The organism is Desmospora activa DSM 45169 (assembly GCF_003046315.1).
GTDB lineage: Bacteria > Bacillota > Bacilli > Thermoactinomycetales > DSM-45169 > Desmospora > Desmospora activa.
The window spans coordinates 865,073-978,281 of sequence record NZ_PZZP01000001.1 but is presented as its reverse complement, the minus strand read 5'-3'; the positions used below and the strand labels follow the sequence as shown (position 1 = coordinate 978,281).

Below are 113,209 nucleotides of genomic sequence, written 5' to 3'. Positions count from 1 at the left end.
GCGGGATCGACACCATTGGGAATCACTCGCATTTTATCCGTAGGCAGTTGAAACACATCCTGTACTTCCCGCTCCATATGCCGACTGCACACAATCACGCGCGCGGCTTCATAAGTGAGCTCCCATTCCAAGCGATGGATGCGTTGCTGTAGCTCGGTATGGATCCCCTGATTACGCCCATGCTCAGTCGCGTGGATGGTGGCTACCAGCGGCAGGTGGAAGGCCTCTTTTAGTCCTTGGGCCGCCGCACTTACCAACCAATCGTGCGCATGAACAACATCAAAGCAATGCCCCGCAGCCATTAGGGAACGACAAGTATCCAGCAGCATGCGGTTCAACTGAAACACCCAGTGATAAAACTGGTTGCCAAAGGGCTTCATCACATGAGCGCGATGAATATGTACCCCTTCCACCGTCTCTGTGTGCGGATACCCCTGCACTTCCGTGGTTACCACATGCACCTCCCATCCCTGTTGCACCAGATAACGGGATAAATCGTACACATGACGGGACAATCCACCCACGGTCATCGGGGGGTATTCCCATGTGAGCATCAACACGGAAGGCCGTTTCCCTTTCACAATGGGCTTCTGCCGCCAAGGGGAGCGAAACCATGCCGGATTTAAATCCGGAAACAGCCCATCCAGCTCCTCAACCTGAGCCAGCCACTCCTCATCCACCGCATCTGCTTCAATCATCGCCGCTAATCGATCAAAGCGTGCAATATGTTGTTTTGTCCGTTTGATCGCATACTCCACCATGGTTTGACTATCCATGATAAATGCCCAATCGCTGGACTGGGCCAGCATCAACTCCCGACCCGCTTGCGCCATGGCTCGTTGCATTTGAGAAGAGACCGGTTCTATGCGATGAACCAGGTGATTAAACTGCTCTTCCGCCTTCTGTATCACCGGATAAATCCACTCATTCTTCCCTTGCAACCATACATCTCCATAACCGTGGCGTCCCCAGGAGCTCATCTCCATCTCACAGACAGGATAATCGGTGTAACGCTCCAAATACTGCGTTGGGGTGATCGACTTCACATCCGCTTGATCAAAATGCATCTGCCGAAACAACATATCGAGAAAAAGGGGTCCCTCAAACCACCAGTGACCAAACAATTCCGCATCAAAGGGGGCGGTAATCACCGGATGACGTCCATGCTTTTGCCGCTCTGCCCGCACCTGCGCCTGTCTTTCCGCTAAGAAATGACGGGCGTGCCCAGCCGCTTTTTCCCGTGCCCACTCCGGGTTATACGGCTCCTTGTGCGCCCCGTATCCTGTGATACGGTAATATTTAAAGCCGGTATGAAGGCGGATACCCTCGGGATGAACATAGGACCCGATCGTCTCCCAATCCAGGTCATAGCCGATATCGCGGTAGTATTCACGATAATCGTAATCACCGGGATAGCCCGTACGAGAGCTCCACACCTGTTCCGACGACTGCGGATCACGGGCGAAAGCCGCAACCCCCGCGGAGGTGAGAATCGGGGAGGTCGTGCCCAAGCGAGAAGGAGGGGCTGCAGCAGCAACCGCGTGACTATCGACGCAAAACCACTGAATGTCCGCCTCTCGCAACAGTCGATCCACCCCGGGGACAAACCCGCACTCCGGCAACCAGATTCCCCGCGGACGTCGCCCCAACAACCGTTCATGGGAAGCGACCGCCGCTTGAATGTGAGCGCGCATTGTTTCCTCCCGCAACAGATACGGTAAAAAGGGATGGGTTCCCACCGCCGTAAACAACTCCAGCCTCCCTGCTGCTTCCAAACGGCAAAACTCTTGCAATAGATCGCCTTGCACCTCTTGATAAAAATCCCGCGCTCCCTGAAAGCGATCTCGATACATCCGTGCCAAGGGGTGGAAGGAAGCATCCCCCACCGTCCGTTCCACTTCCCGCTCTCCCAGTTCTACCAACTGCTCCAAGTGAGCCGCCGTCCGTTTTTGTAAAAGCGGATCCGCCAGCATCGCCGCCAGAGGTGGACTGATGGATAAAGCCAAGCGAAAGTCCACTCCATCCCGTTGCAATCCTTGAAAAACCTGCAACAGTGGAATATAACATTCCGTTACCGCTTCATACAGCCACCGTTCTTCTAGGACATCGTCTCGTTCCGGATGGCGTACATAAGGAAGGTGGGCATGAAGTACAAGAGCGAAATAACCGTGACTCATCTGTCACCCTCCTTTTTCTCCACCCATGTATATCCGTCGAAGCGATCATTCCACCTATCAGCGATATCAGGGTAAAAGGGTTTTTCCAGATCGGTCGTCGCCGTTGTTTTTTCCGAGGCGACCGGCTCCATCTTCAACACCGCTCGATTTCGCTCTTCCAGTATCCGCGGTGTTTTTACAACATTTGAACAGAGAAGGGTAAAAAAATGGCCTTCCAGCGTCCATGTTCCCCATTCTGCTAAATAATGGCGCCCGGGTGTGACTCCTGCCAACCAATAGCGATCCGCCAGTGGGTGCGTATTTTCCACCCGGATGGAATGGGCATGTTTACCGTCATAATGTAGATCAGTCACATCACATAACCGCAAGGAAAAAGGCAGTCGTCCCCACTCCGACTCAAAATGACGACACACCAATCGCTGTTGTAACGGGCTTACCCGCCAGTGAGCAAATAGTGTCCAGGGATCCTTCGCCATTAGGATCAGACGATCTTCGATCCCTGTTTGCACCCACTCCTCCTCCCACAGACGGCTATCTTCTTTCCATTCCGGTCGTTCCAGTCGGGGTTCTGCTTGTGTGACTGCAATCTCTTCCATCGCTTTCCGGTATTTTTGCAGACGGTAGCGAAACTGTCCCAACGTTAAACCAAGTGCTTCCGCCATCTGCCGATAACTTGCCCCTGCTTCCAACCGCCTTTGTACCCTTTCCCAATTCAACTGTTGATCCACTGAATGATCGGGCCCCTTTCTCTCTATTTATTTCCATATGCTAATAAAAAATCTAATTTTATACAATCCCCTCCATTGTTATATTTTAGTGAATAGGTCGAAAACTTATGACTGTATTCGACAAATGGAAGCGTAATCACAGGAAATATTGGTTCATTCCCTTGTCAAAGGACATCGGTTTTTAGGGGAAATTTCCTAAAGTTCGACAAAAAAAGTGCTGAATCATCAGCACAAAGAAAGAGATTTGTTTTTAAACCGGCGAGATTTCCGGGATTGTCTGTATTCTGTTTAGTATTTTACTTCTTGATTCCTTGTCAAGATTCCGTTCAAATGTTGAACTATACTGTGTGTCAAAAAAGTGGATAAATATGTTAGAATTCCATCGCGGAGGAGTGTTTGTTTGTGTTGTGAACCTCTCGCCATTTCAAATGACGAACTTCTCGTTTCATCGAACCGACTCCTGCCGACTCTCCACAAAGGCCAGTTCCTGGCCTGAATCATTCCCTAAAAGCCGGTGGTAAGTGGAAGCAACCGGATCACTTCCCAGTATCGTTGAGACGGGTCAGTTCTTGTGTTCAGGTATACGCATCACGATGAGTAACATCGCAATCACCCCAACCATCACACCAGCCAACAACAACCACGCCACGGTGTACCCACTGGTCAAATCCACCACCCAGCCAAACAACGGTGGCCCTAACACTACACCCCAAGATCCTAAGGAGACACTAAAGCCGCTGGCCAAGCCCGCTTGCCTCTCAGGAACCGATTCTGTGGCTGCATTCATCCAGATTCCGTTAAAGTCGCAGATACAAAAACCGAAAACAGCCACCAGCACCACCAACCACGCAAACGACCAATCCGGTTGCCACAAGGAAGCTAGCAGACTGCATATCAAAGTGCCCAGGGCGATAATCAGTAAAACTGCCAACCGCCGACCACCCCAACGATCACTGATGAGTCCCCATACAATCCTGCCCACGGAACCGGCCGTTTCTGACACGACTAACAAAAGACCCACCAGCGTCAAGGAGAATCCCAATGCTTGGTATGCAAAAAAGACAATATAAGTACTTAACACCAAATTACTCATCATTATATAAAGACTTATTTGGGCTTTGATCCCAAATTTTTTTTGCGTGAAAATGGGTTCAGATCGCTAATGAGAGGTGGAGATAACTTCAGATAGGAAACGATAGATAAAGATAGCTACCAATTGACGGGTTTACCGGTAAATTCTATTATTTTTATTGCAGATGCGGTAAGAAAGGAGAGATGAATAAAGTGGGTGATACTCAACAAAAAAAAGATCGTTTAATCACGCCCAAGGAAGCGGCTGAGAGGTTGGCGGTTTCACCTCTCACAATCAAGAAATGGATGAGGGATGGCAAGATCAAGGGAACAAAACTCATGTCAGTCTGGCGGATTAGCGAAGAAGAAGTCGATAAACTAGTCAAAAATGAGGGGGATTCAAATTGAAAAAAATCGGATTCATGGCAATCATTTGTCTGTTTGCTTTTGCTTTAGTTGGTTGTGGACCTGATGATGTCAGCACTGGTGCGGAAGATGCCTCCGGCAATGAAGAGAATAAACAGAATGATCAAGGGAAAAACGATGGCGAAAAACGTACCACTGTTAATGAAACCAAAGATGTCGGCGGCTTAAAAGTGACGGTGGCAGAGGTTGTAGTACGGGAGGATAAAATCGATGTGGGGATCAACCTGGAAAACACCGCAAGTCACCCCATCACCATTTATCCGGATATGGACGGAAAGATCGTGATCCCCGATATGCAAATGCAGTTAACCGCCAACATGTTTATGGGGGATAGTGTTGGAGGAGACGTATCCGCTGGGGTTAAACAAGATGGTGTCCTGTCTTTTACCACTGATAATAACAAGAAATTGACTACCGATGAGGTAAAATCATTCAACTTGGAACTTGGAGAAGTGGTCCACGGTGAAACCTATAGTACATTGGGCAAAATTCAGTTTGAAATTGCAATGGATGGAGAGTGATCACATGAGCCGGACAACGGAACTGGTACTGGGGATTATCGGTGGTGTTATCGGCTTTGGTGGTGCCTTCTTCGCCCTGTTCTTTGGTGCTCTTGATGCGGAATTTACCGGTAATGAATCGGTGCTCAACAGCGGAGCCGCCGCCTTTTGGTTCTCAGCCCTTGCTATTATCGGCGCAATCGTGGTTAAGTTCTGGGCCAAAATCGGCGGTGCTCTCATGGCTCTATCCGGCCTCGCCTTGTTGTGGAACATTGGTTTGTTCGGAGTTCTCCCGGCCTTGTTGTTGATCGCCGCTGGCATGATGGGGATATTCCGTAAAGGGAAACGGCAGGTAGAAGAAAAGGCGGCATAATAAAAACCGGGTGGGATCTCCCTCCCGGTTTTGGATACTAAAAATCGACAAAGTTAGACAAAGGATTCCGAATAAGAATTGATGAATGTTTTAGTTAAAAACTTTGAAGGGAGAGATAGGGAATATTAGGCAAAGCTTTAGATTGGTTGGGACTCTCCCAATATGAAGGCCCAATCTCTTTTGGATTAATCCTGGGAATTATCCTACTGGTCTTGGGTTACATAGTTGTTGTCTACTTTAAAGTTCGATCTGGCGATAATCTTTCCCTTACCATTTTGAAAGTTTCTCAATTTCAAATCGGTTCTTTTGATTTTACACCGAACAAGGAACTACAAAAATATAAAAAGACAATTGAGAAGCTACAAGAGGAATTTCAAGTTTTAAACGATGATTCTAAACATAAATTCATGATAATGGGATACCTAAACGAAGTAGGAAAACAAGCCCACAAAGTTATAGGGACTTCTCAAGAGGATAAAGAAAAAGTAAAAGAAGTTTTTGATAAAGCCATGGATTTAGCACTTAACATGATTCTTCATGCTGTTAAGGAAGGGAAAAAAGGGCGGTCTAGAATTTGCATTTTAGTTCCCAATTCCAATGGGAAGTTGTATATTATAAAAGGACATGGTTATTCGGATGAAGGACGGGACAAACTTCGATTAGGTGAAAGATCCTATGCGGGAACTGCTTTTCGCGAAAAAAGAATAATTCGTACCGGCAATATTAAAAAAAGGGATGAGAATAATACACCTTTCCAAAAGGTTCCTCAACAAAAAGATTACATTTCCCTTATTTGCGTTCCAATTATACTCTTTAACACCTGTATTGGTGTCTTAAATATAGATTGTTGGTCAGAAAATACTTTTACTGATGACGACGAGAAATACTTACAGTATTTCGCTAACCAACTCGCTCTTCCATTGATGACTTACAGAATTAAAAATGAAGAAAAACTTCACTCACTTATTGCTTCAGGGAGGGAAGAATAAAATGGCACGAATAAGAAAAGAAGGAAAAAAAAGTACTCATACCACATTATCTCCAATTGAACGTTACTATGCAGGCGAAATTTCAGCAGATGATTATGTAAAGCTTACAGAAAAATCAATTGGAATTGATAAAACAAGAGCCACTGCAGAAAAACGTGTTCGCAAAATCTTAAAGAAACAAAGACTGATGCAAGCATAATATAAAGCCGGGTGGGGAGTGAATCCTGCCCGGCTTCGTTGTCTATCGTTTAATATCCACCGTATCCCCTGTTTTCACACTTACCTTGATCCAATTTACCACGCTCACTTGCTTCTCAAATGCATGTTGCTGCTTCCCGTTGATCGCTACCTTTTCAGGACTTCCGCGCCTCATCTTCCCGAAACGGGGACTCCTACCTGGGTTAAAAGGAACAAAAAAAGAAATGTTGAATTATATTGTTTAGAATGAAAACGAAAGGGGGGTTATTATAGTGATTTTGCAGATAATCGCGTCTATTATATCTATAATTGTTGTTTTTCTCGTAAAAAAATACAGAAATTTGACATGGATACAAGTCGCTTCTCTATTCTTTTTTGTCACTCCTTTATTCTTAATCTTATTTATTTTCCTGGTTCATGGGAATTATGACTTATATATTTGGTTAATTAAACAAGATTGTTGGTATTGTACAGGAAGCGGACCCGGATTAGCTTCAGTGGGAGTTAAATTGTTATTTATAAGTCTTCTTGGGTTATTGTTTTTTTGGGTATCCAGTAAAACAAAATGAAGTTAAGATACTATCGGTATTAAAAAACAATCCTCTTGGAAAACCCAAGAGGATTGTTTTTTAATACTATTACTATTTGGGAGCACAAGTGGTACCGTCACATTCGTAGCCATTATATCTCGGAGGAGTAAATGGATAATCATAAGAAGGATATGACCATTCTGTAGACCCCGGTGCACTCCCCGTCCATGACGGTACCACCTTAGCCCCACCTTTATCTAAATAACCGTCCTCAAAATAGCACCAGGGATCACCATATTCCCCGCTACATATAAATGGTACTCCATCCCAATCCCATTGATCATGAAAGTGAGTTCTTAAAATTGTAACTTTAAAATCGTCTCGTTCTGCAGTATACGGTTCCTGTAAATAAGATACTGCATAGTAGTAGGCAGAATGCTGAGCTAAATACCAATGACCAGATCCAATTCCAATACCAGGTTCATCTTTATTATCCGAAAAACTAGTATCAATGTAACCATAGGGCATATCAGTATACCAGAAATTACTATCCTGATCTTCTGAATAAGCTCCTTGGCCCCAAACTATACCATCATCATATCCGTAGAAATTCAAATCAATTTCCATCCCACTAGGAGCTAGACCTTCAATGCATTCTCCGGATAATACGCCTCAAACCCCTGATCCTCTTCCCATACAAACATATGATCAACATAGCGCGCAGGGTCCCTTGTGTAACCTGGCAGATAATAATCAATCCACGCACCAGTTTGCCCATATGCTGGTGCAATTTTATCAGCTGGAAAATCTGTTTCCCCATCATGAGCAAATGTCGGAATAGGGAAACAAAAAACGATTATCATTAATATATACGTTATTTGTTTTATCATTGTTTTGAATCTCCTTCCACCCAATTATCAGGAATATCTTTATATATTACTGAATTGCTGTCGTCTTTTCTGTTTGATTCTTTTATTGCATGAATTTCATCACTATCTAGCATTTCTTTTAATGTTTTCGCTGTCCCCTTAACTTTTATTCCATATATGATTTGACCCTCATTCACTGTCATTTCATTTAATACCCTTTGCAATCTTAGCACCATCCTGTTTTACTCCTTCGTGGATCTCCCCGCCTAATTGATCAGATACTAACAAATCGGCATCTACTTGCTCTCCTGACTGGTTACGAGTTGAGCCTGATCTGGGTAGGTAGTAAAAATATCATTGGTTGTATTATCGATTATAAAATGAGCAGCTAACGCAGGGGATGGTTTTTCAGTTCCGTCATCTTGGATTTCTGGAAGTTCTTCCGTTATGCCGATAGATTTGATCTCAAATTTTAGTTCTTTATAATCCTCTTCCCATTTAACATCATACTTTGTCCAGTGTTCAGAGTCTTCCTCCCCTTTACCTTTCGCCTCACTTTCTTCATTAAGATATTCCTGCTCATCTCCAACTTTGGCTTTAGACTCTTCTCCTTTCACTTTTTCTACTTCTTTCGCAGCAGTCCCACACCCTGCGCTTATCATTAACACTACAATGATCAAGCTGATTAACCATTCTTTTTTCATTTTTTCACCTCTTTATTTTTAACTCCCTCTCTCAAACCCTCCTTATAATTATTCGCATGAAAGGTTGAATTTGTGTTCTCTTCTATTAAACAGGGAAGTGAATTTATTTCATAAATAGGGCAGAAGGAGCAAACGCCGATTTTGGTATCTCCTTGCTAATAAGGAGCTCAACGATCCGTGAAATAAATGGCCATTTGGACGTTTTCCGCTAAACAGTTGTAGCCATACGTCCGTAGCTCTTAAGCAACGACTCCGAAAATTGATGTAAAAGGAACTTAACATTTAGCGATTAATACAGTATAATACGAATGTAAAGCACTATTTACTTTTGAGGGTGAGTAAATTGGTTTTAAACCGAATACGTGAATTGAGAAAGGCCCAAGGAGTGACCCAAGAACAATTGGCACTAGGTCTACAAGTTACACGTCAGACCATCATAGCAATAGAAGGCAATCGATATAATCCAAGTTTAGAACTGGCTTTAAAAATCGCAAACTATTTCGGTCTCCCAGTTGAACAAATATTCTGTCTCAAAAAGGAGGATTCATAAAATGGATACCACTTGGATTCTGTTCTCCGTTGCATTCATCGGCACTGCGTTAATAACTGTCGTATTACAAAAGAAACAAAGACAAAAGTCTCAAATTCCAGAAGTCGACGAACGCGTTCTTAAACTTTTTCAAGTTTATGTACTACGTACTCTAATTGTAAGTGGAATAGTTGGTGTTATTCTCTTATCTGTCTTTGCCATCATTGGTTACAAAAACATCCCATTGAATTACATTTGGCTTTACTTATTGGCTACCATGCTTGCTCTCGCTATTTGTTCCATTGTAGCCAAAAAAAAATAAGGGGGCTAACCCCCTTATTTCATTTCTAACAGAATAAATCTATAGCACCACCACAACCCCAAGTGGCAATTGCAGCGTAAACGACTACACATCCTACACCCGGAAGTCCCCCAGCAAAGAAAGACATTGCACAAAGTTGTGTCATCCCATAGCCCGCCATCAATCCACACATAGTAGCTACATACTCCCTACATGTAGCCAACGGATTGACTTCACCTTCAGCGCCTCGTTCATTCCAAAGTTTTTCAATTTCTTCAGGTTTGATCTCTTTGTTGTTTGTTAGATCGAACAGCTTCCCATCCTGAGTAATTTTAAAGCTTTGTTCTTTTTTGGTTGATTTAATAGTGAGTATTTCTTCATTGTCGTTGATTTTGTCAATATCATAGTTCACATTCGAAAAAACAAAATCTTTTTCCAGATCCACTCCAAAAATCGAGAGCTTTCTCTCATCTGTGTTCTTGATTAAGGTAAATCCTAATTCCGGGTGCTCGACTGAAATTTTCACTTCAGTCGTGGTAGATTCACTAAAACTAACAGCATTGTTTTTATGTAAATTTTTGTATTGCTCAGAGCCCTTGACTATGTCTAATATTTCCTCTCTTTGTTCTGGCGAAGCATTACTAAAAGATTCATCTACATTTCCCGAACACGAAGAACAGTCTTGCAGTTTATTTTCTTGGGCAAAGACTAGATCGCTCTCAGTTAGCGGCATTAAACTCCCACCAACAAGTAGTGAGAACGCCATGACAAAAACGACAATTTTTTTCATAATAATACACCCTCTCCTAAATTTCCTCATTATTACTTTATTCATAATGTCACAATATATTTTATATGTCAGCAAGTTACTTTATATTTTTCCCTCAATTAGTTACCACCGTAACTTTATATAGAACAAAGAACCTACACCACTAACGGCGGAGTTTTTTGCGATAATCCCCACAACTCCGCTGATAACATCTCCATATAAAATTGCTCCCTCTACCTCTAAATAATTAAACTGGATGGAGATCTCCACCCAGTATTTTATATTAAGCCATTCGCCTGCTTTGCTGGCTGTTGTTGTTTGGCTCGCTTATACCCGGAGCGTTTTTCATCCAAAAGATCAAGAACATTACCCGCCTGATAGCGGGATATTCCAACCTTTTCTGCGGGAATCCGTTCACTCGGCCAACCACCAGTTTCCTAGAAATAAAAAAAGCTAGACAGGGATTACCCCACCTGGCTTCCTAAATTTATCGTTTAATATCCACCGTATCCCCGCTTTTACCGTATCGGTAAACCACTTGATTGCACTATCTTTTTGCTCAAAGGCGTGTTGCTGCTTCCCGTTAACCGTCACTCGAATATACGGTTTCGGTCCCGGCTTTGAATCATCGGGCGTGGGTTTTGGTACCTCCTTCTTTTCCCCAAACATCCGCCGCCAATTCACGATGCCAACCTCACCAGTCACCTTGATACCGTTTTTCTGCTGCCATTTCTTCAATGTTTCCTCTATCTTGGGTCCAAAGATACCGTACACCTTTCCATTCTTATCCCTGGCCGGGGTAACGCCTAGAAATTGTTGCACGGCCAAAATATCGTTTCCGGTCATCTGATTCCCCCGGATATATTTAAGGGTACGGGAGAAACGGGCACCGTTGGGAGCGCTGTTCAGGCGGTCTAGCTCTTCCTGTGTCCACTTCGGAGCGGGTGCCGGGTCAGACGCAGCAAGCACCTTTTTGTAGTCGAATGCCGGACAATTCTTCCATGCATACCCCGCCATTTCCTGATGGCCCCGGATATACTTTATCGAAGGGATCGCCTTCCTCAAATATGCCACCAACGCCCGTAATGCTTTTTCCTGCTCTTTTGTCGGCTTCTCCTTCGCGAAATCACCGGTGAGACAAACACCGATCGAATAGGCGTTATGATTACCGACGTGGGGTCCGTTGATATTGTGGTCCAGGCAGTGTTTCGTCGTACCGTCCGGTTCAATCACGTAGGCATAGGCAATATTCCGCCAGCCATTGTTTTGAACGTGGAAGCGGGCAAAAGCTTCCGCATTGCTCCCAGCCAGTCCTTGACGAGTAGCACTGTGATGGATCACTAGGTGAGTAATACGGGAAACAGAACGGGTCAATGGCCCCCGTTTGGTGTCCCGTACAAGGGATTTTCGCACATCCTTGTATTTGCAGATACTCATTCGCTGTCATCTCCTTCTTCCTTGTGTAACAAAGAAACCCCCGCCGCGCTCTCCTCGGTCAAAAGATAGACCTCCAGCAGGTTTGCGTTGTAGGGGATTAGTTTAATGCTGCTTCCCAAAACAGAAGCGGCCACCACATGCCCGTTTTGAGGGGTTGCGGTGCCGCCTGAGTTACCTTTCGATTCCTTTGGCTCTTCAGGTTCTGGGATTGATTCGAAGCGTTCTGGGGGCTTTTGGGCAACCATTTCTAGTCTTTCCGGGGTTACAGGTGGTCGTTCTCTCCCTCTTTCTCCTCCTGCCGCTTCTTGCCCGCTAGGAGAACCCTGCCCGCTACCCACAACCCGGCCATACTCCCAACCAGGGCCATTAGACCGTTTGCCGTCTCCTCCGGGATCTCGCTTTTCCCCATTACTACCAGCGTTTGATTCGCGATCACCAGCACCATCCCTGCCAGACTGACGATCTCCCCCTTTGTCATCCCCATTAGCGACTTCCTGAGTTTGTCCCACATCTGACGTTCCCTCCTTCTTAATTTCATTCATCTTCTCCATCATCCCGGACGCGGCCACGCCCACCATCCCGGTGATGATCAGAGTCTGAAAACCGTTCTTCTTCCACCAGCTCACAATCTACCCTCCTTTTCTCCTCCCGTCGGCGCTCGTTCTGTAGGAACTCCACCTGTTTCTCCAGCCATTCCCGGTATTGCTTATCCTTTTCTCGCGCCTGCCGCTCATAGTGCCATAGCCCCAGCCCCAGCAAGAAAATTAAGAGAATGCGAGCATCCTGTTTAGCCAGCTCGACCAAAACCGGTATCGCTTGCGACAGATCCACCTCGCTTTCACTCCCTCTCTCCCGCTGCTTTTCAAGCCATGGTTCACCTCCTCGTATTGGGCGTTACATGCTAATCGTTAATGGGATCTGAAGGCTCCTCCTCTTCTTCGATTGGGGGCTGCTCTTCCTCTGGTTCCTCTTCCGGCTCTTCCCTTCGTTGCAACTGCCCGTTTACAACTTGATAATTTTCGATTTCCTGCGGAATCTCCCAACTGTCACACTCAAAAAAATGATCAAATGTCCTGCCGGGAACAATAGCGCAACCAGCGATAGAGCAAATGATATTTCCCTCTTCGTCTATATCGGCATAAAGTTTCACTTTCATTTATCACCCCTCCAACCATAAGCGGGATACTCGCGCATATACTTTCCGATCACTGCGGGAGGAACGAAGACGCAAATAAAACGCCCGCCGGTTCCCCGTTGGCGTTCCCAGATCAATTCGGATTTCCTCCGCTCTACTGTCGGTATCATCCGGGTCTGTGTTCGTTGATGTGGTAGAACCCAACACGATAACGTTTCCCTGGCCGTATGTCCCAGTTTCAATTGAGAAATATGCCCGCGCTCCCGCCTCCACGTACAACAGCGCCCGTACAACCAAGTACCGGGCTTTGTGTTCGTAAGTGAAGAACTGGCAATTTTGTGGTTGATCGGCGTGGGATGTCTCCCACCAAATCCCTTGTGATCCACCAATACTTACCGTCGTACTCTTCAACATGGGAATGGCGCCTTGGATGTTCAGATCATACTGTAACTCCCCACCAATGATAATCGGAAATCCATCTTCTCGCTCCACCCGAATCAATCCTCGCCGTACATCGATCCCCCCGCTGCCCATAAACACATAGCGCCGAGGATCTACCGGATTGACTGCCCAGTATCCCAGATTATCCTGATACACATGGGAGTTGGAATATATCTTTTTTGTTACGGTGGTAATGTTCCCATCGGGGTCCATCACTTCCGCCAGTCGCTTGGTGGCGTTTTGGAATCCAGCGTATAGGGTCGGCATGTTGGGGCGTATGTTAGCCAGCACCACATCGGGGGATTTCAGCGATTCGGGGTAGTCGGTAATCTCTAGGATTCGGGCTGTTAATTCCAACCCTAGCGGTTCATGAATGACCGGGACGCGGTCGCCCAGGCCCGGCTTTTGATCTGGATAGCCCTGCTCTTTTAACTCGACAAAGGATAGTTGCAAACTCATTTCTGGCTCATCCTTTAGCCGTCGCTTACATTCTTCTAACAGTGCATCGTAGTTGTAAAAGCGTTCATCCCGCACCGGTGGCGCGTGACGGATTCCAAACGGACCATACGCTTTTGATGAGGTGTATTCCGCTGTGACAAGATATTCGCCGGTTTCCTCATCGATCGCCCCATACCCGCGAATATAGGTGGCCAGATCCTTTGTATCGGAATGAAGTACCAAAGCCTTGGTATTGTGCTTGTATCGGAAAACGAAATCCGGTTCCCCACCGATTTCGTTTTTGATCGTTAAATGGGTTCCCTGAATGTCAAACTCGGCTCCGTACCGGTCCATTATTTGAGTGAGCAATCGGAGCGAGTTGTCATCACCAAAGTTCTCGAACTCCTTGGAACTGAATGAGCCTTGTACCGTAAAGGTGTACCCCGTCCCGTGCAAGGCAAAAGAAAGCGCCGGGATTATCTGTAGTGTCCGGCTCTCGGTGTCATAGATGTAGTTGTCCACAAGATCGGGGATCATTTTGTGCAAGGCTTCCACAACCTTAACCGGCGTGCGGCCCTTCAACCTTTTCTCCAGGGACTTAATCACATACTTTTCACCGTCATATTCGATCGTAGATTCCTCAGCCACAAGCGGGAAAGCATGCCGGTTTCGGTCCGTCTCCGGCACCCAAAACGAAAGCGAACGGTCACCATTGACCGCCCGCTTTCGTGTAAGTTGGGTATAATCGGTCAGCCGTTCTGCCTGGCCTTCCAAGGAGGTAATAATCATCATAACATCCCTCCTATTCCTCATCGTCTGCCCGCGGTACAGGATAAACCTTTTGCATCGCGCTAGAACTTAGGCTTTCCCGTTTGGTTGCATCATACATTTCCAAACCGGGGGCCGCGGGCAGGAATGTCACCCGTAACCGGTACTGATTAATCGTCAGCATTCCGGTGCTCCGCATCGCTCGCAAGCGAATCGTCAAATCCCCACTGCGGTTACTGATCCGTTTGCTCGTCGGCACTGCGTACATCTGCCCATAAAGGGGGAGTGTATGCGTGCCAGCAGGGAAGCGGCGACGGATTTCGTACAAAGGATTCGCGTTCCCGTCGCCCCAATTAAACTCCGCTGCAAATGGCTGATATGCCAGCGGGATAAACCCGACTTCCGCCTCTTGGGACAGGGTGAAGGTGACAAAGCCGTCCACCGACACCACTCCTGGTGTCTCTACGGTAAACTGTTGCACCGTCTGTAACACCGTGGAATAATTCCGGCTGTTTACCGCAATCCGATCCGGTTCCTTTTCATAGGGAAACTGGTATTTGTCCATCAGCTGCTCCAGTGAGATCTTCCCTTCAATATAGTCGTTGTATTCCTTCTCACTCAGTTGCACCAACATGTTCCCGTCCACATAAACTGTTCCCGTCCAGGCAACTGTACGGCCATATACCAACCGACATCCCCCACTCCGCCCTTGAAATACACCTCCAACTCGTACCCAGTCGCTGTCTGGACTGGTGCGATTGGGGACTACCGTTTCCAAGTTGTCGGAACTGTTGTAGTTGTAAACATACATACCAAAATGACCATCTGAAATCTCCGTCACCTGGCGATATAGTGTCCACAGCCAATAAGTCCCGGATGTCAGCTCAGTGAGGTTGATACTACCATTGGTCGCCTGATTGTCGGCAACCATCTTCATCGATGTTTGCCCGAAAACGGTATAATCCGTGCTGTATGTTTTGGTCGATAGTTGTGAGTGGTTCACCCTATTAACGGGTACGGATTCACCGGGCGTCCCCTCATAATCGCCATCCTCGCCGAACAAACTACCGGGTGATTCATCGTAGGCATACCATTTCATCGTCGGATCTTTCAGGGTTTCCACTGTCGCCTGTGCTGAAATCATCGTCCCTTGTAGAATCATATTCCCAAACCACTTAACAGCCTGTGTCATCTCAGCGCTGTCTCGGTGTTGAGATCCAAACAAACCATTGTAAAACTCTGGTAGGCCCACATTAAACCCGTATTGTTGGCGTGCATAGTTGGTCGCTGCTGGAAGCGTCGATGTTCCCCATGCAATGCGATCGCGGTCGGGGTCGTGCATTTCTTGCACAACCCGTGCCCAACGGGAATTGTTCTGCCGTAACCAGCGGGGGACAAACATCACGTACTCTGCCGCCACGGAAATAATGGTGTGAAAGTCCAAATATGCCACCGCGTCGTTAAACTCATTAAACAAGGCGTCTAAGTGCTCGGCTTCCACCTCTGACATCGGGGACGGCCCTTTGTAATTGGTATCCCCCGGCTGTCCGTTTGCAAAAAGATCCCAATTATAGGGGAAGTTACGGTTTAAATCGACTTGATTGGCGTTCTGCCGCCTTCCCTGATTAAAGCCCCATGGATTGACGATAGGGATGGTAATAAGCCGGACATTCTTCCGTAAATAAGAGAGCTGCGGATACTCCCGCCACCGGCGCACCAGTAGATCCAGGAACTGGGCCAAAGCATAAAACCCGGTGTACTCATTCCCGTGCAAACAGGCCGTCACAATAACCGTTTTCTCCGGGTTTGCCGGCGTGAAATCATAGCGCCAGATATCCCACCCACCTCATGCATCCTTTCCCAGGCTCATTTTGGTCACATAATCCGGATCTTCCGTAACAAGTGGATCAAGCAGATGGGCCAGCTGATCATCCGGATTAGTGTTATCCGGCACTCCCTCACCCAGGATCGTATCCGGCATGATAGGCGGTTGCCACAAGGTGTTAAAATAGGACGTGCTTTTGTCTGCTTCCTTTTTCACATCGTCCACATCGTTTGAGATCGCAACCATCCTCGCATCACTGTCATCCAGCCGTGTTTTTAAGGTGGGATACTCTTGTCCCATAGCATTTACCCTCGCCTGGGCCGCTTCAACCGATGAATCCCCTTCTACCACGATGGTATCCAGTTGGGTCTGCACGCTGTCGGCCTTTGTCACCGCCTGTTGTGCAATCTCTTTCGCTTCATCCGCTTTGGTTTCCGCCGCCCGGGCGATTTGTTTCGCCTCGGCGGACTGTCGTTCCGTATCCGCGATATTTTGGAGGGCTGCTTTCACGTCTCTACCGATTACATTATTCCAGTCGTTGCTCATAAACACGCCCCCTAAAAATAATAGAATCGAAAATCAAACGTAATCCGGCTGAACTCCGCCCCACGCACCTCCAGCTCGTTCCAACCCGGTGCCAGGGTAATCAAACCATAATTCGTCCGCCGTAACAGGGAAGTACGTTGCCCTCGCCATACTCTTACGCCGATCAGCTCGATCGGGATCGTGTTGTATGTGTTTCCTGTGTACTTGAAGTGATCCCCTGTCGTATGGTTGATCATCTCAAGGGTGGTCTGATCGGTTGCCGTCGTATGGATCGTAATATGAAGCGGATGTTCCCGCGGGTCAACCGTTACATCCCCCATGTTGTATATGCGAAACTTTCGGTTGGAATGATCATAACGAACATCCTCCAAGGGGATACCGTGACCAAACTGCCACGCCTCGGATTCAAAAATCAGCGGGTCAAGGGTGGTGGTCGTGGATTCCGAATAGGGAGAGAATGACACCAGGGGAAGTGTAAATTTCCCTAATGTCGCAATTTGGGCCATCGAATACGTACCCGCGTACTTGACTAGCCATCGCTTTCCCGGTTCCAAATCGCAAACAACATAAAAAGGTTCCCGTGAATCAAAAACGCGGAACAATTCGTTCCGCAAAAGGGGGTAATCATAGATGTCTCTTGCTTTCATCTCACATTGAGCCTCAATCGATCGACTCCCATACATTGTCCCCAGATCCACCAGCCCATCGCGTCCCTCCATCTCCTCTGTCTCGTGTCGAACTTCCGGGGCACTAACAATAAACTTTGTCACGATGACACCAAGCTGTGCCAGATCATACTGTTTCCCATCCTTACGAATCACCCGGAAATTATGGTGCGTTTTGACTATCATCGGAATCATCCCCGCAATCCACGGATATAAAAGGCGTTTTTCGTATCCTGTGCCTGTTGCCGCATCAAACGATCATACAACTCAGAATCTAAGTTCCCATGAACGGTGATATATACGTTTGTCGGACTACCGACTCCCTGAGCTTCTCCTATATGGGACCTCAGGGAAGGGTTAACGGTTGCCCATGCCGGTCGAAGGCTTGGATTCACCTCTGTCTCCAAAGCATCGTAGATACCATTCATGCCTTTATGAACCGTCGCCACCCCTTTCCCCAACCCTTTTTGCGACAGCATCCGGCTTGCAAACGTCGGAAAGAACGACTCCCCCGATTTATCTAAGTCAGATAAAGGCCCTTCCTTCGCCGGTGAAAACGGCAGGAGGTTCCTTATCTTCTTTAGCCCGTTAGTTACAGCGTCTTTTGCCTTTTTGAACCCATTCTTAATCCCCTTGGTAAAAGCCTCTAGCAAGCCTTTACCGGCGGATTTCCACTTGTCTGAAAACCCCTTGATGATTTTATAGGCTCCGTCCATATCCCCTTGAATGATAGATCGCACCAATTTGAAGCCGGTTTTCACAGCATCAAGTACAAAATCAACTGCCAACGATATAACTTTTTTGATGTTATTCCACGCATTACTAATTAAGGTTTTTACGTTGTTCATCACACTGGTGATGGTAGATTTGACCTGATTAAACCGGCTCTTAATCTGGTTATAGATCGCCATTAACGGCGTGATTACTTTTTGCTTAATCCACTCCCACGCCGCCGCCATAAAGGATTTAACCGCATTCCATACCGCTTGTGTGACAGCCTTGGCTGCATCCCACCGCGCTTTAAGGTAGTTGTAGATCGCCAGGATCGGCGGCTTTACAACGGATACAATCGCGTTCCACACCGAAGCCAGCCAACTCTTAACCGCGTTCCATACCGCGATGGTAACTTCTTTGATCGCGTCCCAGTGTTCAATCACTAGTGCCAGAATCAAGCCGATTGGACCGCCAAACACGGCCAGAATCGTTGTCCCCCACTCTCGCAGGAAATCCATCACAGCATTCCAGATCTCTACCGTTTTCGTTTTGATCGCTGTCCACGTTTCCGAAATGAAGTTTGCGATCGGCTCAAAGATGGACATCGCCAACTCCTTCAACCATTCCCACGCCTCAGACAACCAAGCGGAAACCGTGTCCCAGTTGTCCCACAAAAGGTAGATAGCCGCGATAATGGCCGTGATCCCTAGGATGATCCACCCAACCGGTGTAGTAAACAGAGCGGTGGAGAATGCACGAATCCCCCAAATGGCTGCCGTAAACGCCTTTTTCAGACCCATGAGCAGACTGCCGAATTTGGTTAAGCCTGTTGTACCATTCACAAGGGTGAAAAATTGAATCAGCTTCCCCCCTGCCGTCAACAGGTGACCAAAGGAGGTTGTCAGCATACCTAAATACAAAATGACCGGCCCCAAAGCCGCCGCAAATCCGGCTATACCGACAATCATCAGTTTTGTTTTTTCGTCGGTATTTTCCAACCATGTCGCCAAATCCCCCAGCTTTTCCGTCACCCATATAACCGCCGGTTCCATCGTTTGCGCGAATGCGATCGAGACGGCTTCGATTTTAGAAAGCAACTCATCATAGGCCCCTTTGGTGTTCTCGCCCATGATTTTAGCCGCTTCGTTGGCTGCACCTGCCGCTTTCTTCTGGGCGTCGGCATTGTTGGACAAACTGTCATTATAACCACTAATTTTATCCATGCCTTCGTTTAAAGACAGGTTAACCCCCCGCAGCGCTTCCTGTTGGAAGTACTTGCTTAAGACGTTCCGTTTCTCTTCATCACTCAAATCAGCGGTAGCTTGTTCAATCTCTTGCATGACGGGAAGCAATCCCCGAAAGTTCCCCTCTTGGTCGTACAGTTCAATATTCATCCCGTTGATGGCTAGTTTGCCGTCCTCTGCCCGGGCGGTTAAGTCTCGCAACATGGCTTCCATGGTGGTGCCTGCCATCGAACCCTTTATTCCCTGGTTGGCAAAAGCCATCATAAAGGAGGACGTTTCCTCGATGGACATACCCAAACTAGCCGCCGACGCCCCAGCGTATTTCATCGCCTCCCCCATTTGCTCCACGTTCGTGTTAGCATTCGATTGGGCAAAGGCAAAAACATCCGTTGCATGTCCCGCTTCTTCCGCTTGGATTTTAAACATGCTCATGGTGTCGGTAACGATATCGGAAGCTTGGGCTAAGTCCATACTGCCTGCTTTAGCCAAATCAAGCACGGGGTTGATGGCGTTTAGCATCTGGTTGGTATCCCACCCGGCCAGCGCCATAAATCCAAACGCATCCGCCGCTTGAGTCGCTGAAAAGCTGGTCTCCCGACCCATCTTCTTCGCCGTATCTTCCAGGGATTGCAGATCCTTTCCGGCGGCTCCTGACAGCGCTTGTACCTTTGACATGGCATTAGCAAAGTCCATCCCCGCAGTAATAGATTTTAAGCCAATCCCGGCAATCGGGGCGGTTACGCCCGCGGTAAGAGTCGCACCAGTGGCCGTCATCTTCTGCCCGGCTCCGACAAACTGTTGACCGGCGTTTACGAAATGCTGGCCGGTCTGGGCCATTTTTTTCCCAGCGTTTTGGGCCAGTTGATCAATGCCCCCCAACTTCGCTCGAACCTGCTCCGCCCCCCGCAGGGCCACCTCTCCCCACACCTTAAAGATATTCACCGGCTTACCCTCCCTTCTTCACCAATCTGGGATTGTTGCCGGGTTGCAAGTACCGCCGCGCATGTTCTTCCATGGATATGATCCTACCCGGTTGCAGTGCCAGGGCTCGCGCTTGCGCTGCCGCTTTTACCTTCCGTTCGATGTCGTCCTTGTACTCTTTGTAAGAAGGCGGTTTTTTTCTTCCTTGGGCCATGATCGGAAGTTCAGTGCAGTATCGTTGCCAGAGACGCTCTTCCGCTTCTCCCTCCATCGCCGCTTCCACCTGCTCAAAGGCTTCACGCCAGGGAAGGGAAAACACGTGCATCGCGCCGGATCCATACCGCTTTAGGAGGAGATCTTTTATTCCGGCTCTCCCCCGCTGACCAACTTCACGGCCTCGCTGAAAAAATCCGCCAGCTCCTTCCCACGCTCTTCCTTGATCTGTTTCAACAACGCAATGAGCGCCATACCTTTTGGTAACTCGGAAGGTTTCACCCCGATCATGGAGGCGACAAACCCCTTGATCTCCTTGGCCGCTTTCGGCTTGGACAATCCCCGAACCAACAGGGAGAAGAATTTTGCACCCAGCTTTTCCTGGGACAGTTGCCCTTGTTGAGCGTTCATGGATAGGGTCATAAACTCTTCCGTTACCTCGGCCGCGTCCACAATGGCCGTAAGACGGAAAATATCATCAAACTCCAATTCCCGGAACTGATAAGCCGATTGGTTCCGATAACCCAGCTCGTTCTCATGAACCGTTACCGCTTTCGCCACGATTCCCACTCCTTTTTTTGTTTTGGCCCCATAAAGAAAAGGAGGGTCGAAACCCTCCCGCATTACACGTCTAAACTCTCGACCCCGCCGCCGTCTTCTCCCTCCGGATACAGGATATAGTAGGGGGCTTTCAGGACATCCGCCGGATCGTAATGGGCGGTAAACTGCACTTCCGTCACCAAATCCGCCTTATCCTCCGATCCCATCTCAATCTCACTGTCCGGCAAGGCGTTTTCCAACACGTGGACGACGTATTTATCACTGTTTTTGATCCGTACAGCCAGGGCGATGTTTTTCAGGTAATCCTGCTCTAAAATATCCAGGCGGGGACGGATTTTCTTGTAACCATTCTCGCTTGTCTCTTCTTCTGCCCGTAGAATCGTTTTTAAATTATCCAATGTATGTTCAAACAGGTTAACCGTCAAGCGGTAGTAAGCCGTCTCCACATCACGTAGCCCTTCGACCGGTCCACGCGCACCGTCCGGCTCGCTTTCCCGGATCGTCACCTCTTGTGCAACCGTATTTCCGCCGGAAGTGGCCCCGATTTGCCGTTGATCCGATTCGCCAAAGTTGACAATCAGTATCCCGGCATCGACCAATACATTTTTGGCCGTATCCTTTGTGATCCCACTGCGCGGAATCTGTGCCATGGTCATTCCTCCTTACGTTTTATAGAGCAAAACCTCAAACACCACCATCACCCGAATCAAATCCTCCGTTGGGTCGGGGATGTCATAGCTGTTTTCCAGATAAAACACGATCACGGTATCCGCCATCAATAACTCCCGCCGGTTTAAGGATCGAAAGACTTCTACAATCTCATCCAGCGCATCGGGATCCTCCGATATCCCAAAACACTCCACCTCGACGGAATATCGCCACCGGGTTTCCGTGTCCTCGTTTCCCATCACCCGATACACCGCATAAGGAAAGGGCGTCCCCTCATTGATGGAAACTCGCCCCACGCGTGGATGGGTCTCTTGAAATACTTGAGCCAGCATTTCAGCAACAGGTTTCATTTGCTCCATATCCTCCGAATGATCGCGGGAAGATCCTTACGTGCCGCTTCCCAACCAGGACGGAAATACGGCTGTGGTTTCTGACCTTCAATCCAACGCCAACCCACCCCCGGAATATTACCTCGCCACTTGGTTTTTTTCCCCCGTCCGTTTTCAGCGTGAATCCCAGATCCAAACTCGACCGGAATCGCATATTCCGCGTTTGTGCCGACAATCACGGAGCCGTTTTTTTCATTTACTCGATGTTGGATCGACCCTTTCAGTCGCCCTTTATCAACTGGTGTTCGCGTTTTGATGTTCCCTGTTATATGAACACCCCACGCCTCCAACGTTTGGCGCTCCTTCCGCGACAATTCCCGGTTAAAACGTGGGATCTGACTGTTATACCCCATGTTTGAACACCTCCAGCTCCACCTGTAAAAAGCGGTTGCGGTGCATCGGGTTATCCACGTGGTTGACTTTGTACCGTTGGCCGCCGATCGTCACCCGATCCCCGTCATGAATGGGAACAGTGGCCGGACAAAACAGCATATGGGTGCTGGTATCAACGAACTTAGCCGCCTGTTCGCCCCGTCGTCCGGCCAAATAATCCAACTGGCCCCGATACTCTTCCTGAACCGTCCACGCCTTGGACTGCCGCCCGGTTGTCGTAATGGACTCGGTGTACTTCTCCAGTTGAAACCGCTGCGGAAATCTCATACAAAATACACTCCCCGGTGCGGGTTCCACAGGGCTTCCACCTCTTGTGGAAGACCGGACGCACTGGCCGCCCAGGTCGTCGATTCCCTGGCCAGGGTATAGGACTGCACCCCCGCCGCCTTGTTCATTTGGTATTCAATCAGTTTGGCAATCCCCAACCGGACGCCACCAGGGAAATCATCGTTTCCATCCGCATCTCTAAAATCCTGGTTACAATAGTCCCGTGCATGATCCATCGCCAGGGGGAGAACGGCAGAAAAATAATCGTCGTTTTCCGTATCCTCTGCCGAGATGCGCAACAGTCGTTTTAACTCCGCTACCGTCATGCTCGCCCCTCCCGGATGGCAGCGATCAAATCCGATTTCCTGTCCGCCACTTCTGACAGATCGATTCCTCGTTTTTCAGCCAACGCCCGTAGCTCTCGTTTTGTCATCTGCGCCGGGTCTTCTGCCACTTCTTGGCGGCGTTTGGTCAATCGTTTTGTTTGGTCAAAGCTGATCAGGCCCATGTCTTCACCTCCACACAAAAAGAAAAACCCCCTACATCAATCACCGCTTGGGGGCGTAACCTCTTGTGTTTTCACTTGCACGATTCGCACATTCTTGGGCTCGTATACCCGTTGCCAGTTGGAACCGTTGGTCAACTCTATATTGGAAGGAGCGTCTTTCGCCACGACCTGGGAAGTGAAACGTATTCCACGGGGGTGTAACAGGAAATGGCGGCGGTTGATCAGCACATCATATCCACCCAAAGAATGACGATCCACCTCCACCGGAACCGGTGCAGCACCATCGCCGTAGCCGATCGCGCCAACGCCAAACAGGTAAGAGGTGTATTTGCCGTTTTCCACCGGTAAGCCGTCATCCACCACCACGCGGTGGCCCATAAAGGATTGGATAATGCGCCCGTCGCTGTCACGCTCGGTTTCAATCAGGTCGTTTTTGGTCAAGTTGGCCAGTACCACCGAGTGCATCATAATCGCCGTCAGTTTGTCGTGGTTGTCACCCATTTTAAACTTGCCGTCCACAAACACATTGCCATCCATCGGTAGGTCGGCATCCAACTGATTGCTGTCTAGGGTGCCGGATGCAAAGACTCCTTCCAGAATCGCCAACAAGGTTTTTTGCTGCTGCCGCGACCAATACGCCGCCGCCAGATTCCCGATCGCTTGCATCGGATCATCCCCAGACAACGCCTTGGACAGGTCGCTCGCTGCCCACGCCTTCCCGCGCATCAACAAATGAGCCTTGTCGACGTCAGCCGTAATTTTCTGGGGAGTAAGTGCCCAGCCGGGGGAGTCTTCCAATACTTCGTCATCCCCGGACAAGTCCTGCCAATACGGCATATTGATCACTGTACCGCCGCTGGAAGCCAGCCGGTCCAATTCATTATTGGGAACGATAATCCCCGATTGCACCAATGCGGACAATTCCGCCGTCCGCTCGATTACATAACCGTTAAACACCTCAGGTACAATCACATCCGCTACACGGGTTGGGTTTCCGCCTACTGCCATTTCAACCTCTCCTATCTGTTGGTCATATGTTGGAACATGCGTCCCTTTCCGGCTTCTTCCGCCAATTGCTTGGCCGTCACCGGGTCTTCCTTGAGTAACCGTGTGATTTCCGTCAAATTGTTCGTCTTAAACGGGTTGTCGCCACTGCGGGTACTGCCGGTTGCCGCTGGCGGTTTCCCCTGTTGCTGCCGTTTGATTCCCAGAAGGTATTCCTTCCACTTCTCCAGGACAGCGGCCAGCACATCAAAACGTTTTTCCGCCTCTTCTTTATCCGGCCCCGCTACCAACGCCGCCAATTCTTCCGGTAATTCCTTTTCTTTTAACTGTGCAGCCAGTTCTCTCTCCACCTCTGCCCGCTCGTTCTTGGCTCGCGCTGCGGCCAGTTCTTCCCGCAATTGGCGCAGCTCCTTCTGTTCCTCAGTCTCATCCGGAAACCGCTTGGCAATCTCCTCTTCCACTACGTTGCTTAAGTTGTTTTCCTTCCACGTCTTCAACGCTTGACTAACCCGCTTATCCTCGCGGGATTGTAGCCACTTTTTAAGGGGGTGATCGTCGCCAGCTTCTCGCAATACCTCCTCTAAGGCTTCGGTGGTAATCTCCGATTGCTGCGGTTGCTCTTGCTCGACCGTTTCCACCGTTTCTACACGGGTGTCTTGTTGCTCTTCCATTTCCTTTTCCTCCTTTGTCCTACCGATTGCCGACCAGCCCCCGATAGTCCAAGCATTTATATTTCCAGCCTTACTTTGGCCCACTGTTCATAACTTTGGAAGGGGATAAACTCCCTGGTCACGTTATCCCGTCGCGCTGTGGGTGAGAATCCTTCCAACTCACCCCGAACACTGCAACGACAACGGATATTTTCCTTGGCACTTCCCATTTGCCCCGGTCCCGGTCCGCTGGCACCATAGGGTGAGCGGAAGTTTTCACCGGGTCGCACCCGCTGCCCGTCCAACGCCCGGTGGGAGGGTCGCGTCCGCCGGTCTAGTGTCGCATCCCACACGTTCCACATCTCCACACCCACCTCTGCCGCTCGTTTGTACGAATCCAGCCGTGCCCGTTGTGTGGCTAAATGCCCCTGAGTCTGGGCGATCAGTAACGCTTGATTCATGCCCACTTCCAGACGCTCGGCCAGCTTTTTCGCCATATAGACGTAATCCTTGCCCAGGGCGTAACCCCGTGCTATCTCATCGCGGATCGTTTGGTGGATATGTGCATGGTTTCGCCTCATCCGACCATCCAGCCGCACACCCTGGATCGGCATATCGATTGCCCGTTCCACCGCTTCCCGGTCCAACCGATAAAAATCAAGCTGAACCTTTAACTCCTGCTCAATCGCATACCAGGAGCGGCCAAATGACTCCATATACATCTCCACAAATGTCTCCCGCATAGCTCGCACGTTCTCCACACCCAACCGGTTTAGCTCCCGGATAATCTGCGTTTCCAACAGGATCAGCCGATACGCATTTGACCAACGACCATCATTCAGAAGATCGACCAACTCAGCCTGAAGAGTTTTAAGCGTTTGGCGGTAGTTGGTGATCAGGCGCTTGTTGAGTCTGGCCTGCTTGCGTTCCGCCGCCTTGTCCGCTTTCTGCTCCTCTTCCCGGTATGACATCTTCCTCTCCTCCGATCAAGCCACCCGGCCCAAATGCCGACTCCAGCCGTGCCGCCTCTTCTTCGCGCATCTTCCGCAGCTCAAACTCCGGCGAATCGATAAAGGACAGCAGGCTTAAGCGAGTTTCATCTGATATCAACCCTTTAAGGGTTGCGCTTGCTTCCGCTTCATCTCGGTAGTCACGGGGATAATTGCGCTTAAACTGAAACCAGACATTACGCGCGGAAAAATCGCGCAAATCCAGCCTTCCGGAAACCTTCCACCCTGCTTCCAACACCTTAAATTGTCGACGCAGGGCGGCGGTCATCTTCCGTTCCGCCGTCTTACACTTCGATTCCAGCCCCTGCATCTTGTAACGCATGGCGATGCCGCTAATATTGCCGCCAAAGTTCTTATCCTGGAAGTTGATACTGTTGGACAGCCGCATAATATCGTCTTCCAGCCTCTCCAAGTGGGCTTTGGTAGCTTCGATGTTGATTTGCTTGACAATAAAATCAATGTCCATCTCCGGGCTGGGTAACCCCCACACGCCGGTTTGTTTGGCCCGTTGGACGGTTTCCTTATCCGGCTTGGCCCCCTTCATCTTGAGATAGGCCAGCCGGTACTCCTCCAACTCATTGGCTAGATCGGAAACGGTCCGGTCGTATTCGTTGATCTTGTCCAATACATCCTCAAAATCACCCTTGCGTTCCTCGTTGTTGGGAAACTCCACCACCGGTACCTGGCCAGGGTAAGGGTGATAATAGGGGTTTTGCTCTTCCAGCGGGTCTAACACATATTTGCCAGTTTCCGTCTCGATGTAATACGTGATCGTTTCTCGATCGATCCATTCCACCCGCCGGCGCTTGTGCATACGGTGATCCTGCCAATATTCCCAATCGTAGTAGCGAATGGCAGCTTCCAGATCATCCGTAGACCGGTGCCGAATGGTGATGACTTCCCACGACGGCACCAACGTCACTCGGTCCGTCATCTCTCCCGCCGGCATTTTGGGATCGACCCAGTAATAGCGGAAAGCCGTTCCCGTCACCGCCCGCCATCGATCCGTCTCCGCATCCAAATCCTCGGCGTTGTTCTCCAGGTTGAAATCCTCCAACGCGCGATAATGGGGATGCTCAGCCAGTTCCTCCGCATCCACGTCCGGGATATCCAGCGAATACGCCACGGGGTTACCCAGAAAGTAACCGACACGGGTTTCAATGATATCCTTGGGGAAGTTATGGGCGATTTCGTTTCTAGCCTTGGTTGAATCGGGATACTGGCGGTTTTTGATCGGGAGTGTATTTGGCTCCGCTTTAAAGCGCTCATACAACATCCTCCGCCGTGTCGCCACCCGCTCATGTCCCGCGATTAGATCCCGGATGATGGTTGAATCGATTTCCTGCTTATACTCGATTAGGCGCAGGATGTGGGAATTATCCTGATTGATCTCGTTAAACAACATACTTTCACCTCCTTACCAGGGTCGCTCCATCGTCCAAACTTCACTTTCCGTCCATAGTGATTCCGTCGCATAGCGGCAGCTATCGATACTGTGATTTGCCTTGTCTTCTAATCGGTTTTTGATGTTTCCGTCCCTGTCCGTCTGATAGTCGATGTCCTCAAACTCTTTGGCGGTAAATGGCGTGCGTTGTGGATCGATCACGATTTCCTCCAGATCATCCAACCACTTTTCTCCGTATTCCACACTACCCGGCCCTTTTTTTGCCCCTTTAATACGGATTCCGTAGTCAATCCTCAATTCGTCGATGGATTTGGGTTCCGCGCTATCCGCGATGGTTTCGGTTGTCTGATATCCACGTTTCAGGATCTCTCCAGCTACATTCCGATTGGATAACTTTACCCCGTAGATTTCATCCAAACAAAAAAGACGCCTGCGCGTCTTGTCGTAATGCCACCGGGTGAAGGAAAAAGGATCAGCACCATATCCCCAGTCAATGCCTTGGTGGATGTTATCAAAGGTGGATAACTCGTCATCTGAAATCCGACGGAAAACAAGGTTTGTAAAGGGGACAACCCCGCTCCCGATCGGTTCCCCACCGTATTCCCACTTATATTTAAGCGGATTTTTCTTCTTTACCTCCTGTACCTCCTGAACAAAAGCTTCCGATACATGCTGGTTGTCTCGGTACGTTGAATGATGAACATAGACATTCGTTGGCAAAAAATGGCTCTCAAACTTTTTGTTCACCCACGATTGTTTTCGCTTAGGCGGGTTGTAACAGTAGTAGATTTTGTAATTCAGGCCCTGCGGCAACTCAGCCCGTACAACTGAATTGACGATGGTGGATACTTCGTCTTCGGTCTTAAACTCGGCCAGTTCCTCAATCCATAACCGGGCAATCGGATATTTGCTGGTCTTAATCGATTTAATCTTTTCCGGTTTATCCGCGCCCCGAAATATGATGCTGTTTCCCCGCGGTATATACCTAATTCGTAACGGGCTTCGTTTGGTTTCAAACAAATGGGAAACCCCCAAGTGTTCGATGGCCCAAAGTAGCTGTTCATATACGCTTTCCTGTAGTGTGTTGCCCACCTTCCGAATACAGAGCATGTTTACCGGGTAGCGCATCAAATCATAGATCATCGCAATGCTGACATGGGTACTCTTCGATGAGTTTCGGCCACCCTTCAGCACGTAATACAGGTGATCACCCTTTTTGTTCGCTCTCCAAAAATCGTGAAAAGCGGGTAAGATCTTTTCCGATAATCTAACCTGTTTCATCTTCATCACTGCCGATATCATCCACAAACTTGATACCGATATTGCCTTCCAAATTCATTTGTTCACGGCGCCCCCAACGGTCTGGATGCTTTCTTTCCAGGTACCATGCCAGCGCTTGCCAATTCTTAGACCCCGCTTGCACGATACCATTGACTGCGCGCATTTCTGCCGCAGATTCTGCTCTTTTTATAGCGTCCCGAAATTCCCGGTATCTACCACGGGTTGCTTTTTCCCCTTCACTCATCCATCGGTACCAGGTTGTTTCCCCGATCCCCAGATAATTGCACACCGTTCCCACATAGTTCCCTGCTGCTATAAGCTTCGTAGCCTTGTCGATTAGTTCAGGTGTCAGTTTTGACTTTCGCCCTGCACGCATCTCCACCACCTATCTTTCGAGTATGTTCTTGTGTATGTGTTCCGCGACCGCTTTCATCATCAACGGTGGGACACAATTCCCGATTCGCGCCCATTGGTCTTTAAAGTCCCCGGCAAACTGGTAGTCATCAGGGAATGAAGCGACACGCTTCAACTCCGCGATAGATAACACCCTTGGATATTCCCAGTGATAAAGCCCGCTGCTCCCCGTAACAAAAACGGTTTTGGTCACGGTGTTACACGGCTTATGTGGGTCCACCTTGATCGCATTGAACCAATGCTTTTTAGGGTGGACCTTATCAAAGGACTGACCCGGCTCCAACCGTTGCCATAAGTGATAACCAATATCCTTCAGTGTGCGGGTTTTATCGATCGGCAACCCTTTAAAGGCTTCTTTTACACTGACCGGCCTTGTTTGCGGTTTCGGATGACTCGGATCTATACCCAGATCATCGCGGACGCCAACAAAAATAATGCGCTCCCGATTTTGCGGAACGCCAAAATACATTGCATTCAATTTCCGCGCACTAACTTTATAGCCGCATGCCTTCAATTCCCGTAGAATCTCAGCAAAAAGGAGTTTCATCTTACCTTTAACCATACCCGCCACATTTTCCATTACGAATACTTTTGGTTTTAGCCCACGTAACAACCGGACATATTCATGGAACAATTGATTTCGCTGATCGCCGAAATCCCGTTTCCCCGCTGTGCTAAACCCCTGGCATGGTGGCGATCCGTCGAAAATATCCAACTCCCCCGGTGAAAGGCCCGTCCTTGACAAGCACTCATCAACGGATAATTTGCTAACATCACCATGGAATACATCTGTTTCGGGGTGGTTCAGTTTATACGTTGCTACTGCGTTATCATCCCATTCCACTGCCAGCAGGATCTTTCCAGCGGCCAAACGATACCCCAATGACGAACCCCCGCAGCCGGCAAATGTCGATATGACCTTAAACCGGGAACTCATGGCCGCACCCTGGGCATGTTACCGTTTTAACATCATCTGCAGTTGACTCGTCATATTCGGGGAAATCTTCATCTGGAACGTGGAATTGATTCATTAGCTTTTCAATCTCTACCGTATCGTATCCCGTAATTTCGATGTCAATATCACCGGCATCAAGTTCCTCGATAAGATCCTTCAGTTTGGGCATATCCCAATCGCCCGATATCTTGTTTAACGCGATATTGAGCGCTTTTTCCTTTGCATCATCCAGATCGACAACAGAGCATTCCACTTCTTTTAAGCCCTGTTCCAGCAATACCTTAAACCGTTGATGTCCACCCACTAGGTTACCCGTCCGTTTGTTCCAGACCAACGGCTCTACAAACCCAAACTCCTCGATTGATCGCTTTAATTTTTGATATTCTGGGTCATCCGGTTTAAGGTCGATGCGAGGATTATAAACGGCTGGATTGATTTTACGAATGGGGATCTTCTGTATGTTCACGCGTCTCTCGCTCCTTTCCCCTCATCTATAATGGTGCCGACTTATCAGCTGAATGAACAACACACCCAACACAAACCCCAACGGCAAACATAGCACCGCTCCAACCACCACGCCGATTAGTGCGGGATCACCTCGGGTTAAAGTAAACAGGATCATTAACGGAAGAAGTAAAAATAGCGTCCATGCCCAGTCTTTCATGGTTATCACTCCTTTCGTGTTGAATAAGAAAAAGCACCCGGATGGGTGCCACCAATAAAACAGTAATCAATCTTCATCATCGATATAAAGCTTTTCCAAGAAGTCTTGAAATGTCTGGCTAATATACAATGATTCTTTTATACCATCACCTTCAAACACTTCTGAGAGATCATCGTCCCTCCGCCTTAAGAAAACTCCCGATATCTCCTTGTGATCTTTCGGATAAAAAAAGCAGAATCTATTTAGCGTTGAATCAAAAGCAAACGGAACAACTGTACCATATGCTTTATACTTTTCTCTTCCACTAAAAAACCTATCCATTTCTTCAACAAAATGTTCTAGCCCATAAAATTCCTCAATATTGTAGGGTTCGCCTTCAACATCAACCCAAGCTCCATATTCTAGGTCCTCATATTGTTTAAACCATTCAACAAAGTCATTTGGAAGTCTAACTCCTAATTGTTTCTCTAGTTCAGTGATTACCTCATCCGAAAAAGGCTGTCCTCGTTCTATCCATTCCATAATAGCGCCCCCTAATTAACTTCTTGGTTTCCCCAAAACTTATGACCTCCAGTATGGTCAAAACCATTATTTAGGTCATATGGCACCAATATCATTTTACCCGCTTCTTTGTCATGATGCCAAGTTAGTTGTTCTCCGGGACCGGGGTTATTCTTTATCCCAGGGCCTATTGAACCCTTATTTTTTTTAATAGCTTCGATTTGGGATTCAGTAAATCCAAATTCTGTTTCCCAATTAGGGTACCGTTCCCTAAGAAGTTTAGTAGCATACACAGTTTGTTTGTTTGAAGAACCAACTACCGAATCCGCTGGAAGTTGAATTTCTAATAGATTGCCGTTTTGATCTCTTTTAGCATAAGGAGTAAAATCAACAAAAGCATCTTCATCGTATCGGATAGTATATTCAACACCATTTATTTCTTTTGTGTCAACAGTATTTCTTTTGTGTCCAGCGTGCACTATGAATCTACGCCCATCACTTGTTGTAGCCCAAAGTTCCTTTGTTTCCTCATTCCACTCGGTTTCAAAACGAAAATTTGGATCACCGGACCTTAACCCTTTAGGCTTTGTTGCTACATATGGCTCTCCACTACTACTTGGACCTTGCGACTCCTGTACCCATCAGCCGCATCCTCTGCAACATCATCAGTATTTCTGAATATATTCGGATTTGATAGTGTCCCATCGGCGTTTGCAATAATACCCCGCTGCTGAAGTGCCTGCATGACAGGCGGAGCTGCTTTCTCTATAAAGAATGCTCCACCTATTCCTAAAAGAGCTCCTAATACACCTGCCGTGACGGTATTTTTCCAGTTTACCTTTCCATCCTGCAACTGATCGGTGGTCGCTTGTTCCGAGCCTGCCGCGACTCCCCCACTTCCACCGATCGAAACCCATTTTTGAGCCGCTGGACTTCGCAAAAATTTAGAGCCGATCGAACTTACTCCACGAAGGGCAGCCGCTCCTACTCCTACACCAACGGCTCCCGCTAATCCAGCAATAGCTGTATCTGCCATAACGGTTTTAAAGTCATTTCCCTGTAACGCGGAAATACCACCACCCATAGCGCCCCCTAGCAAGATCCCTGCCCCAAAAGCCTGACCACCAGGGACAAACATCAACCCTACTCCCGCTGCAACGGTCAACCCAGCAAAGATTGCTTCCTTATTGTCCTTTGTCCAATTCCATGCGCTACTTATTCCGCCCCAAAACCCGGTACTATCTGATCCGGAATCTTTGCCTGTTCCTGCATCTGCACTACTGGTGCCATCCTCACAATCATCGGATGATGCAGCAGCTTGGGTACTAAAAGCGAAGGTAAGTCCATTTCCATTCATGGAACTAGGAGCTTGATATGGTTCTGGAGCCTGATATGGTTCCGGTGCCTGGTACGGGTCTGGTGCTTGATATGGATCCGGTGCCTGATACGGTTTCGGTGCACGGTATGGCTCTGGAGCTTCATAACTTGGTGCATCATAACAATCACTGCTACGATCCGGGCAATCAATTGATGATTCGACGGCTGCTTGTTGGGTACTTAGGGCATAGGTAAAGGCAAAGAAAAAGCTGTTTATCATCGATCTAGGAGCTTGTGGCTCAGGTGCTTGATAATTGGGTATGGGCGGTCCTTCCGGTATTGCTGGTCCTTCCGGTATGGGTGGCCCCTCTGGTATCGGCGCCTTTTTTGGTATAAACGGTTCCTTGGGAACAGCGGGACCATCCGATTTAGGCGCCTCATAACAGTCGGCACTAGAAATACTAGTCCCACTTCCAGTTCCAGACCCCCAAGAACAACCACTCAGTAACAGAAGAAGTGCAAAAGCAACCACACATACGCGTTTAAGTGACATATCATCCCCCCCTAAAAATGGATCCCTATAAAATTTGGCAACATTGATTTTATCGAACTGGGGGAAGAATGGGAATAGTAAATCGGTATTATCGATGGGTTTTCACGATAATTACCAATCATAATTACAAACTTTCTACTAATCGTTGATTACAAGTTTTATTGATATAATTAATAGTTATAAGTTAAAAAGGAGATGATTTATATGGGAGCCATACACGTTAAAAAAGATTCCGCAAACTATTTTTACACTATTGGTGTTTCTGAAGAGATGGATTACCATCATTTTTCACTCATATTAGATGCTAATGCAGTTATAGCTCTAAGGAGTTTTTATTACAAACCACATGCGATGCGTCCAGATCAGAAAAACGGTGTTATTGAATTACTTATAACTAATTACAAAAAAGATTTCATCCCAGGATTCGGAATACATGAGGCAAGCTATCACCCATCTAAAGCAATCCAGCATGAGCGAGAAAAGGAATTTCTCGAATCTATTGAAGAAATGTATTCATGGTCACCAAATGAAATTTTAAAGCATGCTAAATCTAACGGAATCAAACGGGATAAAAAGAAAGTGAATCAATCACAAAGAAAGATAAACACATATATCCCCATGTTAAAAAGTCTCCCTTTACTAGCTGCAAGTTATGCATGTCTATTAAAATTACATTTGTTAAATTCCAAAAAGAGTAAATTTCCTGGTATTCAGTTATACGAGGAGTTTATGTTATTTCAAAATGATGATTTAAAGACGATGTCTGCATTTGAAACAATACTAGCGTTCGATTATTTAGTAAACAATAAAGATTACGTTTCAAAACTAATGAAATTTGGTTCACCTAATTTACAAAAAGTAAGTAGTGCATGTTGGGATCTCTTTTATTTACGTTTACTACATAATAATTTCTATAAGGGGTTGGATGGAATTATTAACCCTAAGCTTATTACAAGTGATGAGGGGCTGTCGAAGCTTGCAACAAATAGCTCATTAAAAGCAATTTTAGACCTCGGGGAAGATCAAATTTCTATGATAGTATTTAATACTGATGTTACAGACAAAGAATTACAAAAAAAAATAAACAACATTGAACATAAATTAACACTTGATATGATAAAGAGATATAGTATTTCAGATGAAGAAAGATTTAAACGTATCATTGATACCGTGGAAAAATTGGAAAAACAACTATATAAGTAGAGCCGATCAATATTAAAATAAACTTAACTGACTTCCGCTTATTCTAAAACTATCTTTTTTGATGCACCCTGACAGGGTGTGTTTTTTCATTCATACATTAAAAGGGCCATTTGGCCCAAGTCGAATCATAATAATTTATCTCACTACTATATTATCACAGACTTTCAACCTTATAGTGCCTTCTTAGTGCCTTCCGTTTCGACCTGGCACTCAATTTCTTGATCCAATCGTAACTATATCCGAGCTCTACCGCAATTTCTGGTAGTGTCTTACCTGCGATATCTCTCATATATGCGACGCGGTGTTCCAACCCTTCAAATCCCGCGATCCGCTGTTCCATCTCTTTTCTAGCCTTCTCTTTTTGCTCCAGTATTAAGCTGTAATGCTCCACCTTATCGCAAATATCTTTCATTCGCCCTAGGCAAGTATCAAGCGGGAAACCTCCTCGATGACAAGCCTTGTACCAAAATTTATATTCCATCTCCAGATCACGGATACGAATTTCCAGTACATCAATTTCACGACATACGTCTTGGTACAATTCGGTCATCCCGCTCATCCTCCCCGCTTTTTTCCCCTTTTTCATTACCATTTATCAACCGTTATCTTTTCCTCTTGTACGCGTTTTCGACATCTACGGCTTTTGATTCGCTTTCATCTTCCCACCGCTCCTTCCATCAGGATTTCATAGATTGTCCGATCTTCAACCGTCTTCCATTGATAGATTTTCCCGCAGCCTGCATCACCACTACACCGTACCCAGCCATTCCGCAAACGCTGAATATTTTCGATTCGATCTTCACCACAATAAGGGCAACGGTTTTCGTAAGAAACGGTAACCTTTTTTGTTAGCACTGGCCGCTCTAGTTCAGACAGTACATACATCCTTCGCCGTCGTTTCATGTTGTTTTAGCCCCCTCTTCCTCTATGGTGATAATCACCCGCGGGTTGTGCTTGTCCGATTCTCCCTTTCGGTGCCGTAACTCCACATGATCAAAGCTGTCATCTATCAGAAACCCCATATCGACCAAGGCATCCATGATAAACTTGCCGCTGTAGTTGTCGGGGTCTCTCCGCCGCTTATCAGGAAAATGATAGGTCAGAGTCACTACCACCCGTTCAAACGGCTTGGATGGTCTTCTTGCCGCCGATACAATGGAGATCAATCTGGCCCATTCCCGTTTAACACGGTTTAGCTTGTAATAGTGCATGTTCCGCATTTGATTAAGTGATGGTGGAATCCCCGGCACCTCTATCTGGATCACTGCCCCTCTCATGCTCGTTTGCCCTTCCGCTGCCGCCCCATATTTCGCTCCCGATCCCGCATGGCACTCGCTACATTCCGACCGCTTCCTAACACTCCCCTCATGTCCACCAGTACCGTACCGTCGCAAAGGTATACAACTTGTCCATGTTGATCGGTTACCCATTTGACTGGGTTAATCCTGTTCGTCATATTGTTTCTCCTCTCGTTTCGATCCCGAACCATCCACCTTTACGAGGGGATATCATTCCTTGCCGTGTTTGGTCTATAATAAGAATGCCTATTTCATCCCGGCTGCGTTTTAGCGTCTTCGCTATCTCGTAGCCGGGTTTTCCTTTTTCCCACATCTCGCGGAAGATGTGTAGTTCCTGCTGTGTCCAACCAAAATCAAGGTCATCACATGCAATATAATCCCGCCGCCCTTTATAAGCCGTAGCATTGCTCATCCGTTCACCCAACGACTAGCTCACCGCCTTAATTCGGTAATCATTCCCGACTGTAGCCATGAGGTATTTTCCGCTCATCCCCACCAAACGGCTGACTGCTGCACCACCAATCCGATCAGATAAGGTTTCCATGTCTTCATTGCTGCTATACACAATCGGTCGTCTTGCCTGGGAGCGCTCGTTAAAAATGTGGAAGTATAGCCGCTCCTTTGCCTGCGTCGGATTGCTCTTCCCCAGGTCATCCCAAACGAGTACAGGAGCGTTTAAGACCCGTGATAGAATCCGGTTATATTCCTCGCCGCCGTCATCCATCATTCGCGCATTCATGAGGTCATCCATTAACGCCACATCCTTGACAATCATGACGGAATGCCCCTTATCAATTAGCCACTTTGCTGCACCAATTTTAAGATGTGTTTTTCCTAACCCAAAGGAGTTGTATTTTGGATCGTGCTTTGAGACACGCATTTCTTTTATTCGTGTCTCCCCATACTTTGCTATAAATCCTAAGCTGTTTATTTTTGAATCACGGATCAAATCAAACTCTTCTAGGTAACTAACAACGTGATCAAACATCGCTTTCTGCATCGGTGTTTGTTGGACGTAATCCTCAAGATTGCACTCTTTGAAATCATCAGGAATCATAGCGTAGTTAAGCCGCCGCTCGTATTTTCGTTTCTCTTGGCATTCACAAGGGCGGGCAGCCTCCCACCCCGTCCAGATCCATTCACTATCCTTACACTTCTCACACCTAAACTGGGGTTTTGATGATTCCGGCGAATGGGCTGTTTGATGCTGGCGGATCAATTGGATTCGTCTCTCGATCTCGTCCATGTACGTTCCCATGCGTTGCAATGTTGTTACCTCCTCGTGGGTGATAAGGAACTACCTTTTTGTTCATCTGTGCCTGTAGCGTGTCGAATTTCTCCCGAAGTTTCTTGGCCGACAAGATATTGGTTTGCCAGAATGGGTCATTTGTTGCCCAATCGATCACGTTCCGTATATCCTCTTTACTTCGTTTGTCGATCTCGTGCATCTTGCGGAAGTCGTCCGCCCATGTCTGTTCTGATCCCCTGAAGACATAATCAGGCTTCCAAGCTTGTATCTTTTCAAGAAGATAGTGAACCATTTTGATGTATGGGGAATCATCGGCGTATTTACGACGATTATCTTTTATACTTTTCTTTCCTTTACTTTTCTTTTCTTTTCTTTGTGGCGTTTCTGCCTCGGTTTCTTGGGTAGTTTCTGAAGTAGAAACTTCCTCCTTGCTTTGTGCTTCAGAAACTTCCTCCTTGCTTTGACGGTACTTTTTCCGCATTTTGACGCGCTTTTGAACGACTACATCAGCCCGTTTCTTGATGCCACTTGACGTTAAGACCCCTCTTTTTTCGTAACTCTCCCGATCAAAGCAACCCCACTTCAAACTTGTTTCCAACATGCTGTTGAATTTCTCCGGCGTTACATCTACCTTTCGGCAAAGTATCTGCATCGTTTCTGTGTCAGAAATGTCTAGTTCAAAATCATTGGTTCTGTAAATTCTCTCCAGCAATATAAAGTAGAAGGCGTAACCGTCATTCCCGTATAGCATCCTTAACGCTTCTATTTTTTCGTCATTCACAGCGTCAGTATCATGAGGAAAGTAATCCATCCCCTCTTTTTTGGGTCTTGCCACTCTCCCACCCCCATGGGAGGGGACGGCCAGCGCCCCCTAGAATAATTATCCCTGTTCCGGTTGCTCATCCACGGTGACGTATACCGCGCACTTCTTCCCGCTGATGCTGCAGGTCCGTTTTCCCACCGTTGCCACCCGGCCATCCTGTACCAACTCTGTTAGTCGGGGCTGAACGGCGTTTCGTTCCGGTGTGCGTATTGCTCCCTTCCGCCATAGCCTCATTGCCAGCTCATTGGCGGTGAGCCGGGGACACCGCTGTAACTCCTGCAACACTACCGTCTGCCGAGTGTTCAATGTCTCCAAGATCGCGTCGTAGGACTCCCGTCGAGTCTCAAATGTGATCTTCACCGCCTGCCGCCTCCTTTACGTATCCCTTAGCCACCCACAAAGATGGAACGAACATTTTATATTTCTCCCGCATAACATCCGCCACGGGGATATCCTGATAGACCGGAGTACCGGGAATCCGATAGTTCCCTGGCTCTTCCCCCCTTATCTTGCAGGCGGTCACATAGCGTCGTCGTCCCGCATCCGTGAAAACCCATATGTTCCCCGGTTGGGCAGTAAAGGTCTCATTCAACAGGTCAACCTTCTCCACTCTCCCGCCTCCCTTACATTTCCGACAACCTTTCCGTTTACCCCAGCAGTAGGGGCAGGGTACATGTTCATTCATCACGCCACTCTCGGACCCGTTCATTTGTCGGCCTCCTCAAATTTCGCGCAAGCCTTCCAGCCTGCGCGGTGGTCTGTCTCCGCTCCGTTAGTATTTAGCCGCAAACCGCATTTTAGATAAGCTCCGCCCTGTACTTTCTTTATCAAGTGTTGACATGTCTTACATCGTGCTCCGTCCGGCCCTGGCCCGAATACCCGCCGCATTTCGTTCTGTTCCAGTGGTGCAAAGATGTGATCGCTGAACAGTTTTATCTGTTCCATCACCCTGCCGCCTCCTTTGGGTTGAGTCCGGGGATTAATCCCCGGACTTCTCCTTACATAACCTTGCTTCGACCAGAGCATCCCACGCATCTTCCGAAATGACCCAGGTCACTCCGTGACGTAGTTCGACATCATCAATGTGCAACATGCGCCCTTTGTCTTCCCCTTCTTCGACAATAACCACAGACATGGATATCTCAGGGTCGCTTGCTTTCCCGTTAACTTCGACCACAATTCCTTCCTCCCAAACGTCATACTCGCTATCTCTCACTAGAATGAAATCGTGCAATTCAGGAATAATCCGCATCATGATTCCTCCTTTGTTTGTGTGCCGGGATTGTGGCCCCTGGCTGGCCTGTCATCCATTTACAATTTTCAAATGCCTGTACTTCGCGATGTGTCCGCATTCGTTATCCCAAACATGTACGTCGTACCATTCGCCGTCTTCGCAAAATCGCCTTAACTTTGGCTCTCCCATCGGTTCCCCGCAGGTCGGGCATTTCCACTCAACTTCAACAACCTTTGTTCCACGGAACCAATCCCTGTTCGTAATCGTCACAATCCGTGTTTCCATCGTTTTCCCCTCCTTGATGTGCCAGGGCATCAAGCCCCAGCCATAAACTCCCGCGCCTTCTGTCTGGCAGCTTGCTTCCGTTCGACAATCCGCTCAAGTCGCTGGATCTCCCGTGCCCGCCATGCGATTTCCTCAAGTCGTGCCATCGCTCGCTTATGATCGCCGATAGTTTGGTAATAGGCATAACTCCGCGTTACCTCGGCGTACAGTTCCCGGTGCGCTTTCAAGTCCTCTTCGTGGTTTACAACCTCTTGCCAAAAGTGGAGCATTATCGATCACCCTCCTGAAAATGTTGTTTTATCGCTCGTTTTGCTTGTCTCTTGCTCATCCAGCGGTATATCACCCTGGAGGGGTGGCGCTGTGGGTAGATACTCCAACGCCCGTCCTCGTCCGGTGTAGACTCCAGGACTTCGCCAGCGTGCCGGCCGTATACGATGCCGCCCCAGTCGTCTACGTCAACCCTTGGCCGTTTGCTGATCGCCACCGCCTCCTTGATATCCCTCAAGCATTTTGATCAGCGCGCTGGCTTCATTGGTGGTTAACTCCTTCTTGGATCGTTTGCCATATTCGCGCATCATGTATTTTTTAAGTGCTTCATCAGTGATACCCACTTGGTTAACCGTTGCCATGATCTTTTTTATTTGCAATTCACTAGCGAGACGCTGGCGGTTTCCTTGTGTTGCTCTAGGCGCTCCCTGACCGTTCCCTTGTGGCGTCGGTGTCGTGGGAGCACTTGCCGCATGTCCGTCATCGTCGTCTCCTGTACTGAGACTAAGGAAGGAGGTTAAGCTGTAACGTCGTGCATATGTCACCGCTGATCCGATCCCCTGCGCATCATTCTTTTGTGGCTTTACTATGATCGGGTCGGACTCCATCAGTTGACCGGATTGGTGATAAAGGCGTGTCACCAACCGGATCGATCCGTCATCCAGATTCGTGGGGAGCTGCATTACAAACAGCCCGTGTTTTGCAAGAGCTGGGCGTATTTCTTCCATGATTGCGTCAATGGTGGCATACCGATTTTTCAGGTGTGGGTTGGTTCCATCTTTTGCGATCCGGCCGACTTCCGAATGGAAGCCGACCAATGCTTTACAGATTTCATCGATGTTATCGCTTGTTCGCATTTTTGCCCTCTCCTTCAACTGCAGCTTTTCGCGGATTCCCATTTGATCAGATAAAGACACTCATCTATTTCCGTAGCCTGCGGGTTATAGAGAAAATATCCCGCCGGGTGGTATCCTGCTTTGATGGCCGCGTTGACGGCTAGAATCTCTACGTCAGGCTTGAAATCGATCATCAGTGGTTCAGCCGTTTTCACCTTGGCCGTATGCATCAGGTAACAGCCTGCAATCTCTTTCTTGTGCTCCAGTAGTTCCATTCCGATCTCTCCTTGGGTTGCTCCCAGTCCATCAATACGGTAAGCTGGGAGTAGGTTGGTTTGTTTTATTTATCGGCCAGTGGTGGTGCACTGCCGATAAAGCTTCGGAAAAGGTCGGTGATCGCTTCTGATTTTTGATCACCGACTTTTTCTTTTTCTGGCTGCTCCGTGTCCGGCTGTTCCTTTGGAACCGGGTAACCTACATCAACATGACCGTAAAGTTTATCCCCCACTCGATCACCCCCCTTATTCGTCGTGTACGTGTGCCAGGTACATCATCGCTTCGTACAGTTCTTGTGATTCTAGGGGTCTTTCCCCGTCCTCCAGGATCACCGGTTCAAACCATTCCACCTTTTTCACCTCCCTTCAGGGGGTGTCCACTTAATGGACATCCTTGCTCCACTTCTTATAGATCGCATCAGATACCGATATATCCAGCCCAAACGCTTCCTTGATGGCGGTAAGCTGTGCCGCTTCCTCTAAGATCGGTTGCCGTTCTTTCAACATCTCCGGCGTCATATCGCCTTTTTTGATCATCTTTGGAATGCCGTGTTTGTTGGAGATCGCTTTATTCGCTACGGTGTTAGCCTTGATGTAGTGTTTTTCTTCTGCTTGGATGCCCAATGTTTGTTTGATAACGCCCATCGCCTTTTTCTGATGGTCTTTGTCCATCATGCGGAAGACTTGGAATCCTTCTAAACCGGATTGATGGCGTAACTCCTTGATTATTTGCTTGACCCATTTTTTGAACGCTTTGGCTTCTTTACGACGACTGTTTAAGATCGCTTCATATATGCCAAACTCTGAAATGATACTTACATTTGGATTTCCGCCTTGGGTACTACGCACAATCTGCGTAAAACCTTTTTCGTCGTCTCCTAAGTTCCGGGTCATATCCGGTGCATTTCTGTACCCCAACGCTTCCGCAATATCCTTCGCAACCGCCCACCACTCGCCTTCCACTTCCACGAACCGGATTTCGTAACCGTTCCATTGCTCAGTTTTCAATTTTTCATCCTCCCTTATCTCGGTGTGGTTTCGCCCAACTTTTCAAGCTCTGCGCAAATCTCAAATTGCCACTCCACATCGTTCGTCGTGTGTGCCAGGTAGCTGCATTCCATCAGAAACGCAATCCGCCAAGCCCGTTGAACATTGACTTTCAGACAGTGCGCCATTTCGGTGATTTGCTCAGGGGATAGCCCTTGTCGTTGCTGGATCGTCCAAAGTTCTGCCATCCGCTGATGGACCGCCCACATTATTCCCACTCCTCGCAATTTTTTGATGACTCAGCTTCCATTTCCGTTTAAACTGATTGAGGGCTTGTGAATCCATCGGGTTTATGAGTTGATCGCCTCCTGCTCCTTTTGCTGCTCTTCTTGTTTGATCCGTAAAAGAATCTGCATGACTATAGGAGCGATTTCCTGGACCTTTGATCGAGGGACAATGATCTTCTCACCCGGCTTAAGTTTTGGCATGTCAATTAGCTCCTTTCTGTACCAGTGGGTTTTAATTGTCCGATACATTTTGTATCAATATTTACATGAAAAAGATCAGGGAATAGACTTCTTTCACTAACGCCATATAGTTTTTCAAACTTTAGCATAGTCTTTCGTCCTGGATTCGCTTTCCTTTTCTCAATTTTCCGGACGAAAACCTCTGAAATGCTCATCATTTCAGCAACTTCTTTTTGGGTTAGATTTCTGTTCAATCGTTCTTGAATTAATCTATCTCTGGTCATTGGATCACCTCCAATTTTGATACAAATTTTATCGCTGATTTCATCATAATAGATAATAAATGTATCGTCAATATGTTTTTGATACTTTTCTTATCATTTGTTTTCAGCGATAAGTTTTGTATCTATACTAGTAGGTAAGGTCAAGAATTTATCTGTAAATTACATGCTAAACTGAAAGGAATTATATTGAACATGCTCGGACAAAGGTTAAAGTTGCTTAGGGGTAAAAGAACTCAAGAGGATATTGCAAAACATTTAGGGCTAACAAGAGCGAGATATTCTCATTACGAAAATGGTAGAAGCGAACCTGATACTGAAACCTTGCAAAAATTTGCTGATTTTTATAACACGTCAACTGATTACTTGCTAGGCCGCACAGATAACCCCAATCCAGAGAACGATAGCTACTCCCAAGCATGGCGGGAACTTGAGAAACTAGCTAGAGAAGAAGGAATTACGGATCTATATACTAGCCGCCCAGGCGATCCTACGGAACCGCTTTCAGAAGAGATGGTTCGGGATATCATTATGGGAATCAAGATCGCGAAGAGTTACCGGGAGGAACAAGAGAAGTTAAAGAAGAAAGAAAAAGAGGATGCTGACAATGAATAAGGAGAAAGGGGGAAGAACGAAGGAAAACCAGGGGACACGAGCGAAAAGATTAAAACCAGGTATCGTTACTCCCTGATGAATTATTCGTGACAGCTGAAAGGAGAATAAACCATGGAGGAAACGAAGGGAATGCTGAGGACAATTTTAGAGGCACAGGAAGTTACCAACGCAAAATTGGAGGCCTTGACATCCGATGCCCGCCATCTTCAGGGGGAAGTCGCATTTATTAAGGAAAACGTTGCCTCCCTCAAAGAGAGTCAGGATAAACAGGATGAACTTCTTCAACAGTTGGTACAGGGGCAGGAACGACAAGACCGCATTTTAGAGGCTTTAGCCACGCGGTCGCTTGAACAAGAAACGGAAATAAGAGAGTTGAAACGGATTAAATGATTGGGATAAGATATGGGAATTAACGGGGGAATATATGGTGGGTGACAAACTAGACGTGATTCTTGAGAAACTGAACAACATGGATCAAAGGTTTGATCAGATCGACAAGCGTTTTGATGAGGTTAACAAAAGGCTGGAGCGAATTGAAGATCGGGTGGATACTATCGCAGAACAAACAGCCTTTGCGAGTGAACTACAGTCTCCAGTGAGTTCATTGCAGAAGCGAATGGATGATCTGGAGACAGACGTGAAACTTTTGAAAAAAGTTTTGTGAAGTGGACACAAACTAACGTTCTTATTCGAATAATATATACAGAGATAGATAACCTGCTCCCCTTCAAAGGAAGCAGGTTTATTGTTCCAAGGGAGATGATACTAGGAGGGAGTGTAACCATGCCTTTTGAGTTGATCAAGGAAGCCAAACGATTGGGAGTTCCAGTTCATTTTTGTCCATTCAATTCGGAATTGAAAGGATTTTATACAGGTGGACGTTTCCCGGCAATTTGCGTCAATGAATCTATTCGGACGAATGTGCCACTGGTCCGCTGCGTGATCGCCGAGGAGATCGGTCATTATTACACCTCTGTAGGCTTCGGTTTTCCCAGGCCATACAAGATATTTCAAAACCAGTTAGAGATCATTCGCGGGGAAGACCGTGCATGGCGTTGGGCTTGTGATCGTTTGCTCCCCGTGGACAAGCTTCAACGTGCTGTAAGACGAGGTATATATACTCCCTGGGATTTAGCTGAACATTTTCGAGTGGTTGAGGAGATGGTACATTTTCGGTTGAAGGTATATAAGATAAAACACGTATTATAGGAGGACTTTCATCTGTGATAAAACACGTTTGCGATCAGTGCCGTAAGGAACTATCTGGTCTAAATGATTTCCCGCACTCATGAGTTCCTATGTTCATCCGTTATTCCGAACGTATGATCGAATTGCATTTTTGCTCTTGGGAATGCTTATCTATCTATCGAAAAAATGAGGAGAAACAACGACAAAAAGATAGTGCCTAAAGGAGGAAATATGCGGGCCAGAACTTATATTCGAGTAAGCACGGATGAACAAGCCCGAGAAGGGTTCAGTCTATCAGCTCAGGCTGCCCGTTGTCGTCAATTCATCCAGTCTCAAGGGTGGGAAGAGGACGGCAGCTATAAGGATGATGGATATTCCGCCAAGAATTTAGAACGGCCAGGAATGCAACAAATGCTCCGGGATGCAAAAGAAAAACAATTTGATGTGCTTGTTGTATACCGCCTTGATCGCCTTGTCCGTTCAGTGGTGGATCTGCATTTAGTGATTAATTTGCTGGAAGAAAAGAAAATCGCCTTTAAATCCGTCACGGAGGTTTTTGATACAACGACGGCCATGGGTCGCTTTTTTATCACTTTGGTAGGCTCTATGGCCCAGTGGGAACGGGAAAACCTCGGGGAGCGGGTTCGCATGGGAATGGAACGTAAATTCTTGGAGGGGAAAGATCTTCACACCTTTGCGCCCTATGGCTACACTACCGATGAAAACGGGAAAGTAGTCACTGATCCGAACGAATCGGCCATCGTCCGACGCATCTACGATATGTATAAAACCAAGGGGATTCGCACCATCTCCAGGGCCTTAAACAGAGAGGGGATAACCACTCGGCGCGGAAACCACTGGCAAGACCCACAGATCCAATACATTTTAACCAATCCATATTACATTGGTGTTTTGCGTTTCGGGGAACACTCCCGGGAGGGCAACCATCCTCGTCTCATCGACTCGGACCTATGGCTTGAGACTCAAAAACGGATCGAAGATAGACGAGTAGGAAAACGGGCGGCCACTTCCGATTATCCTTTCAGCGGCGTGTTGACCTGTGCCCGTTGTGGGGGAAATATGATCGGACAAAGCCTTAAACATCAAACGAAGAAATACATCTTTTATAAATGCGGCACACAACACAATTATGGAACATGCGATCTTCCCCGGATTGCGGAAACGAAAGTAGAACGCTCATTCTTCGATGCATTGGTTGAGTGGCAAGCGGAAGGAATCAACATGCCCTCCGATCAAAAGGAAGGGCTGGACCTTAAACAAATTGAATCAGAATTGGATCGGATTAAACGACGCCGGCGGAAATGGCAGGAGGCGTTTGCGGCAGATATCATCACGCTGGAAGAGTTAAAGGAAAGAACTCAGGAGGATCGAGCAAGGGAAGAAGAGTTAAAGACAAAACTGACCAAACAGCCGGAAACTCCCCGTGTAACCCTTGAGGAGTTCAAAGAGGCGATTCAGGATCTAAGGAAGGTTTGGCCTCAAGCCACTGCGACGGAAAGAAAACAGATCATCCGGACCTTGTTCTCCGAAATCGTTATAGATAGGGATGGAAACGGTCGAAATGATCCAGTTAAGGTTATATCCACAGAATTAGCGTAAAAAAGGGCAATATCATGCGATAATACGTCCTATTCTAATGTAAGGGTTGCCCATATTAAGCCCAAAGGAGGCTAAACTGATGCCCAACAAAACACGATTGTGCAAAATCTCACGCAACTGGCGCCAAAGCGTGCCACGATCAGGGGAGCTGTTCTCATTACCACTAGGGTCGCGATAACCGGCAAAGGCGGCGCTTCCCACCAACAGAACCAGCACAGCTGCTGCCACCATTGCGTAACGCCATCCCCAAGCTAAAGCCAAGGGCAGCAATACCAGTGCGGACAAGGCCGATCCGGCGGTGATCCCCATCTGTTTAATTCCCATCGCAGTTCCCCTGCGATTGCGGGCAAACCAGGCGAGTATACCACGGTTGGTGACAGGATGCATCGCCCCATAGGCGAATCCTCCCAAGATCACACTTACTAATAGGCCAGAAAAAGACGACATGGTCGCCGCCAGGGTAAAGGATATCGCAGACCACCCCGCCAGTGTGAGCAGCAATCGGCGAGAACCGAAACGGTCGGCCAACCATCCCGCCGGTAGATTAAACAGTGCCTGCCCCAAAAATAAAGCGGCAGGCAACATCCCCACTTGCGCTTTGGAAATATCCAAATCACCTCAATTAATGGCGCTAACGGAGCCAATCCCCTTCCGGCAAAAGCGATCGCCACCTGTGCCACTAACAGCCAACCAAGCATCAACCACGGCCTTATCAACGGGGTTTCCCTCTTCTGCCCTGGTGTGGCCGAATCCATTTCGCTGTCCAAATTCATCACATGCCTTTTATTTTGATGTTAACAGATATTTTTATGATAACGGATCCGAAAACCCAGGTACAAACCAAACCCGCCCACGACCGTTTCTGATCGCTGGACGGGTCATTTCTTGGCTACAAACCCGATATCCATTCCATCTTCATCAAGACCGCATATACTCCAACTAGAATGATCCAAGCTCCCACTCCCACTAAAGCGATTCGCAGCTCTGGCTCCTCTAGATTTTCCGCATCTTCCACCTTAAAATCCTCAAAAATTTTTTTCATGGCATCAGGCGTAACACCCTTGAAATCTTGGGAGAAAACGCCTTTTTCTCTCCTTTCTGTGGCGCATGTTCCTCTGGGAGTCAAAGACTGAGTACACTGCCGACAGATGCAGACACAGCTTGTTGTGAGTGATGACACGGATGATTCCATGGAGGCTGCCAACCCCTCCGGTAAACGCTTCCCCTTGTGGAATTCGCGACCGCACACAATTCTCCTTCCCATATTTTAGATAAAAACCCCAATCCAACAGGATTGGGGTTTAATGCTCAATATTGTACTAATGTGAAAACATCCAAGTCCGCAGGCAGCTTCTCCCGTCCTTGAAGATAGGTAAGCTCAATGATAAACGCCGCTCCCACCACATCCGCTTGCAGTTGGTTCACCAGATTTAAAGTGGCTTGGATGGTGCCACCGGTCGCTAACAGATCATCCACGATTAGAACCCGTTGTCCCGGTTGGATGGCGTCACGGTGAATCGCCAAGCGGTCTTTTCCATATTCGAGGTTATAGCCGGCTTCCACCGTTTCCGCAGGTAATTTTCCCGTTTTTCGCACAGGAATAAACCCAACCCCCAACGCATAAGCCAGCGGTGTTCCAACCACAAAACCGCGAGCCTCCGGCCCCACGATCAAATCCACTTGTTTATCCTCGATTTTTTCAGCCATCTGATCGATTGCCGCCCGAAACGCAGGGCCATCTTTGAGTAACGTGGTAATATCCTTAAAACGAACCCCTGGCTGTGGAAAATCGGAAATCACCCGGATTTTATCTTTGAAATCCATGCTTCTTCGCCTCCTGATTGGGCTAGCTTCGGATTGATCGAAGCGATATACGTATATAGATCACGCGTGGAAGAATAGACCAAACACTGTTGCACTTCATCCCATTCTTGTTGTTGTCGATAATGAGTTGAGCGGGACAACGGTTTTTTTTCCGCCTCCGGCACCAGTAGCAACCAATCTCCTTCCCTGCGTACAAAGCCCAGTTCCTGAAATACTTCAAGTATAAATCCAATCCCCTTTGCCGATAGTCCCGTCATGCGGGCAAGCCGTTCCAAATCCCGGGGGATTCGCAATTCCTTCACTTTCATCACTGCACCGTACAATTTTTTAAAATGCTCCCGATCCGGTACGCCGGAAGGGCCATTCCAGTCGGCATCACCAAAGGCAAAGTAAATTCGCTCCAACTGGCCAAACCCTCGCAATAATCCCTCTATCGCAGCTACCGCTGGCGGCAAATCGATCAGCACCAAATAACGAACGGTCGCAGCATCCGTAAACGGATTTGGATCTAGTCGATCCCAGGATAAGAGGGTGGCTGCATAATCCCGCTTCCACCAATGGGGTTCCTCTCCACTATGAACAAACAAGGTCTCCTGCCGTTTCGCCAGCGGGCCCAACCGCTCCCGTTGATCGCGATTGCTGCGCCAATCAAAAATCTGCAGGTGTGGAACCGCCACATCTCGAACCAAAAATTGCGGATTACGCCGTTGATTCCATTCGTTTATGGACAATTCCCCCAACAGTTCCGGTTGGGATTGCGGCATCAACTCTTCAGCCAATTCCCCCATGCGAAAGCCGACAGCATCCAGAGAAGAACCCTCTTGCTCCAACATCAGCTTTAAATGATTTTTATCGCGGCCAATTCGTTGAATTCGCTCCAGACGGGAACCGATGAGGCGAAAACGGGGAGTGGGATTGCCAATGCCGTAGGGAGCCAGTTTTTCGATCGATTCAATCAGGGCAAGATTCACCTCTCCCAACGTGAGATCCGCATCGACCGCAGACAACGGAATATAATCCTCCTCTGTCAACCACTCACTGGCTAACTGATCCAGCCGTTGATGCAACTGCGCCAAATCACGCTGCGGCAAACTCATCCCCGCTGCCATCGTGTGCCCGCCGTAGTGCGGCAGCAATTCATCACAAGCAGTCAGGGCACGATACATATCAAACCCAGCAATGCTGCGGGCTGAACCTTTGGCCATTCCCGTCTCTTCATCGATACCGAGCACAATCGTGGGCCGGTAATAGCGTTCCACCAAGCGGGAGGCGACAATTCCGATCACCCCGACATTCCACCCCGGTGCCGCCACCACAATCATACGGTGATGTGCTTCTGGCTCCTCCTCTACCAGTGCAACCGCTTCAGCGGTGATCGCTTCCACCAAATGTTGCCGCTCCCGATTCATCCGGTCCAATTCTTCCGCAATCAGCGCGGCTTCAGCGGAATCCTCCGTCAGCATCAGCTCTACCGCCTGCCCCGCGGTATCCAGGCGACCGCTGGCGTTGATGCGGGGTCCTAAGGAAAATCCGACATGTCCGGCGGCCACCTCCCCATCGATGCCAGAGGCTTCCACCAGGGCAGCCATTCCCGTTGACGGATTCTGATTGATCGCCTCTAAACCCCGTGCCGCCAAAATGCGGTTTTCATCCACCAATGGAACCAAATCGGCGATTGATCCCAAGGCGACCAACTCCCACCCCTCTTCCGGCGGTTCACCCAACAGGGCATGACACAATTTAAACGCGACACCTACCCCCGCTAACTGTGAAAACGGATACGTACAGTCAGGCTTCTTTGGGTTAATCACGGCCAATGCCTGGGGTAAAACCGACGGCGGTTCATGATGATCGGTAATGATTAGATCCAACCCCAGCTTGTTTGCATGGTCAGCCTGATCCACCGCACTGATCCCGGTATCGACGGAAATCATCAGGTGGACGCCTTCCTCCTTCGCACGGATTAATGCGTCTCGGTTTAGTCCATATCCTTCTGTAAAGCGGTTGGGTATGTAATAATCCACATCTGCTCCCAGTCGTCGGAACACGCGCATCATCAGACTGGTGCTGGTGACACCATCGGCATCATAATCCCCATAAATGCGAATTTTTTCTCCCTGTTCTAACGCATGGCGAATTCGTTTTACTGCTTGTTCCATCCCGTCCAGCCAAAAAGGATCATACAGATCTTGGACACTGGCACGCAAAAAACGACGGACCCTTTCCACATCGTCCAGTCCGCGGTTGATCAGCAATCGGGCGACCAATGGATGCAAGTTGAGCGAATTCGCCAATTCATCGACACGTACCGCTTCCGCTTCGGAAGGACGCCAGCGCGTCTTGGGTCGCAGCATTAGGGTCACCTCGCTTTGCCGCTTTTCATTATAGCACACTGGGATCACCGGTAGATACAAAACGAAAGCTGCGGGTAACTCCCGCAGCATGATAAAAATATAAACGTTTATCGTTATTCCGTCACGGTAGATGCCTTCCGTTTTTCCCGTTCCATCGACTTCCATTTCCAAGTAATCCAGATTTGGCTAGCGATAAATATGGAAGAGTAGATCCCCGCGATCAAACCCAACACCAGGGCGAGGGAGAAAAAGCGTATGCTCTCTCCACCGAAGACGAGTAGGGCCACCGCAGCAAAAATCACGGTTAAACCGGTGTTGAGGGAGCGAACTAACGTTTCGCGCAAACTGCGGTTGACCGTCTCCACCAGTTCCTCCCACCGCTTCGGTTTATCTGCCTCAAAATTTTCCCGAATCCGGTCAAAGATCACAATCGTATCGTTGACCGAATACCCCACAATCGTCAATACCGCCGCCACAAACACCAAATCCACTTCCCATTGAAACAGGGAAAACATCCCGATCACAAATAAGGCATCGTGGAACAATGCAGCCACCGCTGCCATGGCAAATCGGTATTCAAACCGTAGGGTCACATACAGAATAATCCCAACCGATGCAATCAGCACCGAGATCAAAGCATTTCTGGCCAACTCACGCCCAACGATGGGATCCACCGTCTGTTCATTGACCGCCACTTGTTTCCCAAATTCCTTTTGAAATTGGTCACGGATGGCGTTAACTTTCTCTCGGTCTAAACTCTCATCCGTGCGAAAGACGAGCAGTTCCCGCTGATTCCCAGCTTTACGGATATTGGGATTATCGTATCCAAGCTCTTCTAATGCCGCTTTTCCTTTTTCCATGTCAAAGTCTGGTCCGATATTGATATCCACCCGCGATCCGCTGACAAAGTCGACACCCAGGTTGAGGCCCTGAAGCAGCAACGAAGCGATCCCAATCAACAAAATGGTGGCCGAGAGGATGAAAAAGAGCTTTCGTTTACCTACAAAATCAAACTTAAAGTTCACCGATCTCATCCTCCTTCACACCGTACCAACCTGGACGTCGAAACAAGCCGGAGCGAACCAACAAGCCCAACAAGATACGCGATAGCGCCACCGCTGCCAGAAAGCTGACGACGATCCCCACGATCAGGGAGACGGCAAAACCGCGTACGCCGGCCGTTCCAAAATAAAAGAGCACTCCCGCCGCAATGATGGTCGTAACATTAGCATCAAAAATCGTGAGAAATGATCGGCGAGAACCGGATTTATTGGCGGAGGCAACGCTTTTGCCTAAACGCATTTCATCTTTGATCCGCTCATACATAATGATGTTGGCGTCCACCGCCATGCCGATGCCTAAGATAAACGCTGCGATCCCTGGCAAGGTTAAGGTGACATGGAGTAGATTAAAGGTTAACAACACCAAGTACCCATATGTAATCAAGGTGATTACCGCCACAAAACCAGGCAGGCGGTAATAGCCGATGATAAAGATGAAAATGATCGCAATCCCGTACAGCCCCGCCACCAAACTCTGCTGTAATGACGCGGCTCCGAGACTGGAATCAACGGCAAAGCTCTGAATCTCATCCAGTTGCACCGGTAATGCACCAGCATTTAACAGATCGGCTAGTTCCTGCGCCTCTTCAGGGGTAAAGTTACCGCTGATCTGGGCTTGTCCATTGGAGATCACGTTTTGAATGACGGGAGAGCTTAACTCATTCTCATCCAAATAGATTGGAACGGGTTGCCCGAGATATTCCTTGGTTAGATCGGCAAATTTTTTGCTGTCCTTAAATTTTACGCTCACCACCGGGCGGCCGTTTTCATCGTAGTCCAAACGGGACCCGCCTTGGGCCAGATCCGTTCCCCGCATTAAAATCGTTTCTCCGTCAGGAGCACGAAACGTCAACACCGCAGGCGTCCCCAAAATCTCCCGCGCCCGGTCTGGATCATCCACACCAGCCAGCTGCACGCGGATGCGATCCTGCCCTTCCACCGAGATTTGTGGTTCCGTCACACCGAGAACATCGATCCGTTGACTGACAGCCTTGGAGGCGTCGGATAATACCTGTTCATTGATTGGTTGTCCTTTTTCTAACGGTTTCGCTTCATACAACACCTCAAAGCCACCCTGCAAATCCAGACCGAGAGTTATCCCCCGCGCAATATCCATACTGGTAGCAGCCACGGTGGCTAGAATGGCGATAACCAACAGGCAAAAGAGGATAAATCTCCCCTTGCGAACTTTCATGAGATGCTTCCTCCTTCATTTTCGAAAGAAACCCACCTCATTATCCCAACTCCAATGATGCATGTCAATTTATCCCGACAGCAAAAAACCGGACCGATCATTGGTCCGGGCTTTTGTACACACTGACCATCAGCCAGTTCATAAATCGGGTCGCCTTCAGCGACAGGATATCGTTTACGAGGCGATTGAGTCGGGGCCATCCTCGTCGGTAGCTCTCCGACACGCACGCCCATACCTGTTCGCCGGTCACATTTTCATAACCGTAATAGCGAAATTCCGCCGCCTTGCTGTTACACAAATCTTCGATACACTGCATCAGTTCGGATTCACTCAGCAATTCTACATTTTGTTTACGCGAGTGATTCACATTGTTGACTGGTTTTAATGTCTTCCTCACCGCGACCCCTCCCCGTATGCTCGTCTTCCCTATTATACCTTCCGCGTATTCCCTTTGAACACCTTTCAATTGGCTCTTTTTTCGTTGTCATGTGAAACGGACAAGCGCATAGGTTTTAAGTACAAACCCTTATAGGAAGGAGAGGGCATCCGTTTGACCAAGCAAACGTTTCTCCAAGGGACACTCATCCTGGTCGGTGCAGGATTTATCACGAAAATATTAGGGTTTGTTTACCGTATCGCCCTCTCCCGTCTAATCGGTGACGAGGGAATGGGTCTCTTTCAGATGGCCTTCCCCATTTTGCTTTTGGTTATCACGCTGACGACTGCCGGTTTGCCCGTCGCCATCTCCAAGCTGGTGTCGGAAGCGGAAGCCACCCGTGATGAGTCGCGAATCCGATCCATCCTAATCCTCTCATTAGGCATTGTTACTGCTCTAGCAATCCTATTTACCATCCTCGTGATTGTAGCCGCCCCACTAATCGCCAATACGCTCTTAACCGACAGCCGCGCTTTATACGCCTTGTGGGGGATTGCACCGGTCATTCCGATTGTAGCGATCTCCTCCGTTTTTCGGGGGTATTTTCAGGGTCGGCAGCATATGAACCCCTATGCTGCTTCACAGATCGTGGAACAGGTTGTGCGTATTTTTACCGTGCTGATGCTGGCACGACTGTTATATCCCTATGGAGTGGAATATGCCGCCGCCGGAGCGATGTTTGGAGTGGTAATCGGGGAAGGAGCTGGAATGCTTATCCTTCTTCAATCCTTCCGCCGGGATCCCAAGCGCCCCAGACTTCGCTTTCCCTTGCACGAAATCCGCCGGGGATGGGGACATTTTTCTACCACTGTGGGACAGATGATGCGTATTACCATCCCCGTCACCGCCAGTCGCATTATCGGTTCCCTTTCTTATGCCGTCGAACCGATCGTCGTCTCCCAAAGCCTGGCTCTCGCCGGAATCGCTGTAGCCGCTTCCACCGCATTGTACGGTCAATTAGAAGGAATGGCGATCCCACTTATCTACTTTCCTTCCTTTATCACTTACGCGCTGTCCGTCTCCCTCGTCCCTTCTATTTCCGAAGCGGCGGCCAAGGGAAGAATCCGATTGGTGGAGCATCGACTCAATCAAGCGATTCGACTTGCCATGATCGTGGGTGCCCCTTGCGCCATCCTTCTATTTATGTTGGCTGGACCCTTAACCATGCTCCTGTACCATAACTCAGACGTTGCCCGGTTGTTGCAGATTATGGCTCCCTTCGCCGTTTTACTCTATTTGCAGGGTCCTTTAGCAGCGGTATTGCAAGGGTTGGACAAAGCGAAAGATGCCATGCGCAACTCTATTTACGGCGCCGTCATCAAGACGGCTCTCATTTTCTTGTTGGGTTCTCAACCGGCATTGGGAATCGATGGGGTAGTGTTGGCCATTAACTGCGGCATAATCATTGTCACCGCCCTTCACTTTATCAGCATTATCCACTATGTCCCCTTCACCTTGATATTTCGGGATTGGATAAAACTCTCCTTCGCCATCGCCGGAATGGGTACCGTCTTACACTTCGTGATAAACCGGGGTGGCAAAGAGCTGATGATCACTGTCAGCGCAGCCATCGTTGTCAGTTTGATGCTGTACGGCATTTTTCTGATTTTGCTGGGATTGTTGAAAAAAGAAGATATTGAGCGGGTTCCCTATGTTGGCAAATGGCTCGCCCCTCTGTTTCCCCGTTAATGTTGCCGTGAATCGATATAAAAACTGCCATGATGGTCGACGCTGGCAAAAAAGATCTCGCTGATGTCCTTATGCCCATATTGGTGTAATCGCTTCTTCAACCAGTCTTGGTCTTGTCCCAGCTTTTTTAGGGCATCCTTCTGCACTTGGCCGTCAACCACAACCGGTACCGGTAGCCGTGTGAGGCGATCCACCTTATCAAAGAGATCCCCCTTTGTTACCGGCATCCGTTCTTCCTTAGGAAAGACGCTTAGCTTCCCTGACGGTTCCAGAATGGCAAACTCCACATCAGCCAGATTATGAATCCTCTTGTCTCGCAGCTGTACCATTAAATCCTCGACATTGTAGCGCTGCTTTCGCATTTCCTGCTCCTGAATCTTTCCGTTTTTGATTAACATGGAGGGTTTGCCATCCACAACATCACGTATACGGGGGCTTTTTAGTGTTACCCAGGCTAACAACACCTGTGCTCCCAACATTGTTACAATCGGGATCACCCCGTGCATCAACGGAATTTTGGTATTATCGATGGAGATGACGGCAAAATCGGCAATCATAATCGAAACCACCAGATCGAATACCGACAGTTTACCGATTTCTCGTTTTCCCATTAAGCGCATCACTAAAAGCACAAAAAAATAGATAAACACTGACCGCAAAAAAATCGTCCACATTGCTCCTAGCTCCTCTGTCCACCGACTTCCTCCCTATTTTCAACTGAAACGAGGAAATTTATCAGCGTACAGCCCTCCCACATCCGGACAATCATAAATCTGCGCTCACGCTCATACCCATGTACAAACCCTTGCGGGAGGTGTTTTCGATGAAGCAATCCATTTTGGATGGAGCAAGCAAACCGAAGCTGAATTCACCGCTTTTATCCGGATTACTGATTGTGTTTGCCATCGTACTGGCAGGTTCTGTCGTAACCGCGCTTCTTTTGCGCTTTACTTCAATCACAGAATCCTCCCTCCCCTATTTTACTTATGGCATCAACGGAATCGCACTGTTGATCGGCGGATGGTGTGCCGGGAGGAAAGCAAAGCAAAGGGGGTTACTTTACGGCGGTTTAACCGGAGTCTTGTATGTGATAATCGTCTTATTGATCGGATTTCTCGCTTTTGACACCACCATGCGCATTCAACCAGTGCTGTTTACAATATGTGCAACCGGGTTAAGTGCCATCGGAGGAATCTTCGGTGTCAATACATCCGCCCCCTAACGATATAATCTAACAAAAAACGCTTCGGTTCCGATCCGCGCAAACCGAAGCCTTTCTTTTTAGAGATCCGAACACAAGGAAAAGCGTGCCACATTTGTTTTTATATAAGCGACTGTCGTTTTGCAAAGCCCCTGGGTTGCCAAAGGCTCTCAGGGGCTTTGGCTGTTCAAGTGTAAATTACTGATGACCACTATACTTCTACAAGCGATGAAAGCCGAGCCATTTTTCCGTCAAATATCCCATCACAACCATGATCCCACTGATAACCACCGCTGCCTCTACTGAAACATCGGTACCTGTCGCCACCCGTTTTGACATTGTGAGTAACACAAACGACAAAAAGGGGATTTGAACAAACATCGCCAACCACAGGGGAAACCGACACTCTTGCAGCAACAATTTTAGGGCGAACTCCACGATCCCAAACAACATCAGATAAGTAATCAAGGAGCCTGTCGCCAGAAACAACCAGTCCCACCATCCATTAGCCTGAACTTCGTCGGGAAAGGCATAGCCGACCACCCAGAGACAAAGAAACAACAAACAGGAAAAAGCGACAAGCGCAAGCAACCCCCCCAAAAAAACAGCGGGAAGGAGGGTGCTCCAACTCCACTTTCGCTCGCGGGTTCCCACTCGATCAAAGATCATCAAGCTCCAGGCGGAGGCGATAAACCAGAGGATAAAAAACAAGATCACAAACATAGAATCCTCTCCTCACATACAACCCACTTCGTCTGTTTTATATATACGAAGAACGGAGGAGCATGTGAACCGCAGAGGATCATGTTTGTCCTTTTTCCTTTAAATAGAAAAACACCCCTGCCGCTAAAAGACCGGGGTGTTTGCTTATCAGCTATTTTCGCTGGTGCTTTCATCTTCATTAACAACCGCATTAACGGAGCTACGTTCAAAGGTGAGACGGGTATTTTCGTTCACCTTCAGGCTGATCCGTTCATCGTTCAAATCCATAATCGTTCCATGTAATCCGCCGATGGTAATCACCTTATCCCCTTTTTTCAGGGAAGAGAGCATGGTGTTCCGTTCTTTTTGCCGCTTTTGTTGCGGACGTAAGAGCAAAAAGTAAAATACAGCAAAGATCAGAATCAGTGGCAAAAACGATGCAAGGGTTTCCATTCAAACATCCTCCTTTTATTAGACACACAAATTAAAAATTACGGGTGCCATCCGGTTCGCTCGTTCCATAATAGCTTTCAAAAAACTCCCGCCGAAAATCGAGCAGCCGGTCCTGCTGAATCGCTTGCCGCACTCGCTTCATCAAGGTAAGCAAAAAGTGCAGGTTGTGGATGGTGGTCAGGCGGAAGCCGAAGGTTTCGTCCGATTTGATCAGGTGGCGAAGGTATGCCCGGCTGTAATGGCGACAGGTATAACAGTCACATTCCGGATCGAGAGGACCAAAGTCCCGGGCATAGGCGGCGTTTCGAATCACCACCCGCCCCTGGCTCGTCATGGTGGTACCGTTACGGGCGATCCGAGTGGGCAAAACACAATCAAACATATCGACGCCACGAATCACGCCCTCCACCAGGGCATCCGGGGAACCAACCCCCATCAGATAACGCGGTTTTCCTGGAGGCAATAAGGGGACTGTCTCTTCCAACGCCTCATACATCAAGGGTTTCGGCTCACCTACGCTAAGGCCGCCGATGGCGTAACCGGGAAGATCCACATCGGTGATCTGTTTGGCGCTTTCCTGCCGCAAATCGGGATACATCCCACCTTGAACGATTCCAAAAAGCGCCTGTTCCTCCTTGCGGCGGTGTGCCTGTTTACAACGGTGCAACCACCGGGTGGTCCTTTCCAGCGATTCCTTAACATATTCCCGCTCTGCCGGATAAGGGGGACATTCATCAAAGGCCATGATGATATCAGCCCCTAGAGCGTTTTGAATCTCCATCGCCTTCTCAGGACTGATAAACAGGGACTCTCCACTCAAATGGGAGCGAAAGGAGACTCCTTCTTCCGTGATCTTGCGCAGCTTACTTAAGCTGAACACCTGAAATCCGCCACTGTCGGTCAGAATGGCTCGATCCCAGTTCATAAAGGAATGGAGCCCTCCCGCCTCCTGCACAATCTCATGGCCGGGACGAAGAAAAAGATGATAGGTGTTGGCCAGAATGATATCGCTTCCCAATTCCTTCAGTTCTTCGGGACTGACCGTCTTCACTGTCGCCAGCGTCCCCACCGGCATAAACACCGGTGTATCGATGATGCCGTGAGGAGTATGTATACGCCCGAGACGTGCTTGTGATTGGGAGCAGGTTTTGATCAATTCGTAACGAAGAGCCAATGGCTGTTCCTCCTACTTATACCATTATACCTTAGTGCTAATGTTAGATAAACATCCAACTGATGACGGATTTATAACCTTTCTCAAACAATCAACATCGCATCGCCAAAACTAAAAAAGCGGTAACGCTCCTGTACCGCTTCCCGATAAGCGGCCAATACATTCTCTCTACCGGCAAATGCGCTAATCAGCATCATCAGCGTGGATCGGGGCAGATGAAAGTTGGTGAGTAAACCATCGACGACTTGAAAGGAATAGCCGGGGTGGATAAAGATATCCGTCCATCCTTGTGCAGCTTGGATTTCACCATATTTTTGCACCACTGACTCCAGCGTACGCACCGAAGTAGTTCCTACCGCACATATACGTTTTCCCTTTTGCTTGGCTTCCCGGATCATGTGCGCCGATTCCTCCGACACCTCAAAATATTCGGCGTGCATCCGGTGCTCCTCCACCCGTTCCACTGTGACAGGACGAAAGGTGCCTAAACCTACATGCAGTGTAATGGGAACTATGTGCACACCCCGTTTTTTCGCTTCCTCCAACAAGGCCGGGGTGAAGTGAAGTCCTGCCGTCGGCGCCGCCGCCGATCCCACCTCCCGCGCATACACGGTCTGATATCGCTCCGGTTGATCCAGCCGTTCCCGAATATATGGAGGAAGCGGCATCTCGCCCAATCGCTCAAACAGCGGTTCCAATTCTTCTTCCCCGTGTAGCAATTTAAATACCCGCCCACCGGCGATCTCTGCCTTTTCCTGCGCTTCTGCCCGCAACAACCCATCACCAAAAGAGATGACCGTCCCTTCTTTCACCCGCTTTGCCGGCTTCACCAAAGCCTCCCAGCGCCCTTCCCCCATCGGCTTTAACAATAACAACTCAATCTGGGCGCCGGTATCCTCCTTTACACCGATTAAACGCGCCGGGCGAACGCGTGTATCGTTTACCACCCACACATCACCCGCTTGCACATAATCCAACCAATCGGGAAAGCGTCGGTGCTCAATCCGTCCATCCTTCCGATGAAGCACCATTAAGCGCGAGCCGGAGCGTTCCTCAGCCGGGGTTTGGGCAATCAACTCCTCCGGTAAATGATAATCAAATTGTGATACATCCATCCACCTTTCACCCTTTCCACACAAAACGCCCGCCCCTCATCGGAACAGGCGAATTACATACATCAATAAGCTTAGCACGATACTGATGATGATGCATGTCACAATCGGGAAATAAAATTTGACGTTTTCTTTTTCCACGACAATATCTCCCGGTAGACGACCCAAGTTAAAAAAGCGCCCGCCCATTTGCCACAAAAGGCCGACCACAATCAACAATACACCCACTGTAATCAAGAGCTTGGGAATCTGGCTCATCCCGGCATCTCCACCCCAAAGTGTTGATAGCACCGAGGCGTTACCATCCGACCCCGCGGAGTACGCTGCAAAAACCCAATCTGCAACAGATACGGCTCATACACATCTTCTACCGTATGCGCCTCTTCCCCGATCGTGGCCGCCAACGTCTCAAGCCCTACCGGACCGCCTCGGAAATGATCCATAATGGAACGTAACAGTTTGTGATCCACCTGATCCAGTCCCAGTTTATCCACTTGAATGCGGTCCAATGCGTCTTGGGCTGTTTCCCGGGTAATCACCCCGTCTCCCTTCACCTGTACAAAATCCCGTACTCGTTTCAGGAGGCGATTGGCTACACGTGGGGTCCCTCTGGCTCGGCAGGCGATTTCCTGTGCTCCCTCCGCACGCACCGTCACCTGTAAGAGATCGGCTGCGCGGGTGACGATCCAGGTAAGCTCTTCTTCAGTGTAGTATTCCAGCCGACTCATCACACCAAATCGATCCCGCAACGGAGAAGAGAGCGATCCTGCCCTTGTGGTGGCTCCTACCAGTGTGAATGGTGGCAGATCCAAGCGGACGGAACGGGCACTGGGTCCCTTCCCAATGACGATATCCAGGGCGAAATCCTCCATCGCCGGATATAACACTTCTTCTACACTGCGATTGAGACGGTGAATCTCATCAATAAACAATAGATCCCCCTGCTGTAAATTGGTTAAAATCGCCGCCAAATCCCCCGGACGCTCAATCGCTGGCCCTGAGGTGGTGCGCAGGTTGACCCCCAATTCATTGGCGATGATATAGGATAACGTCGTTTTGCCTAATCCCGGCGGGCCGTACAACAACACATGATCCAGGCTCTCGCGTCGCATTTTGGCCGCTTCTATGTATATCTTCAGATTTTCCTTCACCCGGGACTGGCCGATATAATCGTCCAGAAAACGAGGGCGCAGGCTAAATTCCATGGGCTCGTCTTCCATGGACATCTGGCTGGAGATGATCCGTTCGTCCATCCCGCTCCCTCCTATCCCTTGATTGAAATCTGTAGTGCCCGCCGAATCCAATCATCCAACGAAGGTTCCTCATCCGCAAATGATCGCCGAGCCTCGTCAACGGCAACAGAAGCTTCTTCCTCATTATAGCCAAGGGCTGTCAGGGCTTCAATTACATCACTGGAAAGGGCACGGCTTACAGTTGATGGAGTTGTCACCGCTTCCGTGGACAGCGATTGCGCCCAGCTCGCTTTTTTCAATTTATCCTTTAAATCCAGGATCAGCCGTTGCGCCGTCTTTTTGCCGATACCCGGCAATTTGGTCAAAAAGCGCAAATCCTCCCGCTCCACCGCTTCTACCAATGCAGCGGGAGAACCGGCCCCCACCACGGCCAGCGCTACCTTCGGTCCGATCCCGGAGACCTCTAACAACAGACGGAAGCAATCCCGCAGATCGGCATCAGGGAAACCATAAAGGGTATGGGCGTCTTCCCGTACCACCTGATGGGTAAAAATGCGCACCTCTTCCCCTTCCGTCCACTGAAACGGATTGGGACAGAACAGACGGTAACCCACTCCATTCGCTTCCACCACTACATACTCCGTCGTATGATAGGCGATATGTCCCCGAATAAAATCGATCATGTACGCTTTCCTCCTCGTTCCAACAAGCGGGTGAAGCTGGTAGAGTGCGCCTCACAAATGGCCACTCCCAAGGCATCCGCCACATCATCGGGGCGAGGGATTTCCGGGAGGTTTAACAATACCCGCACCATCTCCTGTATCTGCCGTTTCTGGGCCCCCCCATATCCCGCTACCGCCATCTTCACTTCCATCGGCGTATACTCGGTGATCACAGCTCCCGCCTCTTCCGCCGCCAATATCACCACACCTCGGGCTTGGCCGACCGTAAAAGCGGTGGTTACATTGCGGTTAAAAAACAATTTCTCAATCGCTACCACATCCGGACGATGCCGTTGCAGCAATTCCGTACTGGCATCATACACCTGCTTTAACCGGGTTGCCGTCGGTGTATGTGCGGGAGTTTGAATACTGCCGTAATCGACCGCTTTCAGCTGATTCCCCTTCCGGTCCACAATCCCGTAACCGACGATGGCGATCCCAGGATCAATCCCCATAATTCGCACAGCTTCTCCTCCCCATTGGACACATCATTTTTCGTTTCTTTTTACGTTGAATGTCTTGGTAAAGCTTTTCATACATTTCTGTAGAAAGCCCATCGTGCGATTCAATCCTTACAGCGAAAGGAGAAAAAAGATGGATTCCCTTCAAATCGTTCAAAATACAAAAGCCGAACTAGGAGAAGGGCCCAGTTGGGATGCCGCCAACAACGTGTTGTACTGGGTAGATATTACAAGAGAACGACTTCACATCTATCATCCGTATTCAAATAGGCAAATCACCTATGATACGGGGGATTATATTAGCTCTGTCGTCCCCAGGCGATGCGGTGGAGTGGTAATGACGCTAAAAAAATCATTTTATGCATTTGATTTTCATATGAACAAGATGACCCATATCGGTACCGTTGAGCAGGATAAACCGCATAATCGGTTTAATGATGGGAAATGTGACGCCCTCGGTCGTTATTGGGCCGGTACGATGAGTCAAATGTTTACACCGGGTGCCGGTGCACTTTATTGTCTGGAACCCGATTGGAGAATTAAAAAAGTGTTGGGGAATATCACGATCTCAAACGGAATCGCTTGGAGCCCAGATAACTCCGTCATGTACTATATCGATTCCCCAACCAGAAAAGTAATGGCTTATGATTATGATTTAGCAACCGCCACCATCAGCAATCCGCGAGTCGCCGTCACCTTTCCTGCCGCTGAACCTTTTCCCGATGGAATGGCAACGGACGAAGAGGGGTTGATTTGGGTGGCAATCTGGAAAGGCGGTAAAATTACGAGATGGAACCCTAATACGGGAGAGCTTCTTAAAACCATCCATGTCCCTGCCACTCTCACGACTTCCTGTGTATTTGGTGGTGACGATTTGCAGGACCTTTATATTACTTCAGCCCGGATCGGATTAAAAGAAGAAATCTTAGCAAAGGAACCCTACGCAGGTGGTTTATTTGCCATCCGTACAAAAGTAAGAGGGCTTCCCACTTATCCTTTTAGCGGCTAAGTCCCTTCTCAGAGGGGATCACTTATTAATCTCTGATTGATGATAGCATGGCCCAGGGGCCCGATTCCCGTCTTCGCGCCTCTTTCCCTTTTAATGATGAAGCCGTCCGCTCCATCTTCTCCGGCTCCAACCAGCGACCTCAACCTCCAAATTTTTGGAGGTTTTTTATGTATCTACTTTTCTCAACGATGTTACTGGTACCTTAATTATCAAATTATATCACAGATGATCGAGGAATGATCAGCGCCCATTTTGTCCACAATGATAACGAATAAGGTGGTTAGTCCATTGGTGGAGGAGTTGAAGTTATTGCTTATACGACCCTGGTTTTACGCATTTAGCGCCTTATCGGTGCTAGTACTTCTATCTGCATGTGGAAATCAACTCTCCGGTTCGGAAAAAGCGGCGGTCCAGTTTTACAAATCCGTATGGGTAGAGGGCGATATGGATCATGCCGCAAAAATGTTGAGCAACCGCGTGAATCCGCAGGAGGTACGCTGGCGTGTGGACGACACTCTGACGGAAGCGATGACCAATCCTTCCATCCTTGTGGTGGAATCCCCCACGGACCGTCAATCGGTCAATACTCGTACCGTTCTGATCCACCGCCCTGCCGATAAAAGAGATTATCGAGTGACTGTCCGCCGCATCCCCGGCGGGCGTTGGAAAGTACTCGACTTTCAGCAAAACTATGACAAAGACCGGGGCGGTTACATCAGTAACGATGCATACCAACGATTGAGCAGTGAATTTCCGGGAGTAAACTGGAAACGGGTAGACAACCCTTGAGCACCCTTTACCCTTGCAACAGAGGATGACTAGTGCCCCATCCGATATCTTTGATTGTATTTAGGGAGGGATGGATTTCCGAATGAGTGACTCTGCCACACATGGAACGAAGGCGGAAATCCACTCCCGACCGCCTGAACAACCTTTGACAAAACCCTGTCATCCTCCGCAATCATCCCATTTTCGAACGGTCGGCGGCCCCCAGCGTCGACCGTTATTATCATTCCTACATAAAAGGAACATCAAAAAACTCGCCCAGGGCGAGTTTAAGCGTTGACGTCCAAAAGCGTGCCTTCCACTGAAACGATCGCATATTTCCACATCCGTCTCAGCCACGCTATCTATTCATCAGTAGACGTCGGAGGTCTTGTTAAAAACTCATCTTTGTCGCTTCCGTTATATCCTTGCGGCTTCCAACACTCCTCAGTCAGTCCCTTTGAATCAAACAAAATCCGCAAGTAACGGGCAGCCTCCTCCCAGGTATCCCACTTTTCCAGGCTATATGGAGGGTTTCCCTGGTTATTCCATACCGCCCAACCTCCATCAGGCAACTTGGTGACAAAGCATCCAGCATCCGGAGGAATCAAAAAAATGGTGTGAGTATGATTAGACATCTCTTCAAATGACTTAAAACCTAGGTTCGCCGCAAAACGTTTTTTGTACGATACGAATTTTACAAATCCCTTGAATACCATATACACGTCTCCAAGTTTAATCTCGTAACAATTATTCGAGACTAATCGACAAAATCCTCCCTGCATGACATGTTTTATTTTTATTAAACAGTTATTTTCTTTCCTCCTATCGCTTCATCGCCCTTCTGTACCTCTTTTTGCAAAAACCTATTGACAATTTTTTAAGTTGCCCAATACAATGGCAATAGCAGGTTTTGCATTAGGGAAAAATATATTTATTGAGGAAAAAATGATTGACCGGTTAAACAAACCTGTCTATGCCCACATTTAAGAGCTGGAGGATGAAAAATAGATGCTTGATAAATTAAGGCTCGGATTGGCCGTCTTGTTGATCGCTTCGATGCTTTTATTTGGATGCACCGCCCAGGGGGAGACGGCCATCCCAGAAGATGGACCGATTCGGGTGACGACTACTACCGGGATGGTGGCTGACATTGTGAAGAACGTTGGCGGCGAACACGTGGAAGTGACCGCCTTGATGGGACCGGGAGTCGATCCCCATTTATACAAAGCATCACAGGGGGATATCGGTCGACTGGCTAAAGCGCATATGATTTTTTACAACGGGCTACAACTGGAAGGAAACATGGAAGACATCTTGAAAAAGCTGTCCCATGAAAAACCGGTGATTCCCGTCGCCGAAACGATTCCCGCGGAGAAACTGAAGAAGCTGGAAGACGAAGGGGGAAAAACGGACCCCCACATTTGGTTTGATGTACAACTCTGGATTGAAGCCGTCAAAGTGGTGGAGAAAGAATTAGCAAAAGCGGACCCTGACCACCGCGACGATTATCGCCAACAATCTCAAGCCTATATCGCAGAACTGGAAGAGTTGGATCAGTACGCACAGGAGGAAATTAAATCGATTCCCTCGAAACAGCGGGTGTTGGTCACAGCCCATGACGCCTTTGGCTATTTTGGTGATGCCTACGATATTGAGGTAGTGGGACTGCAAGGGATCAACACCGCATCGGAGTACGGATTGCGTGATATCCAACGCGTTGCGAAGATTATTTCCGATCGCAACGTAAAAGCGGTATTTATTGAAAGCAGTGTATCGAAGCAATCGATTGAAGCCGTCGTCAAAGGGGCACAACAGCGTGGCCAAACAATAAAGATCGGGGGGGAACTCTTCTCCGACGCCATGGGAGCCGAGGGGACGGAAGAGGGAACGTATATCGGTATGGTTCGCCACAATGTGGACACTATTGTCTCCGCCCTGAAGTAATGCATTCATCAATCAATCAGTCAGACACATGATATCCACATAGAGGAGGGAGGCTCTCTCATGAAAATAAATCAATATCCGGTATCTGTTCGCGATCTGTCGGTTGCATACCATCGCAAACCGGTTCTGCGCGATATCCAATTTGATGTACCTGAAGGAAACCTGATCGGCATCGTCGGCCCCAACGGCGCCGGCAAATCAACCTTGATCAAAGCGATTCTGGGGCTTCTCCCCCTTACGAGCGGTTCGGTCACCATCTATGGGAAGCCTTACCGCGAACAACGCTCCATCGTCGGCTATGTTCCGCAACGGGAATCCGTCGATTGGGACTTTCCCACCAATGCCCTCGATGTTGTCCTGATGGGACGTTTCGGCAAATTGGGTTGGTTTAAACGACCCCGCAAAGAAGATCGCGAATTTGCTTATCATTGTTTAGAAAAAGTGGGGATGGCCGACTTCGGCAAACGGCAGATTAGCCAATTGTCCGGCGGTCAACAACAACGCGTCTTTTTGGCCCGCTCTTTGGCCCAGGACGCCCAACTCTATTTGATGGATGAACCTTTTGTCGGGGTGGATGCCGCCACCGAAAAGGCGATTATCCAAATATTAAACGATCTCAAGGCACAACAAAAAACCGTCCTGGTGGTCCATCATGACCTGCAAACAGTACAGGAATACTTTGATTGGCTGATTCTCCTCAACTTCCGCCAAATCGCAGTCGGTCCGACAAGCCGGGTGTTTACGCCGGAAAATCTGCAAAAAGCGTACGGAGGCCGGCTCACTGTACTGCCGGAGCTATCCGGGATCGCCATGTCGAGGTGATCCCCATGTTCTCACTTGAAAACATCGGCGCGCACCTCAGCGATCCCAATACCGCTTGGGTGTTATCCGGAACCATGCTTTTAGGCCTTTCCAGCGGTGTCATCGGTGCTTTTGCCTTTTTGCGTAAACGTAGCCTGATGGGAGATGTCCTCGCCCATGCGGCCCTTCCCGGCATCTGTCTCGCCTTTATGCTGACTGGAACAAAAAATTCGTTTTTTTTCCTGATCGGGGCGATCATAACCGGTGTGCTAGCATCAATGGCCATCAGCACCATCACCCGCTTTTCCCGTCTCAAAGAAGATACCGCTTTGGGTTTGGTCCTTTCCGTTTTTTTCGGATTTGGCATTGTATTGTTGACACAGATTCAACACCAACCCAACGGCAACCAGAGCGGGTTGGATCAATTTTTATTCGGTCAAGCGGCATCCCTCGTCGGTGAGGATGTATGGGTGATGGGAAGTGTCGCTCTTTTATTGCTGGTAATTACCTTTCTCTTCTTCAAGGAATTTAAGCTGCTCTGTTTTGATGCCGGTTTTGGCCGTAGCCTGGGGCTCCCCATGGCTGCCTTGGATCTGTTTTTAATGCTGCTGCTGGTAGTAGCTGTCGTCATCGGCTTACAAGCCGCAGGGGTGGTGTTGGTTGCGGCACTTATCGTGACACCCGCCGCCGCCGCCCGCTATTGGACAGAGCGGCTGGATGTAATGTTGATCCTATCCGCTCTCTTAGGTGGATTGTCCGGTGCGTTGGGCACATTGTTTAGCACAATGGGATTTAATTTTCCTACCGGCCCCTTGATTGTGGTTGCAGCCACCGTCGTCTTTATGCTTTCGATGGTATTCGCTCCCCGCCGCGGGTTGTTGGCAAAAGCATGGCGACTAAGCCAGGTTCGCCGGGAAGCAACGCGGGACCGTATTTTACAAGCATTGTACGAAGCTCGTGAACAAAATGAAGACTTGGTTACAGTCGAATCTCTCTCCTCTCGTTATGCCATCCCGTCCCGACAACTGGAGCGGGCTGTGCGCAATCTGGTTGGTGAAGGATGGCTACAGGTAAAGGATCAAGCGGGTGAACGCATGTTAACCGCAACCGCAGCCGGTTGGAATGCCGCCTATGAAACGGTGTTGCACGCCCGTTTAACCGAGGTGTGGATGATGCATGAAAATGAAGTGGGCAGCACCATCCGCGATTCAGATACAGGGGCTGTGCGGGAAGATATCCCGGACGAACTGCTGCCTGAACTGCATAAATTGCTGGTTCTACACGGACGGGAGCCACGCTGGCATCCGAATTCATCCAAAGGGTTTGAGGGGGGGATGCAATCATGACCATGGGAATGACCATCATCGTAACTGGTGCCATGGTTGCAGTCGCCTGCGGCTTTTTAGGCTGTTTTTTAATCCTACGACGATTGGCAATGGTGGGGGATGCCATCAGTCACGCTGTCCTGCCCGGGATTGTTGTGGCATACCTCTTCAGCGGAAGCCTGGAATCCGTCTGGATGCTGTTGGGGGCGGCCGCCTTTGGGCTGTTGTGTACTTTTTTAATTCAAACCTTGAGCCAGCAGGGCGTACAACATGACGCCGCCATCAGCGTTACCTTCACTTTTTTGTTTGCCGTAGGTGTCATTATGATCTCGTTGTTTGCACGGCAGGTTCATTTGGATCTGGATCATGTCCTCTACGGTGAAATCGCCTATGTTCCCTTTAATACTTGGACCCTGTTCGGGTGGGAAATAGGCCCGCGCGCGATGTGGATTGTGGGAGCGGCTCTCTTTCTCTCGCTGGTCGTGGTGGGGCTACTTTATAAGGAATTAAAAGTAGTGACCTTTGATCCGCAAATGGCGGCAGCATTAGGGATTCCAGTGCTATTGATCCACTATGTGTTAATGGGCTTAGTTTCTGTTACCACTGTGGCCTCCTTTGAAAGTGTGGGTGCTATCCTGGTGGTGGCTATGCTGATCGTGCCGGGAGCGACCGCTTACCTTCTGACGGACAAGTTGGAATGGATGCTGGCCATCAGTGCTGTCGTCGGAATCCTCAGCTCTATCTGCGGTTACTGGATGGCGCTGTGGCTGGATGCCTCCATCGCCGGATGCATGACGGTGGCGGCAGGATTGCTTTTTATCCTCGCCTTCCTGTTCTCCCCCTTACACGGCGTCGTCACCCGTTGGCTGGTGCGTCGTTCGCTACGCTTGACCACAACCAACGGCGAAAAAAATGCGCCCTAAATCAGAGAACGATTCCAATCGCGATAAACCCCTTCCCGACTGCTTCCATCGGGCAGGGGTTTTTGTTACAAAAAACCGCCCCTAACTGGAACGGTTGAACGCGCATTATGAAGACATCCCCCTATGTCCCTTCCACTCTGGCCATAACAACCCATACAATCTCATATCATACCGCTTTCCGCCTCGTTCCAAAAACTGACGAGATCGTAAGACGGACATGTTCCCCATGCAAGAAGAGTTGACTGATCACAGTTTTTCCAACTCCGCTTCATCGATATTAAAATTGGCGAACACGTTTTGCACATCGTCGTGGTCTTCTAAGGTTTCGATCAGGTTCAGGATCTTGGAGGCATGTTCTCCACTTACATCCACGGTGTTGGTGGGAATCATCGTTACTTCAGCATTGGACAGGCGGAATCCTTGATCCTCTAGAACATTTTTTATATCCTCAAAGTTTTCCGGAGCCGTCGTTATCGTAAAGGCATCCGTTGCCGCTTCAAAATCCTCCGCTCCCGCCTCCAATGCCAGCATCAACAACTCATCCTCTTCCACATCCGTCGTATTCCGGTCGATATACAAGAGCCCTTTTCGTTCAAACATCCAGGCGACACAGCCGGATTCCCCCAGATTACCATCCCGTTTGGAAAAAATGTGACGAATATCGGCGGCAGTACGATTACGGTTATCGGTCAATGCCTCTACCATCACCGCGGCACCGGCGGGTCCATAGCCCTCGTAAGTGACAGCTTCATAGTTGCCGCCACCTTCTTCCCCGCTTCCCCGCTTGATCGCCCGCTCGATGTTATCATTGGGCATATTTTGTGAACGTGCTTTGGCAACAGCCAAGCGCAAGCGTTGATTTTGTTCCGGATCAGGGCCTCCTTCTCGTGTTGCCACCATAATCTCTCGTGACAATTTGGCGAACACTTTTCCTCGAATAGCATCCTGCCGACCTTTACGATGTTGGATGTTTTTCCACTTAGAATGGCCAGCCATGCGGATCACCTCGATCTTCTGTTTCCTGACGCATGCGGTTTGTGACGGATGTGAGTGCCAACGCTTTGCGGTATACTGATATCAGTGTCCATCCTTTTGACACAGAAAGAACCACCGGCTCCAAGTGAGCACGGTGGATCAACCGTCAATCTCATGACATGTGGGTCATCGGGGGCAGGTTGACAGCTACCCGTACCGCACCTGTCATGCCGATGCAGTTCTGCAAAACGGCCCCCTCATTCCCATGGGTTCTTCACACTCCACCGCATGCGACGATCATCAGTTTCCATGATACCACATGCGATCCCTTTAAACCAACCATGACTGCTGGCGGGTCCACGGTCGCCACTGGGGAACATTGGTCACCAACCGTTCAAGGTATGGCAGGGTACGTGTGATTGTATATTCCGGATCTCCCCTGCCGAGTCCAATCGCTTCCCGATAAATTTCATTGGGAAAGGCCAACAAAATCCTTAGCAGTTCCCGTTCCCACCACTGAAGCGGACGCTCTTGCTCATAGGTCGCCACCGCCCTTTGCAGGATGGAGGGCTCCCAGTTTTGTTCCCACATCCCTCGGGACAAGAGCTGCCACAAGTCCCCCACCTGCACATCATAACCGGCCGTATCAAAGTCGATTAGCCAACCTCGACCAACGGAATCCCAAATCCAATTATGACTAGCCAGATCGCGGTGGACCAGATTGTGCATCTGTTGTTCTCTTCGGCACCAATCATCCCAAGGAAAACGGGACAGTGCCTCCAACACTTGCTGCCCACACTGGAGCAACTCCCCTTCCACCGGTTGTAGCACTTGTTGGACTGCGGGCGAATTTTGTTTACGAACAAAGCGGATAAAGGTAAGGAAACGCTCTTCCACCCGCTTGATTAAATTACTTCCAGGAGAAAGGGTAGGGGTATACAATCCACGCCCTAGCCGGTGAAATCGTCCCAATATGGCAGCGGCGTGAACCAAATCCCCTTGCTGGCGATAACGGGCACTGCGCCCCGGTATCCAAGCGGACAGTTGCCATTCTCTTCCGTCCGTTAACCAAAAGGGTAGTTGCTGAAAACCACGCAGTCTGATCTCCCGATCTACTCCCGCCCACCATTGGAGAAAACCGGGTCGTCGCGTCCGTTTAGCCACCCAGCGACCGTGAGCGGTTGTCACCAACCAATTTTTTTGGAACGGCTGAACCGTTTCAATGCGATCACCCAGCAATCGTTCCCAATGAAGACGCTCCGCTGCCCCGATATGAAAAGCCCATCCTTGTTCCTGTCCGTTCACAGTTCGGAGGAACTGCTCTCCCGCTCTTCCTGCTCACGAAAGAGCTCAGCATAATTGCTCGTTTGCCCATCAACATTTTCCGAGCTTTCCAGGGGCATTGGACGTAAGGGGACAGATGGGGATGGACCATTTAGCGAACGGTCTTGGGTAGGATCTTTTTTGGACATTGGTGTCATCGGCATCCCTGGTATTCCGGGAAAACCGGGACCGGGATAGCCTTGACCAGGGCCGGGATAACCGGGGCCGGGCATCGGATAGCCTTGGTCCGGTCCGGGAAAGCCAGGTCCAGGCATGGGATAGCCTTGACCAGGGCCAGGATAACCTTGGTCGGGACCGGGATAACCAGGGCTGGGCATCGGGTAACCTTGGTCAGGACCGGGATAGCCTTGACCAGGACCGGGATAACCGGGGCCAGGCATCGGATAGCCTTGGCCAGGCGGAAAAGGGAATACCTGTTTGGGAGATCCACAACCACAATCCCTTTTGGGAGTCTTACTGGGATATGGATATGGCGTTGGGTATGGAGTGGGTGATACAGATTTTTGCTGTTGATACTGGGGTGCTTTGGGCATGGGGGGGACTGGGAAAGTAGGGTACTGAGGCATCCTCGCCCCCCGTTTTGGCGCCATCGCTGAACTGGAGCTAGAGCTTGAACTAGAACTAGAGCTTGAACTGGAACTTTCCCAAGTGGGCGGATGCGGCGGTTCTCGACGAACTTTCACTTCATCTTCTGTTGTATACAAAGAGACCGGAACCTTGCCTGTGGGAATTCGCACTTTGGTCCCTGGCTCCAAACGGTCGGGATCCCCGATGTCTTTATTGGCATCCATCAGAGTCCGGATCGGGATGTCGAAGCGGCGGGCGACCGACCAAAGCGTATCCCCGGGTTGGACGATTTGCAATTTCACTCTTCGTTCCCTCCCTAAAAAACAAACTCGATATTATGTATATGCGCCTACAGGCGGTTTGCCCCTTTTGAGGAAGGAAAAGATATAACCGGTTTACACCGCCGTTCCATCAATTGAAGCAAAGGAGTTTACGATGAAAATGAAAAGCCGACCGTTGTGGATCGCAATCAATTTACTCTCCTTGGCGTCCCTGTTGCTCTTTGCGGCAGGCTTTTCCTGGGCTGTGGCGGAGATCATGGGAAACACTTCTGCACCACAGCCGAATGAAGCGCGGGAAACTGATGTTTCCTCTGCCGCCCCTGAAGGAGAGCATTTGTTGCTAAGCTTTGGGGACTCCCTTACCCGAGGAACCGGTGACACGACTGGACAAGGCTATTTTGGACGGATTCGATCCGCCCTCCGTGAACAGGATGAAACGGTTAGTGCCGTCAACTTGGGAATCAAAGGGCAAACTTCACCCGAGTTGAGAGAACAGATGAAACAACCACGCGTCCGTCAGCTGTTGGGTGAAGCCAGTTGGGTAACCCTCACCATCGGTGGAAACGACCTTTTTCGCGGAAGCGGGTCATTGGAATCGATCGATTTGGACGAAGCTGCTTTAACCCGCGAAGAATATGCCAATAACCTCAAGGCGATCGTGGAAGCGATTCGGCAAGAGAACGCGGATGTTCCCATCTTTATCTTTGGTCTCTATAATCCTTTCGGCGATTTGGGGGACCGTAAAACCACAGATGCATTGGTGCGGGAATGGAATCAAACGATAGTGGAAACGACGGCAGACGATCCCTTGGTGGTAATCATCCCCCTATTTGACCTGTTTCAATTAAATCCGGACCGATACTTATACTCCGATAAATTTCACCCCAATAATGACGGATATCAGTTTATGGCCGACCGTCTGTTGCAAACCCTAACCGCCCTAGAAGAAAACGAGGTGAATGTGGATGCCCCCTGATGAACGTAGGGTTGTGTTATCCGTTCGTGGCTTACATAAAACCATCAGCAAACGGAAGATCATTCACGATGTGTCGTTTGATGTATTGGAAGGAGAAGTTTTTGGCTTTTTAGGTCCCAACGGTGCTGGGAAGACGACCACCATCCGTATGCTCGTCGGTCTGATCAGACCCACCGGTGGCACCGTCACCATCGGTGGCCACGATCTCAGCCGCCACTTTACGCACGCTATCCGCCAAGTGGGGGCCATCGTGGAAAACCCGGAAATGTACCCGTATTTGACCGGCCGCGAAAATTTGGAGCACTTTGCCCGCATGGAAGGACCCATCTCGTATGAACGGATTGAAGAAGTGGTTAAACTGGTGGAGTTAACCGAACGGATCGACGATACGGTCAAAACCTATTCCCTTGGGATGCGGCAACGCTTAGGCATCGCGCAAGCACTCCTTCGTCAACCTCAGCTGTTGATTCTGGATGAGCCCACCAACGGCCTCGACCCTGCCGGTATCCGAGAGATGCGCGGTTTTATCCAGCGTTTAGCGAAAGAGGAAGGGATCAGCGTCTTTATTTCCAGCCATATTCTGCATGAAGTGCAAACCCTATGTGATCGGGTGGCGATTATCAGCAACGGGAAGGTGATTCGCACTGGCCCTGTCAGTCAGCTTCTGGAGGGGGAGCCTCCTGTGGAGTGGCGTCTTCATCCGATTGAGAAGGGCATGGAGGTGCTGCGCTCCCTAGCCTCCGTCACTGCGCTGGAATATCTCCCTGACAACGGCATCATCCGCACCCATCTCCCACAGGAAGCGATCGCCGCTGCTAACGGCGCTCTTTTAAATGCCGGCGTTCAAGTGACGGAAATCCGACAGAAACACCCAACCTTGGAGGATGTTTTCCTGCAAATGACGGAGGGAGATCACATTGCGTAATTGGGTCAACCTGATCTACAACGAAATGCTGAAAATGGTGAAGAAGAAAAGGGTGTTAGTCGTTCTTTTGATTGTGGCCGTGCTGATCCCCATTTTCACCTATGCTCAGTACCGTACAGTCCAAACCACTGTGGAACAGTTGGGAACAGACGATTGGCGTTCCGTTCTGCAACAACAGATCATCGACAGCCAAAATCGCCTTTCCTCCAGTCGCCTCCCGGAAGAATGGCGAAAGATGCTTGAGATGAACATTCAACAGCAACAATATTATCTCGATCATAATATTAATCCGATGGCACCAGGTGCTCCCACCTTTGTACGCCAGTTTATGGAGGAATCCGTATCACTGTTTTTGCCTCTATTGGTGGTGGTGGTCGCTTCGGATATCGTTTCATCGGAACACTCCGCCGGCACCATTAAAATGCTGCTCACTCGGCCGGTTCGCCGTTGGCGCATTTTACTCAGCAAATACCTGGCCTTAATCCTTGTTGTTTCACTGGTGGTGATGGCTACAGCGATTCTAGGCTATCTGATATCGGGAGTCATCTTTGGCTACTCCGGTTGGACCATGCCGGTATTGACGGGCTTCCAGGAAGAAAACGGAGAGCTTCTCACGGATCAAGTCCATCTGATCCCACAGTGGCAAGCCACCTTAATGGGATATGGTCTGGGTTGGTTCGCCTGTGTAACGGTAGCCACCATCGCCTTTATGGTATCGGTACTTGTGCGGAGCACCGCCGCCAGTATGGGTATTATGATGGCGGCGATCATCTCCGGCAGTCTGCTCACGCAATTGGCACCTACTTGGTCTGCTCTTAAGTATTTGGCTTTTACCAATCTGCGTCTGACCGATTATCTCAGCGGCACCCCCACCATGATCGAGGGGATGACGCTACCCTTCTCCCTGACCGTTTTGAGTATCTGGTCACTGGTCGCACTCGCCGTCGCATTTACCGCCTTTACCCGTAAAGATGTGCTGGCGTGACTTCGGGACCGATTTTGACCCGGGTGGACTTTTCTTTCCCAGACCGTTATTCTTTCTTCAGGGACATTGATGACAGAAAGGATTGAACCACATTGTCAAAGCAACAGATCGGTGTAATCGGCTTAGCCGTCATGGGTAAAAACCTGGCCCTCAATATGGAATCCAAAGGTTTTTCCGTCTCGGTGTACAATCGTTCCCGTGAAAAAACGGATCAGTTTGTACAAGAAGCCGCCGGAAAAAATGTCTTTGCTGCCTACACATTGGAGAAATTTGTTCAATCGCTTGCATCCCCCCGCAAAATTATGCTGATGGTAAAAGCGGGTCCTGCAACTGACGCGACAATTGAACAGCTGAAGCCGTTACTGGATGAAGGGGACATCCTGATCGACGGTGGCAACACCTTTTTCCAGGATACCGTTCGCCGCAGTAAGGAGCTGGAAGCCGCCGGACTGCGCTTTGTCGGTACCGGCGTTTCCGGCGGTGAGGAAGGAGCCTTAAAGGGCCCCTCCATCATGCCCGGTGGACAACGAAGCGCCTATGAGCAGGTGGCTCCCATCTTTTCCGCTATCGCTGCTCAGGTTAACGGGGAACCCTGCACCACCTATATCGGCCCTGATGGTGCCGGCCATTATGTGAAGATGGTGCACAACGGCATTGAGTACGGGGATATGCAATTAATCGCCGAGGCGTACCATCTCTTAAAAGAGGTAGTGGGACTTTCCACAGATGAGCTGCACCAGGTATTTTCCCAATGGAACCAAGGGGAGCTGGATAGTTATCTGATTGAAATCACTGCCGACATCTTTACCAAAAAAGATGAAGAAACCGGAAAACCGATGGTGGATGTCATCCTGGATACAGCGGGACAAAAAGGGACAGGAAAATGGACCAGCCAAAGCGCCCTCGATCTCGGTGTACCCCTCTCCATTATCACCCAATCTGTCTTCTCCCGTTTCCTATCGGCGATGAAAACGGAACGGGAACAAGCCGCTCAAGTGTTGCCGGGTCCCACAGCCACCCGTGTCGAAAATAAAGAAGAGTGGATTGAAGCGATTCGTCAGGCCCTCTACGCCAGTAAAATCTGTTCCTATGCCCAAGGATTTGCACAGATGCGGGCCGCTTCCGAGGAATACGAATGGGATCTCGATTACGGCAGCATCGCTATGATCTTCCGCGGCGGCTGTATTATCCGGGCTCGCTTCCTGCAAAACATCAAGGAAGCATACGATGCGGAGCCAGCACTGGCCAATCTGCTCCTCTCACCCTATTTTAAGGAGATCGTCGTCCGTTACCAGGATTCCTGGCGCAAAGTGGTCTCCCTCGCCATCCAGCAAGGAATTCCCGTGCCGGGCCTCTCCAGTGCACTCGCTTACTATGACAGCTACCGCAGCGCACGCCTACCCGCCAACTTACTTCAAGCGCAACGGGACTACTTTGGTGCCCATACGTACCAGCGCATTGACAAAGAAGGCACCTTCCATACGGAATGGTTAAAATAAGAAGCAAAAAGGCATCCCGTCTCACATCGGCGGGATGCCTTTTTTTGTAGTCGTATCGCGATTAACTTTGGAACGCTTCTCAGGTGAACCCGTCTCGCTGTTCCACATCACCATCATTCCGACTATGAACCGCTCTCCCCCTTATCCCTGACCAAATCCGCCACGGTTTTGTAAGATGCGAGCCGTTTTTTATGATCAAACACCTGGGTTTGAACCATCATCTCATCCGCCTGGGTTTCATCGAGGAATTGTTGTAACTTCTCCTTCACCGTTTCCGGGCTGCCGATGATGGAAGAGCTCAGCTGCCGCTCGACTGCCACCATTTCAAAGGGCTGCCAAAGTTGGTCCATATCCTTTACTGGAGGCGGAAGCTGACCCGGCCGATTGCGGATCATATTTAAAAAGGCTTGCTGCATCGATGTCGCCAAATATTGCGCCTCTTCATCGCTATCTGCTGCCACGACATTTACCCCTACCATCACATAGGGCCGTTCCAAGGACTTCGACGGCTGGAAGCTCTGCCGATACAACTTCAACGCTGGCAGTGTATACTCTGGGGAAAAGTGACTGGCAAAGGAAAAGGGTAGCCCAAGGTTTCCCGCTAATCGAGCACTAAAATCGCTGGATCCCAACAACCAGATGGGGATATTTAACCCTTCACCAGGGATGGCACGCACGGGATTAAAGCCGAAGGCGGGGTCCGGATCGAGATAGCCGCGTAACTCGTCCAATAACTGCGGGAAATCTTGTCCGCTACTTCGGTTTTCCCTTCGCAGGGCACGAACGGTACGCTGGTCTGTGCCGGGGGCACGTCCGAGTCCTAAGTCGATTCGACCGGGATAAAGCGATTCCAACGTACCAAACTGCTCAGCGATGATTAGAGGAGCGTGGTTGGGCAACATAATACCACCGGAACCCACCCGGATGTGGGAGGTCCCAGCCGCCACATGGCCGATCACAACGGAAGTGGCTGCACTGGCGATACCGGGCATGCCGTGGTGTTCCGCCACCCAGAACCGCTTATACCCACACGCTTCGGCTCGTTGGGCGAGATCAAGCGTGTTTTGCAGCGATTCGGCAGGAGTGGCACCTTCGACAATCGGAGACAAATCCAGTACGGAAAAGGGAATTTCATGGATTTTTTTGCTGTTTGCGGAAGTCATTACTTTGACCTTCTTTCTTTGAAGACATCTCACCTGGATCTTCTACCCTACCTATTCAATTTATACACCTTTAGAATCTGAAACTGTTTGCGTATCAGAGCAAGCGGGAAGGAAAATAAATATCCGCGAGGCTTTCTCCCGGATTTACATAAAGGAACGAAAGGGGAACCTACCCAATGAAAGTTTTAGTCGTTGGAGCCAATGGACAAATCGGCCGACATCTGGTGAAATTCTTACAAGAGAGCGAGGAGCACACCGTCAGGGCGATGGTCCGGAAAGAAGAGCAGGCGAAGACGTATCAAAATACCGGTGTGGAAGCGGTGGTGGCCAACCTGGATGATCGCGTGGACCGCATCGCGGAAGCCGCCAACGGGTGTGAAGCGATTGTCTTTACCGCCGGCTCCGGGGGCGCCACTGGGCCGGACAAAACCTTGTTGATCGATTTGGACGGCGCCGTAAAAACGATGGAAGCCGCCGAAAAAGCAGGCATTGAGCGTTTTGTCATGGTGAGTGCCATCCAGGCACACAACCGGGAAAACTGGAGCGAAAAGATTAAGCCCTACTTCGTAGCCAAACATTACGCCGATCGCGCCCTGGAACAAAGCAACCTAACTTACACGATCATCCGTCCCGGAGGATTACTCAACGATGCGGGAAGCGGAAAGGTGACCGCCGCCGAAAACCTGGAGCGAGCCACCATCCCGCGGGAGGATGTGGCACGAACGATTATAGCCGTTCTTGATGAAAAGCACACCTTTAACCGTGCCTTCGATCTCGTCTCCGGCAATACCCCAATCGCCAAGGCCATCAAACAGATCTAACCCTGACACTGCCGATTACCCTCACCTTGGTTCTTCAACCATACTGGTTACCAAACAACAACCGCAACCTGTGCGTACAGGTTGCGGTTGCTACTTCTCTCCACTTCACCAGCGGGAGAAAGAGTTATGTATACACTCCTAGATGCCAAACGCGCTAAACCTCTTGTTCTTTCTGACTCCCTTCGATCACTTCGGAATCGAACAGGATCTCACACCCTTCCTCCCCCAGTCGAAAGCGATAGCCTGCCGGTAGGCCGACCAACGGGATCAGGTGAGGACAGGATTCAAAAATCTGATACAAGGGAGCTGATTTCAAGTCCTCTTCATTCCCGTCATATCCTTCCGTTATCAGCCACCAGCCGGACATTTGCGTATCTTCTTCCAAATAGCGGATTCCTTCTACCGGTAATTGTCCTTGCAGTACATCGTCCGTTATCACCACCAATTGGGTGGCCAGCGGTGGGGCTACCTCCTCTGCCCCCAGTTCTTCCCGTGCTGCTAACATCATCGCCATATAAGCCATCGTACGGGTAACTCCAGGCTCAACATCAGTCCAATCCCCTTGAAATTCCCAAAACTCTAGATGGCCATCCACTTCCTTACACTGAACCGCCCAACTTCCCCAGGCTACAGTCTCTTCCGGCTGTAGGTGTCGACCGCTTTTTTTCTGGTATTCTACCATTTCCCGTAAAAAATCCTCGACCAGCTTTAGCATTTCCTCCTCTTCCACTTGAGCCCGCAAATTCCATAACCCCAGCTTTTCCGCCCCTTGAGTCGACACGACCAAAGCATCCCGATCAATATGAATCTGAGCCACCTAACATCACCCGTTTCTATAAATCAATGATTCAATAATGATAGCATGTTTTTCCTGTTTACGGCAATCCTGAACGTTTAGAAAGACCAAAAAAGAAGGCCCTGCTACGGACCTTCCCTTCAATCTACTAATCGATTCACCCTCTTCAACAACATCTTACCATCCTTTAAAAACTACCAACCTCATGCAAACGATCTTTATAAAATGGCGAAAACATTTTCGTTTTTCTCTGTATGCAGCAGCTTCCAAGCGGAGCGGGCGAGAATATGAATCCCGTACAAAAGTGCATCTTCATCGATAGTAAAACGCGGATGATGATGAGGATATGAAATCCCTTTTTCGCTGTTTCCAGCCCCAGTGAAAAAATAAGTACCCGGTACCCGTTGGAGATAAGCGGAAAAATCTTCGCCGCCCATGCTGGGACGTAAGCGCTCCACATTGTCGGCCCCCATCACCTCTTTCGCCGTCTCCTCAACAAACCGAGTTACATCATGCTGATTGATCAGGGGCCGATAGCCGCGATCATAAGTGAAATCATATCCGGCACCGTGAGCCTCCGTAATTCCTTTTATCACTCGTTCCATCAGGGTGGGAACCTGTTCGCGTACATCGTTGTCCAGCGTACGGACTGTTCCTGCGATTTGAACCGTTCCGGGAATAATATTGAAGCTGTTGCCACCGACAAATTTGGTGACGGAAAGGACAACCGGATTCAATGGATCGGTATTGCGAGATACCACATGCTGGAGATTGGAAACCACCTGTGCACCGATGGCAATGCTGTCAATGGTGTTATGCGGCCCTGCCGCATGTCCCCCTTGTCCCTGTACCGTAATCTCAAACCGATCTGCCGCCGCCATCGCCGGACCATGGATGACGCCTACTTTCCCTACATCCAGGCTCGCCCACAAGTGCGTACCGATTACCACATCTACATCGTCCAACACCCCAGCCTCTACCAATTCCTCGGCTCCACCTGGAGGTAACTCCTCCGCATGTTGAAAGATAAACAGAACTTCTCCGACGATCGCTTCCCTGTATGCAGCAAACAGTTTTGCCACAGCCAATAGCATCGCCGTATGTCCATCATGGCCGCAGGCATGCATCACACCCGCTTGTTTGGATGTAAAAGCGAAGTCATTTTCCTCCTGAATCGGCAACGCATCAATATCCGCGCGCAAGGCCACCACTCGTCCGGGACGATCGCCCACAAGCCGAGCGACCACACTGGTAGGAGTGGGGCGGGAGAGCTCCATTCCTCCGATGGCTTGCAAGGTATCAACGATATACTGGGAGGTTTCTCTCTCCTGAAACGACAACTCCGGATACTGATGTAGATGACGCCGCCACGCTACCGCTTCCTGTTGTAACGCTTCAACATCTCGCTCGGTGAAAGGAATTTCCATCAACCATCACTCCTGTCCATCCTCTTAGTCTCCTCTCATATTCCGTTTATAACGGATATGTTCCTGCACAGCCTTTCGATTTCAGAGATTGCGATAAAAGTGGACACCGGGAGTTTCATTTCCCTTATCCTTTTCATATAATAAAAGGGATTGATTCATAAGATTTCTATCTATTATCCATGAGGAGGCAACCCGATGACACTATTAATCGTTGGAATTGTTGTGGCCGTCTTCATTCTTTTCTGGATCATCAACTACAACTCCCTCGTCAAGTATCGCAACTGGGTAGAGGAAGCATGGGCGCAAATCGATGTCCAACTGAAGCGGCGCTATGATCTAATCCCCAACCTCGTGGAGACGGTAAAGGGATATGCCAAACACGAAACAGAAACCCTTGAAAAAGTGATTGAAGCGCGCAACCGCATGTTTTCGCAAGGCAACACCCGCAATGATGAAATGACGGCAAACGACCAGATTTCCGCTGGACTCAAAAATTTGTTCGCCTTATCGGAATCTTACCCGGAACTAAAAGCGAATGAAAATTTTATGATGCTACAAGAAGAGCTGGCAGGTACGGAAAACAAAATTTCCTACTCCCGCCAGAGCTACAACAAGACGGTGATGGAGTACAACACCAAAGTGGAAACCATCCCCACAAACATCATCGCCTCCATTCACGGCTTTAAGCGTCGAGATCTGTTGAGCATCCCCGCCGAAGAACGCCAAAACGTGAAGGTCTCCTTCTAAGCGAAGGAGGCATTAACTATGCTTTTACACAAACAGATTGAATCGAATAAGCGTAAATCTGTCCTGATTATCCTCTTTTTTATCCTGTTCGTTTTACTGGTGGGAGCCAGCGTCAGCTATGTTCAGGTGGGGGAACCGTTGTGGGGAGCGGTATTTGCCGGTATCCTGGCGATTGGCTATACCTTGTTTATGGTATTATCTAGCACTCGCGTCGTGATGGCGATGAACCATGCCCGGGAAGTGAAGCGATCAGAAGATAACCCTTTCCTATGGCATACAGTAGAGGGGTTGGCGCTAGCAGCACGAATTCCCACACCAAGGATTTTTATCATTCAGGATGCCAGCCCCAACGCCTTTGCTACCGGCATCTCTCCCAAAAATGGAGCGGTAGCGGTAACGACAGGGTTGATGGAACGCCTTAACCGGGAAGAGATCGAAGCGGTGCTGGCCCATGAAGTGGCTCATATCAAAAATTACGACATCCGTCTCGCCACGGTCGCTCTGGCACTGGTATCGGTTATTGCCATTTTGAGCGACTTTGGATCACGGATCTTACTCTTTGGAAAAAGAAATCGCAATGTCCATCCAATCATCGCCATTGCGGCGGTCGTGTTGTTAATCCTTTCTCCATTTATCGCGACACTGATCCGTCTGGCCATCTCCCGCAATCGCGAATATTTAGCGGATGCCAGTGGCGCTGAACTATGTCGCAACCCCTATGCGCTCGCCTCCGCACTGGAAAAGATCGCTGGAATACGGGAGCCGGTAAGAGAAGCATCCAACACCTCCGCCATGCTCTATTTCTCCGATCCCCTTAAAAAGAAAATGGCGGGACTCTTCTCCACCCACCCGCCTGCTGAAGAACGAATCCGCCGGCTGCGGGCAATGTAAGGAGATGATCGGGTTAGTGTGGTGATCCATTGGCAAAACCTGTAGTATTAATCCGGCTTGTCAGAAACCCCACGGCTACCGGGGGTCTCCTGTCGGCATTTGGATGATAAATGGACTCTCATCACCTGGCACATGCGACTTGACAGGCCTAATGCCTCAAAAAACCGACTCTCTCCAATTGGAGAAAAGTCGGTTTTTTTCATGTCGAGCAGCATCGACATTCGTTTACCCCACCGGTTCGGTCGCCACTTTTTCTTTTGCAGTTTCTCCTTTTTTCGGAAACGCCTGGATACCGTCAACAGTAACCAGCTTGCGAAATTCTTGTAGAAGATGACGGGTTACCGGGCCAGGAACACCGTCGGCAATGGTACGCCCGTCCACATTTACCACTGCGATCACTTCTGCGGCCGTACCGGTAAGGAACACTTCATCAGCGACATAAACATCGTGGCGGGTAAAGGGTTCTTCTTTTACCGTGTAGTTATGGCGCTGACACAGATCGATAATCGCCTGCCGGGTAATACCGTCTAAAGCGCCTACATACCCCGGTGGCGTGTAAACGATTCCTTTTTTCACCAGAAAGATATTATCACCGGAGCCTTCAGCCACATAACCGTCAGCATTTAGCATCAAGGCTTCGCCGACACCTGCTTGATTGGCTTCAATCTTAACCAAAATGTTGTTCAGATAATTTAGGGATTTAATTTTGGGATTAAGTGCATCCGGCACATTGCGTCGGGTGGGAACGGTGATGATCTTCAAACCGCGCTCATAGGTTTCTTGTGGGAACAACCGAACCTGATCGACAATGATGATTATTTGCGGATTGCTACATTTGGAAGGATCAAGGCCCAAATCCCCTTTTCCTCGGGAAACAACCAACCGAATATAAGCATCGCGCAATTCGTTTTTGCGAACTGCTTCCACTACCGCCTGCTCCATTTCATCGATATCCAGCGGGATATCCAGCATGATCGAATGTGCCGATTCATACAGTCGCACCAGGTGATCCCGTAGCCGAAAGACATTGCCGTCGTAGACACGAATTCCCTCAAAGATTCCGTCCCCATACAGGAATCCATGATCAAAAATCGATACTGTCGCCTCCTCTTTCTTTACATAGCGACCATTCATGTACACCCAACGCTCTTCCATAAGTTCTCTCCACCTCCGGTTGGTTTTCCATATCAAAAAGCCTCCGTGCGCAGGCAAAGCCAAGTTCAGAACCTGCCGCACGGGGCTTTTGTCCCCACGGTGTACACCTTTATTACAGGTGTTGGTACCGCTTGGACCAGACCTTCCCAAAGGGGAAGCGGAACCCTAGGCACCCTCCTGAATCGTATCGCAGGATTTAATTTTAACGATGATTATAGGCCCCTTGATCGTGATTGTCAAGCGATTCCGACGAATTCTTCCCACTGTCGGAAAAACAAGGATAGGAACCGAGCAGCCTCACCGGACAACCTTGAGCCTCGATCTCTTCCATTACACGCTTCATCGCCGGATGATCCTGTTTCTGTTCGGCATCGATAAAAAAGCGATAAGTGCCTAACCTTTTTTTGGTAGGACGCGATTCAATCCGGGTCATGTTGATATTGTGGCGGGCAAAGGAAGCCAACACATCAAACAGCGCTCCCGGATAATCCTGCGGCAGGGAGAAAAGTAAACTCGTCTTATAGCATCGCGGTTGCTCACACTCTGGAACTCTTTTGCCGACAGCGATAAAGCGGGTAATATTGTTTTCATAATCCTGGATAGCCGTATCCCGCTGCACCAGTCCGTACAGTTCCCCCGCTGACCGCGGTCCGATCGCCAGCCAGCGGTCTCGTCCCTGCTCGCTGACACGACGGGCCGCATCGGCAGTACTATCCACATAGGAGATCACCGCATCCGGTATATGCTGACGTAGATACCCCCGACACTGAGCCACTGCCTGAGGATGGGACAGCACACGGGTGAAGCGGGAAAGCTCCAACTCCCGCTGTTCCGGATGGGAAAATAGACATTGGTTAATGGGAGCCACCACTTCAGCCGTGATGGGAACATCGACATGATGGGTTAACCAATCCAGCGTCAGTGTGACGGAACCTTCGATGGCATTCTCCACCGGTACCACACCATAGGGCGTCTCGCCGCTGTCGACGGCTGTCAACACATCAGGAATGGAATCGCAGGGGTGCAGTAAATATTCTGTTTCTGAAAACAGGCGACGGGCCGCTTCATGTGTAAACGTACCCTGGGGCCCCAGATAAGCAACAGGTTCCTTCATCGATTCTCTCCTTTGATGTTTCCACACAATGTACTACGATCCTCCATCGATGTCAATCGTATAACCGCCCCTGTTGCAACCGCCGCAAGGGGAAATACATCTGCCTTTACCCCGACGGCGGCGAAGGTATCATCCAAAAACGAGCATACCCGGTCGGGGTCATCGGCAAAAGCCATCACGGTGGGACCCGCTCCACTGAGAAAGGCGCCAATTCCCCCATGATGAGCCACCTCGGCCAAAGCCTCTTTTAAACCAGGAACCAAATGCTCCCGATAGGGTTGATGAAAACAATCCTTTAACCCGGTCGCCAAAACTTCCCGCTTCTCGGTCAAGAGAGCGGCCACCAGCAGATTGGCCCGACTGCTCCCCAAAACCGCTTCTCGATGGCTGAGGGTGTCCGGCAGTACTTGGCGGGCTTTTTCCGTTTTTAAGGGTAGACGTGGAACAGCAGCCACCAGTGGGAACGTGGGTGCCGGAGCCGTCACATAGTCAAGCCGTTCTCCATCCCAGGAAGCAATCATCACGCCCCCAAACAGGGAGGGGCCTACATTGTCCGGGTGTCCCTCCCACTGAACCGCCCGTCGAAACAAAGCATCCTGGTCCCATCGCTGCCCCAACAGGTGATTGGCCGCCACCAACCCGCCAACAATGGCGGCGGCACTGCTCCCCAAGCCCCGGGCCAAAGGAATGTCACTTGACACCTCCACCCGAAATCCGGGTAAAGGCTGTTTCACCTCGGCAAAACAATCCGCCATCACTTGTAAAATCAGATTTTCACCATCATCGGCAAGCTCCTGCAGATGCCGATCAACGACAACCACTTGTGGTCCCGGTGCTGGTGCAAAACGTAACGTGAGCCAACGATCGATTGCCATACCGATCGAATCAAACCCGGACCCCAAATTGGCGGTACTGCCGGGAACCCGCACCTCAAACGGACGCATGGGAAGCCCCCCTCGGCTTCCGGATCGCCTCTTCCACCGCTTCCCAATCATTTGGCAGACGGACGGGTTTTACCGGAACCGCCTCCATCGCCGTCGACGGATCTTTTAGCCCGTTTCCAGTTAGAACGGCAACCACTTTAGTACCGGCCGCAATCCTTCCTTGTTGGCGCGCTTTTTTCACTCCAGCCAGAGAGGCAGCCGATGCTGGCTCCACAAACAACCCTTCCATGCGGGTTAAATCCCGATACGCCTCCAAGATCTCTTCATCGCTGACGGCATCGATTGCACCACCCGACTCCTTCGCCGCTTCTACCGCCGTTTTCCAGCTGGCCGGATTTCCAATACGAATCGCCGTCGCCACCGTCTCCGGCTCTGCAATCGGTTCACCGCGTACAATTGCGGCCGCCCCTTCAGCCTGAAACCCATGCATTTGCGGCAGCGCTCCAATCCGACCACTATCAAAGTATTCCCGGAACCCTTTCCAGTAAGCGGTGATATTGCCCGCATTCCCTACCGGAATCGCCAATACGTCCGGTGGACCACCCAACTGCTCACACACCTCAAAAGCAGCGGTCTTCTGTCCCTCGATGCGATAGGGATTAACGGAATTGACCAAAGTCACCTCCGACGACTCAGCCGCAATGCGGCGCACAATCGTCAGTGCCTGGTCAAAATTCCCCTCGATTGCCAACACCTCGGCACCATATACCACCGCTTGTGAAAGTTTCCCCAGGGCAATTCGTCCATCTGGAACAACCACCACCGCACGTATCCCTAGACGAGCGGCATAAGCGGCGGCTGAGGCGGAAGTGTTGCCGGTAGAGGCACAGATGACGGTGCGACTGCCTGCTTCCACCGCCTTGGCCACCGCCATCACCATCCCCCGATCTTTAAAGGAACCTGTCGGGTTAAAACCCTCCATCTTGGCATAGAGCTCCACCCCCCACGTTTCTGACAATCGTTCCAAATGGACCAAAGGGGTATTGCCCTCATGCAGCGAAAGACGAGGAGTATTCGGCGTCACCGGAAGAAACGAATGATATTGCTCTAAAATCCCCATCCTTCTCATCACTCTTCTCCTCCTTCCACTCGATAATGGCTTTGGATACGAATCACTGCCGGCAAAGCCTCCAACCCTTTAATCATATGAAGCAACTGTTCGCCGTTTGCGCGATGGGTAACCAAAATAATTTCCGCCTCCCGCTCCTGTGTACAGGGCACCTGCAACACCTTTTCCAAACTGACTCCCTCATCAGCAAACAATCGCGTAATGCCAGCCAGCACTCCAGCCTCATCCGCAACCCGTAGACGGAAGAAGTGTTTGGACCAGATCTCACCAGGGGGTTTGCTTTTTCTCTCCCGGTAGGGGGAAACCACCGAACGCCCGTTGACTCCCAGCTTTTTATTCTTTACCACAGTAACTAAATCGGAGACCACCGCCGTAGCAGTCGGCATATCCCCTGCTCCCGGACCGTAAAACATCGTCTCCCCCACCGCTTCTCCATGGACATAAACGGCATTGTACACCCCATCCACCGTTGCTAACGGATGTTCGTTAGGTAGTAGGGCTGGCTGTACACCTACCTCTACTTTACCAGCATCCTGCCGAGCAATTCCAACCAGTTTTAGCGTATACCCCAGCTGCGCAGCAAAGCGGACATCCTCCAAGGTTACATCCCCGATTCCCCGCACATGAACCTCATCCAACGGCCACTCGGTATGAAAACCTAAGGTAGCCAGAATCGCCATTTTGCGGGCAGCATCTAGTCCATCCACATCGGCGGTGGGATCCGCTTCGGCATACCCCAGCCGCTGCGCTTCTGTCAAGGCATCCGCAAATGCTACCCCTTTTTTCTTCATTTCACTCAAAATGTAATTGGTGGTGCCATTGACGATTCCAACCATCCGTGTAATGCGATCCGAGGCAAACCCCTCCACCAACGCCCGCAGAATGGGAATCCCTCCTGCCACACTGGCTTCATAAAAAAGATCACAGTGATGTTGCGCCGCCACCGATAACAACTCCGCGCCATGTAGCGCCATGAGATCCTTGTTGGCGGTCACAACATGTTTTCCGCTTTCCAATGCTTGGCGGATATAATTGCGAGTAGGCTCAATTCCCCCCATCACCTCCACCACCACATCGATGTCTGCATGGTGGAGCAGCTCCTCCGGATGATCCGTCACGACCCCTGGCGGAAGATGGACGGGACGTTCCTTCTGTATGTCTTGCACCAACACTTTTGTAATGGTGATGGAGCACCCAGTCTGATGTCTCAGATCTTCCTGGTGATTCATCACCAGCCGAACCACTCCGGAGCCGACGGTGCCCAGACCCATCAGCCCTACCTTGATTTCCTCCTTCGCCATGTTTCTCTCACTCCTCCTATCTACTCTCCTCTAGAGACCAGTTGCGTCTGTTTTACACCTTCCAAGGATTTTAACCCTTCCAACATTGTCGTAATGTCCGTCAATAATTGCGCTGTATCCAGGGACATCGTCACCCCTGCGATTCCTTGCAGCGGAATCGTCTGATTGATGGTGAGCACATTGCCTCGCTGAGTAGCCAAATACGATAAAATTCCAGATAATACTCCTGCCCGATGCTCCAAGGTAAGCGAAATCGTAATAATCTTTTCTTTCATCAGAGCATTAAAGGGATACACTCCATCCTTGTATTTGTAAAAGGAACTGCGGCTCATTTCCACCCGTTCCACCGCTTCTTGCACCGTCTGCGCTTCTCCTGAGGCAAGGAGAGCTTTGGCCTCGACCGTTTTTTGAATCGCTTCCGGCAACATATCGGAACGAATCAGATAGTATGTTTCATTGCGCAAAACAATCCCCCCTTCCCCTCTCCGTCTCTTTATTGCATACAAATGTCTTCATATAATGGACATTATAGAAGGGAAGACTGAGAGATGCAAGCTTTTTTTTAAACCCGCTCATAATCAAACACGGTCAAACAAACCCAGTCCTCACTGTTACGATAAAGTAGGAACCTGTTTGCTCCACTTCAGCTGTTTCAGACAGTGATTCCCTATATGATAAAATAAATTGGTAATCGGACGATCGCAAATAAAGGAGTGCATCCATTTGATATCGGTCTTGTTTGTCTGTTTGGGCAATATTTGTCGTTCCCCTATGGCAGAAGCAGTATTACGTCATCAACTGGACAGGGAAGGGTTAGCCGATCATGTTCGGGTCGATTCCGCTGGTACCGGAAACTGGCATGAAGGACACCCGCCCCACCGCGGCACCCGCAACATTTTGAAGCGAGAAGGCATCTCCGCCGAAGGCATTCATGCCCGCCAAATCCTGCGTGATGACTTATCCGACTTCGACTTTATCATTGTGATGGATAACAGCAATTTTGACGATGTGAATCGATTGGCTCAAGGAAATGCAAACAATATCCACCGCTTTGTCGACTTTATCGCTGACACTTCCTACCGAGAAGTACCTGATCCCTATTTCACGGGAAATTTTGATGAAACCTATACCTTGGTGGAGTCGGGATGTCGTGGAATTGTGCAAGCGATTAAGGAGAAGGTGACATAATCAACCACCCACATGATATACCAAAAAGCAGAAGACAGAGTCGATGAACGCTGTCTTCTGCTTGATCATAGGATTAACCTTTGATCGATCCGATCATCACCCCTTTTTCAAAATACTTCTGTACAAAGGGATAAATAACCAAAACCGGCAAACTGGATACGATAATCACGCCATATTTAATTTGATCAGCATATCGCTGTGCGTACCCACCTGCGTTTCCACCAGTACCCGCACCTTCGACAAACACTTGATTGGATAGAAGAATATCTCGTAACACAATCTGTAGCGGTTGGAGACTGTTATCTCTCACATAAATCAAGCCAGTGAAGAAATCATTCCAATGCCACACAAAATAATAGAGGGCAATCACCGATATAATCGCTTTTGATAGCGGCATAACCACTTTCATAAAAAATTGAAAATGGGTGCAACCGTCGATGGAAGCGGCTTCAAACATTTCCTTGGGTATATTGCTCTCAAAAAAGGTTCGAGTAATGATCAGATTAAATACATTGATGGTTGCCGGATTAAAAATAAACACCCACATTGTATCCGTCAGGTTTAAATTTTTCATCAAGAGATAGGTCGGAATTAATCCTCCGCTAAAAAACATCGTAAAAACAAAGAAAAACATCAAGAAACGTCTCGCTCGAAATTCAGGCCGTGATAATACATAAGCTGCCGGCAATGTGAATAGTAAGCTTATCAATGTTCCCCCTACTGAGTAGATGATGGTATTTTTGTATCCTGTCCAGATGCGCGGGTCCTGAAAAATTTCCTTGTATCCAAATAGGCTAAATCCTTTGGGAAATAATAAAACCTCACCCGTTGCCACCCGTGTCGAGTCACTCACTGATGCAATCACAACAAAATATAATGGATAGGCGATCAATAAAAATACCACAAAACATATCACATAGACAGCAATATCAAAAATGACGTCCATCACCTTTCTATCTTTCACGATCCCCATTGATCATCACTCCATGAACATTGATTTGTGTACGAATCCGGTCGCCAATTCCATCACCATAAGCTGATTTTTGCAACTCTTCTTGCAATGGCATTGACACAAACCAATAATGTAAAGTTGATCAAGGTATTAAACAGCCCGATGGCCGCCGCATAGCTAAATTGGTTTGACACGATCCCAATCTTATAGACATAGGTTTCGATCACTTCCGAGACGGGCAGATTTAACGCATTTTGCATGAGAAACACTTTTTCAAAACCGGTACTGATAATACTCCCCATATTCAAAATGAGAAGAATAATGATCGTCGGTACAAGAGCCGGAAATTCGATGTTTCGTATAATCTGCCATCGGCTAGCCCCATCCATCTTTGCCGCATCATATAATTGTGGGTCTACACTGGAAAGTGCAGCCAAATAAATAATACTGTTCCATCCGACATGCTGCCAAACATCAGAAAGGACATACACCGGTACAAAGGTTTGGGTGGAAGCCAGTAAGTTTACATCCCCAAACCCTATTAACTTCATCAAGTATCCAACAATACCGGTGTTTGGCGATAACAGCACATTTAACAAACCTACCAACACGACAATGGAAATAAAGTGCGGCAAATACACGGTTGTCTGTAATGTCTTTTTCGCCCTTTTCCATTTAATCTGATTAATTAACAACGCCAACATAATCGGTGCCGGAAAACCCACTGTAATCGTGGATAGACTAAGGACAAGGGTATTTCTCATCAGATCGACAAACATATAACTTTCCACAAATTGAGTAAAGTATTTGAGTCCTACCCATTCTCCGCCGGTCAATCCTTTCGTAAAGTCAAACTCGCGAAAAGCCAATTGAATGCCGTACATCGGGATGTAATTAAAGATAAAAACGGTCACGATCGCCGGAAGAATCATTAACCACAACTGATAATCGCGTTTGAAAGTGGTAAAGAGAGCGGGTTTCTTTTTTAGTTTCGTCTCTTTCATCACTTTTTTTGTGTGAGGACTAATCACAGCCATAAGAAATTCTCCTTTATTTTTAAGGAAGATGCCAACCCATCCATGAGGCGGGTATAGCATCTTCCCAGTGGTGTATGATTACTGCTTGCTCCTATATTCATCGTAGTATTTTTGCATGATCGCCATATTATCTTGTAATCCCATCTTTGTTAGCTGGTCGACATACCCATCCCATTCCGATTCAATCCCACCTTTGGTAACCCACTGCGAAAACTTCGACATCGTTAAATTCATCAGCTCCGTATTTCGTAAGCTTAGCATGTTGTTATCCTCTTCACTGTATTTGATAAACGTACCAGGAAAGATGTCTTTTTTCTCATCAATCAAATCAAATGCAACCTGTAATGGCTTCGTTTGTTCCACTACTTCTTGCATATCTGTACCAAGTTCCAACTCCAATGAATCAGATATATACATCGGTCCGTTATCGGCCCAAGTGGTTGTCCATTTCCATGTACCTGGATCCATCGCTTGATCTTGCGGTGGCAATACGGTATAGGTACCGTCGCCATTGTCAGCAATATTCGTCCCCAATGAACCAAACAAGACCTGCATACTCACTTTTGGATCGTACAATTCATTGATAAATTTCATCGCTGCTTCTTTGTTTTTCGTTGCCGCCGACATTTGCACCATATTGACTCCATAGTTTAAGTTGTAGAAATCATAGCTCCAGGATACGTCATACGTAGCGTCAGCAGATACCTTTAACGGAGGCATGGAGGTATATTGGGATGCCACCTGGTTTCCGAAACGATCCGATGCTACCCACCCCCATGTAAAGCCAACCTTTGCCGTATCCCCTTTTCCACGGGCAACGGATTGGAATTTGGTGTAATCCTGCGTAAATACTTCAGCGTTGATCAATTTCGCCTGCCAGCATTGATGCAGAAACTGAACCATCTCTTTATATCGTTCATCGATAAAGAAATTTTTTACCTTCCCGCCTTCCACAAAGTAGCCCTGACCGCTTCCATCCGCTAACGTGATACCGTAGCTGCCCAGAAGCACCGTCGGCTGAAAATGGCCAAATCCTCCGGTTCCCGGTGGAGAAAAGTCCATCGGAATTTCATCGTTGGGATTGCCATTGCCGTTTGCATCTTCTTCTTTAAAAGCCTTTAACACTTCAAATAACTCATCCCAAGTGGTTGGCATTTCTAAGCCCAGATTGTCCAACCATTCTTGGTTAATGTATTGTTTGGTTGCGGATTCAGGCCAAAATCGCTGGTATTTGGGCAATCCGTAAATCGCACCATTCACCTGGGTTGCAATGATTTTTGTTTCCGGTTTTTCTTTAAACATGGTTTGTACGTTGGGTGCGTGTTGATCGATTAATTCGTTTAAATCTTGAAATAGACCTTTAAATTGCGAGAATTCTGCATCCGTGATCGCATTTGCTCCTATAATCAGATCGGGGATTTCACCGGAAGAAAGCATTGGCCCTTTTTTTTGACCCCAATCCGCGGAAACTTCTTCCCATTTGATTTTAACCCCCGCACGCTTTTCTGCCTCTTCCAACCATTCCATCTTTGATAGGTCTTGGGTCAATGGGTGTTTTAACATTAGACCCGTTAATATTACGCGACCGTCTTCTGTTCTCTCTTCGGCAGCTTCATTGGAACAACTGATGGAAGCCACACATAAGGAGAGTATCAAAAAGATGGTTAAGAACTTTCTCACTTTTCTTCCCCCTCATGCCCTATTTTTTAGAGCCATCATTAAGGCTACTTCCCAGCTGTGAAAAACACATCGTAACAAATGAAGCCGTCCAATCAAGAAAGCGCTTACATTTATAAACCAAAAAGCAGAACACTTACAGCAAATAACAATCGGTCGATTCCTTGAGTAACGAAAAATACATACGAACAAATTTCGCTTAGAGATAATTGTCCGTACAAGTTATTGTAGTCGAAGGTTTTACCCTCGTCAAGGTTTTTATCTGGCGATTTGTCGCTGTATTCACCCGCCATTTACATCCGGTTCGTTTACAGCTGATCTTCCGCTTATTCAAACCTTAATGTCAGGTAAACTGAAAAATACCCCCTCTATTTTGAGGGGGTGTGACGTTTATTTTAGGTGCTTTTGCAGCCAAGTTATCATATTTAAGGTTGTTGTGGGGGAGCCAGTTGTACGCCGGGTTGCTGTTCGTTCTGCCCGTCCGCCGATTGTTGCGGATCATTTTCTCCTTCGCCCGCTTGCTCCGGGTTCGGTTGTTGTTGTGGAGCCTGTTGGACAGGCTCAAAACCTTGGTTGGGGTTTCGGTTATCCAAAATCAATTTATTGGATGAATTTCCCTCTTCCGTTATTCGGATCGCATCGGCAATTACCGCCCCATCAGTATTGTTGGTAAGTGTTACCGTAACCTCTTCTCCCTCCTGGAAGTCATAGGTTCCGATTGAAATCCAACGGCCACCACCGGTTCGCTGGTCCACCAATTCCGTCGCCGTTCCGCCGGAATAGCTGACGGTGTAAGGAGCGTTGCTCGCACGGTCAAAGGCGGCGGCATAATTGACATGGATGTTATATTTTCCTGCTTGCTTCACCTGAAACGTCCATGTGAACGAGGCCGATCCGTCACCAGCTTGGCTGGCGTGATAATCAGGACCAAAGTAACCGTTGGCATTGGAGGATACTACCCACTCTCCCCAAAAGGTTTCCTGCATCCGCATCAGACCGGGACCGTCCGTCTCTCGCACCCATCGTTGGCGGAATTCCTCGATCACACGCATTTCGTTTGCTTCCAAGGTCTCCAGGTGCCGAAATCCAATCATAACGGACAAGATCGTTGCAAAAAACAGAATCGGCACCACCCATCGAATCAACCGCTTCACCATGCTACACCCTTTCTGCTTGGCTGCGGGGCCATGTTCCTATCGTTCCACACGCCAGGTACCATCTCTGCGCGGATCGGCACTTCCCTCAATCGTACCGGAATTCAAATCGAGTCGCATGGTTTGAATTCCTCCAAAATAAAGCGCCGATGTCGTAGCTGTCTCTGGATATCCCCGTTGTTGCAATTCTGCGCGGACACTTTCCGGGAATTCCCGTTCCATCGCGACCGTATCATCTTCGATTTCAACATAGGAGCGTGGATTTTTCATCGCGTCTTCCAGTGATTCCCCATACTTCAGATGCCGGATCAACACTTGGCTGACCATCGCCGGAATCCGCCGTCCGCCGGCGCTCCCGATCCCGATCATCGCTTCTCCGTCCTTCACTAGGATCGCAGGGGTGGTATAACTATAGGGCCGCTTTCCAGGTTGGGGATAGTTGGGAAACTGTGGCGTCAAGCTGAAGTTTTTCAGCTGGTTGTTCATAAAAAAGCCTTTTACATAAACACCGGAACCAAAATAACCGCTGACGGTGTTTGTCCCTGATACCATCATGCCGTCTTTATCAATGATCACGAAGTGTGTCGTATTATCGTGGTCTTCTAGATCAGCTTCCGAATCCAAGTTTTCTCTGTATTCCTCCGATGCTTTATCCATCTTGATATCAGAGGCTAACTTTTGCGTGTACTCCTTGGCAGTCATCTCTTGCTCCGGAACATCCACAAAAGCAGGATCCCCGATTTTGCGCAAGCGGTCCCGGTAGCTCCGTTTATATAGCTCCCCGGTCAAATGGACGAAATCCGACGGTTTGTCCTTGGTCGCTTCCACCTGGAGCGTTTCCGCCATCTGCAACATCTGGATCAGCATAATCCCACCGGAAGGTGCCGGAGGAGCATATACATCGAAGCCTGCAAACTCCCCTTTTACCGGTTTTTTCTTTAGAACTTCATACCGCTGAAAATCATCCAGGGTAAATTGGGGAACCTTGCGGATCATTTCCTGGGCGATCGGCCCTTCATAAAAAGCGGAAGAACCCTCAGTCTGGATCATTTCCAACGTTTGGGCCAATTCTTCCTGAACCAGGATATCCCCTTTTCGCAGAGGTTGGCCTTCGGGATACATGTGGGAGACTTCACTCATCTGCATGCGAAAGGCGGAACGCTCAATCCGGGATTCGTCGATACTGGTCAGCTCCACACCGTTGGCAGCCAAATCGATGGAGGGCTGAATCAGTTCTTTCATCTCCATCGACCCGTAATCCTGATAAACCGTCTCCATCCCTTTTACAAATCCGGGAATGCCGATTCCCAGCGGGGGCATCTGGCCGTTATAGGGAGCAATTTCTCGGTAATCGTAAACAACCGGCTCTTTCCCATTACCGGGGTGAACCAACATCGTTCCTCCCCCGCCGATTCCAGAACCGTGGGGTTCTACCACCCCGAGGGCATACGAGACGGCGATTGCCGCATCCACCGCATTGCCGCCTTCGGCCAGCACACGGGTTCCCACTTCAGTGGCCAAAGGATGAGCCGTCGCCACACCATAGTTGCGTTGTTTACCCGTCGATACGCTCAATGAGCGGGAATCAGGTTCCTGCTTTTTACCGAAGGACTCATTGACGTAAACGCCGGTCATCCCCACAATGACGATGACGCTAAGAATGATGTTAAGTACGCGTGTTGACATCGGCTCATCCTCCCCCCGTTCCAGCAGCGGGTTGCGCTGGCGCTTCCTGTGCCGGCGCCCCCGGTGTCACCCCATTCTGTTGTTGACCTTGCTGCTGTTGATCTTGTTGCTGATCCTCTTGCTGCGGGCTTTCCCCTTGTTGTTCGTTTTGATTCGATTCTTCTCGTTGTAGGATTTTAGAATGGTCCCACTCATGGACGATGTAATCCTCTTCCCGCGTCCACTTCTTCTTCCAAGCTTCAGTATAAACCCTTTCGTCCGCCAACTGAAGATAGATTTTTTCCCGACGGTACAGATTCGTAACCCCGGGCAACGGGCGAGGTTTCCCTTCCCTGATTACCATCGGATGAACTTCTAAGCGGGCTTTGCCATCTTTGCTCAGCTTGTACTGAACCAATGCCGTTTCCCGCGTCCGGGACCAACCTTGATCAAAGATAAAATTCCCTAGGCTGTACATGATGACAGAGCCCTTGTAAAACTCAATCGGCTCCAGTACGTGGGGATGGTGGCCGACTATTATATCAGCGCCAGCGTCCACCATCGCTCGACCTAAATCCTTTTGCCGCGGATGAACGTTGTTGTCATATTCCACTCCCCAGTGAACTTGTACAATCACCAGGTCCGCATTTTTTTTCGCTTTCTCGATCAATGGAAGTGAGGTTTCAGGTCGGGCGGGAATTACTCCCGGAAAGTCCCGTTTCACGGTTCCCCCTTTGGCGTAAACATCCGTCACCCCGACAGTGGCCACTTTTAAGCCGTTCACTTCCTGATAAAGTACTTGTTGTGCGTCATAGCGATCACTACCTGCTCCTACCGTAGGCAGACCCGCATCGCGAAAGGTTGATAATGTATCCATCAAACCTGGCGCCCCATAGTCGGTTGTATGGTTATTGGCTAGATTGACCGAAGTGAAACCTACTTTTTTCAAGGCAGCCGGTACCTCGGGTGGAGAATGAAAGACAATATCTTTGTCCGCTTCAGGGTAATCCTCTGGATCTCCGAGCAAGACGGGGTTTTCAAAGTTCCCCGTCACCAGGTCCGATTCTTGGAAATAGGGTTGGACATTTTGAAATAAATTCTCATACCCATGCCTCTCCCCTGCTTTCTCCACAAAACGGCCAAACATCATATCGCCTACCATCGTCAGTGTGAGAAGATCTTCCGCTTCACCGGTAGCCGTATCCGCTTTGACCGTTGTTCCTCCCATGGAGTCGAGCAGAGAAAAACTGACCAAGAGGGCGATGGATACAAAAAAGGCGATCGTCGTATGGATGGGAGCTTTTACTTTGTGCTTTTTTGTCCAACGCAACATGCGTTGTTTGCGATTCAACTTTTTACTCATGGAAGTATCCCCGCTTAAAACAGATAGTAAGCATACATGGTCAAAAAGGTAAGGCCACTTAAAAGCAACGTACTCCAAACCGTGGGAACCAACCCTTGCTTCTGGATTGTGTTGGCGATCAATCCGGGAACGATCACACCGATCCCCCGAAATTCAAAAATCTCAAAGGGGACAAAGGGATAAAAATAATCGAATATGAGTTTTAATACAATCCCAGTTGCCAACATGGCGGCAAACTTACGCCGTCCGTACAGGATGGTAAAACGACCGATCACTTGGGTTACGATCAGATACGTCAGGAAACTGAGGGATAAAACGACCAAAATAAAAACGGGTTGGTCAAAGACCAGTCCCAGGTAGCCGGGTACCACCAGCCCCGCAGGAACCACCCCGGTTTTTTCGGCATACAAAAGGCTGAATACGACGCCGATGACCAGCGAAATATATAAATCCGAGCCAAACACAGCGATTTCCTCCCAGCCTAATTAACTAACATGTGAGATTTGGGTGTGCTTTTGCTCCTCCAAAAGATCGCACAACGGCTCTGCTGCGCCGTGGATGTTGCCCACCCCGTAAACGACCCGATCAGACAGAAACGGAGTCAACTTATCCATAATCTCTCGCGTTCCTCGCCCTTCCAGGTTTAACATATTGTTAGCAGGTATTTTTCCCGCTTCATAGGCAACGGCAATGGGTCGAGTCGACTCTCCAATCAAGACCAATGTATCCATCTCAATATGGGGCAACACATCGACCGCAAATTGTTCTGTCCGATCAACCCGGTCAGGACGGCAATTCATAATCACCACCGGTTTATTATCCGTCGGATAACCCAATTGCACAATCCTTTTCCAGATATTGATAGTAGAAGCCGCATCGTTAGCAGCAAATCCGTTGGCAAAATAAGCGGGGCGATCCCGATCTCCAACAGGCAGGATACTCATCGCACCCGGATCTGGCGGGGCATTCAGCATCCCTCGCAGGGCCGTCTCTTCATCGATGCCCACCGCTTCAGCAACAGCCAAAGCCAAAGCCGCATTTTCGGGAAAGATCATATACTCGAATTTACGGAGATACTCCTCCGAGATTCGGCTGGTGTCACATACATGTAATTGGGTACGGCGCTTGCGCGCCTCCCGCCGATAAAAGGAAACATAAGGACTATCATTAATAATTAAATGCCCTTTTTCCGGGATCGTCGCCGTAAAAGCTTGTGCTACTTCGTCCAGAGTCGGCCCCATCACATCCATGTGATCTTCCAATACATTGACGATTACACCCACATTGGCCTGCAGCATGCGCTCTTGGAACACAATTTGATAATCAGGGTTAACCGCCATACATTCACTGACCAGGCACTCCGCTTTCAACTTGGATGCTTTAGCTAAGACCTCTTTTTGTTCACGGATATTCGGACCTTCCGGACGTCGCTTAATCGGCTCCTCCTCGTCGGTGTACCAATAAATCATCCGCGCTTGGGTGCCGGTGGTCTTACCCACCGTACGCATGCCCGCCTCGATCATAATCCCCGTAATCAGACGGGTGACCGTCGACTTTCCGCGGATTCCGTTGATATTGATGCGTAAGGGTACCGATTGGATCACTTTTTGATGGCGGCGCCATTCAAAGATCCCCAGCACCAGCACCAATGTCAACAGTAGTGGGATGAGAAGCATGGGAACCAACATCTCCTAAACCAATGGATTCAAAATAGGAATGACTTGCTCCCATTATAATAAATACTTTTAATAGAAAAATCCACTAAACATAGGGCCTATCTTTTTCACCGTAAAAAAGCCGATTCATTTCTCGGTACGGTTCGTCGGGATATTACTATTAAATCACACCAGTGTTAACAAAATGTTAATGCCACGAAATTGCCAACAATCCGCCCTAAATAGAACCGAATCAGACCGATCATTCACAACAAAAGGTATATTTTTTCGATAGTACAAAGGGGTAGGTTTTTGCATAATAAGTCAGACGAAGCCGACGAATAGAACTAGTACTCGTCCGATCGCATCAATAACAAAAAGGGAGCGCTTTCAATAGAAAAAATAGGAAAGAGCGGGCATGTTGATCCCGTCATCCTTCCTGAAAATCAAATTCCATCTCACCGATCACCACTGTATCCCCTACCTGAGCGCCCCGTTTGCGCAAAGCATCGTCCACACCCATCTGCTTCAGGATATAAGCGAAGCGGCGCACCGACTCATCGTATTGGAAATTGGTCATTCTCACCAGTTTCTCCACACGCGCCCCTTCCACGATATACCGTTCATTTTCCCGACGAATGGTGAAAGGTTCTTCCACAGCTTCGCTTTTATACAGTTTTACTGCCGTCTCCTCCTCTTTCAGGGGTTCATTCGGCAGTTGATCCAATCGATCCGCCACGGCATAAAGCAGTTCTTTCAGCCCTGCTCGCGTCGCCGCCGAAATCGGATAAACCGGCACTTCCTCCCCTACCTCAGCCCGGAACAACTCCAAATGATCTGCGGCTTCCGGTAGATCCATCTTATTGGCTGCCACAATCTGGGTACGATCCGCCAGAGCTGCACGATAACGTTTGATTTCTTCATTGATTTGTTGAAAATCTTGATAAGGATCCCGTCCCTCAGAACCGGCCATATCGATAACATGGACCAACAGTTTTGTCCGTTCAATGTGGCGTAAAAATTGATGACCCAGGCCCACACCCTCATGAGCACCCTCGATCAATCCCGGCAGGTCGGCCATGACAAAGCTGCGTCCTTCCGTCACTTCCACCACACCCAGATTAGGGGCGATGGTGGTAAAATGATAGGCGCCGATTTTCGGTTTAGCGGCACTCACCGTGGAAAGAAGGGTCGACTTACCCACGCTGGGATATCCCACCAACCCGACATCGGCCAGCAGTTTCAGTTCCAGCTCCACCCAGCGCTCTTCTCCCGGTTCCCCGTTTTCCGCTACATGGGGAGCCGGATTTTTTGGCGTAGCAAAGCGGATATTTCCCCGCCCCCCCCGGCCCCCTTTGGCGATCACCGCTTCTTGACCGTGGCGGAGAAGGTCGGCTAGGATTTCACCGCTGTCCGCATCTTTTACCGTCGTTCCGGGAGGCACACGCACAACCATGGCCTCTGCCCCTTTACCGTGTTGGCTTTTGGAACGTCCGTTTTCGCCGCGGCTCGCTTTAAAATGCTTTTGGTAGCGAAAATCCATCAATGTTCGCAGTCCTTCATCCACACAAAAAACAACATCTGCCCCACGACCACCGTCCCCTCCGGCAGGGCCGCCGTTGGGTTCATATTTCTCTCGGCGGAAAGCGACCATTCCGTTGCCACCGTCTCCACCTTTGACATAGATTTTTACCTGATCGACAAACATGCGTCCACCACTTTTCCATCGATATGTATCACCGTAGGGGAAGATAAACCGTTACTCCATGGGCTTGCGGTTGCAGTTGAGCCTTCTTTAGCGTTATCGTATTTCTCAGTCGCGACCAATCACTCTCTGTAAGGGTAGGCCAGGTTTCCGGCTCCCCTTCCAACCGGATCAAAATACCTTTGTTCCCCTCTTGCTCCAGCTGAATCCACAGCTCTCCCGGTTCACCGTCAGCCGGTGCCAGGGCGGTAATCCAATCCATCATGTGCCGTAGCGTATTCTCTACGAGACGTGCCGCTGGACCACCCAATGTCGCTACCTCAGAAGAGACCGTCACTTCCGTTTTCCACTCGATCCATTCCATACGTAAAGTAGACAAAAATAAAGCTAAGGAAGGATCTTTAACAACGGCACCTTCTCGTTCCGTCGCCAGCTCGGAGGTCAATATTTGCAAATGTGCCGTTATTTTCTCCGTTTGCTCCAAAGAAGCATACGCCGAAATCACCTGGATGTGATTTAACCAATCATGGCGCTGATTTGACCATAACCGCAGAAATCGATCAATCTGCTTCTCCTTTTCAGCCTGTCCAATCACATGATAACGATGCCAACACCAGATAAGCAGGAGCCAACCAATAAGGGCCATGATCAGACCGGCGTTCCGGCCCCAAGGCTGCACCGCCATCACGACTAACCACCCTGCTATCGGAAGCGCATACAACCATTTTCCCATCTTGTCTCACTCCCGCATTCCATGGAGGTTCGTCTCCCATTTTACCGAAACGCCACCTACAAAAAAAACCCGGCCTCCTCACGGAAGACCGGGATCGCTCGCCGATGATCAGGCTTGGGCTTCAGCCACCTCGGCCACTTGCGGATAAACACTTACCTGCTTTTTGTTGCGGCCCAGACGCTCAAACTTTACAACGCCTTCTACTTTAGCGAAGAGGGTATCGTCGCCACCGCGACCAACACCTGCTCCAGGGTAAATCTTGGTTCCACGCTGACGGACCAAGATGCTGCCGGCACTTACCAATTGGCCGTCGCCCCGTTTAACCCCAAGGCGTTTCGCGATGCTGTCACGACCGTTTTTTGTGGAGCCGACCCCTTTTTTCTGAGCGAAAAACTGCAAATTCATCTTCAACATGGCAATCCACCTCCTTCATCAAGTAGCGTTCTCTAAAAATGTTACATGGGAAGGGTGCTCTTTCGCCACCTGCCGCAATGCTTCCGTCATCGCTTCCAAGAGAAGGCGCACTTTTTCCGTCTGCTCTCGTTCCAAACCGGAAGGAACAAAGCAATCCAAATACCCTTCTTCTTCATCTGCGATCCGATATACGCGGGAGCCAAGCAGAGACTCAATCGCGTTCACTTGTCCGATGGCGATTCCTGAAACCGCCGCACAGACGAGATCCTGTCCGTAAGGTCCCGCTTGGGCGTGCCCCCGGATAGAAACTTGATCCAGTCTCCCTTCCCTATCGCGTTTCACTCGTATTTGAATCATCGTCAAACCCTTCGATTACGCCTCGATCGACTCAATAACGACTTTGGTAAAAGGTTGGCGATGACCTTGTTTTCGCTTATAGTTTTTCTTCGGTTTGTACTTAAAAACCACAATCTTTTTCGCTTTACCTTGTTTTTCCACTTTGCCCGTCACTTTTGCACCTTCCACCACCGGTGTACCGATGACAGTGCCGTCCTCTTTGTTTACCAAGAGCACTTTATCAAAGGTGACAGTTTCGCCTTCTGCCGCGGCCAGCTTCTCGATGTAGACCGATTGTCCCTCTTCCACCCGATACTGTTTACCGCCAGTCTCAATCAATGCGTACATCCCGGACCCTCCCTCACATGAAGACTCGCCGGAATTGGTGGGATCTCCCCTTAAAACCTATTCCGTGCGGTTGTGCCAACTCCGGGTGAGCGGCACATAACAAAGGAATTTTATCACAGACTATATATGCTGTCAAACAACATCAAACCGAATCGGCAAAAACCGCATCGATCCGTTGACGGTCATAGTCCAAAATCCAATCGTTATAGTTGAGGTAACAATCGCGTAAAGTTTCAATTTTATTCGCTACAATATCTAACCCGCGGTCATCATACAAGTGGGCTTACACAGCCTTAATCCGGGAAAAGTGGAAGGCAACTATTCGTTTCTCCCTCAATGATTGCTGTGTCGTTTCAAGCCGTTAAGTCCCCGACGACACTGCGGGTGTTTTTCTCATCAAAATAATGGCGGAAGAGCGCTTCCTCCGGCAACGCTCTCCATACACCGCGGCTGTCTCTCACCTCCACCACATGATACGCTTCTTTGCGCAACCGACGTAAGACCCGTACCAAGGGCTCATCACGCTCCACCCGCACCCGCAAAATCGAGGCCGCTCCATCGACACCGTGCTCCCTGCGATGCAATAAAAATCGCATCAGTTGGAAGTCCCGTTTACGATAGGCGAAAAAATTGGCCTGTAGCAAAAAAAGACCGATCACCGCTTGATTCCACTGGTGAACGCCCAAAAACCAAGCCAAAAACACCAATAGACATGCACCGACCACACCGATGCGAAAGGTCCATAGGATGGCTTGAGCGTAAGGGAGACGATAACTAAGCAACCCCTGCAAAATGCGGCCTCCATCCAGGGGATAGATGGGCATGAGATTAAAACCGGCCATCAAAGCATTTCCTTGGATAAAATAAAGCATCCACTCCTCGCTCCACCAACCAGCCCGATAAAACAGGAATCCGGTCAAAATCATCAACACATTATGGAACGGGCCGGCCAGAGCGACCGCAATCTCTTCCCTGGCAGGAACGGTTCCCCATTCGTCCGTTTGTGCCACTCCTCCAAAAGGAAGCAGCTGAATCTCATCCATGCGCCAACCAAAAGAACGAGCGGCGGTAACATGACCCAATTCATGGATCAGTACCAACACAAATAAGGTAATCACTTCCATAAATTGGCCTGTCAACACCGATACCAGCAAAACCATCCCAAACAGAAAATGAATACGGAAGCGAACACCCTGCCATGGAAGTGCATTAAGAGCCAAAGGGAATCACATCCGCAGGATTGACAAAATCATCCCCCCGCTTCATCGCAAAAAAGAGCATGGCCTCGTTTTCTTGCACTCCTGCTTCTCCCAACAGTTGACGCGGTTTTACCCAGTCTTTCTCTTCCACTCGTATTTCCTTCAACCAACCGTACCAGGTTTCCCGTCCATCCGCATGGCGAAGGACTACGGTATTCCCCAGCCCTTCCACCGTACCCGCCTGGATCACCCATCCTTCCGCAGCGGCCACTACTGGTGCATCTTTCTTGGTCTGAATAATGATTCCCCGTTCCCCTTCTTGAAAAGGACGTTGTACCTTCCCAGCGACAGGGGCGACCCATTCGAATGTTTTCGCTCCATCGCTCTCCTGATCCGATTTTCTTTGAAACACAGGCAAAATGGCCGATCCCCCCAGATGCTCCTGATACCAAAGCGCAACACCCTCAAAATTAAAATCTCGCTCCATTACCTCCGCAATCCACATCTGCGCCTGCTGACTAGCCGGCACCTCGGACTGGTAAAGCAGATAAACCCCTGTCAGCAAGGCAAAAGCGAGAAAGGTTTGCAACAACATCCGGGGCGCCCATTTCCCCTTTTTCCTGGTATTCATCCAACTACCCGGCCGGTTCCAGGGGAGCTCGTCCGCTTCCGTCTCCTTTTTCCACACCGGCGCTCCCCACGCCTGATGAGGAGAGACGCTCTTCCGAGTCTCCCCCCGAATCGCCCGCAACTTTTCCTCTCTGCGTTTGCGTACCCCTTGGTTCCATTCCCGCATCTTTATCCCACCCTTTTGCCTCTGACAAGCCTAGATGCTACATCATATGACTTGTCTCATCCGCATATGCGCATGTCCACAAGGCTTGCGGGGGGACATTTTCCTACATGAGGTTTACCAAATCTCGCGGAATTGGGTGATGGGTGCTTGCTTCAATCACGATCGATCGTTCAAAAAAAACCCCTTCCGGAGAAGGGGTAAAGGTTGGACAGTCCCGATTTCCGTCTTCGCGCCTCTTTCCCTTGCAACGATGAAGGACTGTCCGCTTCATCTCCTCCGTTGGGCAGCCGGATCAAAGCGAGACTTGTGCTTTAGTGCAAAGGGCGCTATACCGGAAATCGCTCCCCTCTTCCCTTTAAGAGGTGGCTGACAAAGGAGGCCCGGGCCGTGATCCCGATTACTTCAAAATGACTCCTTCATCCAACGGGAAGCCGCTTCCACCTCTGTTTGGGTTAATTGGTGACCAGCCTGTTCCCAGTGAACAGAAACAGCAGCACCGGCGGATTGCAGCAACCGCTGCAGTTCTTCCGTTTCCTGCGGCGGACAAATGGGATCGTTTTGACCTGCTCCGATGAAGATCGGGGTTTTTGAGAGGTCTGGCAACGCCACTCCTCGACGGGGAACCATCGGATGATGCAAAATGGCCCCATACAACACTCCCGGATAATGAAAGAGGAGGCTGCCTGCGATATTGGCTCCGTTGGAATAACCGACAGCCACCACCTTACTCCGATCAAACGTATACTTTTCCGCCGCTTCATCGATAAATTGCTTTAACTCTTCTGTGCGTTGTACCAAATCTTCTTCATCAAATACCCCTTCAGCCAAACGGCGAAAAAAACGAGGCATCCCATTTTCCAGCACATTCCCCCGTGGGCTGAGTACTGACGAATGAGGTGAAATCATTTTTGCTAAAGGCAACAAGTCTTCCTCATTTCCCCCAGTGCCGTGAAGGGTTAACAATATCGGAGCATCCGAATCCGTTCCTCGTTGAAAGAGATGTCTCATCCTTTTCCTCCTTTTGCTTTGGGCACCTGTAGTGGGAGCAAACCCGACTCGATGTTCTCCCGTTCCGGTTCCAACCATGGCGGTAATTTTAGCGATTGCCCCAAATGTTTCCGCTCTTCGTCGACAGTGAAGCCTGGTCCGTCCGTGGCAATTTCAAACAAGATGCCCCCTTCTTCACGGAAGTAGATTGATTGGAAATAGAGACGATTGCGCACTTCCGTCGGGGTGATGCCATACTGGTGTAGATGGTCGATCCATTCCTGCTGCTCCGCTTCATCGGCAGCCCGCAAGGCGATATGGTGAACCACACCGGCACCCATCGAACCAACCGGAAGCGCTTCCCGCTTCACATCGATCCATTGGCCATTGGGACTCTCGGCCTGAAAACGGACCCAACCCTTTTCTTCTGCCACCTTGATCAAACCCATCCCCTGTTCCAACAAGGTGTTGGTTTTTTCCGGAGCGGTCGAATAGAGGACGGCACCGGCGATTCCAGTAATAGCATACTCCCCGTCAAGACCAACCACTGTCCATCCGCTGCGCTGTTCGGTTTTCCGCTCCACGATTTCTAAGTGTAGGCCGTGAGGATCATCAAACTGAAGCAGACGATCGCCTAACCGTTCCCCTGTCATGATGGAAACATCATATTGCTGCAGTCGCTCTTTCCAATAATCCAGTCCTCCTACTGGAACCGCAAAGGAAGTTACCCCAACCTGGCCGCCACCAATCCGCCCTTTCCTGGCTTGCGGCGAAGGAAAGGTGGTCATCAATGTTCCGGGACGGCCTACCTCATCGCCAAAATAAAGATGGTATGTATTTGGGTCGCCAAAATTAACCGTTTGCTTAATGATGCGCATCCCCAAAACTTTCGTATAAAAATCGAGATTCTCCTGAGGATGCCCTGCCACCGCCGTAATATGATGAATACCCACCGTTTTTTTCATCAACGTTCCCACCTCCCAATATCGGTTATCTACTACAATAACATGAGTAACTTAACATAGGTAAGTATTAATAAGGAAAACGTTAACCGTTTCGATTTTTAGTTGATCATGAATTGAAGCCGACATGCTACTCGCTTACATTTTCCCTTAAGGCGATCATTGCCGTTATGAAGTGCGCAAACCCTCTCGTTCCAACAGTATAAAAAATTTCACAGCGTTCCATCCCCCCTCCTGTCAGTACATACGGGGGATTCTATGTATTCGATAACGATTATCAATCGCAATTATTTTTCCCGAACCGGTTTACACCTCGATTTTTGTGTGCTAAATTATTAAACGAAATTGAGAATGATTATCGTTATTGATAAGCAGACAGGAGGAGTCCATCGATGCGTTCCAAACGCGTATGGGAAAACGAACATTACTTAGCCCAGCAGGAACGATGGGAATCAAATGCACGCTCCTATCCACGCCGCATCCCGCTGGCGATTCGGGAAGCGAGTGGTATCCACGTCACAGATGTGGAAGGAAATCTCTACTTCGACTGCTTAGCGGGTGCTGGCACCCTCGCCCTCGGTCACAATCATCCGTTGGTAATTGAAGCAATTCAGCAAGTGTTGGCGGACAATGGCCCGTTACATACTCTTGATTTAACCACACCGACCAAAAACGCCTTTATCGAAGAGTTGCTCTCCTGTCTGCCGCAGGCGTTTGCCCGTCGAGCCAAAATTCAATTTTGCGGTCCAGCGGGAACGGATGCGGTTGAAGCAGCATTAAAGTTGGTCAAAACAGCGACGGGGCGCCGATCGATATTCGCTTTTCACGGCGCTTATCACGGCATGACTCACGGTTCGCTGGCATTAATGGGAAATACGGCACCCAAAGAGCATGTGGGTGGATTGATGCCCGATGTACACTTTTTGCCGTATCCCTACAGCTACCGTTGTCCCTTTGGCCAAGGTGGGGACAAAGGAGCGGAAACCGGTAGCCGTTTCATCCAACGATTGCTGGATGACCCCGAGAGCGGAATTACCGTACCCGCAGGAATGATCATGGAGACTGTACAAGGGGAAGGCGGCGCCATCCCTGCACCGGATCATTGGGTTCAAAATATTCGCTTACTGACGCAAGAACGAAACATCCCCCTCATCATCGATGAAGTACAGACCGGCTTTGGTCGAACCGGCAAATGGTTTGCCTTTGAACATGCCGACATCACCCCGGATGTGCTAGTGTTGTCCAAAGCGATCGGAGGCTCCCTCCCCTTGGCAGTCGTCGTCTATGATGAATCCCTGGATGCCTGGTCACCGGGCGCACACTCTGGAACCTTTCTATCCAGAACTGGCACAAGCCATCCAAAAAGCTTGCTTTGAACGTAAGCTGATCGTGGAATTAGGGGGCCGCCACGGCAGTGTCGTCCGTTTTCTTCCCCCGCTCATCATCACCGAAGAACAGGTAGACCACATTTGCCAACGTTTCGCCGATGCGGTTGAAGCTGCGGAAAGATCCCTGGCCGCTTATGCGTAAGATCGGAGGAAGCATGATGATTGAAACGCAAACAACAACGCTGCTGGATACCAGGTTTTTAAATGAAACGACAGCCTCTCGCAATGCCTACAGCCAGGCGATGCAAACTGCACATGAGGTGATCCAGCATCATTTTGCCGGCTTGGACAAGCCTTTTAGCGGGATTTCACCGGAGGAGTTGACCGCTCTTTTCCGCTCTTTAGAAATCTGCCCGGAAGAGGGTGTAGAGTTGGAGACGGTGTTACGGCAGACAGGAGAGAGGATTCTTCGTCATTCTGTCGCTGTACATCATCCCACTTGTGCAGCTCACCTCCATTGCCCACCTCTCACTCCTGCACTGGCAGCGGAAACGATGATCAGCGCCATGAATCAATCAATGGACTCCTGGGACCAAAGTCCTGCGGCCACGATATTGGAAGAAAAAATGGTGCGCTGGTTATGCCGACAATTTGGGCTTGAGAGCCAGAGTGACGGTGTATTTACCAGCGGCGGAACACAATCCAATTTGATGGGATTGCTGTTGGCGCGAAACCATTTCGCTCAAACCCGCTTCGATTGGAATATCCAACGCAAAGGGTTACCCCCACATGCAAAAGATTGGCGTATTCTCTGTTCCCAGGCGGCTCATTTTACCGTCAAACAATCGGCGGCGCTATTGGGACTAGGGGAAGAGGCGGTTATCTGCGTGGAAACCGATGAACAGCATCGCCTCTCTATCACCGATTTGGATCGGAAACTGGCACAGCTGCGACAGCAAAAAAAGTTGCCTTTTGCCATTGTCGCCACCGTTGGTACCACCGACTTCGGTAGCATTGATCCGCTGCCGCCATTGGTCGAACGCACCCACAAGGATCAGATGTGGCTGCATGTAGACGCCGCCTTTGGCGGGGCATTAGCCTTTAGCGAACGCCATCGCCATCTCGTAACCGCCATTGAGCGGGCGGATTCCATCACCGTCGATTTTCATAAATGGTTCTACCAGCCGATCAGTTGTGGCGCTTTTCTTCTCCGTGATGAGGCCCACTTTGACGAAATTAAACGAAACGCCGATTATCTCAATCCGGCAGAAGATGAACAACACGGTATCCCCCATTTGGTAACCAAATCGATTCAAACCACCCGCCGTTTTGACGCGCTTAAATTGTTTGTCTCCCTACAGACCTTGGGGCGGAGGGGATTCTCCCATATGATTGACCGCACAATGGAAATCGCGGCAAAAGCGGCCGGGATGATCCGCGACGATGATAAACTACTGGCCATCAATCCCCATCCCATGCTAAACGCCGTCGTCTTTCGGTATCTCCCCGAGCCTGATCCAGGCGAGTGCCAACAATCCCGGCAAAACTGGATCAATCGGGATATTCGGCAACTGCTGTTGGCTCGTGGTGAAGCGGTTATCGCCCAAACCAAGGTGAAAGGCGATATTTGTCTAAAACTCACCCTGTTAAACCCGCGCATCACCTTGACCGATATCCACCACATCCTAAATGCTGTCAAACAAATCGGCGCCCAACTGGAAAAATGACAGAGGAGCGTGTAAATCGCATGTCGCAAACACGGGCTCAACAAGCCACCATGCAAAGTTTTTTCAATTGCTATCTAAAAGAAACCGGCAATGTGCATTGGTTGGAACAACACGGCTTAGAAGTGGACAATCCCATCTCTTCCATTCTTTCCGTCTCTCCCATCGGCAAAGCCGCGCGTGTCCCGTTGCCCCATCACGGCCTGGAAATTGTGGCCCCGCTCCGCTATTGGTCAGCGACGGAACGGCATCAATTTCTGTTTCCGTTCCAATATAGAGAAAGCGGCTCTGACCGCTTTCTGCCACTGGATATGGTCACCCTGACTACCCTGCTGACCAAGGAATTGGCACTGGATCGGTCATTGGATCACTTTCCCGTCGATCTGATCGAGCGCGTCATTCAAAGCAACAACCAACTCGCATCCTACCTCTCCGCGCGTCAAGTAGATGAGAAACAGCTGTATCGCTATCCTTTTCACTTCCTCGATGCGGAACAGTCCCTACTGTTAGGCCATTTGTTGCATCCCACTCCCAAAAGCAGACAAGGCTTATCCGATAGCGAACAGTCCCGCTATGCACCGGAGTTAAAGGGGGCCTTTCCCCTTCATCTCTTCGCCGCCCATCACTTGATTGTGCGGGAGGATTCCACCCGCTCCTTATCCGCCACGCAACTGATCAAGCGGGAATTGCTGGCGGACCCGCAACTGTCCGACGACTTAAAAACGACCTATTGCCAGCAGTCTGATTACAGTCTGCTTCCCCTTCATCCACAACAAGCGCATCATCTGCTGCAACAACCGCAAACCCAACGCTGGATTGTCGATGGGCTCCTAAAGGATCTCGGTCCCCAAGGAAGGCCTTATTATGCCACCTCTTCCTTACGCACGTTGTACCATCCCGAGGCTGATTTTATGTTGAAGAGCTCCGTCTCGATCAAAATCACCAACTCCCTTCGCCTCAACAAGCGAAAAGAGCTGGAGCGGGGAGTGGAAGTCTCCCGCTTGCTGCAAACCGAAATCGGAGAAAAAATGCGTACTGCCTTCCCCGGGTTTTCCATCATCGAAGATCCTGCCTATCTCACTTTGATCGATCCCGATAAAGAAGAGTCCGGTTTTGAACTAAGCCTGCGTCACAACCCCTTTCAAGGAGACGCCGGACGTAACGTCACCCTGATCGCCGGGCTGTGTCAGGATCATCCTGCCGGGGAAAAGTCGCGTCTGGCCCATATCATTCAATCCTTGGCTGCTCAGGAAGGGCGTTCAACCCAGGAAGTGAGCCGCGATTGGTTCCGTCGTTATCTTACCCTTTCGTTTCAGCCCATCATGTGGTTGTATCTGGAATACGGAATCGCCTTAGAAGCCCACCAACAAAACAGCCTTATCAAACTGGATAACGGCTATCCCGTCCACTTCTACTATCGTGACAACCAAGGCTACTACTACTGCGAATCTACTTTTGAGCGGCTGAAGCGGCTACTGCCGGGCATCAACGAAAAAAGCGATACCCGCTGCAACGATGCCGTCGCCGATGAGCGGCTCCGCTATTACTTCTTCCTCAATCATCTTGTGGGGCTGATCAACGGCTTCGGCACCGCCGGGCTGGTAAAGGAACAAGTCCTGTTGGCGGAATTGCGGGAAACGTTGACTCAACTTTTGCCCCATAACCGGGAGCCTTCCCGGTTAATCTACAGCCTGCTTGATGAGGAACGCCTTCCCTGTAAGGCAAACCTGTTGACCCGGCTGTATGAGATGGATGAACTGATCGGACCGATGGAAAGCCAGTCCGTCTACGTCCCCATCAACAACCCTCTTTTGAAAGGAGCGGTGACCAACCTTGAAATCGAAAACCCCTGATAGGGAAGAGATGAGCGGTCACTATGAGCGCTTTCACCCCACCATCGGCAAGCGGATCGCCTTTCGTCCCGTGGAGCTGGAGCGAGATCTGGAACGACTTCATCAATGGATGCACCAATTCCATGTGATTCCTTTCTGGGACTTGAATATTCCACTGGATCGCTATCGCAAGCATTTGCAAACCTTTTTGGCCGATACCCACCAATCGTTGCACATCGGTTCTCTCGACGGTGTTCCCATGAGTTATTGGGAAACGTATTGGGCCAAAGACGACATCCTGGGTAAATACTATGACGTCCATCCCGATGATCAAGGCATCCACCTCCTAATCGGTCCCCCTTCGTATCTGGGAAAAGGGTACGCCCTGCCGCTGTTGCAAACGATGACCGCTTGGCTGTTTGAACATCAAGAGACACAAAAAGTAGTGGCGGAACCGGACATCCGCAACGACAAAATGATCCATCTCTTTACCAAGTGCGGGTTCCGTTTTCAACAGGAAATCCAATTGCCGGACAAGCGGGCGGCCTTGATGTTCTGCTACCGCGACACGTTTGTAGGGAGTGGTACTTATGATTGATCGACAACGCGAGCAGGAAACGGTTTTCGATCTGATCGGCGTCGGCATCGGCCCTTTTAACTTAAGTCTAGCCGCCATGTTAAAAGCGGCTCCGGAGATCGACGCCTTGTTTTTGGAGCAAAAGTCCTGTTTTTCCTGGCATCCCGGATTGTTGCTGGAAGGGACCACGTTGCAAGTTCCCTTTTTAGCCGACTTGGTTACCATGGCCGATCCCACCAGCCCATACAGCTTCATCAACTACTTAAAGGAGCAGCGACGTCTCTACCACTTTTACTTCCTGGAGCGCTTCCACATCCCTAGGCGGGAGTATGATCATTATTGTCGCTGGGTGTCAGAACAGCTACACACCTGCCGCTTTGGACAAAAAGTGGTTGACATCGAATGGATCAACGCCGGAGAAGAAAGCCACTACCGCGTAGAAGCGGTCAACATCCAAACCAAAATCCACACCATCTATCGCGCCCGAAATCTGGTACTGGGTGTCGGTAGCGTACCCCAGGTAAATCCGCGTTTTGCTCATTTGCCCACGATAGATGTGTTTCATTCTGCTCATTTTTTGGATCGCTGGGAACGTTGTCGACAGGCTCACTCTATTACCGTCGTCGGCTCCGGCCAGAGCGCCGCCGAAGTCTTTTACACCTTGTTACAGCAGCAGGAAGAGCACGGCTATCGCCTCGACTGGTTTACCCGCTCTCCCGGCTTTTTCCCAATGGAGTACTCCAAATTGGGATTGGAACATTTTTCACCGGATTATATCCGCCATTTTCACTCGCTGACACAACAACAACGGGATACCACGTTGGCCAAACAGGATCTGCTTTACAAAGGAATCAGCGCTTCCACCATCAGCGACATCTACGAACTTCTGTATGAACGAACCGTCGGCGGACGCCCGCTTCCCGCCCGTTTGTTGTCTCACACCGCCATTGAAACGATTGAGCGCATCGACGACGGTGAAGGACGCTATCGACTCCAATGCCAGCACCGGGATCACCCTGAGCTCTTTTTCCATGAGACAGATGTGGTGATCCTGGCTACCGGCTATGCACACCGGATTCCGGATTGCATCACCAACCTACGCCCCTTGATTCAGTGGGACGATAACGAGCGATATATCATCAATGCCGACTACCGGTTGAATTTAAACATCAAGACGGACAACCACATCTACATCCAAAACGGCGATCTGCACACCCACGGCGTCGGCGCTCCCGATCTGGGCTTAGGTGCCCATCGCAACGCCGTCATCATCAACTCCTTAGCCGGGCGGGAAGTCTACCCTGTTTTTGAACGCAATGTCTTTCAACAATTTGGTCGATCCAAACAAACCAGCCCCGATAAAATTTCTGTGAGAGGATGAATGGAATGAACGAACCCTCGTTGTCCACCGTCTTCAACCCCGATTGTTGGAAAACCATTTCCCGTCAACTGCTTACCAAAATGATCGCAGCGTTTACCTATGAAGAAATCATCTTTCCACAACCGGCGGAAGCAAATAAAAAACGAACGGAATACACCTTGCCTCTGGGCGGTATCACCTATTCTTTTACAGCGGAAAAACGCATGTTTGACGGCATTCATGTCTTTGCGGAGACGATTCGGCGCGAAGAGAACGGTCGCACTGAAGCAGCAGTCGATCCCATCCGCTTTCTCTTGGATCTTCAGGGGGTTATCGAAATTTCCCCTGAGACAGCAGGGCACTTGATTCGCGAATACCAGCACACCCTGATGGCAGACGCCCATATTTTAGCGAAAAAACAACAACAAAAAACGGACCTCACCCAACTGGATTACGCCGAATTGGAAGGGGAGATGGAAGGCCATCCCTGGATCACTTACAACAAAGGGCGGATTGGGTTTAGTTATCGCGACTATCGTGCTTACGCGCCGGAGCAACAACAGCCGATTCAATTGGATTGGATCGCCGTCAAACGGGAGCGGGCGGAATTCCATACCGTTGACACAGTAGATGGCGACCGTTTGTTGCAACAGGAACTGGGTGAGAAAACGATGTTTCGTTTTCGGCAACAGCTGCTCGATGAACAAGTCAACCCGGAGGATTATTGGTTGATGCCCATCCATGAATGGCAGTGGGATCATTTTATCCTTCCGCTGTTCGCCGAAGACCTGGCACTCAAAAACATCATCCCCTTGGGAAAGGGAGAAGACCGATACCTGCCGCAACAATCGATCCGTACCTTTGTCAATACCTCTCATCGCAACAAGCATTATGTGAAATTGCCGATGAGTATTCTCAACACCCTAGTCTATCGAGGGCTGCCCAGTGAGCGGACGGTATTGGCACCAGCGATTACTCAGTATATCAAAGACATCTATCACCGCGATCCTTTTCTGCATGAGGAATGCCGGGTGATCCTGCCGGGAGAAATCGCCAGCCTCAATGTGGATCACCCTGCTTACGCCAACCTTCCCGGTGCACCGTATCAGTATCTGGAAATGTTGGGCTGCATCTGGCGGGAAAGCATCTATTCCTATCTGGATGAAGGGGAAAAACCGATCACCTTAGCTGCACTCCTGCACCAAGACG

Annotated in this window: 136 protein-coding genes, 2 pseudogenes, 1 riboswitch and 1 other annotated feature (2 of these 140 cut by a window edge); of the genes and pseudogenes, 35 read left to right on the top strand and 103 right to left on the bottom strand. The window is 49.3% G+C overall.

Going from position 1 to position 113,209, the window contains the following annotated elements; all coding sequences use genetic code 11:
* The 3 genes from C8J48_RS04860 to C8J48_RS04850 form a co-directional block, all read right to left on the bottom strand.
* A protein-coding gene (locus C8J48_RS04860; RefSeq protein WP_107725221.1) for a 1,4-alpha-glucan branching protein domain-containing protein crosses the window boundary here: on the bottom strand, positions 1–2,177 show its 5' portion. It extends 649 nt beyond the left edge of the window; 2,177 of the gene's 2,826 nt are visible here — the first part of the coding sequence; its start codon is at positions 2,175–2,177; the stop codon falls past the left edge of the window.
* Entirely contained in the window at positions 2,174–2,905 is a 732-nt protein-coding gene (locus C8J48_RS04855; RefSeq protein ID WP_107725220.1) for a DUF4912 domain-containing protein, read from the bottom strand. The genes C8J48_RS04860 and C8J48_RS04855 overlap by 4 nt, the downstream gene beginning before the upstream one ends.
* A 562-nt stretch (positions 2,906–3,467) precedes the next feature.
* Positions 3,468–3,986, bottom strand: coding sequence for an MFS transporter (locus C8J48_RS04850; protein WP_170105177.1), 519 nt, complete (start codon positions 3,984–3,986; stop codon positions 3,468–3,470).
* A gap of 203 nt (positions 3,987–4,189) precedes the next feature.
* On the opposite strand from C8J48_RS04850, the gene C8J48_RS04845 reads away from it, so the two are divergent.
* The 5 genes from C8J48_RS04845 (at position 4,190) to C8J48_RS04825 (ending at position 6,463) form a co-directional block, all read left to right on the top strand.
* Positions 4,190–4,384, top strand: a complete 195-nt coding sequence (locus C8J48_RS04845; RefSeq protein ID WP_170105175.1) for a helix-turn-helix domain-containing protein — start codon at positions 4,190–4,192, stop codon at positions 4,382–4,384.
* Positions 4,381–4,923, top strand: coding sequence for an LptM family lipoprotein (locus C8J48_RS04840; protein ID WP_107725217.1), 543 nt, complete (start codon positions 4,381–4,383; stop codon positions 4,921–4,923). Before C8J48_RS04845 ends, C8J48_RS04840 begins: the two co-directional genes overlap by 4 nt.
* Positions 4,924–4,927: 4 nt before the next feature.
* Positions 4,928–5,275 carry a hypothetical protein gene (locus tag C8J48_RS04835; RefSeq protein ID WP_107725216.1) on the top strand — a complete coding sequence of 116 codons (348 nt, stop codon included), beginning with the start codon at positions 4,928–4,930 and terminating at the stop codon, positions 5,273–5,275.
* 212 nt (positions 5,276–5,487) lie between these two features.
* Complete coding sequence (locus tag C8J48_RS04830; RefSeq protein ID WP_146160448.1) at positions 5,488–6,264, top strand: GAF domain-containing protein; 777 nt, start codon at positions 5,488–5,490, stop codon at positions 6,262–6,264.
* A 1-nt stretch (position 6,265) separates the two neighbouring features.
* Entirely contained in the window at positions 6,266–6,463 is a 198-nt protein-coding gene (locus C8J48_RS04825; RefSeq protein WP_107725214.1) for a hypothetical protein, read from the top strand.
* A gap of 640 nt (positions 6,464–7,103) precedes the next feature.
* Here the strand turns inward: C8J48_RS04825 and C8J48_RS04815 are convergent.
* From C8J48_RS04815 to C8J48_RS04800, 4 genes are read right to left on the bottom strand one after another with little or no spacing between them, the layout of a single operon-like run.
* Positions 7,104–7,607 carry a hypothetical protein gene (locus tag C8J48_RS04815; protein ID WP_146160447.1) on the bottom strand — a complete coding sequence of 168 codons (504 nt, stop codon included), beginning with the start codon at positions 7,605–7,607 and terminating at the stop codon, positions 7,104–7,106.
* 23 nt (positions 7,608–7,630) lie between these two features.
* The gene (locus C8J48_RS04810) at positions 7,631–7,882 is read right to left on the bottom strand and encodes a hypothetical protein (RefSeq protein WP_107725211.1); all 252 of its coding nucleotides are present in this window, start codon (positions 7,880–7,882) and stop codon (positions 7,631–7,633) included.
* The gene (locus tag C8J48_RS04805) at positions 7,879–8,097 is read right to left on the bottom strand and encodes a hypothetical protein (protein ID WP_107725210.1); all 219 of its coding nucleotides are present in this window, start codon (positions 8,095–8,097) and stop codon (positions 7,879–7,881) included. Before C8J48_RS04805 ends, C8J48_RS04810 begins: the two co-directional genes overlap by 4 nt.
* Positions 8,098–8,157: 60 nt before the next feature.
* On the bottom strand, positions 8,158–8,565 hold the full coding sequence (locus C8J48_RS04800) for a hypothetical protein (RefSeq protein WP_107725209.1): 408 nt from the start codon (positions 8,563–8,565) through the stop codon (positions 8,158–8,160).
* Positions 8,566–8,899: 334 nt separating this feature from the next.
* Here C8J48_RS04800 and C8J48_RS04795 point away from each other — a divergent pair, with 334 nt between their 5' ends.
* Together C8J48_RS04795 and C8J48_RS04790 are read left to right on the top strand one after the other, a co-directional pair.
* Positions 8,900–9,115 carry a helix-turn-helix transcriptional regulator gene (locus C8J48_RS04795; protein WP_342748221.1) on the top strand — a complete coding sequence of 72 codons (216 nt, stop codon included), beginning with the start codon at positions 8,900–8,902 and terminating at the stop codon, positions 9,113–9,115.
* Position 9,116: 1 nt separating this feature from the next.
* Positions 9,117–9,416: a hypothetical protein gene (locus tag C8J48_RS04790; protein WP_107725207.1), complete on the top strand. Its 300-nt coding sequence runs from the start codon at positions 9,117–9,119 to the stop codon at positions 9,414–9,416.
* A 25-nt stretch (positions 9,417–9,441) separates the two neighbouring features.
* Here C8J48_RS04790 and C8J48_RS04785 read toward each other — a convergent pair whose 3' ends face one another.
* From C8J48_RS04785 to C8J48_RS04640, 31 genes are all read right to left on the bottom strand, one after another.
* Positions 9,442–10,185 (bottom strand): hypothetical protein, encoded by a 744-nt coding sequence (locus tag C8J48_RS04785; RefSeq protein ID WP_107725206.1) that lies wholly within the window; start codon positions 10,183–10,185, stop codon positions 9,442–9,444.
* 432 nt (positions 10,186–10,617) lie between these two features.
* The gene (locus C8J48_RS04780) at positions 10,618–11,601 is read right to left on the bottom strand and encodes a peptidoglycan recognition protein family protein (RefSeq protein WP_107725205.1); all 984 of its coding nucleotides are present in this window, start codon (positions 11,599–11,601) and stop codon (positions 10,618–10,620) included.
* Positions 11,598–11,846 carry a hypothetical protein gene (locus tag C8J48_RS04775; RefSeq protein WP_107725204.1) on the bottom strand — a complete coding sequence of 83 codons (249 nt, stop codon included), beginning with the start codon at positions 11,844–11,846 and terminating at the stop codon, positions 11,598–11,600. Before C8J48_RS04775 ends, C8J48_RS04780 begins: the two co-directional genes overlap by 4 nt.
* 17 nt (positions 11,847–11,863) lie before the next feature.
* Complete coding sequence (locus tag C8J48_RS04770) at positions 11,864–12,112, bottom strand: hypothetical protein (protein ID WP_107725203.1); 249 nt, start codon at positions 12,110–12,112, stop codon at positions 11,864–11,866.
* 23 nt (positions 12,113–12,135) lie between these two features.
* Complete coding sequence (locus C8J48_RS04765; RefSeq protein ID WP_107725202.1) at positions 12,136–12,432, bottom strand: hypothetical protein; 297 nt, start codon at positions 12,430–12,432, stop codon at positions 12,136–12,138.
* Between the two features lie 70 nt (positions 12,433–12,502).
* On the bottom strand, positions 12,503–12,757 hold the full coding sequence (locus C8J48_RS04760) for a hypothetical protein (RefSeq protein ID WP_107725201.1): 255 nt from the start codon (positions 12,755–12,757) through the stop codon (positions 12,503–12,505).
* A 3-nt stretch (positions 12,758–12,760) separates the two neighbouring features.
* Complete coding sequence (locus C8J48_RS04755; RefSeq protein WP_170105173.1) at positions 12,761–14,407, bottom strand: phage tail protein; 1,647 nt, start codon at positions 14,405–14,407, stop codon at positions 12,761–12,763.
* Between the two features lie 10 nt (positions 14,408–14,417).
* Positions 14,418–16,217: a M14 family metallopeptidase gene (locus C8J48_RS04750; protein ID WP_107725199.1), complete on the bottom strand. Its 1,800-nt coding sequence runs from the start codon at positions 16,215–16,217 to the stop codon at positions 14,418–14,420.
* A 12-nt stretch (positions 16,218–16,229) separates the two neighbouring features.
* Positions 16,230–16,754: a hypothetical protein gene (locus tag C8J48_RS04745; RefSeq protein ID WP_107725198.1), complete on the bottom strand. Its 525-nt coding sequence runs from the start codon at positions 16,752–16,754 to the stop codon at positions 16,230–16,232.
* 11 nt (positions 16,755–16,765) lie between these two features.
* A complete protein-coding gene (locus tag C8J48_RS04740; protein WP_170105169.1) occupies positions 16,766–17,605 on the bottom strand; it encodes a phage tail family protein in 840 nt (279 codons plus the stop codon).
* 5 nt (positions 17,606–17,610) lie between these two features.
* Positions 17,611–20,319, bottom strand: coding sequence for a phage tail tape measure protein (locus tag C8J48_RS04735; RefSeq protein ID WP_107725196.1), 2,709 nt, complete (start codon positions 20,317–20,319; stop codon positions 17,611–17,613).
* Between the two features lie 4 nt (positions 20,320–20,323).
* The gene (locus C8J48_RS04730) at positions 20,324–20,623 is read right to left on the bottom strand and encodes a hypothetical protein (RefSeq protein ID WP_107725195.1); all 300 of its coding nucleotides are present in this window, start codon (positions 20,621–20,623) and stop codon (positions 20,324–20,326) included.
* A 35-nt stretch (positions 20,624–20,658) separates the two neighbouring features.
* Positions 20,659–21,072 carry a hypothetical protein gene (locus tag C8J48_RS04725; protein WP_146160446.1) on the bottom strand — a complete coding sequence of 138 codons (414 nt, stop codon included), beginning with the start codon at positions 21,070–21,072 and terminating at the stop codon, positions 20,659–20,661.
* A 62-nt stretch (positions 21,073–21,134) separates the two neighbouring features.
* Complete coding sequence (locus C8J48_RS04720; RefSeq protein ID WP_107725193.1) at positions 21,135–21,722, bottom strand: hypothetical protein; 588 nt, start codon at positions 21,720–21,722, stop codon at positions 21,135–21,137.
* A gap of 12 nt (positions 21,723–21,734) precedes the next feature.
* Complete coding sequence (locus C8J48_RS04715; RefSeq protein ID WP_107725192.1) at positions 21,735–22,091, bottom strand: hypothetical protein; 357 nt, start codon at positions 22,089–22,091, stop codon at positions 21,735–21,737.
* Positions 22,088–22,483 carry an HK97 gp10 family phage protein gene (locus tag C8J48_RS04710; RefSeq protein WP_107725191.1) on the bottom strand — a complete coding sequence of 132 codons (396 nt, stop codon included), beginning with the start codon at positions 22,481–22,483 and terminating at the stop codon, positions 22,088–22,090. Before C8J48_RS04710 ends, C8J48_RS04715 begins: the two co-directional genes overlap by 4 nt.
* Positions 22,473–22,790, bottom strand: coding sequence for a phage head closure protein (locus tag C8J48_RS04705; RefSeq protein ID WP_107725190.1), 318 nt, complete (start codon positions 22,788–22,790; stop codon positions 22,473–22,475). The genes C8J48_RS04710 and C8J48_RS04705 overlap by 11 nt, the downstream gene beginning before the upstream one ends.
* A complete protein-coding gene (locus C8J48_RS04700; RefSeq protein ID WP_107725189.1) occupies positions 22,787–23,116 on the bottom strand; it encodes a phage head-tail connector protein in 330 nt (109 codons plus the stop codon). Before C8J48_RS04700 ends, C8J48_RS04705 begins: the two co-directional genes overlap by 4 nt.
* Positions 23,113–23,298, bottom strand: a complete 186-nt coding sequence (locus tag C8J48_RS04695) for a hypothetical protein (protein WP_107725188.1) — start codon at positions 23,296–23,298, stop codon at positions 23,113–23,115. The genes C8J48_RS04700 and C8J48_RS04695 overlap by 4 nt, the downstream gene beginning before the upstream one ends.
* A gap of 36 nt (positions 23,299–23,334) precedes the next feature.
* A complete protein-coding gene (locus tag C8J48_RS04690) occupies positions 23,335–24,306 on the bottom strand; it encodes a major capsid protein (RefSeq protein WP_107725187.1) in 972 nt (323 codons plus the stop codon).
* Between the two features lie 11 nt (positions 24,307–24,317).
* On the bottom strand, positions 24,318–24,974 hold the full coding sequence (locus C8J48_RS04685) for a capsid assembly scaffolding protein Gp46 family protein (RefSeq protein ID WP_107725186.1): 657 nt from the start codon (positions 24,972–24,974) through the stop codon (positions 24,318–24,320).
* 56 nt (positions 24,975–25,030) lie between these two features.
* A complete protein-coding gene (locus C8J48_RS04680; RefSeq protein WP_107725185.1) occupies positions 25,031–25,924 on the bottom strand; it encodes a phage minor head protein in 894 nt (297 codons plus the stop codon).
* On the bottom strand, positions 25,824–27,368 hold the full coding sequence (locus C8J48_RS04675) for a phage portal protein (RefSeq protein ID WP_107725184.1): 1,545 nt from the start codon (positions 27,366–27,368) through the stop codon (positions 25,824–25,826). Before C8J48_RS04675 ends, C8J48_RS04680 begins: the two co-directional genes overlap by 101 nt.
* A 12-nt stretch (positions 27,369–27,380) precedes the next feature.
* Positions 27,381–28,649: a PBSX family phage terminase large subunit gene (locus tag C8J48_RS04670; RefSeq protein ID WP_107727584.1), complete on the bottom strand. Its 1,269-nt coding sequence runs from the start codon at positions 28,647–28,649 to the stop codon at positions 27,381–27,383.
* Positions 28,636–29,025: a helix-turn-helix domain-containing protein gene (locus C8J48_RS04665; RefSeq protein ID WP_107725183.1), complete on the bottom strand. Its 390-nt coding sequence runs from the start codon at positions 29,023–29,025 to the stop codon at positions 28,636–28,638. Before C8J48_RS04665 ends, C8J48_RS04670 begins: the two co-directional genes overlap by 14 nt.
* A gap of 9 nt (positions 29,026–29,034) precedes the next feature.
* Entirely contained in the window at positions 29,035–30,000 is a 966-nt protein-coding gene (locus C8J48_RS04660; protein WP_107725182.1) for a DNA cytosine methyltransferase, read from the bottom strand.
* Positions 29,984–30,484, bottom strand: coding sequence for a ParB N-terminal domain-containing protein (locus C8J48_RS04655; protein ID WP_107725181.1), 501 nt, complete (start codon positions 30,482–30,484; stop codon positions 29,984–29,986). Before C8J48_RS04655 ends, C8J48_RS04660 begins: the two co-directional genes overlap by 17 nt.
* 21 nt (positions 30,485–30,505) lie before the next feature.
* The gene (locus C8J48_RS18650; protein WP_170105167.1) at positions 30,506–30,682 is read right to left on the bottom strand and encodes a hypothetical protein; all 177 of its coding nucleotides are present in this window, start codon (positions 30,680–30,682) and stop codon (positions 30,506–30,508) included.
* A gap of 66 nt (positions 30,683–30,748) precedes the next feature.
* Positions 30,749–31,204: an SMI1/KNR4 family protein gene (locus tag C8J48_RS04650; protein ID WP_107725180.1), complete on the bottom strand. Its 456-nt coding sequence runs from the start codon at positions 31,202–31,204 to the stop codon at positions 30,749–30,751.
* An 11-nt stretch (positions 31,205–31,215) separates the two neighbouring features.
* Positions 31,216–31,662: an HNH endonuclease gene (locus C8J48_RS04645; protein ID WP_170105165.1), complete on the bottom strand. Its 447-nt coding sequence runs from the start codon at positions 31,660–31,662 to the stop codon at positions 31,216–31,218.
* 113 nt (positions 31,663–31,775) lie between these two features.
* Positions 31,776–33,053 (bottom strand): hypothetical protein, encoded by a 1,278-nt coding sequence (locus tag C8J48_RS04640; protein WP_107725178.1) that lies wholly within the window; start codon positions 33,051–33,053, stop codon positions 31,776–31,778.
* A gap of 204 nt (positions 33,054–33,257) precedes the next feature.
* Here C8J48_RS04640 and C8J48_RS04635 point away from each other — a divergent pair, with 204 nt between their 5' ends.
* On the top strand, positions 33,258–34,256 hold the full coding sequence (locus tag C8J48_RS04635; RefSeq protein WP_107725177.1) for a hypothetical protein: 999 nt from the start codon (positions 33,258–33,260) through the stop codon (positions 34,254–34,256).
* 154 nt (positions 34,257–34,410) lie between these two features.
* On the opposite strand, the gene C8J48_RS04630 is transcribed toward C8J48_RS04635, so the two are convergent.
* The 19 genes from C8J48_RS04630 to C8J48_RS04540 form a co-directional block, all read right to left on the bottom strand.
* Positions 34,411–34,806 carry a hypothetical protein gene (locus C8J48_RS04630; RefSeq protein ID WP_146160445.1) on the bottom strand — a complete coding sequence of 132 codons (396 nt, stop codon included), beginning with the start codon at positions 34,804–34,806 and terminating at the stop codon, positions 34,411–34,413.
* A gap of 104 nt (positions 34,807–34,910) precedes the next feature.
* Positions 34,911–35,159 carry a hypothetical protein gene (locus C8J48_RS04625; protein ID WP_107725175.1) on the bottom strand — a complete coding sequence of 83 codons (249 nt, stop codon included), beginning with the start codon at positions 35,157–35,159 and terminating at the stop codon, positions 34,911–34,913.
* On the bottom strand, positions 35,156–35,533 hold the full coding sequence (locus tag C8J48_RS04620) for a RusA family crossover junction endodeoxyribonuclease (RefSeq protein ID WP_107725174.1): 378 nt from the start codon (positions 35,531–35,533) through the stop codon (positions 35,156–35,158). The genes C8J48_RS04625 and C8J48_RS04620 overlap by 4 nt, the downstream gene beginning before the upstream one ends.
* Entirely contained in the window at positions 35,530–35,712 is a 183-nt protein-coding gene (locus C8J48_RS04615) for a hypothetical protein (protein WP_107725173.1), read from the bottom strand. Before C8J48_RS04615 ends, C8J48_RS04620 begins: the two co-directional genes overlap by 4 nt.
* The gene (locus C8J48_RS04610; protein WP_107725172.1) at positions 35,709–35,978 is read right to left on the bottom strand and encodes a helix-turn-helix domain containing protein; all 270 of its coding nucleotides are present in this window, start codon (positions 35,976–35,978) and stop codon (positions 35,709–35,711) included. Before C8J48_RS04610 ends, C8J48_RS04615 begins: the two co-directional genes overlap by 4 nt.
* A gap of 3 nt (positions 35,979–35,981) precedes the next feature.
* Positions 35,982–36,611, bottom strand: a complete 630-nt coding sequence (locus C8J48_RS04605) for an ATP-binding protein (protein ID WP_107725171.1) — start codon at positions 36,609–36,611, stop codon at positions 35,982–35,984.
* Between the two features lie 106 nt (positions 36,612–36,717).
* Positions 36,718–37,638, bottom strand: coding sequence for a DUF4373 domain-containing protein (locus C8J48_RS04600; protein ID WP_107725170.1), 921 nt, complete (start codon positions 37,636–37,638; stop codon positions 36,718–36,720).
* 45 nt (positions 37,639–37,683) lie between these two features.
* Positions 37,684–37,986, bottom strand: coding sequence for a hypothetical protein (locus C8J48_RS04595; RefSeq protein WP_107725169.1), 303 nt, complete (start codon positions 37,984–37,986; stop codon positions 37,684–37,686).
* Entirely contained in the window at positions 37,970–38,335 is a 366-nt protein-coding gene (locus C8J48_RS04590) for a hypothetical protein (RefSeq protein ID WP_107725168.1), read from the bottom strand. The genes C8J48_RS04595 and C8J48_RS04590 overlap by 17 nt, the downstream gene beginning before the upstream one ends.
* A 270-nt stretch (positions 38,336–38,605) precedes the next feature.
* Positions 38,606–38,878, bottom strand: coding sequence for a hypothetical protein (locus C8J48_RS04580; protein ID WP_107725166.1), 273 nt, complete (start codon positions 38,876–38,878; stop codon positions 38,606–38,608).
* Between the two features lie 51 nt (positions 38,879–38,929).
* A complete protein-coding gene (locus tag C8J48_RS04575; RefSeq protein WP_107725165.1) occupies positions 38,930–39,145 on the bottom strand; it encodes a hypothetical protein in 216 nt (71 codons plus the stop codon).
* Positions 39,146–39,174: 29 nt separating this feature from the next.
* The gene (locus C8J48_RS04570; protein WP_107725164.1) at positions 39,175–39,414 is read right to left on the bottom strand and encodes a hypothetical protein; all 240 of its coding nucleotides are present in this window, start codon (positions 39,412–39,414) and stop codon (positions 39,175–39,177) included.
* Complete coding sequence (locus tag C8J48_RS04565; RefSeq protein WP_107725163.1) at positions 39,414–39,629, bottom strand: hypothetical protein; 216 nt, start codon at positions 39,627–39,629, stop codon at positions 39,414–39,416. The genes C8J48_RS04570 and C8J48_RS04565 overlap by 1 nt, the downstream gene beginning before the upstream one ends.
* Positions 39,601–40,269, bottom strand: coding sequence for an ERF family protein (locus C8J48_RS04560; RefSeq protein ID WP_170105163.1), 669 nt, complete (start codon positions 40,267–40,269; stop codon positions 39,601–39,603). The genes C8J48_RS04565 and C8J48_RS04560 overlap by 29 nt, the downstream gene beginning before the upstream one ends.
* Before the next feature lie 14 nt (positions 40,270–40,283).
* Positions 40,284–40,523 (bottom strand): hypothetical protein, encoded by a 240-nt coding sequence (locus C8J48_RS04555; protein ID WP_107725161.1) that lies wholly within the window; start codon positions 40,521–40,523, stop codon positions 40,284–40,286.
* A gap of 65 nt (positions 40,524–40,588) precedes the next feature.
* Positions 40,589–40,756 (bottom strand): hypothetical protein, encoded by a 168-nt coding sequence (locus tag C8J48_RS18645; protein WP_170105161.1) that lies wholly within the window; start codon positions 40,754–40,756, stop codon positions 40,589–40,591.
* Positions 40,757–40,904: 148 nt separating this feature from the next.
* A complete protein-coding gene (locus tag C8J48_RS04550; RefSeq protein WP_107725160.1) occupies positions 40,905–41,531 on the bottom strand; it encodes a BRO-N domain-containing protein in 627 nt (208 codons plus the stop codon).
* A 14-nt stretch (positions 41,532–41,545) separates the two neighbouring features.
* Positions 41,546–41,779, bottom strand: coding sequence for a DUF7667 family protein (locus tag C8J48_RS04545; protein ID WP_107725159.1), 234 nt, complete (start codon positions 41,777–41,779; stop codon positions 41,546–41,548).
* 224 nt (positions 41,780–42,003) lie between these two features.
* Entirely contained in the window at positions 42,004–42,261 is a 258-nt protein-coding gene (locus tag C8J48_RS04540; protein WP_107725158.1) for a helix-turn-helix transcriptional regulator, read from the bottom strand.
* Between the two features lie 192 nt (positions 42,262–42,453).
* Between C8J48_RS04540 and C8J48_RS19325 the strand changes: the two are divergent.
* The 5 genes and pseudogenes from C8J48_RS19325 to C8J48_RS04515 all read left to right on the top strand — a co-directional run.
* Positions 42,454–42,634 (top strand): annotated as a pseudogene (locus tag C8J48_RS19325) (helix-turn-helix domain-containing protein); the annotation flags it as partial.
* A 368-nt stretch (positions 42,635–43,002) separates the two neighbouring features.
* Positions 43,003–43,263 carry a hypothetical protein gene (locus C8J48_RS04530; protein ID WP_245891063.1) on the top strand — a complete coding sequence of 87 codons (261 nt, stop codon included), beginning with the start codon at positions 43,003–43,005 and terminating at the stop codon, positions 43,261–43,263.
* 37 nt (positions 43,264–43,300) lie between these two features.
* A complete protein-coding gene (locus C8J48_RS04525) occupies positions 43,301–43,537 on the top strand; it encodes a hypothetical protein (protein WP_146160443.1) in 237 nt (78 codons plus the stop codon).
* Positions 43,538–43,656: 119 nt separating this feature from the next.
* Positions 43,657–44,082: an ImmA/IrrE family metallo-endopeptidase gene (locus tag C8J48_RS04520; RefSeq protein ID WP_170105159.1), complete on the top strand. Its 426-nt coding sequence runs from the start codon at positions 43,657–43,659 to the stop codon at positions 44,080–44,082.
* Positions 44,083–44,292: 210 nt separating this feature from the next.
* Complete coding sequence (locus tag C8J48_RS04515; protein WP_170105157.1) at positions 44,293–45,681, top strand: recombinase family protein; 1,389 nt, start codon at positions 44,293–44,295, stop codon at positions 45,679–45,681.
* A gap of 12 nt (positions 45,682–45,693) precedes the next feature.
* Here C8J48_RS04515 and C8J48_RS04510 read toward each other — a convergent pair whose 3' ends face one another.
* From C8J48_RS04510 to C8J48_RS04490, 7 genes are all read right to left on the bottom strand, one after another.
* On the bottom strand, positions 45,694–46,293 hold the full coding sequence (locus C8J48_RS04510; RefSeq protein WP_107725152.1) for an MFS transporter: 600 nt from the start codon (positions 46,291–46,293) through the stop codon (positions 45,694–45,696).
* A 277-nt stretch (positions 46,294–46,570) separates the two neighbouring features.
* Positions 46,571–46,723, bottom strand: coding sequence for a hypothetical protein (locus C8J48_RS18640; protein ID WP_170105155.1), 153 nt, complete (start codon positions 46,721–46,723; stop codon positions 46,571–46,573).
* A gap of 266 nt (positions 46,724–46,989) precedes the next feature.
* Entirely contained in the window at positions 46,990–47,505 is a 516-nt protein-coding gene (locus tag C8J48_RS04505) for an adenine phosphoribosyltransferase (protein ID WP_107725151.1), read from the bottom strand.
* Complete coding sequence (gene recJ, locus C8J48_RS04500; protein ID WP_245891062.1) at positions 47,478–50,024, bottom strand: single-stranded-DNA-specific exonuclease RecJ; 2,547 nt, start codon at positions 50,022–50,024, stop codon at positions 47,478–47,480. The genes C8J48_RS04505 and recJ overlap by 28 nt, the downstream gene beginning before the upstream one ends.
* Entirely contained in the window at positions 49,973–50,884 is a 912-nt protein-coding gene (secF, locus tag C8J48_RS19045; RefSeq protein ID WP_245891061.1) for a protein translocase subunit SecF, read from the bottom strand. The genes recJ and secF overlap by 52 nt, the downstream gene beginning before the upstream one ends.
* Positions 50,874–52,115 carry a protein translocase subunit SecD gene (gene secD, locus C8J48_RS19040; protein WP_245891060.1) on the bottom strand — a complete coding sequence of 414 codons (1,242 nt, stop codon included), beginning with the start codon at positions 52,113–52,115 and terminating at the stop codon, positions 50,874–50,876. Before secD ends, secF begins: the two co-directional genes overlap by 11 nt.
* A 97-nt stretch (positions 52,116–52,212) precedes the next feature.
* Positions 52,213–52,512 carry a post-transcriptional regulator gene (locus C8J48_RS04490; RefSeq protein ID WP_342748220.1) on the bottom strand — a complete coding sequence of 100 codons (300 nt, stop codon included), beginning with the start codon at positions 52,510–52,512 and terminating at the stop codon, positions 52,213–52,215.
* 153 nt (positions 52,513–52,665) lie between these two features.
* Between C8J48_RS04490 and spoVB the strand changes: the two genes are divergently transcribed.
* Positions 52,666–54,240, top strand: coding sequence for a stage V sporulation protein B (gene spoVB, locus C8J48_RS04485; protein WP_170105153.1), 1,575 nt, complete (start codon positions 52,666–52,668; stop codon positions 54,238–54,240).
* On the opposite strand, the gene C8J48_RS04480 is transcribed toward spoVB, so the two are convergent.
* A complete protein-coding gene (locus C8J48_RS04480; protein WP_107725149.1) occupies positions 54,237–54,914 on the bottom strand; it encodes a DUF421 domain-containing protein in 678 nt (225 codons plus the stop codon). The genes spoVB and C8J48_RS04480 overlap by 4 nt on opposite strands.
* A gap of 149 nt (positions 54,915–55,063) precedes the next feature.
* Here C8J48_RS04480 and C8J48_RS04475 point away from each other — a divergent pair, with 149 nt between their 5' ends.
* On the top strand, positions 55,064–55,462 hold the full coding sequence (locus C8J48_RS04475) for a TIGR04086 family membrane protein (protein WP_107725148.1): 399 nt from the start codon (positions 55,064–55,066) through the stop codon (positions 55,460–55,462).
* Between the two features lie 198 nt (positions 55,463–55,660).
* On the opposite strand, the gene C8J48_RS04470 is transcribed toward C8J48_RS04475, so the two are convergent.
* The 8 genes from C8J48_RS04470 to ruvC form a co-directional block, all read right to left on the bottom strand.
* Positions 55,661–56,164 carry a hypothetical protein gene (locus tag C8J48_RS04470; RefSeq protein WP_107725147.1) on the bottom strand — a complete coding sequence of 168 codons (504 nt, stop codon included), beginning with the start codon at positions 56,162–56,164 and terminating at the stop codon, positions 55,661–55,663.
* A gap of 147 nt (positions 56,165–56,311) precedes the next feature.
* The gene (yajC, locus tag C8J48_RS04465) at positions 56,312–56,596 is read right to left on the bottom strand and encodes a preprotein translocase subunit YajC (protein WP_107725146.1); all 285 of its coding nucleotides are present in this window, start codon (positions 56,594–56,596) and stop codon (positions 56,312–56,314) included.
* 31 nt (positions 56,597–56,627) lie between these two features.
* On the bottom strand, positions 56,628–57,770 hold the full coding sequence (tgt, locus tag C8J48_RS04460; RefSeq protein ID WP_107725145.1) for a tRNA guanosine(34) transglycosylase Tgt: 1,143 nt from the start codon (positions 57,768–57,770) through the stop codon (positions 56,628–56,630).
* Between the two features lie 83 nt (positions 57,771–57,853).
* Complete coding sequence (gene queA, locus C8J48_RS04455; RefSeq protein ID WP_107725144.1) at positions 57,854–58,885, bottom strand: tRNA preQ1(34) S-adenosylmethionine ribosyltransferase-isomerase QueA; 1,032 nt, start codon at positions 58,883–58,885, stop codon at positions 57,854–57,856.
* A gap of 36 nt (positions 58,886–58,921) precedes the next feature.
* Positions 58,922–59,140 carry a DUF2905 domain-containing protein gene (locus C8J48_RS04450; protein WP_107725143.1) on the bottom strand — a complete coding sequence of 73 codons (219 nt, stop codon included), beginning with the start codon at positions 59,138–59,140 and terminating at the stop codon, positions 58,922–58,924.
* The gene (gene ruvB / locus C8J48_RS04445) at positions 59,137–60,135 is read right to left on the bottom strand and encodes a Holliday junction branch migration DNA helicase RuvB (RefSeq protein ID WP_107725142.1); all 999 of its coding nucleotides are present in this window, start codon (positions 60,133–60,135) and stop codon (positions 59,137–59,139) included. The genes C8J48_RS04450 and ruvB overlap by 4 nt, the downstream gene beginning before the upstream one ends.
* An 11-nt stretch (positions 60,136–60,146) precedes the next feature.
* Entirely contained in the window at positions 60,147–60,758 is a 612-nt protein-coding gene (gene ruvA / locus C8J48_RS04440; protein WP_107725141.1) for a Holliday junction branch migration protein RuvA, read from the bottom strand.
* On the bottom strand, positions 60,755–61,261 hold the full coding sequence (gene ruvC / locus C8J48_RS04435; RefSeq protein WP_107725140.1) for a crossover junction endodeoxyribonuclease RuvC: 507 nt from the start codon (positions 61,259–61,261) through the stop codon (positions 60,755–60,757). Before ruvC ends, ruvA begins: the two co-directional genes overlap by 4 nt.
* Before the next feature lie 130 nt (positions 61,262–61,391).
* On the opposite strand from ruvC, the gene C8J48_RS04430 reads away from it, so the two are divergent.
* From C8J48_RS04430 to C8J48_RS04400, 6 genes are all read left to right on the top strand, one after another.
* Positions 61,392–62,267 (top strand): SMP-30/gluconolactonase/LRE family protein, encoded by an 876-nt coding sequence (locus C8J48_RS04430; protein ID WP_107725139.1) that lies wholly within the window; start codon positions 61,392–61,394, stop codon positions 62,265–62,267.
* Positions 62,268–62,558: 291 nt separating this feature from the next.
* Positions 62,559–63,056, top strand: coding sequence for a hypothetical protein (locus C8J48_RS04425; RefSeq protein ID WP_146160441.1), 498 nt, complete (start codon positions 62,559–62,561; stop codon positions 63,054–63,056).
* 987 nt (positions 63,057–64,043) lie between these two features.
* Positions 64,044–64,979, top strand: coding sequence for a metal ABC transporter solute-binding protein, Zn/Mn family (locus tag C8J48_RS04415; protein WP_107725136.1), 936 nt, complete (start codon positions 64,044–64,046; stop codon positions 64,977–64,979).
* Between the two features lie 60 nt (positions 64,980–65,039).
* Entirely contained in the window at positions 65,040–65,801 is a 762-nt protein-coding gene (locus tag C8J48_RS04410) for a metal ABC transporter ATP-binding protein (protein WP_107725135.1), read from the top strand.
* A gap of 5 nt (positions 65,802–65,806) precedes the next feature.
* The gene (locus C8J48_RS04405) at positions 65,807–67,126 is read left to right on the top strand and encodes a metal ABC transporter permease (RefSeq protein WP_107725134.1); all 1,320 of its coding nucleotides are present in this window, start codon (positions 65,807–65,809) and stop codon (positions 67,124–67,126) included.
* Positions 67,127–67,128: 2 nt separating this feature from the next.
* Positions 67,129–68,028, top strand: coding sequence for a metal ABC transporter permease (locus tag C8J48_RS04400; RefSeq protein WP_107727581.1), 900 nt, complete (start codon positions 67,129–67,131; stop codon positions 68,026–68,028).
* Between the two features lie 246 nt (positions 68,029–68,274).
* On the opposite strand, the gene C8J48_RS04395 is transcribed toward C8J48_RS04400, so the two are convergent.
* The 3 genes from C8J48_RS04395 to C8J48_RS19035 all read right to left on the bottom strand — a co-directional run bounded on the left by C8J48_RS04395 (position 68,275) and on the right by C8J48_RS19035 (position 70,727).
* On the bottom strand, positions 68,275–69,024 hold the full coding sequence (locus tag C8J48_RS04395; protein WP_107725133.1) for a YebC/PmpR family DNA-binding transcriptional regulator: 750 nt from the start codon (positions 69,022–69,024) through the stop codon (positions 68,275–68,277).
* A gap of 309 nt (positions 69,025–69,333) precedes the next feature.
* Positions 69,334–70,308, bottom strand: coding sequence for a phosphotransferase (locus tag C8J48_RS04390; RefSeq protein WP_107725132.1), 975 nt, complete (start codon positions 70,306–70,308; stop codon positions 69,334–69,336).
* On the bottom strand, positions 70,305–70,727 hold the full coding sequence (locus tag C8J48_RS19035) for a hypothetical protein (RefSeq protein WP_245891058.1): 423 nt from the start codon (positions 70,725–70,727) through the stop codon (positions 70,305–70,307). Before C8J48_RS19035 ends, C8J48_RS04390 begins: the two co-directional genes overlap by 4 nt.
* A 622-nt stretch (positions 70,728–71,349) precedes the next feature.
* On the opposite strand from C8J48_RS19035, the gene C8J48_RS04380 reads away from it, so the two are divergent.
* From C8J48_RS04380 to gndA, 4 genes are all read left to right on the top strand, one after another.
* Positions 71,350–72,171 carry a GDSL-type esterase/lipase family protein gene (locus C8J48_RS04380; protein ID WP_107725130.1) on the top strand — a complete coding sequence of 274 codons (822 nt, stop codon included), beginning with the start codon at positions 71,350–71,352 and terminating at the stop codon, positions 72,169–72,171.
* The gene (locus tag C8J48_RS04375; protein WP_107725129.1) at positions 72,161–73,096 is read left to right on the top strand and encodes an ABC transporter ATP-binding protein; all 936 of its coding nucleotides are present in this window, start codon (positions 72,161–72,163) and stop codon (positions 73,094–73,096) included. Before C8J48_RS04380 ends, C8J48_RS04375 begins: the two co-directional genes overlap by 11 nt.
* On the top strand, positions 73,089–74,081 hold the full coding sequence (locus C8J48_RS04370) for an ABC transporter permease (protein WP_107725128.1): 993 nt from the start codon (positions 73,089–73,091) through the stop codon (positions 74,079–74,081). The genes C8J48_RS04375 and C8J48_RS04370 overlap by 8 nt, the downstream gene beginning before the upstream one ends.
* 92 nt (positions 74,082–74,173) lie before the next feature.
* Entirely contained in the window at positions 74,174–75,580 is a 1,407-nt protein-coding gene (gene gndA / locus C8J48_RS04365) for an NADP-dependent phosphogluconate dehydrogenase (protein ID WP_107725127.1), read from the top strand.
* Between the two features lie 122 nt (positions 75,581–75,702).
* On the opposite strand, the gene C8J48_RS04360 is transcribed toward gndA, so the two are convergent.
* Positions 75,703–76,743, bottom strand: a complete 1,041-nt coding sequence (locus C8J48_RS04360) for an LLM class flavin-dependent oxidoreductase (protein ID WP_107725126.1) — start codon at positions 76,741–76,743, stop codon at positions 75,703–75,705.
* 176 nt (positions 76,744–76,919) lie between these two features.
* On the opposite strand from C8J48_RS04360, the gene C8J48_RS04355 reads away from it, so the two are divergent.
* On the top strand, positions 76,920–77,564 hold the full coding sequence (locus tag C8J48_RS04355; RefSeq protein ID WP_107725125.1) for an SDR family oxidoreductase: 645 nt from the start codon (positions 76,920–76,922) through the stop codon (positions 77,562–77,564).
* Between the two features lie 154 nt (positions 77,565–77,718).
* Here the strand turns inward: C8J48_RS04355 and C8J48_RS04350 are convergent, their stop codons facing one another.
* Together C8J48_RS04350 and C8J48_RS04345 are read right to left on the bottom strand one after the other, a co-directional pair.
* Positions 77,719–78,381: an immunity protein Imm33 domain-containing protein gene (locus tag C8J48_RS04350; RefSeq protein ID WP_107725124.1), complete on the bottom strand. Its 663-nt coding sequence runs from the start codon at positions 78,379–78,381 to the stop codon at positions 77,719–77,721.
* A gap of 197 nt (positions 78,382–78,578) precedes the next feature.
* The gene (locus tag C8J48_RS04345; protein WP_107725123.1) at positions 78,579–79,787 is read right to left on the bottom strand and encodes a M20 family metallopeptidase; all 1,209 of its coding nucleotides are present in this window, start codon (positions 79,785–79,787) and stop codon (positions 78,579–78,581) included.
* Positions 79,788–79,982: 195 nt separating this feature from the next.
* Here C8J48_RS04345 and C8J48_RS04340 point away from each other — a divergent pair, with 195 nt between their 5' ends.
* Both C8J48_RS04340 and htpX read left to right on the top strand, forming a co-directional pair.
* Positions 79,983–80,534, top strand: a complete 552-nt coding sequence (locus C8J48_RS04340) for a LemA family protein (protein ID WP_107725122.1) — start codon at positions 79,983–79,985, stop codon at positions 80,532–80,534.
* Positions 80,535–80,552: 18 nt separating this feature from the next.
* Positions 80,553–81,425, top strand: a complete 873-nt coding sequence (gene htpX / locus C8J48_RS04335; protein WP_107725121.1) for a zinc metalloprotease HtpX — start codon at positions 80,553–80,555, stop codon at positions 81,423–81,425.
* A gap of 225 nt (positions 81,426–81,650) precedes the next feature.
* On the opposite strand, the gene ilvE is transcribed toward htpX, so the two are convergent.
* From ilvE to C8J48_RS04305, 6 genes are all read right to left on the bottom strand, one after another.
* Positions 81,651–82,580: a branched-chain-amino-acid transaminase gene (gene ilvE / locus C8J48_RS04330; protein WP_107725120.1), complete on the bottom strand. Its 930-nt coding sequence runs from the start codon at positions 82,578–82,580 to the stop codon at positions 81,651–81,653.
* A gap of 74 nt (positions 82,581–82,654) precedes the next feature.
* A riboswitch (guanidine-I (ykkC/yxkD leader) is annotated at positions 82,655–82,760 on the bottom strand.
* Between the two features lie 22 nt (positions 82,761–82,782).
* Positions 82,783–83,694 (bottom strand): prephenate dehydratase, encoded by a 912-nt coding sequence (pheA, locus tag C8J48_RS04325; protein ID WP_107725119.1) that lies wholly within the window; start codon positions 83,692–83,694, stop codon positions 82,783–82,785.
* Positions 83,691–84,638, bottom strand: a complete 948-nt coding sequence (thrB, locus tag C8J48_RS04320; RefSeq protein ID WP_170105150.1) for a homoserine kinase — start codon at positions 84,636–84,638, stop codon at positions 83,691–83,693. The genes pheA and thrB overlap by 4 nt, the downstream gene beginning before the upstream one ends.
* Positions 84,625–85,707, bottom strand: coding sequence for a threonine synthase (gene thrC, locus C8J48_RS04315; protein WP_107725117.1), 1,083 nt, complete (start codon positions 85,705–85,707; stop codon positions 84,625–84,627). Before thrC ends, thrB begins: the two co-directional genes overlap by 14 nt.
* Complete coding sequence (locus C8J48_RS04310) at positions 85,707–87,008, bottom strand: homoserine dehydrogenase (RefSeq protein WP_107725116.1); 1,302 nt, start codon at positions 87,006–87,008, stop codon at positions 85,707–85,709. The genes thrC and C8J48_RS04310 overlap by 1 nt, the downstream gene beginning before the upstream one ends.
* A 20-nt stretch (positions 87,009–87,028) precedes the next feature.
* Complete coding sequence (locus C8J48_RS04305) at positions 87,029–87,478, bottom strand: ACT domain-containing protein (RefSeq protein WP_107727580.1); 450 nt, start codon at positions 87,476–87,478, stop codon at positions 87,029–87,031.
* Between the two features lie 253 nt (positions 87,479–87,731).
* Here C8J48_RS04305 and C8J48_RS04300 point away from each other — a divergent pair, with 253 nt between their 5' ends.
* The gene (locus C8J48_RS04300; RefSeq protein WP_107725115.1) at positions 87,732–88,196 is read left to right on the top strand and encodes a low molecular weight protein-tyrosine-phosphatase; all 465 of its coding nucleotides are present in this window, start codon (positions 87,732–87,734) and stop codon (positions 88,194–88,196) included.
* A gap of 73 nt (positions 88,197–88,269) precedes the next feature.
* On the opposite strand, the gene C8J48_RS04295 is transcribed toward C8J48_RS04300, so the two are convergent.
* The 18 genes from C8J48_RS04295 to C8J48_RS04210 form a co-directional block, all read right to left on the bottom strand.
* A complete protein-coding gene (locus tag C8J48_RS04295; RefSeq protein ID WP_425430472.1) occupies positions 88,270–89,142 on the bottom strand; it encodes a carbohydrate ABC transporter permease in 873 nt (290 codons plus the stop codon).
* Positions 89,143–89,222: 80 nt separating this feature from the next.
* Complete coding sequence (locus tag C8J48_RS04290) at positions 89,223–90,152, bottom strand: ABC transporter permease (protein ID WP_107727579.1); 930 nt, start codon at positions 90,150–90,152, stop codon at positions 89,223–89,225.
* A 111-nt stretch (positions 90,153–90,263) separates the two neighbouring features.
* Positions 90,264–91,865, bottom strand: coding sequence for an extracellular solute-binding protein (locus C8J48_RS04285; RefSeq protein ID WP_425430444.1), 1,602 nt, complete (start codon positions 91,863–91,865; stop codon positions 90,264–90,266).
* Positions 91,866–92,287: 422 nt separating this feature from the next.
* The gene (locus C8J48_RS04280; RefSeq protein ID WP_107725113.1) at positions 92,288–93,016 is read right to left on the bottom strand and encodes a golvesin C-terminal-like domain-containing protein; all 729 of its coding nucleotides are present in this window, start codon (positions 93,014–93,016) and stop codon (positions 92,288–92,290) included.
* A gap of 39 nt (positions 93,017–93,055) precedes the next feature.
* Positions 93,056–94,702 (bottom strand): gamma-glutamyltransferase, encoded by a 1,647-nt coding sequence (gene ggt, locus C8J48_RS04275; RefSeq protein ID WP_107725112.1) that lies wholly within the window; start codon positions 94,700–94,702, stop codon positions 93,056–93,058.
* A gap of 4 nt (positions 94,703–94,706) precedes the next feature.
* Positions 94,707–96,044 carry a CapA family protein gene (locus tag C8J48_RS04270; protein WP_107725111.1) on the bottom strand — a complete coding sequence of 446 codons (1,338 nt, stop codon included), beginning with the start codon at positions 96,042–96,044 and terminating at the stop codon, positions 94,707–94,709.
* A 14-nt stretch (positions 96,045–96,058) separates the two neighbouring features.
* Entirely contained in the window at positions 96,059–96,508 is a 450-nt protein-coding gene (pgsC, locus tag C8J48_RS04265; RefSeq protein ID WP_107725110.1) for a poly-gamma-glutamate biosynthesis protein PgsC, read from the bottom strand.
* A 21-nt stretch (positions 96,509–96,529) separates the two neighbouring features.
* The gene (gene pgsB / locus C8J48_RS04260) at positions 96,530–97,720 is read right to left on the bottom strand and encodes a poly-gamma-glutamate synthase PgsB (protein ID WP_107725109.1); all 1,191 of its coding nucleotides are present in this window, start codon (positions 97,718–97,720) and stop codon (positions 96,530–96,532) included.
* 409 nt (positions 97,721–98,129) lie between these two features.
* Positions 98,130–99,407 (bottom strand): GTPase ObgE, encoded by a 1,278-nt coding sequence (gene obgE, locus C8J48_RS04255; protein WP_107725108.1) that lies wholly within the window; start codon positions 99,405–99,407, stop codon positions 98,130–98,132.
* Between the two features lie 28 nt (positions 99,408–99,435).
* Positions 99,436–100,137, bottom strand: a complete 702-nt coding sequence (locus C8J48_RS04250; RefSeq protein WP_107725107.1) for a Spo0B domain-containing protein — start codon at positions 100,135–100,137, stop codon at positions 99,436–99,438.
* Positions 100,138–100,245: 108 nt separating this feature from the next.
* Entirely contained in the window at positions 100,246–100,551 is a 306-nt protein-coding gene (gene rpmA / locus C8J48_RS04245; RefSeq protein ID WP_107725106.1) for a 50S ribosomal protein L27, read from the bottom strand.
* An 18-nt stretch (positions 100,552–100,569) separates the two neighbouring features.
* Positions 100,570–100,908, bottom strand: coding sequence for a ribosomal-processing cysteine protease Prp (locus C8J48_RS04240; protein WP_107725105.1), 339 nt, complete (start codon positions 100,906–100,908; stop codon positions 100,570–100,572).
* Positions 100,909–100,923: 15 nt separating this feature from the next.
* Complete coding sequence (gene rplU / locus C8J48_RS04235) at positions 100,924–101,235, bottom strand: 50S ribosomal protein L21 (RefSeq protein WP_107725104.1); 312 nt, start codon at positions 101,233–101,235, stop codon at positions 100,924–100,926.
* 11 nt (positions 101,236–101,246) lie between these two features.
* Positions 101,247–101,317 (bottom strand) — a sequence feature (ribosomal protein L21 leader region).
* A gap of 60 nt (positions 101,318–101,377) precedes the next feature.
* A complete protein-coding gene (locus tag C8J48_RS04230) occupies positions 101,378–101,512 on the bottom strand; it encodes a DUF3885 domain-containing protein (protein WP_107725103.1) in 135 nt (44 codons plus the stop codon).
* Positions 101,513–101,588: 76 nt separating this feature from the next.
* Entirely contained in the window at positions 101,589–102,455 is an 867-nt protein-coding gene (locus tag C8J48_RS04225; RefSeq protein WP_107725102.1) for a M50 family metallopeptidase, read from the bottom strand.
* The gene (locus tag C8J48_RS04220) at positions 102,445–103,230 is read right to left on the bottom strand and encodes a M23 family metallopeptidase (protein WP_107725101.1); all 786 of its coding nucleotides are present in this window, start codon (positions 103,228–103,230) and stop codon (positions 102,445–102,447) included. The genes C8J48_RS04225 and C8J48_RS04220 overlap by 11 nt, the downstream gene beginning before the upstream one ends.
* Before the next feature lie 402 nt (positions 103,231–103,632).
* Positions 103,633–104,238 (bottom strand): alpha/beta hydrolase, encoded by a 606-nt coding sequence (locus C8J48_RS04215; protein WP_107725100.1) that lies wholly within the window; start codon positions 104,236–104,238, stop codon positions 103,633–103,635.
* A complete protein-coding gene (locus C8J48_RS04210) occupies positions 104,235–105,182 on the bottom strand; it encodes a ring-cleaving dioxygenase (RefSeq protein WP_425430443.1) in 948 nt (315 codons plus the stop codon). Before C8J48_RS04210 ends, C8J48_RS04215 begins: the two co-directional genes overlap by 4 nt.
* Before the next feature lie 389 nt (positions 105,183–105,571).
* Between C8J48_RS04210 and C8J48_RS04205 the strand changes: the two are divergent.
* The 6 genes and pseudogenes from C8J48_RS04205 to C8J48_RS04180 form a co-directional block, all read left to right on the top strand.
* A pseudogene (locus C8J48_RS04205) lies at positions 105,572–106,709 on the top strand (diaminobutyrate--2-oxoglutarate transaminase family protein).
* Between the two features lie 16 nt (positions 106,710–106,725).
* Complete coding sequence (locus C8J48_RS04200; RefSeq protein ID WP_170105146.1) at positions 106,726–108,234, top strand: pyridoxal phosphate-dependent decarboxylase family protein; 1,509 nt, start codon at positions 106,726–106,728, stop codon at positions 108,232–108,234.
* 20 nt (positions 108,235–108,254) lie between these two features.
* Positions 108,255–110,084 (top strand): IucA/IucC family protein, encoded by a 1,830-nt coding sequence (locus C8J48_RS04195; RefSeq protein WP_107725097.1) that lies wholly within the window; start codon positions 108,255–108,257, stop codon positions 110,082–110,084.
* A gap of 43 nt (positions 110,085–110,127) precedes the next feature.
* Positions 110,128–110,661, top strand: coding sequence for a GNAT family N-acetyltransferase (locus tag C8J48_RS04190; RefSeq protein ID WP_425430471.1), 534 nt, complete (start codon positions 110,128–110,130; stop codon positions 110,659–110,661).
* On the top strand, positions 110,657–112,021 hold the full coding sequence (locus C8J48_RS04185; protein ID WP_425430470.1) for a lysine N(6)-hydroxylase/L-ornithine N(5)-oxygenase family protein: 1,365 nt from the start codon (positions 110,657–110,659) through the stop codon (positions 112,019–112,021). The genes C8J48_RS04190 and C8J48_RS04185 overlap by 5 nt, the downstream gene beginning before the upstream one ends.
* Before the next feature lie 5 nt (positions 112,022–112,026).
* On the top strand, positions 112,027–113,209 hold the 5' portion of the coding sequence (locus C8J48_RS04180) for an IucA/IucC family protein (protein WP_107725095.1). 620 nt of this gene lie beyond the right edge of the window; only the first 1,183 of its 1,803 coding nucleotides appear in the window; its start codon is at positions 112,027–112,029; its stop codon lies beyond the right edge, outside the window.

Bases quoted from the DNA above. Each gene is read 5' to 3' on its own strand.
- C8J48_RS04450 (WP_107725143.1), bottom strand. From the start codon at position 59,140: ATGAGCCAGATTCCCAAGCTCTTGATTACAGTGGGTGTATTGTTGATT.
- C8J48_RS04780 (WP_107725205.1), bottom strand. From the start codon at position 11,601: ATGAGTATCTGCAAATACAAGGATGTGCGAAAATCCCTTGTACGGGAC.
- C8J48_RS04540 (WP_107725158.1), bottom strand. From the start codon at position 42,261: ATGACCAGAGATAGATTAATTCAAGAACGATTGAACAGAAATCTAACC.
- ruvB (WP_107725142.1), bottom strand. From the start codon at position 60,135: ATGGACGAACGGATCATCTCCAGCCAGATGTCCATGGAAGACGAGCCC.
- C8J48_RS04640 (WP_107725178.1), bottom strand. From the start codon at position 33,053: ATGTCACTTAAACGCGTATGTGTGGTTGCTTTTGCACTTCTTCTGTTA.
- C8J48_RS04660 (WP_107725182.1), bottom strand. From the start codon at position 30,000: ATGAGTTCCCGGTTTAAGGTCATATCGACATTTGCCGGCTGCGGGGGT.
- C8J48_RS04270 (WP_107725111.1), bottom strand. From the start codon at position 96,044: ATGAGTAAAAAGTTGAATCGCAAACAACGCATGTTGCGTTGGACAAAA.
- C8J48_RS04530 (WP_245891063.1), top strand. From the start codon at position 43,003: ATGCTGAGGACAATTTTAGAGGCACAGGAAGTTACCAACGCAAAATTG.
- C8J48_RS04405 (WP_107725134.1), top strand. From the start codon at position 65,807: ATGTTCTCACTTGAAAACATCGGCGCGCACCTCAGCGATCCCAATACC.
- pheA (WP_107725119.1), bottom strand. From the start codon at position 83,694: ATGAAGGAACCTGTTGCTTATCTGGGGCCCCAGGGTACGTTTACACAT.
- C8J48_RS04700 (WP_107725189.1), bottom strand. From the start codon at position 23,116: ATGACGGTAGCGGAGTTAAAACGACTGTTGCGCATCTCGGCAGAGGAT.
- C8J48_RS04680 (WP_107725185.1), bottom strand. From the start codon at position 25,924: ATGTCATACCGGGAAGAGGAGCAGAAAGCGGACAAGGCGGCGGAACGC.
- C8J48_RS04295 (WP_425430472.1), bottom strand. From the start codon at position 89,142: ATGGACGTCATTTTTGATATTGCTGTCTATGTGATATGTTTTGTGGTA.
- C8J48_RS04630 (WP_146160445.1), bottom strand. From the start codon at position 34,806: ATGACCGAATTGTACCAAGACGTATGTCGTGAAATTGATGTACTGGAA.
- ilvE (WP_107725120.1), bottom strand. From the start codon at position 82,580: ATGGAAGAGCGTTGGGTGTACATGAATGGTCGCTATGTAAAGAAAGAG.
- C8J48_RS04690 (WP_107725187.1), bottom strand. From the start codon at position 24,306: ATGGCAGTAGGCGGAAACCCAACCCGTGTAGCGGATGTGATTGTACCT.
- C8J48_RS04210 (WP_425430443.1), bottom strand. From the start codon at position 105,182: ATGAAAAAAACGGTGGGTATTCATCATATTACGGCGGTGGCAGGGCAT.
- C8J48_RS18640 (WP_170105155.1), bottom strand. From the start codon at position 46,723: ATGAAAAAAATTTTTGAGGATTTTAAGGTGGAAGATGCGGAAAATCTA.
- C8J48_RS04785 (WP_107725206.1), bottom strand. From the start codon at position 10,185: ATGAAAAAAATTGTCGTTTTTGTCATGGCGTTCTCACTACTTGTTGGT.
- C8J48_RS04310 (WP_107725116.1), bottom strand. From the start codon at position 87,008: ATGGCGAAGGAGGAAATCAAGGTAGGGCTGATGGGTCTGGGCACCGTC.
- C8J48_RS04355 (WP_107725125.1), top strand. From the start codon at position 76,920: ATGAAAGTTTTAGTCGTTGGAGCCAATGGACAAATCGGCCGACATCTG.
- C8J48_RS04475 (WP_107725148.1), top strand. From the start codon at position 55,064: ATGAAGCAATCCATTTTGGATGGAGCAAGCAAACCGAAGCTGAATTCA.
- C8J48_RS04650 (WP_107725180.1), bottom strand. From the start codon at position 31,204: ATGGAATGGATAGAACGAGGACAGCCTTTTTCGGATGAGGTAATCACT.
- C8J48_RS04580 (WP_107725166.1), bottom strand. From the start codon at position 38,878: ATGCGGATTATTCCTGAATTGCACGATTTCATTCTAGTGAGAGATAGC.
- C8J48_RS04685 (WP_107725186.1), bottom strand. From the start codon at position 24,974: ATGGAAGAGCAACAAGACACCCGTGTAGAAACGGTGGAAACGGTCGAG.
- C8J48_RS04345 (WP_107725123.1), bottom strand. From the start codon at position 79,787: ATGGAAATTCCTTTCACCGAGCGAGATGTTGAAGCGTTACAACAGGAA.
- C8J48_RS04790 (WP_107725207.1), top strand. From the start codon at position 9,117: ATGGATACCACTTGGATTCTGTTCTCCGTTGCATTCATCGGCACTGCG.
- C8J48_RS04575 (WP_107725165.1), bottom strand. From the start codon at position 39,145: ATGGAAACACGGATTGTGACGATTACGAACAGGGATTGGTTCCGTGGA.
- C8J48_RS04805 (WP_107725210.1), bottom strand. From the start codon at position 8,097: ATGGTGCTAAGATTGCAAAGGGTATTAAATGAAATGACAGTGAATGAG.
- C8J48_RS04555 (WP_107725161.1), bottom strand. From the start codon at position 40,523: ATGGAACTACTGGAGCACAAGAAAGAGATTGCAGGCTGTTACCTGATG.
- C8J48_RS04730 (WP_107725195.1), bottom strand. From the start codon at position 20,623: ATGCACGTGTTTTCCCTTCCCTGGCGTGAAGCCTTTGAGCAGGTGGAA.
- C8J48_RS04590 (WP_107725168.1), bottom strand. From the start codon at position 38,335: ATGAACGGGTCCGAGAGTGGCGTGATGAATGAACATGTACCCTGCCCC.
- C8J48_RS18650 (WP_170105167.1), bottom strand. From the start codon at position 30,682: ATGAAAGACTGGGCATGGACGCTATTTTTACTTCTTCCGTTAATGATC.
- C8J48_RS19035 (WP_245891058.1), bottom strand. From the start codon at position 70,727: ATGCCTGGCCCCGGTTATCCCGGTCCTGGTCAAGGCTATCCCGGTCCT.
- C8J48_RS04800 (WP_107725209.1), bottom strand. From the start codon at position 8,565: ATGAAAAAAGAATGGTTAATCAGCTTGATCATTGTAGTGTTAATGATA.
- C8J48_RS04410 (WP_107725135.1), top strand. From the start codon at position 65,040: ATGAAAATAAATCAATATCCGGTATCTGTTCGCGATCTGTCGGTTGCA.
- C8J48_RS04570 (WP_107725164.1), bottom strand. From the start codon at position 39,414: ATGCTCCACTTTTGGCAAGAGGTTGTAAACCACGAAGAGGACTTGAAA.
- yajC (WP_107725146.1), bottom strand. From the start codon at position 56,596: ATGGAAACCCTTGCATCGTTTTTGCCACTGATTCTGATCTTTGCTGTA.
- obgE (WP_107725108.1), bottom strand. From the start codon at position 99,407: ATGTTTGTCGATCAGGTAAAAATCTATGTCAAAGGTGGAGACGGTGGC.
- C8J48_RS04695 (WP_107725188.1), bottom strand. From the start codon at position 23,298: ATGGGCCTGATCAGCTTTGACCAAACAAAACGATTGACCAAACGCCGC.
- ruvA (WP_107725141.1), bottom strand. From the start codon at position 60,758: ATGATCGATTTTATTCGGGGACATATCGCCTATCATACGACGGAGTAT.
- recJ (WP_245891062.1), bottom strand. From the start codon at position 50,024: ATGGAAGTCGATGGAACGGGAAAAACGGAAGGCATCTACCGTGACGGA.
- C8J48_RS04625 (WP_107725175.1), bottom strand. From the start codon at position 35,159: ATGAAACGACGGCGAAGGATGTATGTACTGTCTGAACTAGAGCGGCCA.
- C8J48_RS04810 (WP_107725211.1), bottom strand. From the start codon at position 7,882: ATGATAAAACAAATAACGTATATATTAATGATAATCGTTTTTTGTTTC.
- C8J48_RS04675 (WP_107725184.1), bottom strand. From the start codon at position 27,368: ATGTTGTTTAACGAGATCAATCAGGATAATTCCCACATCCTGCGCCTA.
- C8J48_RS04755 (WP_170105173.1), bottom strand. From the start codon at position 14,407: ATGATGATTATTACCTCCTTGGAAGGCCAGGCAGAACGGCTGACCGAT.
- C8J48_RS04380 (WP_107725130.1), top strand. From the start codon at position 71,350: ATGAAAATGAAAAGCCGACCGTTGTGGATCGCAATCAATTTACTCTCC.
- C8J48_RS04835 (WP_107725216.1), top strand. From the start codon at position 4,928: ATGAGCCGGACAACGGAACTGGTACTGGGGATTATCGGTGGTGTTATC.
- C8J48_RS04520 (WP_170105159.1), top strand. From the start codon at position 43,657: ATGCCTTTTGAGTTGATCAAGGAAGCCAAACGATTGGGAGTTCCAGTT.
- queA (WP_107725144.1), bottom strand. From the start codon at position 58,885: ATGGATGTATCACAATTTGATTATCATTTACCGGAGGAGTTGATTGCC.
- C8J48_RS04505 (WP_107725151.1), bottom strand. From the start codon at position 47,505: ATGGATTTCAAAGATAAAATCCGGGTGATTTCCGATTTTCCACAGCCA.
- C8J48_RS04240 (WP_107725105.1), bottom strand. From the start codon at position 100,908: ATGATTCAAATACGAGTGAAACGCGATAGGGAAGGGAGACTGGATCAA.
- C8J48_RS04430 (WP_107725139.1), top strand. From the start codon at position 61,392: ATGGATTCCCTTCAAATCGTTCAAAATACAAAAGCCGAACTAGGAGAA.
- C8J48_RS04825 (WP_107725214.1), top strand. From the start codon at position 6,266: ATGGCACGAATAAGAAAAGAAGGAAAAAAAAGTACTCATACCACATTA.
- rplU (WP_107725104.1), bottom strand. From the start codon at position 101,235: ATGTACGCATTGATTGAGACTGGCGGTAAACAGTATCGGGTGGAAGAG.
- C8J48_RS04250 (WP_107725107.1), bottom strand. From the start codon at position 100,137: ATGGGAAAATGGTTGTATGCGCTTCCGATAGCAGGGTGGTTAGTCGTG.
- C8J48_RS04715 (WP_107725192.1), bottom strand. From the start codon at position 22,091: ATGAAACCTGTTGCTGAAATGCTGGCTCAAGTATTTCAAGAGACCCAT.
- C8J48_RS04615 (WP_107725173.1), bottom strand. From the start codon at position 35,712: ATGACGAACAGGATTAACCCAGTCAAATGGGTAACCGATCAACATGGA.
- C8J48_RS04290 (WP_107727579.1), bottom strand. From the start codon at position 90,152: ATGAAAGAGACGAAACTAAAAAAGAAACCCGCTCTCTTTACCACTTTC.
- C8J48_RS04620 (WP_107725174.1), bottom strand. From the start codon at position 35,533: ATGAGAGGGGCAGTGATCCAGATAGAGGTGCCGGGGATTCCACCATCA.
- thrB (WP_170105150.1), bottom strand. From the start codon at position 84,638: ATGCGTCCGTTTGAGGTGCGGGTTCCCGGCAGTACCGCCAATTTGGGG.
- C8J48_RS04220 (WP_107725101.1), bottom strand. From the start codon at position 103,230: ATGCGGGAATGGAACCAAGGGGTACGCAAACGCAGAGAGGAAAAGTTG.
- C8J48_RS04200 (WP_170105146.1), top strand. From the start codon at position 106,726: ATGATTGAAACGCAAACAACAACGCTGCTGGATACCAGGTTTTTAAAT.
- C8J48_RS04705 (WP_107725190.1), bottom strand. From the start codon at position 22,790: ATGAGATTTCCGCAGCGGTTTCAACTGGAGAAGTACACCGAGTCCATT.
- ggt (WP_107725112.1), bottom strand. From the start codon at position 94,702: ATGTCAACACGCGTACTTAACATCATTCTTAGCGTCATCGTCATTGTG.
- C8J48_RS04515 (WP_170105157.1), top strand. From the start codon at position 44,293: ATGCGGGCCAGAACTTATATTCGAGTAAGCACGGATGAACAAGCCCGA.
- C8J48_RS04470 (WP_107725147.1), bottom strand. From the start codon at position 56,164: ATGTTTGTGATCTTGTTTTTTATCCTCTGGTTTATCGCCTCCGCCTGG.
- C8J48_RS04415 (WP_107725136.1), top strand. From the start codon at position 64,044: ATGCTTGATAAATTAAGGCTCGGATTGGCCGTCTTGTTGATCGCTTCG.
- pgsB (WP_107725109.1), bottom strand. From the start codon at position 97,720: ATGCTTCTCATCCCACTACTGTTGACATTGGTGCTGGTGCTGGGGATC.
- C8J48_RS04480 (WP_107725149.1), bottom strand. From the start codon at position 54,914: ATGTGGACGATTTTTTTGCGGTCAGTGTTTATCTATTTTTTTGTGCTT.
- C8J48_RS04775 (WP_107725204.1), bottom strand. From the start codon at position 11,846: ATGGTTGCCCAAAAGCCCCCAGAACGCTTCGAATCAATCCCAGAACCT.
- C8J48_RS04195 (WP_107725097.1), top strand. From the start codon at position 108,255: ATGTCGCAAACACGGGCTCAACAAGCCACCATGCAAAGTTTTTTCAAT.
- C8J48_RS04605 (WP_107725171.1), bottom strand. From the start codon at position 36,611: ATGATTCCTGATGATTTCAAAGAGTGCAATCTTGAGGATTACGTCCAA.
- C8J48_RS04400 (WP_107727581.1), top strand. From the start codon at position 67,129: ATGGGAATGACCATCATCGTAACTGGTGCCATGGTTGCAGTCGCCTGC.
- C8J48_RS04395 (WP_107725133.1), bottom strand. From the start codon at position 69,024: ATGGCTGGCCATTCTAAGTGGAAAAACATCCAACATCGTAAAGGTCGG.
- rpmA (WP_107725106.1), bottom strand. From the start codon at position 100,551: ATGTTGAAGATGAATTTGCAGTTTTTCGCTCAGAAAAAAGGGGTCGGC.
- C8J48_RS04770 (WP_107725203.1), bottom strand. From the start codon at position 12,112: ATGTGGGACAAACTCAGGAAGTCGCTAATGGGGATGACAAAGGGGGAG.
- C8J48_RS04670 (WP_107727584.1), bottom strand. From the start codon at position 28,649: ATGAAACAGGTTAGATTATCGGAAAAGATCTTACCCGCTTTTCACGAT.
- C8J48_RS04215 (WP_107725100.1), bottom strand. From the start codon at position 104,238: ATGAGACATCTCTTTCAACGAGGAACGGATTCGGATGCTCCGATATTG.
- C8J48_RS04665 (WP_107725183.1), bottom strand. From the start codon at position 29,025: ATGCGTGCAGGGCGAAAGTCAAAACTGACACCTGAACTAATCGACAAG.
- C8J48_RS04745 (WP_107725198.1), bottom strand. From the start codon at position 16,754: ATGAGCAACGACTGGAATAATGTAATCGGTAGAGACGTGAAAGCAGCC.
- C8J48_RS04560 (WP_170105163.1), bottom strand. From the start codon at position 40,269: ATGCGAACAAGCGATAACATCGATGAAATCTGTAAAGCATTGGTCGGC.
- C8J48_RS04635 (WP_107725177.1), top strand. From the start codon at position 33,258: ATGGGAGCCATACACGTTAAAAAAGATTCCGCAAACTATTTTTACACT.
- C8J48_RS04760 (WP_107725201.1), bottom strand. From the start codon at position 12,757: ATGAAAGTGAAACTTTATGCCGATATAGACGAAGAGGGAAATATCATT.
- C8J48_RS04740 (WP_170105169.1), bottom strand. From the start codon at position 17,605: ATGATAGTCAAAACGCACCATAATTTCCGGGTGATTCGTAAGGATGGG.
- secD (WP_245891060.1), bottom strand. From the start codon at position 52,115: ATGAAAGTTCGCAAGGGGAGATTTATCCTCTTTTGCCTGTTGGTTATC.
- C8J48_RS04720 (WP_107725193.1), bottom strand. From the start codon at position 21,722: ATGGCACAGATTCCGCGCAGTGGGATCACAAAGGATACGGCCAAAAAT.
- C8J48_RS04340 (WP_107725122.1), top strand. From the start codon at position 79,983: ATGACACTATTAATCGTTGGAATTGTTGTGGCCGTCTTCATTCTTTTC.
- htpX (WP_107725121.1), top strand. From the start codon at position 80,553: ATGCTTTTACACAAACAGATTGAATCGAATAAGCGTAAATCTGTCCTG.
- C8J48_RS04710 (WP_107725191.1), bottom strand. From the start codon at position 22,483: ATGGGGTATAACAGTCAGATCCCACGTTTTAACCGGGAATTGTCGCGG.
- thrC (WP_107725117.1), bottom strand. From the start codon at position 85,707: ATGAGAAGGATGGGGATTTTAGAGCAATATCATTCGTTTCTTCCGGTG.
- C8J48_RS04375 (WP_107725129.1), top strand. From the start codon at position 72,161: ATGCCCCCTGATGAACGTAGGGTTGTGTTATCCGTTCGTGGCTTACAT.
- C8J48_RS04545 (WP_107725159.1), bottom strand. From the start codon at position 41,779: ATGTGGGCGGTCCATCAGCGGATGGCAGAACTTTGGACGATCCAGCAA.
- C8J48_RS04360 (WP_107725126.1), bottom strand. From the start codon at position 76,743: ATGACTTCCGCAAACAGCAAAAAAATCCATGAAATTCCCTTTTCCGTA.